Raw genomic sequence first — 115343 nt, 5'->3', positions numbered from 1 at the left:
ATAACGTGCATGACAACAGCCGGGCCTACTTCCTGGATCAGGCTGGGGTGCCGGGACTATGAAGATCCTCGTGTACGGAATTAACTACTCCCCCGAGCTGACCGGTATCGGTAAATACACCGGCGAGATGGTGGAGTGGATGGCCAGCCAGGGTCACGAGGTGCGGGTCATTACGGCCCCACCTTACTACCCGGAGTGGCAGGTGGGTGAGCGCTACTCAAGCTGGCGCTACCGCCGTGAAGAGGGGGCCGCCACCGTCTGGCGCTGCCCGCTGTACGTGCCGAAGCAGCCCTCGACCTTAAAGCGTTTGATTCATCTGGGCAGCTTTGCCCTGAGCAGTTTCTTCCCGCTGATGGCGCAACGTCGCTGGAAGCCGGATCGCATTATCGGCGTGGTGCCGACCCTGTTTTGCACCCCGGGCATGCGCCTGTTGGGCAAGCTCTCCGGGGCCCGCACCCTGCTGCACATTCAGGATTATGAAGTGGACGCCATGCTCGGACTGGGCATGGCGGGCAAAGGCAAGGGCGGCAAAGTCGCGAAACTGGCCAGCGCCTTTGAGCGCAGCGGCCTGCACAACGTGGATTATGTTTCGACCATCTCCCGCTCGATGATGAACAAGGCGCAGGAGAAGGGCGTGGCGGCGGAGAAGGTGATCTTCTTCCCTAACTGGTCCGAAGTGGCGCGTTTTCGCGACGTCACACCTGAAGACGTGGCGGCACTGCGTGCACAGCTGGGTCTGGCTGAGGCGCAAAAGATTGTTCTCTATTCCGGCAACATCGGTGAGAAGCAGGGGCTGGAGAACGTCATCGACGCCGCCGCAGCGCTCAGCGATAAGCCCTGGCAGTTTGTGATTGTCGGCCAGGGTGGCGGCAAAGCGCGGCTGGAGAAAATGGCCCGCGAGCGCGGCCTGCAGAACGTTCAGTTCTTCCCGCTGCAGTCTTACGACGCCTTACCGGCGCTGCTGAAGATGGCCGACTGCCATCTGGTGGTGCAAAAGCGCGGCGCGGCGGATGCGGTCCTGCCGTCAAAACTGACCAATATTCTGGCGGTGGGCGGCAACGCGGTGATCACCGCCGAAGCCCACACCGAGCTGGGCCAGCTGTGCGACAACCTGCCGGGGATCGCAGTGTGCGTTGAGCCCGAGTCGGTGCCCGCGCTGGTGGCCGGGATCGAACAGGCGCTGACGATGCCCAAAGAGAACACGGTAGCCCGTGACTATGCCGAACGCACGCTCGAGAAAGAGAACGTGCTGAGCCAGTTTATTGCAGATATTCGGGGATAAATCATGAGTAAAAATACGTTGTACCCGGTGGTAATGGCAGGTGGCTCTGGCAGCCGGTTGTGGCCGCTCTCCCGCGTGCTCTATCCAAAACAGTTCCTCTGCCTGAAAGGGGAGCTCACCATGCTGCAGACGACGGTCAACCGTCTGAATGGCGTGAATTGTGAAAGCCCGGTGGTGATCTGTAACGAACAGCACCGCTTTATCGTCGCCGAGCAGCTGCGTCAGCTGAACAAGCTGACCGAAAACATCATTCTTGAGCCTGCCGGCCGTAACACCGCCCCGGCCATCGCCCTGGCGGCGCTGGCGGCGCAGCGCAGCAGCCCGGATTGCGATCCGCTGATGCTGGTGCTGGCGGCGGATCACGTGATCCAGCAGGAAGAGGCCTTCCGCGACGCCGTGCGCGCTGCTATTCCTTATGCCGAAAGCGGTAAACTGGTGACCTTCGGCATCGTGCCGGATCTGCCGGAAACCGGCTATGGCTACATTCGCCGTGGCAACGTTACGCCTGGCGAGGGCGACAGCCTGGCCTTTGACGTGGCGCAGTTTGTCGAAAAACCGAATATGGAAACCGCTCAGGCCTACGTTGCCAGCGGTGAGTATTACTGGAACAGCGGCATGTTCCTGTTCCGCGCCGGACGTTATCTGGAAGAGCTGGAGAAGTACCGCCCGGATATCCTGCACGCCTGCCAGCAGGCCATGGCCACCGTCGACCCGGATCTGGACTTTATTCGCGTCGATGAAGCCGCGTTCCTCGCCTGCCCGGAAGAGTCCGTGGACTACGCGGTAATGGAACGTACCGCCGATGCGGTGGTGGTGCCGATGGATGCAGGCTGGAGCGATGTCGGCTCCTGGTCCTCACTGTGGGAAATCAGCGCCCAGACCCCGGAAGGCAACGTCCATCACGGGGATGTGATCAGCCATAAAACCGAGAACAGCTACGTCTACGCCGAATCCGGGCTGGTGACCACCGTCGGGGTGAAGGATCTGGTGGTGGTGCAGACCAAAGATGCGGTGCTGATTGCCGATCGCAATGCGGTGCAGGATGTCAAAAAAGTGGTGGAGCAGATTAAGGCCGATGGCCGCCATGAGCACCACATTCACCGCGAAGTTTACCGTCCGTGGGGCAAATACGACTCCATTGACGAGGGCGAACGCTACCAGGTGAAACGCATCACCGTTAAACCGGGCGAGGGGCTGTCGGTGCAGATGCACCATCACCGCGCCGAGCACTGGGTGGTGGTGGCGGGTACCGCCAAAGTGACCATCGACGAGGTGGAGACGCTGCTGGGTGAAAACGAATCCATTTACATCCCGCTGGGGGCAACCCACTGCCTGGAAAATCCGGGGAAAATCCCTCTCGATCTGATTGAAGTGCGCTCCGGCTCGTACCTGGAAGAGGACGATATCGTCCGCTTTGAGGACAGGTACGGCAGGGTGTAGTCCTCACGCATTTTGCCCGGTGGCGCTGCGCTTACCGGGCCTACGAAAACAAAAAATTAAATTGGCCCTGTCCGGGTCGGGCCAACTGTTGCCTGAATAAGGGGTAATGATGCAAAAATTAACCTGTTTTAAAGCCTACGATATTCGCGGCAAGCTCGGTGAAGAGCTGAATGAAGACATTGCGTGGCGCATTGGCCGCGCGTACGGCGAATATTTAAAGCCGAAAACCATTGTGCTGGGCGGCGACGTGCGTCTGACCAGCGAAGCCCTGAAGCTGGCCCTCGCGAAAGGGCTGCAGGACGCGGGCGTCGACGTGCTGGACATTGGTCTGTCCGGTACCGAAGAGATCTACTTTGCCACCTTCCATTTAGGCGTTGACGGCGGGATCGAAGTGACTGCCAGCCATAACCCGATGGACTACAACGGCATGAAGCTGGTGCGCGAGGGTGCCCGCCCGATCAGCGGTGACACCGGCCTGCGCGACGTCCAGCGTCTGGCAGAAGCCAACGACTTCCCGCCGGTGAACGAAGCCAAACGTGGCAGCTATAAAAAAATTGAGCTGCGCGAGGCCTATATCGACCACCTGCTGGGCTACATCAACCTGGCGAACCTCAAGCCGTTGAAGCTGGTGATCAACTCCGGCAACGGCGCGGCAGGCCCGGTGGTGGATGCCCTGGAGGCCCGCTTTAAGGCGCTTAACGTGCCGGTGACCTTCGTCAAAGTCCATAACACCCCGGACGGTAACTTCCCGAACGGCATCCCGAACCCGCTGCTGCCTGAGTGCCGGGCCGATACCCGCAACGCGGTCATTGAGCACGGCGCGGACATGGGCATCGCCTTTGACGGCGACTTCGACCGCTGCTTCCTGTTCGATGAAAAAGGGCAGTTTATCGAGGGTTACTACATTGTCGGTCTGCTGGCGGAAGCCTTCCTTGAGAAAAACCCAGGGGCGAAAATCATCCACGATCCGCGTCTCTCCTGGAACACCGTGGACGTGGTGGCTGCGGCGGGCGGTCAACCGGTGATGTCCAAAACCGGCCATGCGTTCATCAAAGAGCGGATGCGCGAAGAGGATGCCATTTACGGTGGCGAGATGAGCGCTCATCACTACTTCCGCGATTTTGCCTACTGTGACAGCGGGATGATCCCGTGGCTGCTGGTCACCGAACTGCTGTGCCTGAAGGGCCAGTCGCTGGGTGAACTGGTGCGTGACCGCATGGCGGCCTTCCCGGCGAGCGGGGAGATCAACAGCACGCTCGCGGCACCGGCCGAGGCGATTGCCCGCGTGGAGCACCACTTTGCCCTGCACGCGCTGGAGATCGACCGTACCGATGGCATCAGCATGACCTTCCCTCAGTGGCGCTTCAACCTGCGCTCGTCAAACACCGAGCCGGTGGTGCGCCTGAACGTGGAATCCCGCGCCGATGCGGCGCTGATGGCGGCGCGAACGCAGGACATTATGGCGCTGTTGAATCAGTAATCCTTGCCCCTCTCCCGACGGGGGGAGGGGACCCTGAAACAGGAACAACGATGACAAATCTAAAAAAGCGCGAGCGAGCCAAAACGAATGCATCGTTAATCTCTATGGTGCAGCGTTTTTCTGATATCACCATCATGTTCGGTGGCTTGTGGATGGTGTGTAAACTCAGCGGGCTGCCTTTCCTCTACATGCACCTGCTGATGGCGCTGATCGCGCTGGTAGTCTTCCAGATGATCGGCGGGATGACCGACTTCTACCGTTCATGGCGTGGCGTCAAGATTGCCACCGAGCTCCTGCTGCTGTTGCAGAACTGGACCTTAAGCCTGGTCTTCAGCTTCGGGCTGGTGGCCTTCAACAATGATTTTGATAATCGCTTTGCTACCTATTTTGCCTGGTACCTGCTCACCAGCGTGGGAATGGTGGTCTGCCGATCGCTGATCCGCTACGGCGCGGGCTGGCTTCGTAACCGCGGCTACAACACTCGCCGGGTGGCGGTGGCCGGGAGTATGCCGGCCGGGCTGGCGTTGCTCGACGGCTTTCGTAAGGAGCCGTGGCTGGGGTTTGACGTGGTCGGGGTTTATCACGACGCGCAGCCTGGCGGTGTCTCTGCTGACTGGGCCGGTAACTATTCTCAGCTGGTTGACGATGCCAAAGCTGGCAAGATCCATAACGTCTACATTGCCATGCCGATGAGCGATGAAGCCAGAATCAAAACCCTGATGCGTAAACTGGCGGATACCACCTGCTCGGTGATCCTGATCCCCGATGTCTTCACCTTTAACATCCTGCATTCCCGCATTGAAGAGGTGAACGGCGTACCGGTGGTGCCGCTGTATGACACGCCGCTCTCCGGGCTCAACCGGGTGCTGAAGCGCGTGGAGGACATCGTTCTCTCCTCGATGATTCTGCTGCTGATCTCCCCGGTACTCTGCGCCATTGCGCTGGCGGTGAAGCTCACATCTAAGGGGCCGGTGATCTTCCGCCAGACCCGCTACGGCATGGACGGTAAGCCGATCATGGTGTGGAAATTCCGCTCCATGAAGGTGATGGAAAACGACGAGGTGGTGACCCAGGCGACGCAAAACGACCCGCGCGTTACCCGCGTCGGTAACTTCCTGCGCCGCACCTCCCTCGACGAACTGCCGCAGTTTATCAACGTCCTGACCGGGGGCATGTCGATTGTCGGCCCGCGTCCGCACGCGGTGGCCCATAACGAGCAGTATCGTGCCCTGATTGAAGGCTACATGCTGCGCCATAAAGTGAAACCGGGCATCACCGGCTGGGCGCAGATCAACGGCTGGCGCGGTGAAACCGACACCCTGGAGAAGATGGAAAAACGTATTGAATTCGATCTGGAGTACATCCGCGAGTGGAGCCTCTGGTTCGATATCAAAATCGTGTTTCTCACCGTCTTCAAGGGCTTTGTGAACAAAGCGGCGTACTAACATGAGCTTACGTGAAAAAACTCTCAGCGGGGCAAAGTGGTCGGCTATCGCCACGGTGATCATCATCGGCCTCGGCCTGGTACAGATGACGGTGCTGGCGCGCATTATCGATAACCACCAGTTTGGCCTGTTGACGGTCTCGCTGGTGATCATCGCCCTGGCCGATACGCTGTCGGACTTCGGCATCGCCAACTCGATTATTCAGCGTAAGGAGATCAGCCAGCTGGAGCTGACTACCCTCTACTGGCTGAACGTTGGCCTTGGGGTGCTGGTGTTCGTGGCGCTGTTTCTGCTGAGCGATGCCATCGCTGGCGCGCTGAACAACCCGGAGCTGGCCCCGCTGATGCGCGCCCTGTCGTTTGCGTTTGTGGTGATCCCACACGGGCAGCAGTTCCGCGCGCTGATGCAAAAGGAGCTGGAGTTCAGCAAAATCGGTATGATCGAGACCAGCGCGGTGCTGGCCGGATTTACCTTTACCGTGGTGAGCGCCCATTTCTGGCCGCTGGCGATGACCGCCATCCTCGGCTATCTGGTGAACTCTGCCGTGCGCACTCTGCTGTTCGGCTACTTTGGCCGCAAGATTTACCGTCCCGGTTTCCACTTCTCGCTCTCTTCGGTGTCGTCCAACCTGCGCTTCGGCGCCTGGCTGACCGCCGACAGCATCATCAACTACGTCAACACCAACCTCTCGACGCTGGTGCTGGCGCGTATCCTCGGTGCCAGCGTGGCGGGGGGCTATAACCTGGCGTACAACGTGGCGGTGGTACCGCCGATGAAGCTCAACCCGATCATCACCCGCGTACTGTTCCCGGCGTTTGCCAAAATTCAGGATGACACCGACAAGCTGCGGATCAACTTCTACAAGCTGCTGTCGGTGGTGGGGATCATTAACTTCCCGACCCTGCTGGGGCTGATGGTGGTTTCCGGCAATCTGGTGCCGCTGGTGTTCGGTGAAAAGTGGATCAGCATTGTGCCGATCCTGCAGCTGCTGTGCGTGGTGGGGCTGCTGCGCTCCGTCGGTAACCCGATTGGTTCCCTGCTGATGGCCAAAGCCCGCGTCGATATCAGCTTCAAATTTAACGTCTTTAAGACATTCCTGTTTATTCCGGCGATCGTCATCGGCGGCCATCTGGCCGGCGCGATGGGGGTAACGCTGGGCTTCCTGCTGGTGCAAATCATCAACACCGTGCTGAGCTACTTCGTGATGATTAAGCCCGTGCTGGGCTCCAGCTATCGTCAGTACATCCTGAGCCTGTGGCTGCCGTTTTACCTGTCGCTGCCGACGCTGGCGGTGAGCTATGGCTTAGGGCTAGCCCTTGACGGCCATCTGCCGCTGGCAGCGCTGCTGGCGGTGCAGGTGGCAGCCGGTGCGCTGGCCTTCGCGGTGATGATCGTGCTGTCGCGTAATGCGCTGGTGGTGGAAATAAAGCGTCAGTTCTGCCGCAACGAAAAGATAAAAACGCTGCTTCGCGCAGGCTAATTTTAAGAGGTCATTATGAAATTACTGATTCTGGGCAACCATACCTGTGGTAACCGTGGTGACAGCGCCATTCTGCGCGGCCTGCTGGATGCCATTTACGCTCTGTCGCCGGAGACGGAGGTCGATGTGATGAGCCGCTACCCGGTGAGCTCCTCCTGGCTGCTGAACCGCCCGGTGATGGGCGATCCGCTCTACAGCCAGATGAAACAGCATAACAGTGCCGCAGGCGTGATGGGGCGCGTGAAAAAGGTGCTGCGCCGCCGCTATCAGCACCAGGTGCTGCTGTCCCGCGTGACCGACACCGGCAAGCTGCGCAATATCGCCATCGCCCAGGGCTTTACCGATTTTGTCCGTCTGCTTTCCGGCTACGACGCCATCATCCAGGTGGGCGGCTCCTTCTTCGTTGACCTCTACGGCGTGCCGCAGTTCGAGCATGCGCTCTGTACCTTCATGGCGAAAAAGCCGCTGTTTATGGTCGGCCACAGCGTTGGGCCGTTCCAGGATCCGCAGTTCAACCAGCTGGCCAACTATGTGTTTGGCCACTGCGATGCCCTGATCCTGCGTGAGTCGGTCAGCCTGAATCTGATGCAGCGCAGCGAGATCGATACCACCAAAGTGGAGCAGGGTGTGGATACCGCCTGGCTGGTGGATCATCAGGAGACGAACTTTACCCCGAGCTATGCCGTGCAGCACTGGCTGAACGTGGTGGGGCAGCAAAAAACCGTCGCCATTACCCTGCGCGAACTGGCCCCGTTCGACAAACGTCTGGGCACCACCCAGGCGGCCTACGAAAAGGCCTTTGCCGAAGTGGTGAACCGTGTGCTGGACAGCGGCTATCAGGTGCTGGCGCTCTCCACCTGTACCGGAATTGACAGCTACAACAAAGATGACCGCATGGTGGCGCTCAACCTGCGCCAGCACGTCAGCGATCCGTCGCGCTACCACGTGGTAATGGACGAACTCAACGACCTCGAGATGGGCAAACTGCTGGGGGCCTGCGATCTGACCGTGGGGACCCGTCTGCATTCGGCGATCATCTCCATGAACTTTGGCACGCCGGCCATCGCCATTAACTACGAACACAAGTCCGCCGGGATCATGCAGCAGCTGGGCATGCCGGAGATGGCGGTGGATATCCGTCATCTGCTGGATGGCTCCCTGGGCGCGATGGTGGGTGACACCCTGGGCCAGCTGCCGGCCATCAACGAACGCCTGGCGGTAGCGGTGAAAGCCGAACGTGAAAACGGCATCAGGATGGTGAAATCGGTGCTGGATCGGGTCGGGGAGGGCAAATGAAGGTTGGTTTCTTCTTACTGAAATTCCCGCTCTCGTCTGAAACCTTTGTGCTGAACCAGATCACCGCGTTTATCGATATGGGTTATGACGTGGAGATTGTCGCCCTGCAGAAGGGCGACACGCAAAATACCCACGCCGCCTGGACGCAGTACGACCTGGCCAGCAAAACCCGATGGCTGCAGGATGAGCCACAGGGAAAGCTGGCGAAGCTGGGCTATCGCACCCGCCAGACCTTGCGCGGGCTGCATCGCCCGGGCACCTGGAAGGCGCTGAATGTTTCCCGCTATGGTGCCGAGTCGCGCAACCTGATCCTCTCCGCCATCTGCGGCCAGACGGTGCGCCCCTGGCGCGCGGATGTGTTTATCGCCCACTTTGGGCCAGCGGGCGTAACGGCCGCCAAGCTGCGCGAGCTGGGGGTTATCGAAGGGAAAATCGCCACCGTGTTTCACGGGATCGACATCTCCAGCCGGGAAGTGTTGGCGCACTATACCCCGGAGTATCAACGCCTGTTTCAGCGCGGCGATATGATGCTGCCGATCAGCGATCTCTGGGCCGGGCGTCTGAAAAACATGGGCTGCCCGCCTGAGAAAATTACCGTCTCGCGCATGGGCGTGGATATGCAGCGTTTTACCCAACGTCCGGTGAAGACGCCGGGCAGCCCGCTGCAGATCATCTCTGTGGCGCGCCTGACCGAGAAAAAAGGGCTGCATGTGGCGATCGAAGCCTGTCGTCAGCTGAAAGCGCGCGGGGTGGCTTTTCGCTATCGCATTCTGGGCATTGGCCCCTGGGAGCGCCGCCTGCGCACCCTGATCGAACAGTATGAACTGGAAGACTATGTCGAGATGCCGGGATTCAAGCCCAGCCATGAGGTCAAAGCCATGCTCGATGCCGCCGACGTCTTTTTACTCCCGTCAGTTACCGGCACGGATGGCGATATGGAAGGCATCCCGGTGGCGCTAATGGAGGCGATGGCGGTGGGGATCCCGGTGGTTTCCACGGTACACAGCGGGATCCCTGAACTGATCGAGCCCGGCCACTCCGGCTGGCTGGTGGAAGAGAATAATCCCGAGGCGCTGGCCGGGCAGCTGGAGCGCTTTGCGGCGCTGGGTGACCATGAGCTCTCGCCCGTGCTGCACAATGCGCGGCGGAAAGTGGAGACCGATTTTAATCAACACCTGATCAACCGGCAGTTAGCCACTCTGCTACAGACGCTTTAAAAAGGGAGGCGATATGCCGAAAGAGATGACGCGACGCGCGTTTGTCACCACCTGTTCCGTACTGGCCGCCGCACCGCTGATCGGCGTGCGGGCCGCAGCGAGCAGCGCCACGGTGGACATCAGTCGCTACAATCACCGTGACTGGATCGCGGCGTTCAAAAAGGCCTTCGCCGACGGCGACACCGTGGTGGTGCCAGCCGGGCTCACCTGCGACAACATCAACACCGCTATTTTTATCCCCGAAGGCAAAACCCTGCGTATTCGCGGCGCGCTGACCGGCAACGGGCGGGGACGTCTGGTATTGCAGGATGGCAGTAAAGTGATTGGTGAAGGGGAGGGGCGCAGCGAAAACATCACCCTTGACGTTCGCGGCTCCGACTGCGTGATCCAGGGGCTGGCGATGAGTGGCTATGGGCCGGTAACCCAGATCTACATCGGCGGTAAAAAACCACGGGTGATGCGCAACCTGCTGATCGACAATCTGCGGGTGACCAAAGCCAACTATGCGATCCTGCGTCAGGGTTTCCACAACCAGGTGGATGGCGCCAAAATCACCAACTGCCACTTCAGCTATCTGCAGGGCGATGCCATTGAGTGGAACGTGGCGATCAATGACCAGAACATCCTGATCTCAGACCACGTTATCGACCACATCGACTGCACCAACGGGAAAATCAACTGGGGGATCGGCATTGGCCTGGCGGGCAGTACCTACAACAATGCCTACCCGGAAGACCAGGCGGTGAAGAACTTTGTGGTCGCCAATATCACCGGCAGCAACTGCCGCCAGCTCGTGCATGTCGAGAATGGTAAACACTTTATTATCCGTAATGTTAAAGCCCGAGATATCACCCCGGACTTCAGCAAGAAAGCGGGGATTGATAACGCCACGGTAGCAATATATGGCTGCGATAATTTTGTCATCGATAATGTTGAAATGAGCGACAGCGCAGGCATGTTAATTGGCTACGGCGTGATTAAAGGCGACTATTTGTCGATACCGCAGAACTTTCGCCTCAACAATATTCATCTCGACAACCAGAATCTTGCGCGGAAATTGCGCGGAATACAGATCTCCTCCGGCAATGCCACCTCGTTCGTGGCGATCACCAATCTTGAGATGAAACGCGCCACGCTTGAGTTACATAATAAACCGCAGCATCTTTTCATGCGCAATATCAATGTGATGCAGCACTCTGAGATCGGGCCGGCCCTGACGCTGAATTTTGATCTGCGCAAAGACGTGCGCGGCAAATTTATGGCCCGTGAAGAGACATTGCTTTCACTGGCGAACATTAACGCGATTAATGAAAAGGGCCAAAGTTCGGTGGATATCGACCGCATCGATCAGCATACAATTAATACGGAACGGCTGAATTTTAATCTGCCGAAGCGCTAGATATTAACCAGACGGCATTTTGCGAGGATTCCTGGAATTAAAGCGCGCGGATTCAGACTGCATCCACTGGTATTCGTACGGCACCGGCGTAACATCTACGCTTGATTTGTAGCAAATCGTGCTGGCGAAACCAGGCTAAAGAGCTATAATTCGGCAACCATTTTAAGGTGGAAGAAATATGATTAATTTGAAAGCGGTTATTCCGGTAGCCGGTCTTGGCATGCATATGCTCCCGGCCACAAAAGCCATTCCTAAAGAGATGCTGCCGATCGTTGACAAGCCGATGATTCAGTACATCGTCGACGAGATTGTTGCTGCAGGGATCAAAGAAATCGTTCTGGTGACCCATTCTTCAAAGAATGCGGTAGAAAACCATTTCGACACCTCCTACGAACTTGAAGCCCTTCTGGAGCAGCGCGTTAAGCGCCAGCTGCTGGCGGAAGTACAGTCCATCTGCCCACCGGGCGTAACCATTATGAACGTCCGCCAGGCGCAGCCGCTGGGGCTGGGTCACTCTATCCTGTGCGCACGTCCTGTGGTTGGCGATAACCCGTTTGTGGTTGTGCTGCCGGACATCATTCTGGACAACGCCTCTGCCGATCCGCTGCGCTACAACCTTGCAGCCATGGTGGCGCGTTTCAACGAGACCGGCCGCAGCCAGGTGCTGGCGAAGCGCATGAAGGGCGACCTGTCCGAATACTCGGTGATTCAGACTAAAGAGCCGCTGGATTCAGAAGGTAAAGTCAGCCGTATCGTTCAGTTTATCGAGAAACCGGATCAGCCGCAGACGCTCGACTCCGATCTGATGGCCGTGGGCCGCTATGTGCTCAACGCTGAAATTTGGGCTGAGCTGGAGCGTACCGAACCAGGCGCCTGGGATCGTATTCAGCTGACGGATGCGATCGCGGAACTGGCGAAGAAGCAGTCTGTCGATGCCATGCTGATGACCGGCGACAGCTACGACTGCGGTAAGAAGATGGGATACATGCAAGCCTTTGTACAATATGGCCTTCGTAACCTGAAAGAAGGGCAGAAGTTCCGTGAAAGCATGAAGAAACTTTTAACCAACGATTAACAGTTAGTTGGTCGTTGTCTAAACGGCGGTGGATCATTCCAGGCTTTCATTAGCCATGAGAATGACACTGCCGTTTTCTTTTTAAATATATTCTTAAATTTCAGTCAGTTAATTGCTGTTTTTTTGTGTTGCTGGCCTGATTTTTTCCCTTGTTTCTGCAAGCATTTAAGACGACAATTATTAATTGATTTGCGCGCAACCCTGTCGCGATTATGCCGGGGTCAGGCGGCAAAATACCTCTATATTATGATCATGCTCAGTGCACTGGTAGCTGTAAAGCCAGGGGCGGTAGCGTGTCTGATTTCTGAATTTTTGGTTTAACAAATTTTCAGCAATCCAATATCCCAATGTATTCATTTAACGGAAAATAACGCGTGAAAATTCTTGTTACTGGTGGTGCCGGTTTTATCGGCTCGGCGGTGGTCCGACATATTATTCAAAACACCCAGGATGCAGTGGTTAATGTCGATAAATTGACCTACGCCGGTAACCTGGAATCTCTGGCTGACGTGAGCACCAGCCCGCGTTACGTTTTCGAGCATGCAGATATTTGCGATAAAGCGGCAATGGATCGTATTTTTGCCGAGCACAAGCCTGATGCCGTTATGCATCTGGCGGCGGAGAGTCACGTTGACCGTTCGATTACCGGCCCGGCAGCGTTTATCGAGACCAATATCGTCGGCACCTACGTGCTGCTGGAAGCGGCTCGTGCATACTGGTCTACGCTTGGCGAAGAAGCGAAAAAAACCTTCCGTTTCCACCACATCTCCACTGACGAAGTGTATGGCGATCTGCCGCACCCGGACGAACACCCAGCGTCTACTGAGCTGCCGCTGTTTACCGAGACCACGGCCTATGCACCAAGCAGCCCGTATTCAGCCTCGAAGGCCTCAAGCGATCACCTCGTGCGCGCCTGGTTGCGTACCTACGGTTTCCCGACCATCGTCACCAACTGCTCGAATAACTACGGTCCTTATCACTTCCCGGAAAAACTGATCCCGCTGGTGATCCTGAACGCCCTGGACGGAAAAGCACTGCCGATTTACGGCAAGGGCGATCAGATCCGCGACTGGCTGTATGTTGAAGATCACGCGCGTGCGCTCTATACAGTGGTAACCCAGGGTAAACCGGGCGAGACCTACAACATCGGCGGCCATAACGAGAAACAAAACCTCGATGTGGTTCATACTATTTGCGATCTGCTTGATGAAATCGTGCCGAAAGAGGGCTCTTATCGCGATCAAATCACCTACGTGACCGATCGACCGGGCCATGACCGTCGTTATGCCATCGATGCCGATAAGATTAGCCAGACGTTAGGCTGGAAGCCGCAGGAAACCTTCGAGAGTGGGATCCGCAAAACGGTGGAGTGGTATCTGGCCAACACCCAGTGGGTGGAGAACGTGAAAAGCGGCAACTATCAATCGTGGATTGAACAGAACTACGGGGAACGTCAGTAATGAATATCCTTTTGTTCGGCAAAACAGGGCAGGTGGGCTGGGAGTTGCAGCGTTCGCTCGCGCCGTTAGGTAACCTGATTGCCGTCGATGTTCACTCCAGCGAATATTGCGGTGATTTCAGTAATCCAGAAGGCGTGGCGGAAACCGTACGACGCATTAAACCTGATGTGATCGTGAATGCGGCGGCCCATACCGCCGTAGATAAAGCCGAGTCAGAAGCAGAATTCGCGCAGTTGCTGAATGCCACGAGCGTTGAAGCCATTGCCAAAGAAGCCGCTAAAATTGGTGCCTGGGTAGTTCACTATTCCACCGATTATGTTTTTCCGGGTAACGGCGAAAATCCGTGGCGAGAAACCGATGCCACCGCACCACTGAACGTGTATGGCGAAACCAAACTGGCCGGTGAAAAAGCGCTGCAGGAAAATTGTGCTCGTCACTTAATTTTCCGCACCAGTTGGGTTTATGCAGGCAAAGGAAATAACTTTGCGAAAACCATGCTGCGTTTTGCAAAAGAACGCGCGGAGATGTCGGTCATTAACGATCAGTTTGGCGCACCAACAGGCGCTGAGCTGCTGGCCGACTGCACGGCGCATGCGATTCGTGTCGCGCTGAAGCAACCCGACGTTGCAGGGCTCTACCATCTGGTTGCGGGTGGCGTGACCACATGGCACGACTATGCCGCCCTGGTCTTCGACGAAGCGCGTAAGGCTGGCATTGAGCTGGCAATTACAAAGCTCAACGCTGTTCCTACCAGTGCTTATCCTACCCCTGCACGTCGCCCGAATAACTCCCGTCTGAACACGGAAAAATTCCAGCAAAACTTTGACCTGGTATTACCTCAATGGGATATCGGGGTAAAACGCATGCTGGCCGAGCTGTTTACGACTACTGCGGTCTGACCTTAAATTTAATGCCCGTTTACGGGCATTTTGCACATAAAGAGATGATGAAATGAAAACGCGTAAAGGGATTATTTTAGCCGGTGGCTCAGGAACACGTCTGTACCCGGTCACTATGGCTGTCAGCAAACAGCTGCTGCCCATCTATGACAAACCGATGATCTACTACCCGCTGTCCACGCTTATGCTGGCGGGTATTCGCGACATTCTGATTATCAGTACCCCTCAGGATACGCCACGCTTTGAGCAACTGCTCGGTGATGGCAGTCAGTGGGGCCTGAACCTGCAGTATAAAGTCCAGCCGAGCCCGGATGGCCTGGCGCAGGCGTTTATCCTCGGCGAAGAGTTCATTGGTGACGATGACTGTGCGCTGGTGCTTGGCGATAACATCTTCTATGGCCACGATCTGCCGAAATTGATGGACTCCGCTGTGAACAAAGAAAGCGGTGCTACCGTCTTTGCTTATCACGTGAACGATCCTGAGCGTTATGGCGTCGTTGAGTTTGATAAAGAAGGCACGGCTGTCAGTCTCGAAGAAAAACCGGCTGAGCCAAAAAGTAATTATGCCGTGACGGGTCTTTATTTCTATGACAACAGTGTAGTTGAGATGGCGAAAAGCCTTAAGCCGTCTCCGCGCGGTGAACTGGAAATTACAGACATTAACCGTCTGTATATGGAGCAAGGCCGTCTGTCTGTTGCGATGATGGGGCGCGGTTTCGCCTGGCTGGATACCGGTACGCATCAGAGCCTGATTGAAGCGAGTAACTTCATTGCGACAATCGAAGAGCGCCAGGGACTGAAGGTGGCCTGTCCGGAAGAGATCGCCTACCGTAAAGGGTTCATTGATGCAGAGCAGGTCAAGTTACTCGCCAAACCTTTGGCGAAGAATGCTTACGGACAGTATTTGCTGAAAATGCTTAAAGGCTACTGATGTAGTGTAACGTCGTCGTGGCCATTTGACTTTTTAAATGATGTCTGAACATCAAAAAGGATTTTCAGAATATCGTTTAAAAAGCACAGAGTTTTTAATTAACTGAAGGCTTGTGTTATAAAAATGATGCAGGCTTTCAGTAAATTTAAAAATGAGAATAGTAATAAGTGAAAAAAAACATATTCTTACTGTATTTTGTTCAGGCATCTAATTATTTGTTCCCTTTGTTGACTTTGCCCTATTTAATGAGGGTTCTTGGCGCTGAACATTTCGGTGTCATGTCAATGGTACAAGCATGGATTCAATATACTATAATTTTTGTCGATTACGGGTTTAACTTTAGCGCAACTTTATTGATTGCGAAAAACAAAGAAAATCAAAACTTGCTCAATAAAATATATACAGTAACGACTATATCTAAGTTTTTACTGTTTTTAATATTCTTACTTATAGCTGTCGTATATTCGCTGATATTCGGGTTGGACATTTACGTCAAGCTATTCTTCTGCGGGATGTTTGCTGTTCTTGGCACTGTTTTTTTTCCTATCTGGTTATTCCAGGGGTTGGAAAAAATGCAAGGTATTGTTATCAGTACCACTATCGCTAAATGTTTCTCTCTTGTTGCGGTCTTCTTATTAGTAAGAGACTCGAATGATATTGGCCTGGCAATTTTCAGTCAATCTCTTGGAATGTTTGTTTCAGGGATTATCGCTATGGTGTATATAGGTAAAAATAAAATGGTGGCGTTTACGAAGTGTGGGATGTCAGATGTCCTGGCTTCACTGAAAGGTGGGTTTGACCTATTTATATCAAATATCACGATCAGTTTTTATACCACCCTAAACGTCATTATCATTGGTTATTTTGCCGGCCCCGTGTATGCTGGCTATTTCTCGGCGGCAGATAAACTCAGGGTCGCTGCCCAAGGCCTGCTTACTCCTGTTCAGCAAGCCCTGTTCCCAAGAGTAAGTTCGTTGGTAAGTAAAGGCTCTGATTTCAAAGATATTCTGAGCTTATACGGTAAAAAGTTTATCTTATTCGGATTGTTTGTCTCAGCTTCAATTGCTGTGATTGGATATCCAGTATCCTTATTTTATTTTAGCGAAGAGTATAGGGTTGCATCCTCTATTCTACTTGTGATGTCGCCTTTGCCATTTATTGTTTCTGTTGGTATTGTTTTTGGTCAATGGTGGTTGATTATCAATGACCATACAGCTATGGTACGAAATACATATATAAGAATAAGTATTTTGCATATTCTTATGGCTATTGCGTTTATACATTACGCACCAGTCTATGGAGTGACTATTAGTGTTTTAATTACAGAGACGATTATTTCTTGTTTGTTTATTCGATATTGCTATCGTTTAGCTAAATAAACATAATAATCCCATTTAGATAATTAATAACGCTAGGTATATGAGCTTTAAAGTTTATTAAATTGATCGTTTTGAGTCATTGAATTTAAGTAGTTAATATAAAGGAAATTCTGATGAAAGTTTTAGCATTTTATCTCCCACAATTTCATGAAATAGAAGAAAATAATAAATGGTGGGGGAAAGGTTTTACCGAATGGACGAATGTAAAAAAAGCGACACCATTATTTAAGAATCATTACCAGCCTAGAGTGCCGATGAATGCTAATTATTACAATCTTCTCGATAAAGAGACTTTAGAATGGCAAGCATCGTTAGCTGAAAAATACCATGTTGATGGTTTTTGTTTTTATCACTACTGGTTTAACGGGAAAAGACTCCTGGATAAACCAGCTGAGCTCCTGTTAGAAAATACAGATATAAATCTACCCTTCATGTTCGCATGGGCAAATGAACCCTGGACAAGAAGTTGGGATGGTAGTCATCGTGATGTCATTATGCCTCAGGATTATGGCAACGAAGAAGATTGGTTAGAGCATTTCAATTATCTGAAACCCTTCTTTGAAGATGAGCGCTATATGAAACATAACGGTAAGCCGGTATTTTTGCTCTACCGTTCAGCAAGTTTTGAACGCTGCGCTGACTGGATCAATTACTGGCGAGAACTTGCTAAAAAGACCTCGTTTGGTGACATTCATTTTGTCACCATGCTGACAAGCTTCTCCCGCGATGAGCGTAAACTTAATTTTGATGCCGCTGTCAATTTTGAACCTATGTGTACCTTCGGACATAGTATGGGTGGGGTAAGTGCTTTACCAAGAAAAGTCTTCACCCGTATTAAGCAAATTTCAAATGAAAAGTTACAAACTAAATTTGCCGAACAAGTATTATCTTACCAAGCGGTATGGAACAAAATTTTAGAAAAAGATTTTTCCAGAACTGTTTATCCTGGTGCATTCGTTGATTGGGATAATACGGCGCGTAAGAAAAATAAATATTTAGTTATGCGTGGTAGTAGTCCTGAAGTTTTCAAACAGAACCTCGAAAAGCTATATGATAAGTCGCAGTCTGCTGAGACGCCTTATTTATTTATTAACGCATGGAATGAATGGGCTGAAGGTACATATCTGGAACCAGACGAAAAACATGGTTATGCTTATCTTGAAGCTATTAAAGATGTTGTTGCTAAAAATAAAAGTTAGTCAATTATCTTAAAATAACTTCATTTTAATATGTATTTATATACGCAACCTTCATATTTGAGATATTGGTTTAAGTAATGAGTCTAAAAAATAATAATACATGTGCTGTTATAGTGACATATAACCCTAATAATGATCGTGTTATATCATTAATAAAAGGATTAGAACATCAGTCTTGTGATGCTATTGTTATTGATAATAGTACTTATAAAAATGGAATACTTGAAGCTAATGAAGGTTGCTTTTATATTTCCCTTGGCGGTAATAAAGGGATTGCTGAGGCTCAAAATATTGGAATTACAGAGTGCCTGAAGAAAGCCTACAAATATATTATTTTCTTCGATCAAGATAGTAAGATTGAAAATGATTTTATTGCTTCATTAAAAGCGCCAATGGAAAATAATCAGTATGAGATTTGTGCGCCTGTATTCTATGATGAACAAAAAGGCTTTGAGTACGCCATCACTGATATAAAGAAAAATGGACGGCGCGTTAAGCATTATTCACATGGTAAGAACGCAGTATTTACTACTTCAACAGTAATTTCATCGGGTACAATCGTTTGTAGCGATATTTTTAATAAAGTTGGCGTGATGGACTCTGCTCTATTCATTGACTATGTTGACACAGAATGGTGTTTGAGATGTTTTTCACATGGAATAAAAGTCCATGTCATCCCACAAGCCAAAATGCTGCATTCAATTGGTGATAAAAGCTTTGATTTTATGGGCTTTTGTGTGCCTGTACATAGCGCCAATCGGCGTTATTATCGGGTAAGAAACTCGATTCATTTAGTAAGGTACCCGCATGTACCAAAGCTTTTAGCCGCTCGGGAAGTTCTGTTTTCAGTAGTCCATTCTTTCCTTCTCATTCTCACTCAAAAAAGCAAAAAAAGAGTATGCGTATACATTTATTGCTGGCTTGCTCGATGGCTTACGCAATGTGAGGGGTGAAAACCCACGGGTACATAAAAAATAATATTAATAAAATAAACTTTTAAAGCATTGTTATGAGATTTGAATGATGGAAAAAATAGCTGTATTACTTGCCGTCTACAATGGAAGAAACTGGGTAGATGAGCAAATTGAAAGTATTTTAAAACAAGATGATGTTTCACTTGATCTTTATATAAGTGTCGATTTGTCTACTGATGATTCATTTGAATATCTTAAGGATAAATATCAGTTATTACCAAACATCCATTTCTTACCCTACGGTAATAGATATGGTTCAGCAGGGAAAAATTTTTATCATCTTTTATTAAATGTACCTTGTGAAAATTACAATTTTATCTCGTTTGCAGATCAAGATGATATTTGGTACGTCGATAAATTAAAAAATGCGATTGCAGCCTTAAAAAACAAAGCATGTCACGCTTATTCAAGCAATGTCATTGCTTTTGGAAACGATAGTAGTCAGAAATTAATTGATAAGGCACAGCCGCAGGTAAGATACGATCATTTTTTTGAAGCTGCCGGGCCTGGCTGTACTTATGTCTTTACAGTAGAATTAGCAACTCACTTTATTTATTTTCTCAGGAATACAAGTGGGGCGCAGGCTGTTGAGTTACATGATTGGTTGTTATATGCTTATGCCAGAGAAAATAACTATCTCTGGTACATCGACTCTTCTCCCTCGATGCTCTATCGCCAACATGAATCAAACCAAGTTGGTGCAAATAATTCCTTTTCTGCATGGAAAAAAAGATTAAGTTTAGTTAAGGGGAAATGGTATAGAAAAGAAATCAACAAGCTTATGATATTATTCAATAATAGCGATGTTAAAGTAATATATAAGAAAATGAATAATAACTATCCTGATCGTCTTAGTTTAGCTCTTCAGGCCTTCAAATACAGGCGCCGGTTACGCGATAAAATCACTTTGATGATATTGCTTGCTTTAAATCAAATTTAATTTAACGTGTCTCTTAATTACATTTACTTGCGTTATCCAAAAGGATAGCGACTCAATTAAATTTATTTATGGTATTAGATTATTATTGAACATTGCATTCCTGCAATAAGAGTGATTTATCTGTGAGTCTAAAATTTTTAATAATGTACTCAAGAAAAGCTTTTTTTATAAAAATCTTTCATCGTTAACGTACAAGTAAGAGTAAGTATGATAGCAGAAAGTACTTTTTCGTATGGATGGTAGTTATTTTGAGAAAAAACGATGAATCAGATTAATAAAATTTTCATAACACTCCTTACAATTGAGATTGTTGTTGGCGGTGGGGGGAGATTACTTGACCCATTTAACTTACCACCGCTTCGCTATTTTCTTTTTGCTATCGCTATTTTTATATTTGCACTCAATTTGGTTAGTTTAAATGCCAGATTCAAAAACGGTTCATTAGTTACAATACTAATGATACTAGCTTTGCCAATTTATGGTTGTTTGATAGGTGTCCTAAATGGTAATGGGTTAAGCGATATTGCGTTTGATTTACAGCCATATTTATATATATTTATACTTTTCTATTTATGTAGTTTGAACGATAAACTTACTGAGCATTCATTAACCATCTTTATCTCAGCAACAAAAATATTTAGTGTGTTTGCTTCTGTCGTTTACATATGTTATGTGCTTTTATTGAAAGGCGGAGTATTAAACTTTAACTCTTTGTATAACTCTTTTTCATTGACACAAGAGTTTATATTTAGACCAAGTGGCGCATTTTTCGCAAAATCATTTTTCTTTATTGGTATTGGGGCACTGTTTTTCTTTATAGAGAAAAAATACTTCCTGTTTGTATTTTCGATGGTTGCACTGTTTTTAACTGAAACAAGAGGTGTTTTTTTATTTGCTGGTATAGCGGTATTACTTGCAAGCTTACGTCTAAATGGCGCAATGAAAAATGCTGCTTATATAGGCCTCGCGCTTGCTGCGGGTTTTGCGTTGATGATCCTTGTTGGAGATAGGGCCGGTGACTCAGATTCAGTCAGGGTAAATGATTTCAATTTTGTTATAGGTGCTATGGATGGCTTAGCCTCAATTTTTGGGCATGGGTTTGGCACACAGATACTTGATAGAGGAAGGATTGAAGTTGTTCCGCTGGAGTTATTGTATAAAACAGGCGTATTTGGTTTAGTTTTATCAGCAATACCAATCGTTATTTTATCGCTAAGCACACTTATTAAATCGTATACGATTCGTAAGTTGCAGATCGTATGCGCACTGATATTTGCAGCAGGCGTTTCCATTACTAATCCCTTCCTGTATACCCCAATGGGAATATTTGTCATTGCAATGGCTATAAATTCAAATAAAAAGTCTTCTTAATCATTGCTCATTTAATATCCTGATTTTGCAATTGTTGCCTTTGTAGCTGAAAACTAGCATATCGATAATTTTTATTTGTTAAAAAAAAGACGATTTTGTTATTGTGATTCGCGATGTAGAATCGTCTTAAACACACCTGACAGGAGTATGTAATGTCCAAACAACAGATCGGCGTCGTCGGTATGGCAGTGATGGGGCGCAACCTGGCGCTCAACATCGAAAGCCGTGGTTATACCGTCTCCGTTTTCAACCGCTCCCGTGATAAAACCGAAGAAGTGATTGCCGAGAACCCAGGCAAAAAACTCGTTCCTTTCTATACGGTTCAGGAGTTCGTTGAATCTCTGGAAACGCCTCGTCGTATCCTGTTAATGGTGAAAGCAGGCGCTGGCACAGATGCGGCCATCGACTCCTTGAAACCGTATCTGGAAAAAGGCGACATCATTATCGATGGCGGTAACACCTTCTTCCACGACACCATTCGTCGTAACCGTGAATTGTCAGCTGAAGGCTTCAACTTCATCGGTACCGGTGTTTCCGGTGGTGAAGAGGGCGCGCTGAAGGGCCCATCTATCATGCCTGGCGGTCAGAAAGATGCTTATGAGCTGGTCGCACCAATCCTGACCAAAATCGCTGCCGTTGCTGAAGACGGTGAGCCGTGCGTAACCTATATCGGTCCGGACGGTGCGGGTCACTATGTGAAGATGGTTCACAACGGTATCGAATACGGTGACATGCAGCTGATCGCAGAAGCCTATTCTCTGCTGAAAGGCGGCCTGAACCTCTCCAACGATGAACTGGCGCAGACCTTCACCGACTGGAACAACGGCGAGCTGAGCAGCTACCTGATCGACATCACCAAAGACATCTTCACCAAGAAAGATGAAGAGGGTAAATACCTCGTTGATGTGATTCTTGATGAAGCCGCGAACAAAGGTACCGGTAAATGGACCAGCCAGAGTTCACTGGATCTGGGCGAGCCACTGTCACTGATCACCGAATCGGTCTTTGCACGTTACATCTCTTCTCTGAAAGAGCAGCGTGTTGCAGCATCTAAAGTGCTGACCGGTCCACAGGCGAAGCTGGCAGGTGATAAAGCAGAATTTATCGAGAAAGTCCGTCGTGCACTGTACCTGGGTAAAATCGTCTCCTATGCGCAGGGCTTCTCTCAGCTGCGTGCCGCGTCTGATGAGAACAACTGGGATCTGAACTACGGTGAAATCGCGAAGATTTTCCGTGCCGGTTGCATCATCCGTGCTCAGTTCCTGCAGAAAATTACCGATGCGTACGCTGAAAATGCGAACATCGCTAACCTGCTGCTGGCTCCATATTTCAAGCAGATTGCTGATGATTACCAGCAGGCGCTGCGTGACGTTGTGGCTTACGCAGTACAGAACGGTATTCCGGTGCCAACCTTCTCTGCTGCAGTCGCTTACTACGACAGCTACCGTGCTGCCGTTCTGCCTGCTAACCTGATTCAGGCGCAGCGCGACTACTTCGGCGCGCACACGTATAAGCGTACCGATAAAGAAGGTGTGTTCCACACCGAGTGGCTGGATTAATCTGATTTAACTCAGTCATGTAGCGAGACCCGGTGAACGTCACCGGGTTTTTTTTATTTGTAATATCCCCGTGTTGCCTCACCTGGTTCATCCGACAGGCTATACTGCAGCATAAACCACTATAATTGTCCCTTTCTGCAGCCAGCCATTCGCCTTGACATCAACTCAGCATACGAGGTAAAAACCCCAAAAGTTGCTTATTGCGGTGGGGCGGTTGTCGCTCCCGAAACTTAACTTAAAGAAGTTAATTCAATGAAAATAACAATCTCCGGAACAGGTTATGTGGGTCTCTCTAACGGGATCCTGATTGCACAGCACCATGAAGTGGTGGCCCTGGACATCGTGCAGGCCAAAGTGGATATGCTTAACCAGAAGATCTCGCCAATCGTGGATAAAGAGATCCAGGACTATCTGACCAATAAGCCGTTGAATTTCCGCGCAACCACCGACAAAGTTGACGCCTACAGCGGTGCGGATTTTGTGATCATTGCGACGCCAACCGATTACGATCCAAAAACAAACTATTTCAACACGTCAAGCGTAGAGGCGGTGATCAAGGATGTGACGGCGATTAACCCGAACGCCGTGATGATCATCAAATCGACCATTCCTGTTGGCTTTACCCAATCGATTAAAGAAGAGCTGGGTATCGATAATGTCATTTTCTCACCTGAGTTTCTGCGTGAGGGCAGGGCATTGTACGATAACCTGCACCCGTCACGTATCGTCATTGGTGAGCGCTCGGAGCGCGCGGAACGTTTTGCTGCCCTGTTGCAGGAAGGCGCCATCAAAAAGGACATCAATGTCCTGTTTACCGATGCGACGGAAGCTGAAGCCATCAAACTCTTTGCCAACACCTACCTGGCAATGCGTGTCGCGTATTTCAATGAGTTGGACAGCTACGCTGAGAGCCTGGGGTTGAATACCCGTCAGATCATCGAAGGCGTATGCCTCGACCCGCGTATCGGCAACCACTACAACAACCCGTCCTTCGGTTACGGTGGCTACTGTCTGCCGAAAGACACCAAGCAGCTGCTGGCTAACTACCAGTCCGTACCAAATAACTTAATTTCTGCGATTGTGGATGCTAACCGCACGCGCAAGGACTTCATCTCCGACTCCATTCTGGCGCGTCAGCCGAAAGTCGTTGGTGTGTATCGCCTGATCATGAAGAGCGGTTCGGATAACTTCCGTGCCTCCTCGATTCAGGGGATTATGAAGCGTATTAAGGCGAAAGGCGTTCAGGTCATCATTTATGAACCAGTAATGAAAGAAGATGAATTCTTCCATTCACGTGTGGTTCGGGATCTGGATGCCTTCAAGAAGGAAGCGGATGTGATTATCTCTAACCGGATGGCGGAGGAGCTGTCTGACGTGGCGGATAAGGTTTATACCCGCGATCTGTTTGGTAGCGACTGATTCATCGACACCAGAAAAAAGCCCGGCATACTCGCCGGGCTTTTTTTTAAACCTTATAAAACTCGCGATACCAGTCCACGAAGTTCTTCACGCCCTCTTTAACCGAGGTCTGCGGTTTAAAACCGATAACCTCATACAGCGCTGTGGTATCCGCGCTGGTCTCCAGCACATCACCTGGCTGAATCGGCATCATGTTTTTATCCGCTTCAATGCCTAACGCCTCTTCCAGCGCAGTAATGTAGTCCATCAGTTCTACTGGCGAGCTGTTACCAATGTTATAGACACGATAAGGCGCAGAACTGGTTGCCGGGGAGCCAGACTCCACCGTCCATTCACTGTCTGCCTGAGGGATCACATCCTGCAGGCGGACAATGGCTTCAGCAATATCATCGATATAGGTGAAATCGCGCTTCATCTTACCGAAGTTATAGACGTCGATACTTTTGCCTTCCACCATTGCTTTAGTGAATTTAAACAGCGCCATGTCGGGACGACCCCACGGGCCGTAGACGGTAAAGAAGCGCAGGCCAGTGGTTGGCAGACCGTACAGATGGGAGTAAGTGTGCGACATCAGCTCGTTGGCTTTTTTGGTCGCGGCGTACAGCGAAACCGGGTGATCCACGGAGTCGTCGGTCGAGAACGGCATCTTACGATTCAATCCGTAAACGGAGCTGGATGAGGCGTACAGTAAGTGCTGCACCTTATTGTGACGGCAGCCTTCCAGCACGTTCAGATGACCCACCAGATTGGCTTCTGCATAAGCATGCGGGTTGTCCAGGGAGTAACGTACGCCCGCCTGGGCAGCGAGATGGATCACCCGATCGAATTTTTCAGCGGCGAAGAGGGCTGCCATGCCGTCGCGGTCGGCCAGTTCAAGCTTATGGAAGCTGAAGTTCGCGGAGGTGAGCAGATCAAGACGCGCCTGCTTCAGGTTCACATCGTAATAGTCATTGAGGTTGTCGATACCCACAACCTGATGTCCGGCATCCAGGAGCCGCTTGCTGACATGAGCGCCGATAAAGCCTGCTGCGCCAGTGACCAGAAATTTCATAACTGTCCTCATCTGTTACTTATCATGTCCGGTGCGTTAAGTACCGGATTTAGGGTATGATAACGCGATGCGCAGGGTTACCAAACATCATATTTTCGATATGGCTCATCGGATTCCTATAGAAAATCCGAAAACAATCGATAAACTATATCTGAAACTTTATTATTTGCGCTTTTTTGCCTTCTAAGGATTATATGACGCACAACAACAATAACGCGGTCATGCGAAGCAATGACCCTGAACAGATTGATTTCATTGATCTATTGTTACAGCTGTGGCGGGGGAAATGGATCATTGCTGCGTTTGTCGCCATCGCTCTGATTCTTGCCGGCGTTTACATGGTATTTGCCAAAGAGAAGTGGACTTCCACAGCGATCATCACCCAGCCGGATGCCGCCCAAATAGGCAGTTACAGCAACGCGCTTAATATTCTTTATGGTGCTAATGCTCCAAAATTAACGGATATTCAGGAGAGCGTGATTACTCGCTATAACGCTTCTTTCTCTGCGTTATCTCAGACCCTGGAAAACAAAGCCGATCCGGAAAAACTGGTCATCGAACAGTCTGTAAAAGGCCAATCGTTACCCTTAAGCATCAGCTACGTAAACGGTTCGGCTGAGGCAGCGCAAAAGCAGGTGGCGCAGTATATTCAGCAGGTTGATGAGCAGATCCAAAAAGAGCTTGAAGTTGATCTCAACGATAACATCAAGCAGCAGGTCGCGACCCTGAAGGACGTACTGAGCAACCAGGAAACTATCGCTCAGGAGCAAAAAGATCTGCGTATTAAGCAGATTACAGAAGCGTTGAAGTACGCTGAGGCTGCGAACATTACCAGCCCGAAAATTCAGCAGACACAGGACGTTACTCAGGAAACCATGTTCCTGTTAGGTACCGAAGCGCTGCAATCCATGATTGCGCATGAATCTTCACGTCCGCTGACGCTCTCCGACAGCTACTACCAAAACAAACAGAAATTGCTGGATATCGAGAAACTGAAAATCGATCCGACAACCATCCATGCGTATCGCTACGTGATGAAGCCGGACCTGCCGATTCGCCGCGATAGCCCGAAACGTTCAATCGTGCTTATCCTTGCGGTACTGCTGGGCGGTATCCTTGGCTCCGGCGTTGTGTTGGCCCGTAACGCCATGCGCAACTACCAGACCAAAGCCTGATACAGGCCTGCAAGCTGAAAAAAAACCGGGTTTCCCCGGTTTTTTTATTTGTGTCGCTGACGCAGGTTCTCAATCACGGCGGTTAAATCTAAATCCTGATCCTGCAGTAGAACCAGCAGGTGGTACATCAGGTCAGAGGCTTCATTTGTCAGCTCAGCGCGATCGTTCACGGTCGCGGCCAGGGCCGTCTCTACACCTTCTTCCCCCACTTTTTGCGCGATACGCTTGGTGCCGCTGGCATAGAGCTTCGCGGTATAAGAGCTTTGCGGGTCGGCAGTTTTACGCTCAGCCAGCAGTTGTTCAAGCTGATACAGGAACAGCCACTGGTGGCTGGCATCGCCAAAGCAGCTGCTGGTGCCCAGGTGGCAGGTCGGCCCGATGGGGTTCACCAGCACCAGCAGGGTATCGTTATCGCAGTCCGGAGTGATGCTGACCACGTTCAGAAAATGGCCGGAGGTTTCGCCTTTGGTCCACAGACGCTGTTTGGTGCGCGAGAAAAAGGTTACTTTACCGCTGTCGATGGTCTTCGCCAGGGCGTCCTGATTCATATAACCCAGCATCAGTACTTCACCGGATACCGCGTGCTGCACGACCACCGGCATCAAACCGTCGGTTTTTTCCCAGTCCAGCTGCGCACGTTGTTGCTCTGTTAACATACCCTGATCTCCACGCCCTGATTTGCCAGGAACGTTTTTAACTCACCAATATTAATAATCTGCTTATGGAACACCGAGGCCGCCAGCGCACCGTCAACGTCGGCATCGCGGAAGGCTTCGAGGAAGTGTTCCATCGTACCTGCGCCGCCCGAGGCAATCAGCGGCACGTGGCATACCTCGCGTACTTTTTTCAGCTGCGCCAGATCGTAGCCATTACGCACACCGTCCTGATTCATCATGTTCAGCACGATCTCACCCGCGCCGCGCTTCTGTACTTCCTGCACCCAGTCCAGCGTCTCCCACTGGGTGACACGGGTGCGGCTCTCGTCGCCGGTGTACTGGTTGACGTGATATTTGCCGGTGGCTTCGTCAAACCAGGTATCAATCCCGACCACGATGCACTGCACGCCAAAGCGGTCGGCCAGACGGGTGATGAGCTCCGGATCGGCCAGAGCAGGGGAGTTGATAGAAATTTTGTCGGCGCCGAAGGTGAGGATTTTTGCCGCGTCTTCTGCCGATTTAATCCCACCCGCCACGCAGAAAGGAATATCAATCACCTCCGCCACGCGGGCGACCCAGCTTTTATCCACCACCCGGCCATCGCTGGAGGCGGTGATATCGTAAAACACCAGCTCGTCGGCACCTTCTTCCGCATAGCGTTTTGCCAGGGGGACGATATCGCCGATGATCTCGTGATTGCGGAACTGCACGCCTTTCACGACCTGACCATCACGCACGTCGAGACAAGGAATTATCCGTTTTGCCAGCATTGAATCGCCTCCTTAACCGTAAATTTTTCTTCCAGCAGGGCGCGTCCGACGATCACCCCACGTACCCCGGTCCCGCGCAGGGCCGCGATATCATTCAAATCACCAATACCGCCGGATGACTGGAACGCCACCTGCGGATAACGGGCGCAAACCTCTTCGTACAGCGACACGTTAGAACCGGCCAGCGTGCCGTCGCGGGAGATATCGGTGCATAAAACATGCTTCAGACCCACCGGCAGATAGCGCTCCACCAGCGCTTCCAGCGTCACGCCGGAGTTCTCCTGCCAGCCGCTGACCGCGACCTGTTTGTTACCCTGTTCGTCGATACGCACGTCCAGCGCCAGCACCAGCGCGTCGGCGCCAAAGCGCTTGAACCAGCCCTGTACCGTCTCAGGATTTTTTACCGCGGTAGAGCCCACCACTACGCGCGCCACGCCGGCTTCCAGCAGCGCCGCTACGTCCTCTTCGGTGCGCACGCCGCCGCCAACCTGGACCGGAACGTTCACGCCCGCGACCAGTTTTTTCAGCAGCGGGATCTGGCGTTTGGCCGGATCTTTCGCACCGGTCAGGTCAACCAGGTGCAGCACCTCGGCTCCCTGCGCGGCATAGTCCTGCAGGCGCGGCAGAGGATCCTTGCCATAGTCGCGCTGCTGGCCATAATCACCCTGGTGCAGACGGACAACCGTGCCGTCAATTAAATCTAAAGCAGGAATAATCATCACATCTCCAGAAAGTTTTTCAGCAATTGCGCGCCCGCGGCTCCGGAACGTTCCGGGTGGAACTGCACGCCGTAGAAATTGTCTTTCTGCACCGCGGCGGTGAAGGGTTCGCCATAGTGGCACTGGGCGATGGTATTCGCGTTCACCGGCATCGCGTAGCTGTGCACGAAATAGAAGTATGCTCCGTCCTCGATACCGCGGAACAGCCGATCACCCGCTTTCGGATAGACCCGGTTCCAGCCCATGTGCGGCAGCGGCAGGCCGTGATCGGTCATTTTCGGCACGTCCTCGTCGATGATGCCCAGCAGATCCACGCCGTTGGACTCTTCGCTGCGGCGGCCCAGCAGCTGCATCCCCAGACAGATGCCCAGCACCGGCTGGGTACAGGCTTTAATCAGCTCAACCAGTTCACGCTGGTGGATCTGATCCATCGCCGCCTGGGCCGTACCGACGCCCGGTAAAAAGAGTTTACTGGCGTGCAGCACCACATCCGGATCGCGGCTGACCAGCGGGTCGTAACCGTGGCGCATAATCGCGGATTTTACGGAGTTGAGGTTGGCGCAACCGGTATCGAGGATCACCACGTTCATTACAGCACTCCTTTCGACGACGGCAGGGTATCGCCTTCCACGCGAATGGCCTGGCGCAGGGTGCGGCCAAAGGCCTTAAACAGGCTCTCCACGCGGTGGTGATCGTTTTTACCTTTGGTTTTCAGGTGCAGCGTCAGGCCCATGGTGTAGGAGAGGGAGCGGAAGAAGTGCTCAACCATCTCGGTGCTCAGGTCGCCCACGCGCTGATAGGTAAAGTCGGCTTTATATTCCAGGTGCGGACGGCCGGAGATATCCAGCGCACAGCGGGCCAGGCACTCATCCATCGGCAGCACAAAGCCGAAGCGGTTGATGCCGCGCTTATCGCCCAGCGCCAGCTTGAGCGCTTCGCCCAGCGCAAGGCCGGTATCTTCCACGGTGTGGTGATCGTCAATATAGAGGTCGCCTTTAACGCCGATCTCCATGCGAAAACCGCCGTGGGTGGCGATCTGATCCAGCATATGATCGAAGAAGCCCACGCCGGTGTGGATCTTGCTACCGCCTTCGCGATCCAGCCACACCTTAACGTCGATCTGCGTCTCTTTGGTATTGCGCTCAACGTGGGAGTAACGGTCACGTTTGGTCAGCTGCTCGCCAATCATCGCCCAGTTCAGGGTCTCGCGCTGATAGCGCAGGCCGGTGATGCCCATGTTGCTCGCCAGCTCGATGTCCGTAGCGCGATCGCCAATCACGTAGCTGTTGGCTTTGTCCAGCGCCGCTTCGGCCAGATACTGCTCAACCAGCTTCACTTTCGGCTTACGGCAGTCGCAGTTGTCGGCAGGCAGGTGCGGACAAATCAGCACCTCATCAAACACCACCCCCCTGGGAGGTGAGGATCTGCATCATCAGATCGTGCGGTCCGTCAAAATCAGCCTGCGGGAAGCTGTCGGTGCCGAGGCCGTCCTGGTTGGTGATCATTACCAGCTTAAAACCGGCTTTCTGCAGCTTCAGCAGCACCGGAATGACGTCGGCTTCAAAGGCCAGTTTGTCGAAACGATCGACCTGATAATCACTGGGTGGTTCCGAAATGATAGTGCCGTCACGATCGATAAAGAGGTACTTCTGGCTCATACTTTCTCCGCATTCAGGGCGTCGATAACGCGCTGGCTCTCTTCACGGGTACCCACGGTAATGCGTAAGCAGCCACTTAAAGAGGGTTGTTTGTTCTGGTCTCGTAAGATAATGCCCTGATCCCATAAAGATTTAAATACTGCACTCGAGGCGGTAAAACGCGCCAGAACATAGTTGGTTTCTGAGTCGAAAACCTGTTCAACGCAGGGGATAGTTTTCAGCTGGCTGACGAGATATGCCCGCTCGTCGACGATCTGCGCCACCCGGCTCCGCATAGCGGTGATGCCTTCTGGCGACAGCGCCTGGGCGGCGATATCCGCTACCGGCGTCGAGAGCGGATAAGGTGCAATCACCTTCATCAGCAGGTCAATCACCTCTTTATTGGCCAGCGTAAAGCCGCAGCGCAGCCCGGCAAGAGCAAAGGCTTTGGACAGGGTACGCAGGATCACCAGGTGCGGATATTCCGTCAGCCAACCAGCGAGCGTCGCCTGTGGGCAAAACTCAATATAGGCTTCATCGGCCACCACCAGCGCTTTGCCACGGGTCATCTCAAGCAGCGTGCGGATATCCTGAGGGTTAATCAGCTGGCCGGTAGGGTTATTCGGGCTGCAGACAAATACCACCTTCACGCCGTCGAGATTGTCGGCAATGCCCTGTAAATCAAGCTGCCAGTTTTCCAGCGCAGGCACTTTACGCAGCTCAACGTTAAAGGTTTCGGTGCTTACGCTATACATGCCGTAGGTCGGTGGACAGTAGAGCACCGCATCTTTGCCCGGCTCGCAGAAGGCGCGGATCAGCAGTTCGATGCCTTCATCCGCTCCGCGGCTGACCAGCACTTGCTCCGGTTGGATACCGGCATAGGCCGCATAGTTCTCGATCACCGCTTTCGGCTGACACTCCGGGTAGCGGTTCAGCGACTGCTGGGTCAGCTCAAAGCTGACGGCGGTAGGGAATTCATTGGCGTTCAGCCACACGTCGCCATTGCCACCCAGTCGGCGGGCAGACTGATACGGGGTCAGGGCGCGAACGTTTTCGCGGGCTAACTCTTCAATACTCATGCTTGCTCCTTCAGGGCGGCAACGCGCAGCGTCACGGCATTTTTGTGGGCGGTCAGACGTTCGGCGGCGGCCAGCGTTTCGATGGTCGCGGCGAGGGAGGCAAAGCCCTCACGCGAAAGCTCCTGCACGGTCATGCGCTTCTGGAAATCCGCCAGCCCGAGGCTGGAACAGGTGGAGGTATAGCCGTAGGTCGGCAGCACGTGATTGGTGCCGGAGGCGTAATCACCCGCGGATTCCGGCGACCAGTCGCCAAGGAACACCGAACCGGCGCTGGTGATGCTGTCGACCAGCTCACGGGCGTTGCGGGTCTGAATGATCAGGTGCTCCGGGCCGTAGAGGTTTGAAATCGCGATGCACTGCGCCAGATCCCTGGCCACAATCAGGCGGCTGGCGGAGAGCGCCTGGCGGGCGGTGTCGGCACGTGGCAGATCGGCCAGCTGTCGTTCAACCGCTTCGCCAACCCGTTTTGCCATGCTGGCGTCCGGCGTCAGCAGGATAACCTGCGAGTCCGGGCCGTGCTCTGCCTGGGAGAGCAGATCCGAGGCCACGAAATCCGGCGTCGCGCCGCTGTCGGCGATAACCAGCACTTCCGACGGGCCAGCCGGCATGTCGATGGCCGCACCGTCCAGCCGCTGGCTGACCTGACGCTTGGCTTCGGTGACAAAAGCGTTGCCCGGGCCGAAGATTTTATCCACGCGCGGCACAGATTCGGTGCCCAAAGCCAGCGCTGCGATAGCCTGAGCCCCGCCGACGTTGAAAATCTCCTGTACCCCGCACAGCTGTGCGGCATACAGAATTTCATCGGCAATCGGTGGCGGAGAGCAGAGCACCACTTTGCGGCAACCGGCGATACGAGCCGGGGTCGCCAGCATCAATACGGTTGAGAAGAGGGGGGCGGAGCCACCCGGAATATACAAACCCACCGAGTCGACCGGACGGGTCACCTGCTGGCAACGCACGCCGGGCAGGGTTTCCACATCGACGGTTTGCAGCTGCTGTGCGGTGTGGAAGGTATCAATGTTCTGCACCGCGACGGCCATCGCCTGCTTTAACTCATCGCTCAGACGCGCTGCGGCCTCGGCAATCGCCTGCTCGCTCACCTTCAGCGCGCCGACCTCAGTTTTGTCGAATTTCGCGCTGTACTCACGCAGGGCGTCGTCGCCACGGGTTTTCACGTTTTCCAGAATCTCCGCCACGGTGCGGGTGATGCTTTCCGACGCGGAGATGGCCGGGCGCATCAGCAGGTCACGCTGCTGTTCTGCGTTACAGGTGTTCCAGTCGATAACGGTGTTAAAGGTCATGGCTGTTACTCCATCATCTTCTCAATTGGTAACACCAGGATTGAGCTGGCGCCCAGCGCCTTCAGTTTTTCCATGGTTTCCCAGAACAGGGTTTCGCTGCTGACCATATGCATCGCCACGCGCTGCTGATCGCCAGCCAGCGGCAGAATGGTTGGACGTTCCGCGCCCGGCAGCAGAGCGATCACCTCATCCAGACGCTCGGTCGGGGCGTGCATCATGATGTATTTGGATTCGCGGGCCTGGATCACCCCCTGAATACGGGTCAGCAGGCGGTCAATCAGTTGCTGCTTGGCTTCCGGCATTTCGCCGTCGCGCTGGATCAGACAGGCTTTGGAGCGGTAGATCACTTCCACTTCGCGCAGGCCGTTGGCTTCCAGGGTGGCGCCGGTGGAGACCAGGTCGCAAATCGCATCAGCCAGACCGGCACGCGGTGCCACTTCCACTGAGCCGTTCAGCAGGCAGGATTTAAACTGCACCCCTTTCTGATCGAGGTAACGCTTCAGCAGGTGAGGGTAGGAGGTGGCGATACGCTTGCCGTTCAGCCCGGCAGGGCCGTCCCAGGCTTCGTCAGCCGGGGTGGCCAGCGACAGGCGGCAGCCTCCAAAGTCCAGACGGCGCAGGGTGAAGTAGCGCGGGTCTTCGCCCTGCGCGCGGCGGGTCAGGAGCTCTTCTTCCAGCACGTTTTCGCCAATGATGCCCAGATCCACCACGCCGTCCATCACCAGGCCCGGAATGTCGTCGTCACGCACGCGCAGAATATCAATCGGCATATTCTCTGCCAGCGCGATCAGGCGCTGGGTGTGCAGGTTGATTTTAATGCCGCAGCGGGCCAGCAGTTCGCGGGAATCGTCGCTAAGACGACCTGATTTCTGCATAGCTATGCGTAAACGTGAATTATCTAACATTGTCGGTTCCTCATGATCCTGTTGTAACTTGCCTGAACACGGTCCAAAAAAAAGCCCCCCGGAAGATGATCTTCCGGGGGCTTTTTCTTGCGTTCATGCACCGCTGGAAGATCTAACTGTCTTCCAGCACACATCGCCTGAAAGACTAGTCAGGATGATGGTGATGATGGTGGTGTTTAAATTGAACGCGTGTCATAAAATTCTCGATGAATGCTTATTCATGTGATGTCGTTTAACCTAAACCACTTGCGCTACATAAAGCAAGGGCTTTTTTTTATCATTAAATGATTTCATATTGGCGCTATCAATTGTCAGTTGCGCATGGCTGGCGTAGCCTTACAGCAGAGGCGTAAAAGTCAGGAGAAAACGCATGAAAAAGGTCGCAATTGTCGGTCTGGGATGGCTTGGAATGCCGCTGGCCATGTCGCTACTGGCGCGGGGCTGGGAGGTCACCGGCAGTAAAACCACAGCGGATGGGGTCGAGGCGGCGCGGATGTGCGGCATCGAGAGCGTTCAATTGCGCCTGGAGCCAGAGCTGGTGTGCGATACCGACGATCTGGATACGCTGATGGGTGATGTGGATGCGCTGGTAATTACGCTGCCGGCGCGCCGTACCGGGCCGGGCGAGTCTTATTATCTGCAGGCGGTACAGGAAATTGTCGACAGCGCCCTCGCGCACCATATTCCCCGCATTATTTTCACCAGTTCCACTTCGGTATATGGCGATGTCGAAGGTGCCGTAAAAGAGAATATGCCGCGCCAGCCGGTAACGGCCAGCGGGCGGGTTTTAAAAGAGCTGGAAGACTGGCTGCATAATTTACCCGGCACTCAGGTGGATATATTACGCCTTGCGGGGCTGGTGGGGCCCGGTCGCCATCCCGGTCGTTTTTTTGCAGGGAAATCAGCGCCTGACGGACAACATGGCGTCAATCTCGTGCACCTTGAAGACGTGATCGGCGCAATTACCCTGTTATTACAGGCCCCGAAAGGCGGGCACATCTATAATATATGTGCGCCCTCTCATCCTGCACGCAGTACATTTTATCCGGTGATGTCGCGTCAGCTCGGCCTGGCGCCGCCGCACTTCCACGATGCCCCTGGAGAGGGGAAGGGCAAATTGATTGATGGGAACCGCATCTGTCATGAACTGGGATTTGAGTATCTCTTTCCCGATCCGCTGGTTATGCCTATGGAGTAACGCCGCTGGCGGAGCGTAAGCGCACCACAAGGGGGGTGAGCATGAAACCGCTGCTGGATGTCCTTATTATCCTTGATGCACTGGAAAAGGAGGGGAGCTTTGCTGCGGCCTCGGCGAAGCTCTTTAAAACCCCCTCAGCGCTCAGCTACACCGTTCATAAGCTCGAAAGCGATCTCAATATTCAGATCCTCGACCGCTCCGGCCACCGGGCGCGCTTTACCCGCACCGGGCAGATGCTGCTGGAGAAAGGGCGGGACGTATTGCATACGGTACGTGAGCTGGAAAAGCAGGCCGTAAAACTGCATCAGGGCTGGGAAAACGAGCTGATTATTGGTGTGGATGATACCTTTCCGTTTTCCCTGCTGGCACCGCTTATCGAGGCCTTTTACGAGCGACACAGCGTTACCCGTCTCAAGTTTATCAATGGTGTGTTAGCCGGCTCCTGGGAGTCACTGGTGCAGGGGCGGGCAGATATCGTTGTCGGCGCGCTGCACGAGCCACCGCAGCTCAGCGATTTTGGCTTTGCCTGTCTTGGGCAACTGGAACAGGTATTCGTTGTCGCTCCACACCATCCGCTGGCCCAGGAGCCGGAGCCGGTAAACCGCCGGACGATTAAAAATTATCGCGCGATTGTGGTGGGTGACAGTTCATTACCGGGCAGTGCGGCCTCTTCGCAGCTCCTGGACGATCAGGAAGCCATTACCGTATTTGATTTTAAAACCAAGCTGGAGCTGCAAATTAGCGGCTTAGGCTGTGGCTATCTGCCGCGTTATTTAGCCCAGCGTTTTATTGAAAGCGGTGCGCTGGTCGAGAAACAGGTTATCGCGCAATCCAGTTATGATTCCGTATGGATTGGCTGGAATGACCAGACTGCGGGGCTTGCCAGTGCATGGTGGCGACAAGAAATTTTAGCAAATAGTGCTATCGCTGCCGTTTATGCGCAGGGCGTCGCTGAGAAATCAGGTGATTAAATAAAAATTTAACTTTAGGATGCCTTTCGATCTCTTGCATTTTCGCTATCATTTAGGGAAAATGCGCCGCAGCAAACATGGAATAATCGACGATATAAAAGGCGTCGATTATTTTTTTTTGCATGTAAGAAAACCATTAAATCCAAGAGGCCGGGCTTCGTACCGGATAGATATTTACTAAAATCCGACAGTTGTTGTCGCTGAGGAAGAAAGAAATGGGGCAATCATTCGCTTACGTGGCGGTATTCACCGTAAAGGAGAATAACTATGTCGCATAACGCAACTCCAAAAACCTCTCGCGTGGAATTACGTAAAACGCTTACGTTGATTCCGGTTGTTATGATGGGCCTTGCCTATATGCAGCCGATGACGCTGTTCGATACGTTTGGTATCGTTTCAGGCCTCACTGACGGTCACGTTGCAACGGCGTATGCCTTTGCGCTGATCGCGATCCTCTTTACCGCGCTGAGCTACGGCAAGCTGGTTCGCCGCTTCCCGTCCGCAGGCTCTGCGTACACCTATGCTCAGAAGTCCATTAGCCCGGCAGTTGGCTTTATGGTGGGCTGGTCATCCCTGCTGGACTACCTGTTCATGCCGATGATCAACATCCTTCTGGCAAAAATTTACTTCGAAGCGCTGGTGCCTTCCGTACCGTCGTGGATCTTCGTTGTGGCGCTGGTGGCCTTTATGACCATCTCTAACCTGCGCAGCATCAAGACCGTGGCCAACTTCAACACCCTGATTGTTATCCTGCAGATGGGTATTGTGGCGGTGATCGTCGGTCTGATCATTTACGGCGTTTCTCACGGTGAAGGCGCAGGTACGCTGACCAGCACCCGTCCGTTCTGGTCTGAAGGCGCGCATGTCGTGCCGATGATCACCGGTGCGACCATCCTGTGCTTCTCGTTCCTCGGCTTCGACGGTATCTCTTCGCTGTCTGAAGAGACCAAAGACGCTGAGCGTGTGATCCCGCGTGCTATCTTCCTGACAGCATTGATTGGCGGCATCATCTTTATCGGTGCCTCTTACTTCCTGCAGCTGTACTTCCCGGATATCTCTCGCTTCAAAGATCCGGACGCGTCACAGCCGGAAATCATGCTGTATGTTGCCGGTAAAACCTTCCAGTGGGGCGTGCTGATCTTCTCCAGCGTGACCGTTCTGGCATCCGGTATGGCGGCACACGCCGGCGTTTCCCGTCTGATGTACGTGATGGGCCGTGATGGCGTATTCCCGACTCGCTTCTTCGGTTATGTTCATCCGAAATGGCGTACCCCGGCATGGAACGTGCTGCTGGTGGGTGCCATTGCGTTGCTGGCGATTAACTTCGACCTGGTTACCGCGACTGCGCTGATCAACTTCGGTGCGCTGGTTGCCTTTACCTTTGTTAACCTCTCCGTGATCTCTCAGTTCTGGATCCGTGAGAAGCGCAACAAAACGCTGAAAGACCACTTCAACTACCTGCTGCTGCCGGTATGTGGTGCGCTGACCGTCGGTGCGCTGTGGATCAACCTGGAAGAGAGCTCAATGGTTCTGGGTCTGATCTGGGGTGGTATCGGTCTGATTTACCTGGCATGCGTAACCAAAAGCTTCCGCAACCCGGTTCCTCAGTACGAAGACGTAGCATAATAAATCTTCAGGCCCGGCAAGCATCGCGCCGCCGGGCAAAGCAAAAAAAAGCCGGAGACATCGCCTCCGGCTTTTTTATTTTCTCAGATCACACTATCTCCTGCGCATACTGATACAGCGCTTTCAACAGCGCCTGTTTTTCAGCATTGCCTTCATACTCACCGTAGAGCATCTCCAGCTCCTGAGCGTAAGCCTGCAAATACTCCGGAGTAAACACGTTGCGGCGATGCTGCAGCCACCGTTCCTGCTCGGCCTCATCCAGCGTGCCGGGGAAATTGCGGGCGCGGTAGTTAAAGATCAGCTTGTTGATACGCCCATCGGCAAAGGTGATATCCAGCGCGGGCAGATTACGCGGATCGGTCTGCAAAACGATATTCATGGCAGAGCGGTCAGCGTCGCTAAAAAAGCCGTTATAGAGCTGGGCATCGACGTTCTCTGACGGGACGAACGGCTCCGCTTCGGCAAAAATCGCCACCACCTTTTCGCGCACCTGCGGGTTTTCCCGCAGCTTTTTCAGGTTATCCAGACAGTGCTGACGGTCGATTCCCAGCCGTTCGGCATCGTCCGGGCGCAGGGTGTTGGCGGGGGCCAGCACCGGGCACTTGTTGATATGCACCAGCTTGACCGGTACGGCGGCATCATCTCCCAGCGCCTCTTTCGGGGTGTAGAGCCGCTCGCGCAGGCTGTCGCTGTCCAGCGTCAGCAGGGGAGTTATATCCCCGGCCAAATCCACCATAATCACCGCGTTGCGGTTTTCCGGATGCCAGGCCAGCGGGGCCACCCAACTGGTATTCCCGCGCCAGGCGCCGAACATCCCGGAGATATGCATCAGCGGCTTCATCTGAGGCACGTCAATCAGGGTGGTGAGTTTTTGCTTACTGCGATGGCTGAGCAGGTACTCAAACAGCTTCGGCTGTTGGGTCTTCACCAGCTTCGCCATGGCGATAGTGGCGTAGACATCCGCCATCGCGTCATGGGCATTGCTGTGTTCAATGCCGTTCGCGCGGGTCAGATGTTCAAGGCGGAAGCTGGGGAGCCCGTCCTCGTTGTCGGGCCAGTTGATACCTTCAGGGCGCAGGGCATAGCAGGCGCGCATGACATCCAGCAGATCCCAGCGCGAGTTCTTGTTTTGCCAGCTCCAGGCATAGGGATCGTAGAAGTTGCGGTAAAAAATATGCCGGGTCACTTCGTCATCGAAGCGCACGTTGTTGTAGCCCACCACGCAGGTGTTGGGCACGGTAAACAGGTCATGAATGCGACGGGCAAACTCCGCTTCATTTACCCCTTTTTCCCGGGCTTCCTGCGGGGTGATGCCGGTAACCATCACCGCGCCTGGCTGGGGCAAATAGTCATCGGCGGGTTTGCAAAAGAACACCTCCGGCTCACCGATGATATTGAAATCGGCATCGGTGCGGATCGCGGCGAACTGGGCAGGGCGATCCAGCGAGGGGCTGGTGCCAAAGGTTTCGTAGTCGTGGAATAAAAATGTAGGCAGCGCGGCGGAGTCAGACACCAGTAATACCATCCTGTTTATGAGTGACACCACTATGGTAAACCATCCGGCCTGGCACGCCGAAGGAAAAGCGCCGTCAGCCTGCAAATTTGCGAGGAATCGTCCGGGAAAAACCTGCGTGCTGTCACATTTTTTTGCAATTATTCCAGGTATCCAGCGGAAAACTTCCGTAAAAAGGGCAACGATTTTAAATGACCTGAGGATATACCGTTGAAACGCCGTCTGTTTATTGCTGTTTCTTTACTCACTTTGAGCATTTCTTCCGCGCTGGCTGCCGATCCGATTAACTATGCGCCGCAGCCGCCAGCCGTCCAGGCAGGCTCCTGGGTGCTGATGGATTACACGACAGGGCAGATTTTAACGGCGGGTAACGAACACGTGCAGCGCAATCCGGCCAGCCTGACCAAGCTGATGACCGGCTATGTGGTGGATCGCGCCATCGACAGCCATCGCATCACTCCGGACGATATGGTCACGGTCGGTCAGGATGCCTGGGCCAAGGGCAATCCGGTTTTTGACGGCTCCTCGCTGATGTTCCTGAAGGCGGGCGAGCAGGTTTCGGTGCGCGACCTCAGCCGCGGCCTGATTGTTGATTCCGGCAACGACGCCTGCGTGGCGCTGGCCGATTACGTGGCGGGCGGGCAGCCGCAGTTCGTCACTATGATGAATGACTACGTCAAAAAGCTGAATCTGCGCGATACCCATTTTGAAACGGTACATGGTCTGGATGCGCCGGGCCAGCACAGCTCGGCGTACGACCTGGCGGTGCTCTCCCGCGCCATCATCCACGGTGAGCCGGCGTTTTATCACATGTATAGCGAGAAGAGCCTGACCTGGAACGGCATCACGCAGCAGAACCGTAACGGCCTGCTGTGGGATAAATCGCTCAGCGTCGATGGCCTGAAAACCGGGCACACTTCCGGGGCCGGTTTTAACCTTATTGCCTCGGCCGTGGACGGTCAGCGCCGCCTGATTGCCGTCATCATGGGGGCTGAAAGCCCGAAAGGGCGCGAGGATCAGGCGCGTAAGCTCCTGCACTGGGGGCAGCAGAACTTCGATACCGTGCAGATCCTGCGTAACGGAAAACAGGTTGGCATCGAGCGCATCTGGTACGGCGATAAAGAGCAGATTTCGCTGGGAACCGATCAGGACTTCTGGCTGGCGCTGCCGAAGGCGGAGCTGCCAAACATTAAAGCCAAATATGTGCTGGATAAAAAAGAGCTGGAAGCGCCGATTGCCGCGCATCAGCGGGTGGGGGAGATTGAGCTATACGATCGCGATAAGGTGGTCGCCCACTGGCCGCTGGTGACTCTCGAAAGCGTCGGTAAAGGTGGGATGTTCTCACGTCTGAGCGACTATCTGCACCACAAAGCCTGACGGCAGGATGAGCAGGCTGGCGACTGTGCGAGCCTGCTCGCATAATAGACAGATCATCATTGTTAAACCGCTTTTCTCTGCATTACAGTGTATGTATATACAGTAACCAATCGGAGGCAGCATGGACTACAGCATCAAGCACCAGAACAAACGCAAAATCGCCGGTTTTCATATGGTTGGCCCCTGGGAGCAAACGGTTAAGCAGGGTTTTGAGCAACTGGTGATGTGGGTTGATGGTAAGCATATTCAGCCGCTGGAGTGGGTGGCGGTCTATTACGATAATCCTGATGAAGTGCCGGCTGAAAAGTTACGTTGCGACACGGTTGTCACCGTGCCGGATGATTTTGTCGTTCCCGCCAACAGCGAAGGGGTGATCCTCACCGAGGTGGCCGAGGGCGAGTACGCAGTAGCCACCGCCCGCGTTGAGAATTTTGACTTCGCCACCCCGTGGAACCTGTTCTTCGACAGCCTGCTCGAAGATGGCAATTACCAGATCGCACCAAAACCCTGCTTCGAACGTTACCTGAACGACGGTAACGCCGACGGCTACTGGGATATCGAGATGTTTATTCCGGTACAAAATCGGGTCGTGTAACGCCGCAGGTATGCTCACTCTTCAGAGGGTTTTTCTGCCGGGTGCCACCGCTCCGGCAGAAAACACAGTACAATCAGGGTTTGCCGTAATGCTGGAGAGCGTGTGCGCCCCGACAAAAATCTGACGCCTTTTGAAATTCGACTGTATCGCCATTACCGCATCGTACACGGATGCCGTATCGCGCTGGCGTTTATCCTCACCTTTTTACTGGTGCGTCTGTTGGACGTGCCGGAAGGGACATGGCCGCTGATTACCCTGGTGGTTATCATGGGGCCCATCTCCTTCTGGGGCAACGTGGTGCCGCGGGCGTTCGAGCGTATTGGCGGCACTATTCTGGGCTCGGCGCTGGGGCTGATTGCCCTGAAGCTGGAGCTTATCTCTCTGCCGCTGATGCTGCTGTGGTGCGCGGCAGCGATGTTCCTCTGCGGCTGGCTGGCGCTGGGCAAGCGGCCCTATCAGTCGCTGCTGATTGGTATCACCCTTGCGGTGGTAATAGGCGCGCCAACCGGGGATATGCATACTGCGCTGTGGCGAAGCGGCGACGTGATCCTCGGTTCCCTGCTGGCGATGCTGTTTACCGGTATCTGGCCGCAGCGGGCGTTTCTGCACTGGCGTATCCAGATGGCGAACTACGTCACCGCTTTTAACCGGGTTTACCAGGCAGGCTTTTCCCCCAACCTGGTGGAGCGTCCGCGACTGGAAAAACACCTGCAAACTATCCTCAACGACGTGGTCAAAATGCGCGGCCTGATTACCCCGGCCAGCAAAGAGACCCATATTCAGAAAGCTATCTTCGAAGCGATCCAGACCGTCAGCCGCAATCTGGTCTGCATGCTAGAGCTGCAAATCAATGCCCACTGGGCCTCCCGGGCAAGCCACTTTGTATTGTTGAATGCCCGGACCTTAAAAGAGACGCAGCAAATGACACAGCAGACGCTGCTCACCATCGCCCATGCGCTCTACGAAGGTAATCCGCAGCCTATTCTGGCCAATACCGAGCGGCTGAATGAAATTGTTGCCGAGCTGCGCCAGCTGATCAACGATCGACCCAGTGAAAACGTGGCGGAAACGCCCATTCACGGCTATGTATGGTTGAGCATGGAACTTGCGCGGCAGCTGGAGCTGTTGTCACATCTTATCTGCCGGGCATTGCGCAAATAAAAAGCGGCCATGCGCGGTTGTGTTGCCTGCTGCTTCGATTCAGCAGAAATTGAGGTTATGATAGGGACAAAGGAAAAATTATTGTCATCAGCAATCGCTGTCAGTAAGGTTAACGGCATCGCGGTTGTTTAAACGAATCCGAATCTCACATTATCAGGGGTGTAAAAATGGAAACTACCAAGCCTTCTTTCCAGGATGTTCTGGAATTCGTCCGCCTGTTCCGCCGCAAGAACAAACTGCAACGTGAAATCCAGGACGTTGAGAAGAAGATCCGTGACAACCAGAAGCGTGTTCTGCTGCTGGATAACCTGAGCGATTACATCAAGCCAGGCATGAGCGTTGAAGCCATTCAGGGCATCATCGCCAGCATGAAAAGCGACTATGAAGACCGCGTCGACGACTACATCATCAAGAATGCTGAGATCTCTAAAGAACGTCGTGAAATCTCGAAAAAGCTGAAAGTCATGGGCGAGATGAAGCACGCCGAAGCCAAAGGCGAATAATTGCCGGTGAATGAAAAAAAGGCCCTCTGGTGACAGAGGGCCTTTTTGTTACTGTAGCTGATTCAGAAAAGCAAAAAGCCTGCTCGAAAGCAGGCTTCTTAAATGTGGCTCCTCTGACTGGACTCGAACCAGTGACATACGGATTAACAGTCCGCCGTTCTACCGACTGAACTACAGAGGAATCGTTGTGGAGCGTTATCTTAGCGGCGAAAAAACTTTTGTCAAACCTGATCTTACCCGATTTCGATCAACTGCTGATTCCGTCGTCAGTTTGACGCAATTACCAACATATTTTTGTGGGAAATACTTTGCAGGATCTGCATTTCTCCCTCATCATTTGAAATGGAGTTTCAACTTTTCTCGCTAAGGTCCATTTTGAACGTCACCTCCGCTTTACGCCAGGCCGTGATGCGCACGCCCTGGTATGCCAAACGTAAGAGCTACAAGGTTCTCTTCTGGCGTGAAATCACCCCACTTGCCGTGCCTATCTTTCTGGAAAATACCTGCGTCCTGCTGATGGGGGTGCTCAGCACCTTCCTGGTCAGTTGGCTCGGCAAAGAGGCGATGGCGGGCGTCGGGCTGGCCGACAGCTTTAACATGGTGATCATCTCGTTCTTTGCGGCCATCGATCTCGGGACCACGGTGGTGGTGGCTTTTAGTCTGGGGAAACGTGACCCACGACGGGCGAGGGCTGCAGCCCGCCAGTCGCTGGTGATCATGACCTTGTTCTCTATTATTCTGGCGGCGGTGATCCACTATTTCGGTGAAGAGATCATTAACGTGGTGGCCGGCGAGGCGACCGGTGAGGTGAAAGCGCTGGCGCTGTCGTACCTTGAGATGACGGTGCTGAGCTACCCGGCTGCGGCGATTGCGCTGATTGGCAGCGGGGCGCTGCGCGGGGCAGGGAACACCAAAATTCCGCTGCTGATTAACGGCGGGATGAACATCCTGAACATTATGATCAGCAGCGTGCTGATTTACGGCCTCTTCTCCTGGGACGGGCTCGGCTTTGTCGGGGCGGGACTCGGGCTGACCATCTCGCGCTATATCGGTGCCGTCGCCATCATTGTCGTGCTGGCGGTCGGGTTTAACCCGTCGCTGCGCATCAGCATCAAGAGCTATTTCAAGCCGCTCAACTTCGCCATCATCTGGGAAGTGATGGGCATCGGCGTGCCCGCCAGTATTGAATCAGTACTGTTCAACGGCGGTAAACTCCTGACCCAGATGTTTGTGGCCGGGATGGGTACCGACGTCATTGCCGGGAACTTTATCGCCTTTTCCGTCGCGGCACTGATCAACCTGCCGGGTAACGCCCTCGGGTCCGCTTCCACCATTATCACCGGTAAACGGCTCGGTAAGGGTCAGATCGGCCAGGCGGAGCGCCAGCTGCGTCATGTCTTCTGGCTTTCGACCATCGGCCTGACCGCCATTGCCTGGGGCACCGCCCCCTTCGCCGGACTACTGGCGTCGTTCTACACCCATGAGCAGGACGTAAAGGATGTGGTGGTGATCCTGCTCTGGCTGAACGCGGCCTTTATGCCGATCTGGGCCGCCTCGTGGGTGTTGCCTGCCGGGCTGAAAGGGGCGCGCGATGCTCGCTTTGCGATGTGGGTCTCGATGCTCGGGATGTGGGGCTGCCGCGTGGTCGCGGGTTATACGCTGGGGATCATGCTGGGGATGGGCGTGGTCGGGGTCTGGCTGGGGATGTTCCTCGACTGGGCGGTACGCGGGGCACTGTTCTACTGGCGCATGGTCAGCGGGCGCTGGCTGAAGAAATATCCGCGACCACAGCGCGATAAGGTGGCAGTTATTGCCCCGGAACGGGTAGCAAATGTTCAAACTGGGGAATAAATCGGCAAACGATGCAAAATCTGCATTCTGCCTTTGACATCGCCAGGTGGCATCGCTAATATTCGCCCCGTTCACACGATTCCTCTGTAGTTCAGTCGGTAGAACGGCGGACTGTTAATCCGTATGTCACTGGTTCGAGTCCAGTCAGAGGAGCCATATTTGAGAAGCCCGCTTAAGGAAACTTAAGCGGGCTTTTTTGCTTTTTCAGGTTCGCCCTCACCCGGTGGGTGAGGGCGTCAGCCAGACTACCTGTGTGCCGGTGCCGTCGCCGCAACCAGCCATGCACGTGCATCGCTGTTAACGTGCGGCGAGAGCGTCTCGCGTACCTGCTGGTGATACGCATCCAGCCACTGGATCTCTTTTTCGCTCAGCAGATGCAGCTCCACCTGGCTCAGGTCGATCGGTGCCAGGGTCAGGGACGCGAAGCGGCAGAAGCCCGGCCGGCTCTCCACAATCTCCACCTGATTTTCAATGCGGATCCCATACTCATCGGCCAGATAATAGCCTGGCTCGATGGTGATGATATTGCCCGCCACCAGCGGCCACGGATTGACCTTCTTCGCGATACGCTGCGGGTTCTCATGGATCAGCAACTGATGGCCCACGCCGTGTCCGGTACCGTGATCAAAATCGAGCCCCAGCTCCCACAGCCCGCGCCGCGCAAAAGCATCAATCTGATGTCCGCAGGTGCCGGAAGGGAACTGCAGCGAGATAAGCGATAAAAAGCCTTTCAGCACCGCGGTGTAGTGCAGACGACACTGGGCGCTCAGCGGGCCGAAGGCCAGGGTGCGCGTGGCGTCGGTGGTGCCATTGTGGTACTGACCGCCGGAATCGTTCAGATAAAAATGGCCGCGGGTAATGGCGGCATTGGTCTGCTCGCTGGAGTGGTAATGACACATCGCCGCATTGCTGGCCGAGGCGGAAATAGTGGCAAAACTCTGCTCGATAAAGCCCGGCCGCTGCTGGCGGAACGCCAGCTGCTGGGCCTGCGCTTCCAGCTCGGTAAGCGGATTGCCCGCAGCCTCGCGACGCGGTACCTCCTGCGCCAGCCAGGCCAGGAAGTTGACCCATGCCACGCCATCCTGCTGGTGGCTGTCGCGGTAGCCCGCCAGCTCGGTCGGGTTTTTATGCGCTTTCATGGCGGTGATCGGATTGGCGTGCCAGACGATCTCCCCGTGCGGCTCAACGGCAAAGCGCAGGGCGACAGGCGCTGAATCGGCATCCACCATCACCCGTTTACCCGCGCACAGCAGCTGGCTGCGCGACAGAAAATCGGCTTCAGGGGCCTGCGTCAGGCTCTCCAGCAGCGATGCGGAGAGCCCGGTGGTTTTCTCTGGCGTAACAAACCACTCCACCGCGCCGTCGCGGCTCAGCAGGGCAAACGAGTTCGGTACCGGGCTCATCGGAATATCGCTGCCGCGCACGTTCAGCAGCCAGGCAATGTTGTCCGGCTGGGTGATAGCCAGATAATCGGCATTCTGCCGGGCAAGGAGGGCGGCGACGCGCTGGCGTTTGTCGGCACTGCTCTCGCCGCTGATCTCAACCGGCATTTCGCGGATCGCACCGACGGGCGGGGCCGGGCGATCGTGCCACAGGTTGTCGAACGGCGAATCGTTCAGGGCGATCGGTTCGCAATGGCTGGCGTTCAGCGCCTCATACTGGGCGTTGGTCATCAGCAGCGCTTCAAACGCAATCCGGGTACCCGCTTCGACGTGCCGATCCAGCCACTCCGCCAGCGGATCGTTGTGCAGATGGAGGATCTCAATCTCAGCCAGATCGACCTGTTCGCGGGCCTGCACCTGATAGCGTCCGTCGACAAACAACAGGGCGCGATCGCGCAGGATCAGAGCGTGGCCCGCCGAGCCGTCAAAACCGGTCAGCCAGGCGAGAACATCGTCATGAGGGTGGCAATATTCGCTCTGAAAGGCATCGGTACGCGGCACGATGATGCCGTCCAGCGCCTGGGTTTCCAGCCACTGGCGCAGGGCAGAGAGCGGGGATGTGGTTTGCATAACTTTCCTTTTTTATGATTAGCGGAACGGCGGCTCGTTGAAGGTACGCAATTTACGCGAGTGCAACTTATCCCCCTCGGCACGCAGCAGGTCGATGGCGCGAATGCCAATCTGCAGGTGCTCGGAGATCGCCCCCTCGTAAAAACGGTTCGCCTGTCCGGGGAGCTTAATTTCGCCGTGCAGCGGCTTATCCGAGACGCACAGCAGGGTGCCGTAAGGCACGCGGAAGCGATAACCCTGGGCAGCAATGGTCGCGCTCTCCATATCAATAGCCACCGCGCGGCTTAAGTTAAAGCGCAGCGCCGACGCCGAATACCGCAGTTCCCAGTTCCGGTCGTCGGTAGTGACCACCGTCCCGGTGCGCAGACGCTGCTTAACTTCTTCGCCCGGCATGCCGCTCACCTCTTTAGTGGCGTCGTACAGCGCCCGCTGCACTTCGGCAATGCTCGGGATCGGGATGTCCGGCGGCAGCACCGCATCCAGCACGTGGTCGTCACGCAGGTAAGCGTGGGCCAGCACGTAATCGCCAATCAGCTGGCTTTCACGCAGCCCGCCGCAGTGGCCAATCATCAGCCAGACGTCCGGTCGTAGCACCGCGAGGTGATCGCAGATGGTTTTGGCGTTCGACGGGCCCACGCCGATGTTGATCAGGGTAATGCCCTGACCGTCGGCGGTCACCAGGTGCCAGGCCGGCATCTGGTGCTTCTTCCACGCCAGGTCGGAGATGGCCTGTTCCGGGGCTTCGGTTTCGGCGGTGATCCAGATCCCACCCGCGCAGGAGAGGGCGATGTACGGGCTGTCCGGATCGAGGATCTGGCTGCAGCCCCAGCGCACAAACTCATCCACATAGCGGGTGTAGTTGGTGAACAGCACGAACGGCTGGAAATGTTCTGCCGGGGTACCGGTGTAGTGACGCAGGCGCGCCAGCGAAAAATCGACGCGGCGGGCGTCAAAGTGCGACAGCGGGGAAAACTCCGCCGGATGGTAGATCCCGTCGGCGGTCTCATCGCCGATCTGCGACAGCTCGGTAGTCGGGAAGTGACGCGTCAGGCCCGCGCTCATGGAGCGGTCCAGCGTCAGCTCTGAGCCGTCAATAACGTACGGATAGGGGATTTCATGGCGCGACGGCTCCACGGTGATGTGGGCGCCGTAATCCTGATACAGCAGCGTCAGCTGCTCTTCCAGATACGGGCGAAACAGCGTCGGGCGGGTCACGGTGGTGGAATAGCATCCGGCGTGGGTAAAGCGCGCATAGGCGCGGGTCTTCGGCGTATTGGTGGCGCTACCATCCCAGGTCACTGAAAGTGATGGATAAACAAAGAGGCCATTCATTCTGGCCTCTGCATCGGGGAGCGTTCCGTCTTTAATATACTCGCTGATGGCGCTGCGCAGGGCGTTAACTGCCTGGTCGTACAGCGCATCCAGCATATCCAGTGCCTGAGCCGGGGTCAGGCTGGAGCCCTTATTATTCATCTCTGTCTCCTTGTTCCACAGGTGTACGGCGTTCACCGATAGTATGTCACCTGGATGTGAAACAAAAGTATCAGGATGAAGCCTGTTTCATCAGCAACGCCGTGGCGGCAGAGAGCAGACAACCGGCCAGCAGATAGATGGCCACGCTGTGCCAGTCGCCGCCGGAGAAGGTCACCAGCGCGGCGGCAATAAAGGGCGTAAACCCGCCGCCGACCACGCTCGCCACCTGATAGCCGACACCCGCGCCACTGTAGCGGTAGCTGGCACCAAACATCTCGGTGAACATCGGCTGCTGGACGCACACCACCATGTCATGGGCGATATTTGCCAGCAGGATAGCGAACACCACAATCCAGAATACCGACTGGGCTTCAAGGGCCATAAAGAACGGGAAGGTGCTGAGGGCCCCGGTTAGCGCGCCGGTAATATAGACCCGGCGGCGGCCAAAGCGGTCTGCCAGCCAGGCAAAGCAGGGGATGGTCAGGCAGCTGATGCCGCCCACCAGCAGGCCAATATTGAGAAACAGCTCGCGGGGCAGGCCGAGGTTCTGGGTGGAGTAGCTCAGGGCAAAGGCCGTGACGATATACATGGTCAGCAGCTCGCACAGGCGCAGGGCGATGATTTTCAGAAAGGCCCCCCGGATGGCGGATCAGCGCATCCATCACCGGCAGGCGGCGCTTCTCTGCAGGTTGCTGACGCTGCTGCTCGAATTCGGCGGACTCGTCCATCCCTTTACGCACCCACAAAGCACCCAGCACCAGCACGATGCTGAACAGGAACGGGATCCGCCAGCCCCAGCTCAGAAACTGCTCGTCGGTCGAGAAGGTGCTGATCAGCGAGACCAGCCCGGTGGAGAGCAGCAGACCAACGCCATATCCCACCTGCACGCCGCTGCTGTAGAAGGCTTTTTTACGTGCCGGGGCGCTTTCCACCGACAGCAGCGCCGCGCCGCCCCATTCGCCGCCGACGGCGAAGCCCTGAACGGCGCGCAGGGTGACCAGCAGAACCGGCGCCCACCAGCCAATCGTAGCAAACGAGGGCAGGATACCAATCAGCGCGGTGGCGATGCCCATCATCCACACCGTTAGCATCAGCATCCGCTTGCGGCCCAGCTTGTCGCCAAAGTGACCGAAGATCACCCCGCCGAGCGGGCGAAACAGAAAGCCGACGCCAAAAGTAGCAAAGGCGGCGAGCGTGCCCATCGCCGGGCTGATCTGCGGGAAAAATTCGCGGTTAAAGACCAGCGCGGCGGTAATGCCGTACAGCAGAAAATCGTACCAGTCGACTACCGCCCCGGCAAAGCTGCCGAGGGCCGCGCGGCGCGCGCGATTGAGCGATGGTATGGCCCCGTCCGGGGACGAGGAAGCGAGGGTGGTGTCCATAGTGGTCCTGTCTGACGTTATTTTCTTATAGGTATAGGAAGAAGATCACTCACATTGCGGTCGCCTGAAAATAGCGACGGGTATGAGACTACCCCGACAGCGGACAGCTGAAAACGTTTTTATCCCGGCGTGAGCTAAACGGGTGATATTTATCGACATGATGATTTGTTATCTGGCTATAAACGCAACAGCAAGGCTATGCTTGTCAGATACGTGGAGTGACAGAGGAAGGGAATAATGCGTCCCAGGACTATTTTAGGCTGTTTTGCAGCATTACTGGTCAGTCAGAGTGCGCTGGCGGTGAGCTATCCATTGCCACCTGAAGGGAGTCGTCTGGTGGGCAGCCCACAGACGATCACCGTTCCGGCTGACAACAGGTTGCCGCTTGAAGCCTTTGCGGCGCAGTACGGGCAGGGGCTGAGCAATATGCTGGAGGCTAACCCGGGAGCCGATCCGTTTTTACCGAAATCCGGCTCGCAGCTGGTGGTGCCCCAGCAGATCATCCTGCCGCCGACGGTGCGGGAGGGCATTGTGGTGAACGTGGCGGAAATGCGTCTGTACTATTATCCCCCGGGCAGCAATACCGTGGAGATCTTCCCGATTGGCATTGGTGAAGCCGGGCGGGAGACGCCGCGTAACTGGGTTACCGCCGTTGAGCGCAAGCAGGACGGGCCTACCTGGTCACCAACCCCGAACACCCGTCGCGCCTATGCTAAAGAGGGCAAGACGCTGCCCGCCTTTGTTCCCGCAGGCCCGGATAATCCTATGGGGTTGTACGCCCTTTATATCGGCAGGCTGTATGCCATCCACGGTACCAATGCGAACTTTGGCATCGGGCTGCGCGTCAGCCAGGGCTGTATCCGTCTGCGCAACGACGATATTAAGTACCTGTTTGATAACGTCCCGGTCGGGACGCGCGTGCAGCTGATCGATCAGCCGGTGAAAGTGACCACCGAGCCGGACGGCAGCCGCTGGGTAGAGGTCCACGAACCGTTGTCGCGTAACCGCGCGGAGTTTGAATCCACAAATAAAGTGCCGCTGCCGATAACGCCGGGGTTACGCGCGCAGCTCAACGGGGCGGACGTGGATGCCGTGCGGGTCAGCGGAGCGCTGGAGCGCCGGTCGGGCATGCCGGTAAACGTCAGTTTTGGTGCCCACACGACGCCGCTGATGATGACGTCGAGCCAGTAAGCCAGACGGTAAAAGTAACAAGCCCGCTTAAGGCAACTTAAGCGGGCTTTTGCGTTTTATGCAGGTAAAGCATCTGTGAGCATAAAAGTACGCTGAGTTTTCATTGTTGGCATTGATGAAAAGATAAATACTCTCTCGACTTATTTATCAGCTTATTAAAGCCACAGGTTTTTTATGAAACGTTTCTGGAATAACCTTTTGCCAGGTTTGCTGGTGCTATTTTGCGTATCGTCAGTCCACGCGGGCATTAATATCGGCGGAACGCGCGTGATTTACGATGGCGGAAAAAAGGAAGCGGCAATCGGCGTTTCAAATCCGGATAACGTGCCTTATCTTATTCAGTCATGGTTTGAAAACCAGGACAATATCGCCGGGAAAATCCCCTTTATTATTACACCTCCACTGTACCGACTGGATCGCGGTCAGGAGAATGTGATGAGAATAGTCCGTGCCGGGAATGTGCCGGACAATAAAGAATCCATGTACTGGTTGAATATCAAGGCCATTCCTGCAGCAGAGAAAAAAGCCAATTCGCTTCAGATTGCGGTGAAAACACGCATCAAATTAATTTATCGCCCGGTTTCCTTGAAAAGAAATGATCCAGAAGATTTCGCGAAACAACTGATTTGGAAAATAGCGGCGAACCGTATTTCGGTAAGTAATCCGGGAAATTATTATATGAATTTTAACGAGATTACCGTCGCGGGAAAAAGCGTGCCTGAACCGACCTATGTAGCCCCGGGGGGCATCGGCGACGTTTTCGCTCCCGGCGGGCGTCAGCGCTGGCCCTGTCACATTCAAACTGATCAATGACTTTGGTGGCGTCGGACCGACCCATCACGCCGCTATTTAAAAACTCATTATGCGCACAATATTATACTCCTCGTTTCCACCGGCTCGTCTGGCCTTTTTGATTGCACTGGCGTTGCCCGGTGTAATGCAGAGCGCCTGTGCCGAGGAGTATTTTAATCCGGCACTGCTTGAAGTAGGTGATCCCTCCATGAAAGGCGTCGATCTTTCCTCCTTTGCGCGTGGCGCGCAGGTGCCGGGTAAATATCGCGTTGAGGTGGTCGTTAACGATCAGACGGTAGATACCCGGGAAATTGAATTCAGGTCGGTTGCAACCACGCAGGGTGATCATAGCCTCCAGCCTTGCCTGTCGTCAGGTTTGCTGCAAAGTTATGGGGTCAAAACCGATCGCTTTCCCGATCTCGATAAAGAAGGCGAATGCGCAAATTTAGCCGCCATTCCTCAGGCGTCTGCCGATTTTATCTTTGGTGCGCAAAAACTGCTGTTGAGTTTTCCGCAGGCAGCACTCACTTCGCAGGCGCGCGGCTATGTCGCACCGGAAATGTGGGACGAAGGGATTAATGCTTTGCTGCTGAACTACAGCATCAGCGGCGATAACACCTGGGGCAGAAATAGCACGACGAACAACAGTCATAGCCAGTACGCGAACCTGCGTCCGGGAATCAATATTGGCCCCTGGCGTCTGCGTAATTACAGCACCTGGCGCCGCGATACCGACGGCAAGGCGCAGTGGGATTCGGTTTACACCTATGCCCAGCGCAACATAATCCCTTTGAAAAGCCAGCTGACGCTCGGCGACAGTTCATCGCCTTCCGACGTCTTTGACAGTATCCCCTTTCGCGGCGGTCAACTGGCCTCCGACGATGAGATGCTGCCGGATAGTCAGAAAGGTTATGCGCCCGTGGTGCGCGGCATTGCGCGTAGCAACGCTCAGGTGGTTATCCGCCAGAATGGCTACATCATCTACCAGAGCTACGTTGCCCCGGGCGCGTTTGAAATTACCGATATGTACCCGACCGGTGGTGCCGGTGATTTAAATGTTACCGTTAAAGAAGCGGACGGCAGCGAGCATGAGTTTGTGGTGCCCTATGCCTCTGTGCCTGTTCTGCAGCGAGAAGGGCGACTGAAATACAGTCTGACGGGCGGCCAGTATCGTCCCAGTGACAGCCAGGTGGAAAAACGCCCGTTGATGCAGGGAACCGCCATTTATGGTCTGCCGAAGGGCTTCACGCTTTATGGCGGAATACAGGCGTCCAGTCCGTATCAGTCCTCTGCTATCGGCGTCGGTAATAATATGGGGGAATTCGGCGCGTTGTCCGTGGATGTTACCCAGGCCTGGTCGAGCCCTGAGAAGAGGAGCAAAACGAGCGGGCAAGCCTGGCGCGTGCGCTACAGCAAAAACTTTACCGATACCGGAACCAACTTCTCGGCGACCAGCTATCGCTACTCTACCGCGGGCTATTACGGCATGCAGGAAGTGCTGGACGCCGACAGCGCGAGCGATTCGTTGCAGGATCATCGGCGTAACCGCGCTGAAGTGACGCTCAGTCAGACGCTGGGTCCCGCCTTCGGCTCTCTCACCGGCAGCGCAATTCGGGAAGCGTACTGGAATGCTGACAAGACGATGAGCTCGTACAGCGTCAGCTATAACAATGCGTGGAACGGCATCACCTGGGGGCTGAGTTATACCTCCAGCAACAATGCGAGCGCAGAGGGCAGCGGCGGGAAAACCTACGATAAAGATCGGATCCTGGCTTTCAATGTCAGTATTCCTTTAGATCGATTCCTCAGTAATACCTGGGCCAGCTACAGTCTGAATACCAGCAAGAAAGGGGACACAACCCATACGGTGGGTCTGAGCGGCACGGCGCTGCAGGAAAATGCCCTGAGCTGGAGCGTGCAGCAAGGGTATGGCAATGACGGAGCGGGTCATACCGGTAATCTTAGCACTGATTATCACGGAACCTATGGCGAAGTGACCGGCGGCTACAGCACTGACGAAAACATGCAACGCATGAACTATGGCCTCAATGGCGGTGTTCTGGTTCACGCAAACGGCGTGACGCTGGCGCAACCTTTTGGCGAAACCATTGCGCTGATAAAAGCCCCGGGCGCCCCGGGCGTGGGCGTCACGGGCCAGACCGGCGTGAAAACCGATTTTCGCGGTTATACCGTTGCCAGCAACGTGTCGCCGTATCGCAAGAATAGCCTGAGCCTGGATACGGAAACGCTCCCTGACGATGTTGAGCTGCAATTAACGACCCAGACTGTCATTCCCACGCGCGGGGCGGTGGTCAGAGCGAAATATATCGCCAACGTGGGGACTCGCGTATTAATGACCCTGACACGGGAAAATGGACAACCCGTTCCCTTCGGGGCCACGGTGACCCTTGCCACAGACAAAAATTCCGCCGGATTTATTGTGGGGGATCAGGGTCAGGTCTACCTGACCGGGCTGGAAAACAGCGGCGCGCTAATGGCTCGTTGGGGCCTGGAGGCGAATGAACAATGCCGGGTTAATTATGTGCTTCATGCAGCGGAAGCTGATTCCGGAGTGGTGTTAAGCAATGAAATATGCAAATAAAATTATCGGCGCTAAAACCTTTGGCGCCTTGCTAATAATGGTATTGTGGTGCTCCAGCTTTAATGTGTTTGCAACCTGTCAGTTCGCCGACGGGCAAGGGCCTCAAACCCTGAGCTTTTCTCCCAACAACATTATTGTGCAAAGAGATGTACCCGTTGGCTCAGTGATATATTCAAGTTCAACGGGGACAGGCCAGAAGCTGCTGGAGTGTAGTGAGAGTACCAACACTAACTATTACAAAATGGTTTATCTGGGTGGCGTAGCGACATCAATTACCCATGCTTATGCGACCAATATTCCCGGCGTGGCTATTGCGGTAGATCTGACATGGGGATATCTGGACAATCCGCCATCCTCTGACAATACGGGTGAAGGTTCAGTGGATCTTCCCCCCAATGAGTTATAAATTATATAAAACGGGCGATATTCAGTCAGGCCAATTCAGTATCGGGCAAATTGGCACCTGGTCGGTATCAGGCATTACGCCAGTGACCATTAATATGATCGGCGGGGGCGTTACCCAGGTGGCCTGTTCAATCACCACGCCTAATTTAACGTTCCCGATAGGCACTGTTTCAAAAGCGGATTTTGGCACAGAGCCGGGATTTACGCCTGCAAAAACCAGCACCCAGAATCTGGGATTAGATTGTGATAAATCTGCCAATATAAATGTCACGTTGAACGGGCAACAAAATCCGGATGTGAGTGATGCCAGCGTAATGGCATTAAATAATCAAGGAGACGCTAATACCGCGCGAGGCGTTGGGGTGCAGTTATTATATGACGGTAAGCCCCTCATTATTAATACCCGGCTTGCGTTAAAAACATCCAGCGGCGGGAGAGAATCATTTCCTATTACCGCCCGATATTATCAAACAAGAAATTCAGTCACCGTTGGTGAAGCTAATTCAACCGCTACGCTGACGCTGACATATCAATGACATTATGTAATGTCTCAACATCATGCCAAGGTGGGCTAAAATGAAAAAATGTTTATGTTATTTGACCGCGTCCCTTTCTGCTGTACTGTTTGCGGGTAATATTTACGCGGCAGATAGCGTGAGTATTAATGTCACCGGAAAAGTAATTGCGTCTCCGTGTAAAACGCTTAACGGTGGCTCCGACGCGTTAAACGTGGATTTAGGGCAATCCATTCTGGCGAATTCTTTAGAGGCGGCCGGAACGGGGTCGGCAATGACGGCCTTTGATTTACCGGTGACCGGTTGTCCGGCAAGTACCACTAACGTAAAAGTGACCTTTACCGGCACCCCGGACGCAACAGATGCCACGATGTGGGCAAACAACGCGACGAAACCTGCAACCAATACTGCCGTTGAGTTATCTCAGCAAACCACGGGAACCATTCTGAGTAACAACAGCTCATTAACCGGTGCCGTTGAAGGGGGAAATACCACCTTTAAACTTCAGGCACGCGTCTATTCGAAGGCAGGAGCAGTCATGCCCGGTGACGTTTCTTCAGCGATCGTGGCTTCTTTCGAATACCAGTAAACCCGGCGGTGCCGACGCTGTTGGCACCAAAGCAAAAAAGCCCGCTTAAGTTTCCTTAAGCGGGCTTCTTAAATATGGCTCCTCTGACTGGACTCGAACCAGTGACATACGGATTAACAGTCCGCCGTTCTACCGACTGAACTACAGAGGAATCGTGTGAACGGGGCGAATATTAGCGGCGTCGCCTGCACTTGTCAAAGGGTGATCCCGCCTGTTGAGATCGTTTGCTGACAAAATCAGCAAACTGATGTTTTACACAGCGGATTGCACGTTTTTGGTGCGTATATACCCCGAATGGGGCAGATCATAAACCGCTGTTTCAGGTTTAAAAGCGACGGCAGCGATTGGATTTCCTTATTTTCCGCCACTTAGCGGACATATCGGACCTCTGCGCAAAACTGGCAAGCATCTTGCAAAACCCTCAGTACATTCGCGCCGGAACCGGCAACGCATTTCGTACAGGGGGCAAAATGAACTTAAGACGACTGAAATACTTCGTAAAAATCGTCGATATCGGTAGCCTGACCCAGGCCGCTGAGGTGTTGCATATCGCACAGCCGGCACTGAGCCAGCAGGTGGCCACTCTGGAAGGTGAACTGGATCAGCAGCTGTTGATCCGCACGAAACGCGGCGTGACCCCTACCGAAGCGGGCAAGATCCTCTATACCCACGCACGTACCATTCTGCGCCAGTGCGAACAGGCGCAGCTGGCAGTGGGCAATGTCGGACAGACGCTGAGCGGGCAAGTTTCTATCGGCCTGGCGCCTGGCACGGCGGCCTCGTCGGTCACGATGCCGCTGCTGCAGGCGGTACGCGCCGAGCTGCCGGAAGTGCTGGTCTATCTCCATGAGAACAGCGGTTCGGCGCTGAACGATAAATTGCTCGGCGGACAGCTGGATATGGCGGTGCTCTATGACCGTTCACCCGTCGCGGGGATCACCAGCCAGCCGCTGCTGAAAGAAGATCTCTTCCTCGTGGGAACACGCGATTGCCCGGGGCAGAGCGTGGATTTAACCGCGGTGGCCGAGATGAATCTGTTCCTGCCTCGCGACTACAGCGCCGTGCGTTTGCGCGTTGATGAAGCTTTCTCGCTGCGCCGCCTGACGGCCAAAATCATCGGTGAGATCGACTCCATCTCCACGCTGACCGCCGCTATCGCCAGCGGAATGGGTGTGACGGTCCTGCCTGAATCAGCGGCCCGCTCGCTCTCTAGCGCCGCCAACGGCTGGATGGCGCGGATTTCCTCGCCGTCGATGAGCCTGCCGCTGTCGCTGAACGTTTCGGCGCGCGGTGCGCTGTCGCCGCAGGCGCAGGCGGTGAAAGAGATTCTGATGTCGCTGGTCAGCCGTCCGTCGCTGGAGAACCGCGAGCTGCAGCTGGTCAGTTGATATTCCATAAAGGTATAAGTTGCGGGTTTTTATTATTTGTTCTCACGGCGGGCACACTCTAACAATAGCGTCATGTCAGATGCGCCGGAGTGAACCGTGAATTTCCAGCAACTTAAAATTATCCGTGAGGCGGCCCGTCGGGATTACAACCTGACCGAGGTCGCCAACATGCTCTATACCTCCCAGTCGGGCGTCAGCCGCCATATCCGTGAGCTGGAGGAGGAGCTGGGCATTGAGATCTTCATTCGTCGTGGCAAACGCCTGCTGGGTATGACCGAGCCCGGCAAGGCGCTGTTGACCATTGCCGAACGCATTCTTAATGAAGCCAGCAACGTGCGTCGTCTGGCCGATCTCTTTACCAACGATGCCTCCGGCGTGTTGACCATCGCTACCACCCACACCCAGGCCCGCTACAGCCTGCCGCCGGTGATCAAGGCCTTCCGCGAACTGTTCCCGGACGTGCGTCTGGAATTGATCCAGGGCACGCCCCAGGAGATTGAAGTCCTGCTGCAAAACGGCGGGGCGGATATCGGTATCGCCAGCGAGCGCTTAAGCAACGATCCGCTGCTGGCCGCGTTCCCGTGGTTCCGCTGGCATCACAGCCTGCTGCTGCCGGTCGACCATCCGCTGACCCAGGTCTCGCCGCTGACCCTTGAAGATATCGCCAAATGGCCGCTAATTACCTACCGTCAGGGGATTACCGGGCGTTCGCGTATTGACGAGGCCTTTAACCGCAAAGGGCTGACGCCGGATGTGGTGCTCAGCGCCCAGGACTCCGATGTGATCCGCACCTACGTCGAGCTGGGGCTGGGAATTGGGCTGGTGGCGGAACAGTCCGGCGGCGAGCGCGAGCAGGGTAGCCTGGTGCGCCTCGATACCCGCCACCTGTTTGATGCCAACACCGTCTGGCTCGGCCTTAAGCGCGGCCAGCTGCAGCGCAACTATGTCTGGCGCTTTATCGAGCTCTGCAACGCCGGGCTGTCGGTGGATGAGATCAAACGGCAGGTTATGGAACCGGAAGAAGTGGCGATTGACTACCAGATTTAGGCCAACCAACCCCGCATCGCGGGGTTTTTTCTACCCCGCTTCCGGCGAGGAACGCCGTTACATTGCATGATGATGTTTCTTGCGAAGTCTCGTCCAGGTTTCCGCAACCACACTTTCTTCCTCCAGCAAAAAAGATAATTTCTATATAGGCTTTAACCTATATAGATTTTAACCTATATTATCAGGGAGGACTTGTGTGGAAGATTGAAACGACGGACACGTTTGATCGTTGGTTACGTTCGCTGGATGACCGGGAACGTAGCGCTATGCTGGCGGCGTTAATCATACTGCAGACAAAGGGCCCGCTGCTGCCGCGACCCTGGGCGGACACTATCAAGCGTTCCCGCTATCACAATATGAAAGAGTTACGGGTGCAGTGTGGTGGTCAGCCCTTGCGGGCATTCTTCGCATTCGATCCGTTCCGTACAGGGATCGTCCTTTGTGCGGGTAACAAAGCCGGGAACGAAAAACGCTTCTATGAGGAGATGATCCCACTGGCGGATCGTGAATTAACGGCTTATCTGAACAATAAAGAAGGAAAGGAGTGAGGTATGGGCAGAACGCTGGAACAGCTGCTTGCAGAGGAAAAACCTGAAGTAGTGGAGGCCGCCAAAGCTATAGCGGAGGAGATGCTCCTTAACATCCATCTGGCCGAACTGCGTGAGAAAGTGAATAAAACGCAGAACGAAATGGCCCAGGCGCTGGGCTTAAAGCAGCCGACGATAGCGGGGATGGAAAAGGCCGGGCGTGACATTAAGCTCTCTACCCTGAAACGCTATGTTGAAGCGGCGGGGGGCAAGCTGCGCGTCGAGGTCGATTTGCCGGATGGCTCCCATTACGGCTTTGCGCTTTAAATCTGCCTAAACCATTACACTAAGGAGAGCGTAATGATCCTGCCTGGAAAATGTACATCATTAAATCCAGATGTTATATTTAAATATAATATCTGGAGGGATTCTATGTACACAACACGTCTGAAAAAAAGTGGGGGGCTCCGTTATGCTGGCAGTGCCTCCCGCGGTTTTGAAAACACTGGGCCTGCAACCAGACAGTGAGGTCGGTGTGACTATTGATAAGGGCTGCCTGATCGTTGAACCGCAAACGCGCCCGCATTATTCCTTGGCTGAACTGCTGGCACAGTGCGATCCGCAGGCCGAACTCAGTGAAGAAGAGCGGGAATGGATTGATGCGCCTGCTGCAGGAAAGGAGATCCTGTAAATGGACAGAGGGGAAATCTGGCTCGTTTCACTTGATCCTACCGCCGGGCATGAGCAAAGCGGAAAACGCCCGGTGCTGATCGTATCGAAGGCTGCGTTTAATCATCTTACCCGCTTGCCTGTTGTGGTTCCGGTCACTACCGGCGGCAAGTTCGCCCGTACTGCTGGTTTTGCCGTATCGCTGGATGAAGCGGGCTTGAAAACTACGGGCGTGATTCGCTGCGATCAGCCCCGGACCATAGATATGGGCGCGCGTCATGGTATAAAGCTGGAACGAGTGCCTGATAATGTCATGAATGAAGTTCTGGCCAGGTTGGGAGCTCTGCTAACTTGATGAGAAAGGCTAAAAAGCAAAAAGCCCGCTTAAGTTTCCTTAAGCGGGCTTCTTTAATTTGGCTCCTCTGACTGGACTCGAACCAGTGACATACGGATTAACAGTCCGCCGTTCTACCGACTGAACTACAGAGGAATCGTGTGAACGAGGCGCATGTTAATGGCCCCGCTATTTTGTGTCAACACTAAATTCAACGCGCTGATTCAATTGATTAATTAAGCCTCAGAGTGCTGATTTAGTGTACTTGCGCAGCGGGATCTCCGCCCGGGCCGTCATTTTCACGTAACCGTTGCAGCGGGTCCTGCTGGTAAAACTGGCAAAAACGCTGCCACAGCGCCGGGAAGCGGGGGGCGAAAAGCTCGGGCGCGCTGAAGAAATATTCCGATAACACCGCAAAGCATTCGGCTGGATCGGTGGCGGCATAGGCGTCGATACTGGCTGCGCTTTCGCCCACCAGATCGATCTCATCCTGGATATTGTTCATCGCGGCGTGCAGGTCGTGTTCCCAGCCAGCCACTTCACGCAGCGGGATAAAAGGGACGCCGCTGGCGCGATCGCCGTTGCGGGTGTCCAGCTTGTGCGCCACTTCATGAATGATAAGGTTGAAGCCGGAGGCGTCGAATGAGTCCTGAATGTCCAGCCAGTTGAGGATAATCGGCCCCTGCTGCCAGCTCTGGCCGGACTGCACCATTCGCTGACTGTGCACCAGACCGATATCATCCTCCCATTCATCGTCCACCACAAAGGGCGCCGGATAGATCAGCACTTCATGGAAACCGTCCAGCCACTCGATACCCAGTTCCAGTACCGGCAGGCAGAAGAGCAGGGCGATACGGGTGCTCTTGCGATCGTCGAGTTCAAAACCCTGTAGCGGTACCAGACGTTTTTGCTGTAAGAATCGTATGGCAAGCTGCACCAGACGCGATTTATCCTCATCCGATAAAGTGGACAGGACGGGGATCGCCAGCGCCTCTTCCCACGGCAGCGCCGCGCTTCGGGCGGATTCATTCGATTTCCAGGGCCACTTAATCATCGCTTTGCTCGCAAACTCGTCACTTGAACAAAATTGACCGGTTATGGTCTGTTAAAATGCCAAATTACCCGGCATGATGGCAACCATCAAAACGGAGAGATGCCGGAGCGGCTGAACGGACTGGTCTCGAAAACCAGAGTAGGGGCAACTCTACCGGGGGTTCAAATCCCCCCTCTCTCCGCCACTTTATCTCCTCAGTCAGTCTTCCCGCTAGCTTTCTCGTCAGACATCCTGTGCGCTGGGTACCTTATCATTCCACTTATGTGAAGTAACAGACCTTTACCGCTGCAAAACAATATATGTGAGCTAAATCAGGATGTTTACCCGAAGTGGTTGTATTGCGGGCGTTACTCCTGATGGCAATATTGTCGCAGCAGGGCAACCTGCTCGGGACGCAGTCGATAGCGATACACGGGCCGGCCGGTGGCTCCATAGTGAATGCTGGTGTGCAGAATGTTGACCTGAGCCAGCCAAATCAGGTACTTGCGGCAGGACACCCGGGAAATATTGACTGCATGCGCCAGATCGTCGGTCGAGAACTCTGTCCCGGGATGGGCATCAATCCACAGGCACAGCGTGCGCAGCGTCTGTGGGGTGAGCCCTTTCGGCAGGCGTCGACTGTCCGCCAGTCCGGGCGCGCCGCCGCGCAGCAGCCGGTCGACATCGGCCTGGTCATGATACTGATGCGACGCCATCAGCGCCTTTTTCTCGCGCCAGCCGTTCAATGCCTCTTCGAAACGCGGAAACTGGAAGGGTTTAATCAGATAGTCCACCACGCCATAGTGCATGGCGGTCTGAATGGTGGCGGCATCAGAGGCCGAGGTGATCATGATGACATCGGTATCGCGGCCGGAGGCCCGGATAAGCGGCAGCAGGCTCAGGCCATTTTCGCGCTGCATATAAACATCCAGCAGGATCAGGTCGACCTGCCGGGCGGGAGTGTTCAGCACGACCCCGGCCTCTGCCAGCGAAGTGGCTACGCCGCAGCAGCAAAAACCGTCCACCCGGTTAACGTACTGGCGGTTAAGATCGGCCACCATGGCATCATCATCGACAATCAAAACATGTATCACGCGTTTTTCCTTTCACTGTCCCAGGGGAGCTGGACAAAAAACTGGGTAAACACCCCAGGTTCAGATTCGACGGCGATCTCCCCGCCCAGGTTCTCAATGTGCTGACGGGCGAGGAACAGCCCCACGCCCCGATTTTCCCCTTTGGTGGAAAACCCTTTGTTAAAAATGGCCTGCAGATGGTCGGGAGCAATGCCCGGCCCGTCGTCACTCACTTCCGCGCTGAGCCAGCCCTGTTGATAGTGCAGCAGCAGGCCGATCTCCCCTTCGGGCTGCGCGGCCATCGCATCCAGCGCATTCTCGATCAGATTGCCGAGCACGGTGATCAGCCCCGCGACCTGCTGTTCATTCGGGTTGTCCGGCACCTGGCAGGCGTCGGAGAGCGTCAGCCTAAACCCCAGCTCTCTGGCGCGGCCGATCTTGCTCAGCAGGAACCCGGCCACCACCGGTGATTTGACGTTGCGCTGCAGCGTGCCGACGTCGCTCTGCCAGGCATTGGCGGTCAGCAGGACGTACTCTTCCAGTTTGGCATAGTGCTTCATATGCAGCAGCCCGAGGATCACATGCAGCTTGTTCATAAACTCATGAGAGTGATTGCGCAGGACATCCAGATAGCTCACCATCCCGTCCAGGCGCTGCAGCAGCTGGCTGATCTCGGTCTTATCGCGGAAGGTAGTGATGGCACCCATTAGCTGATTCTCGCTTCTGACGGGCAGGGTGTTACAGAGCAATAGCCGGCCGTGGCAGTTGATCTCCTGATCCTGACGCGGCAGCCCGGTTTGCAGTACTTCGCGCAGGTTCGCCAGCAGCGGCGCCTCGTGCAGGGCATGGCTGCTGGCGCTGGCATTCAGGATCTGCCGGGCGGCGTGGTTGATCATCGTCACATGTCCCTGCTGATCCACCGCGATCACCCCTTCGCGCAGGGATTGCAGCATCGCCTGGCGCTGTTCCAGCAGGGCGGAAATCTGATACGGCTCCAGACCAAACAGCACACGTTTCAGCATTCGCACCAGCCCCCAGGCGCCAAGCGCCCCCAGCATGGCGCTGAACAGCACCAGCCAGATAGCATCCCAGCGATTGCGGGCGATCTGCTGTTCCACTTTATTCAGGGAGATCCCCACCGCGACAACCCCAATCTGCTGATGCTGCGCGTTATAGACCGGCGTAAACACCCGCAGCGCCTCATCGAGCACCCCGTGGTTGATGGCGACATTTTCTTTATCCTCCAGCGCAGGCCGGAGATCGTCACCAATAAAAGCTTTGCCCAACAGGGCGCCGTTGGGATGGGAATAGCGGATGCCGCGCATGTCGGTGACGACGGCAAACAGCAGGTTATTGCGCTGCATTACCGCCCGGGCGACAGGCTGGATGATGTTGCTGTCCGGCGGCAGGGATAAGCCGCGGATCACTTCCGGGCTGTCGGCCAGCGTTCTGGCGACCGCAAGAGCGGTATCCCTCACGCCATCGCGCGTGGCCCGGGTGATCTGCGCAAAATAGAGCACGAAAATCACCAGCAGGATCGCGCCCGTCACGCTGTAGACCATCAGCGTGACCAGGGTGTTCAGTTTCATTGGGCGCTTGTGCGTGGGGGGAAGGGGCGGCAAATCGCGCATTGAAACTCCAGGGCATGCGGAAAAGCGGTCATTATCGCTGATGGCGCTGATTTGTTAAAGCTATGTAAAGCCGGTAGCGGCAGAAAGCAAAAAAGCCCGCTTCGCAGCGGGCATAATTAAGCGTTGTCAGCCGATCAGAACTGGTAAACGATACCCAGCGCGAACTGGTCGTCGGTGCTTGCACCGGTAACGCGTGCGTCACGGTCATCCAGCAGGTTGAACTTATATGCGGTATAGACGTTCATGTTTTTGTTGAAGTAGTACCATGTACCCAGTTCAACATAGTTCACGAGGTCAGCGTTTACGCCGCGAACGCCGTTGCGTTCACGAAGATCCTGGCCTTTGGAATAGACGTAGCCCAGAGAAGGGCGCAGGCCGAAGTCAAACTGATACTGCACCACGGCTTCGACATTCTGGGTTTTGTTGGCAAAACCGACATCGCCAGCCCAGGTCATGTTGCGGGTTTCACCGTACATCACCGCAGCGTAGAGGTTGTTGGCATCATACTTCGCTGCCAGCGACCAGACTTCAGCGGTATCGCCATAGCCATCAGCAGACTGCTTGTTGGTGCGGTCAGACTTGCCGTAGACGCCCACGAAACCAAAGCCATCGAAGTTATAGGCGAGGGAGGTGCTGTAACCGTCCCCGTTGGCTTTCTCTAACTGTTTATCGTGGTTTTTGCCCTGGTACTGCAGCGCAAAATCCAGGCCTTCAACCGCGCCGAAGAAGTCCGAGTTGCGATAAGTCGCCACGCCGGTGGTACGGCCCGTCATAAAGTTATCGGTATGAACCCAGGAGTCGCCACCCCATTCCACCAGCATATCGGTGTACGCACCGGCGTCGTAGGCCACGCCGTAGTTACGTCCGTAGTCAAAGGAGCCGAATTCACCGAATTTCAGGCCAGCAAACGCCAGACGGGTGCTCTCATCCTGCTCGCCTTCCGGGGCGCTGGCGGTCATGTTGTACTCAAACTGACCGAAACCGGTCAGGTCGTCGCTGATTTGCGTTTCGCCTTTGATACCGAAACGGGCGTAGGAGGTATCAAAGTTTTCGCTGTTGCTATCGTCGGTGTTGTTCCAGATACGTTCGCCGACCATCTTTCCGTACAGATCGAATTTATTGCCGTCCTTGTTGTAGATTTCAGCCGCATTTACCGCGCCAGCGCTCAACAAAACAGGGACGAGGACTGCCAGAACTTTTCTTTTCATTATATATTCCCTTCAATGTATTTTCTTAATGAATATACGCAACCCCCCTCCGGGTTACGGGGTCAATACTATTTCAGGGTGGGTTTTTACTCTTTCAAAATAAATGTAACTAAATCATTTAGATTATTTCAAAATATTAATAATAGTGATATTATATGTTATTTTTATGATTGTTAAGATGACATATTTTCTGTCTATTGATATTTATATCAGATAGTTATTTGAAACATAAATTCATTGTTAAGAGTTATGTTTGAGGCGCGCCGAAGCGGTAATAAAAAAAGCCCGATAACAGGTATCGGGCGAAAGGTAAGGGGGGGAATTTAAGAGCATTTAATGGTGTAACGTTAAAAAAGCGCCGTAATGATTGCACAGTTGCCCGCTTAAGCAAATATCTTATCCGGATAATAAAAAATGAAATAACGCCCTTATTAGGCTGCCTCCCGGCGCAAAAATTTCAGAGATGAATAAATTTGACAGAATCATAAGTGTGTTCAATATAAAACGGCGTACGATCAACTTAACGCAAACCGGTGACGGCAAACGTGTAACGGAAGAGTGCGTTTTATCGAAAAATGTGATTTATTTCACGGTTTGGATTGGCGATGTGAATGCGGCGAGCAAACTGCCGCGAAAAGGAAAGGACGAACATGGAACAAAAACACGATCGCAGCCTGGGAGGCAAGCTGGCCCTGTGGGTATTTTATGCCTTTTGCGGCTATTTCATCTGGGCAATGGCCCGCTATTTGTGGATCGTCAGTAAAGTCACCTCGGTATCGGGGCCGCTGATTGAGGACGATCTCGGCTCAACGTCCGGCAAATGGTTGAGCGCCCTGTGCGGTTTTCTGCTGTTAAGCGCGGTGGGGGCGATCCTCGGCGCTATTGCGTGGTACACCCGGCCACGTGATGTGTCAGAAGAGTAAATAATTGCTATTGTACGGCTTTTCACTTTAGGGAAAGCGCAATGGAACTCGTGCAATGGCAGCAACGTTTTGAAGGCTGGCTGAAGGCGCATCATGCTACCGATGATACCGCCCATGATATCTCCCATTTCCGCCGGGTCTGGAACACCTCTCAGAGGCTGATGAAGGATCAGCCGGTTGAGGCGCTGGTGATCCTGACGGCCTGCTATTTTCACGATATCGTCAGCCTGCCGAAAAACCATCCGCAGCGGGGCCGTTCGTCGCAGCTGGCCGCTGAAAGAACGACGGCCATCCTGCGCGACGACTTTGCCGATTTCCCCACCCATCACTATGCGGCGATCCAGCATGCCATCGAGGCGCACAGCTTCAGCGCGGGCATTACGCCGCTTACCGCTGAAGCGAAAATCGTGCAGGATGCTGACCGGCTGGAGGCGCTGGGCGCGATCGGTCTGGCACGCGTCTTTGCCGTCTCCGGTGCGCTGGGGGTGCCGCTCTTCGATCCGGATGATCCCTTTGCCGATGCCCGTGAACTGAACGACAGGGCGTTTGCGCTGGACCATTTCCAGACCAAACTGCTTCGCCTGCCCGAGACGATGCAGACCGCCGCCGGTCGACAGCTTGCGCGACAGAGCGCCGATGTGCTGATCCAGTTTATGGCCCGCCTCAGTGCCGAGCTGCGCGGCGATTACGACGGCGTGGACGCCGCGGTGCTGCAGCGTTTCCGCGACAGTCTGTAATGCCTTTCTGTGTTACTCTCTCTTAAGTCCCTATTGGCCCGGTTAAATCTATGCAGGAAAATGTATCAGTGATGGAGTCCGCGCTTGTGCTGGCAGAGAAATCAACGGCGTCAGTCCAGGCGTTATTGTGCCAGCTGCTGGAAATTTACGATGCCAGAACGCTGGCTCATCTTCTGAATGCTCATGGCGACAGCCACTGGAGCCCGGCGATCCTCAAGCGACTGGTGACCAGCGAGCGGGCAGGCCGTCGCCTCAGCGACGGTGAATATGGCGTACTGCAAAACCTGCTCCCGCGTCCCCCGGCCTGTCATCCTCACTATGCCTTCCGCTTTGTCGATCTGTTCGCCGGGATCGGCGGCATCCGTCATGGCTTTGAGGCGATTGGCGGCCAGTGCGTGTTTACCAGCGAGTGGAACAAACACGCGGTGCGCACCTACAAGGCCAACTGGTACTGCGATCCGGATGCGCACCAGTTCAACGATGATATTCGCGAAGTGACGCTCAGCCACCAGAGCGGCGTCACGGACGACGAGGCGGCGCAGCACATCCGCAACGCCATCCCGGCGCATGACGTGCTGCTCGCGGGTTTCCCGTGCCAGCCTTTCTCGCTGGCCGGGGTATCAAAGAAAAACGCCCTGGGCCGGGCACACGGCTTTGCCTGCGACACCCAGGGAACGCTGTTCTTCGACGTGGCGCGCATTATTGATGCCCGCCGTCCGGCCATTTTCGTGCTGGAAAACGTGAAAAACCTGAAGAGCCACGACGGGGGCAAAACGTTCCGCATCATCATGCAGACCCTCGACGACCTGGGATATGACGTAGCGGATGCTGCCGAGAGCGGGCCTGACGATCCGAAGATCGTCGATGGTAAACACTTCCTGCCCCAGCACCGCGAGCGCATTGTGCTGGTGGGCTTTCGTCGCGATCTTAATCTGCGGGGCAACTTCACCCTGCGCGATCTCCCTGGGCTGTGGCCGGCACGCCGACCGACGATTGCCGATCTGCTCGAGCCCGTCGTCGACGCCAAATTCATTCTCACCCCGGTGCTGTGGAAGTACCTCTATCGCTATGCGCAGAAGCACCAGGCGAAGGGCAACGGGTTTGGCTTCGGGATGGTCGATCCGACCAACCCGAACAGCGTTGCCCGCACCCTGTCGGCGCGCTATTACAAAGACGGGGCCGAAATCCTTATCGACCGTGGCTGGGATAAAGCCCTCGGCGAACGGGATTTCGACGATCCGCAAAACCAGCGCCACCGTCCTCGCCGCCTGACGCCGCGCGAGTGCGCCCGCCTGATGGGCTTTGAAACCCCGCAGGGCTACCAGTTCCGCATTCCGGTGTCGGATACACAGGCCTACCGTCAGTTTGGCAACTCGGTGGTGGTCCCGGCGTTTGCCGCCGTCGCCCGACTGCTGGAGTCGCGTATTCTGCAGGCGGTACAGCAACGCAAGGCTGAGACGGTTAATGGCGGACGTTCATAACAAGGCCACCCGCAGCAAAAACATGCGCGCCATCGGCACGCGGGACACGGCCATTGAAAAACGGCTGGCAGACCTGCTGACGCAGGTCGGTTTTGAGTTCCGCGTGCAGGATGCCAGCCTCGCCGGGCGGCCCGATTTTGTGATTGATAGCCACCAGTGCGTCATCTTTACCCACGGCTGTTTCTGGCATCGCCACAACTGCTATCTGTTTAAGGTCCCGGCGACCCGCACCGACTTCTGGCTGGACAAGATTGGCAAAAACGTTATTCGCGACAACCGCGATATCGCCTTGCTACAGCAGCAGGGCTGGCGGGTGCTGGTGGTGTGGGAGTGCGCGCTGCGCGGCAGGCTGAAGCTGGACGACAGGGCGCTCACCGAGCGGCTGGAGGAGTGGATCTGCGGCGGTGGAGAGACCGCCCAGATCGACACTCAGGGCATTCGCCCGCTTAGGGTTTCTCCGCCTGACAGGGCGTAACTTCCGGTTTGGCCGGTAACAGATACTTGCCTAACGTCACCAGCACTACCGCCATGATAATGATCCCCAGCGCCATCCATTCTATCGCCGAGAGCGTTTCGCCGCCGAGGCCGGTGCCCAGCAGCACGGCGACCACCGGATTGACGTAGGCATAGCTGGTAGCAACTGCCGGCGAAACATTGCGGATCAGGAACATATAGGCATTAATCGCAATCACCGAGCCGAAAATCGCCAGATAACCCACCGCCAGGAAGCCTGACGTGTCGGGCAGGGCGGTCAGCTTCTCGCCGGAGAGCAGCGACGCCACCAGCAGCACAATCCCGGCGGTGACCATCTCAATGGCCCCGGCCATCATCCCGGTGGGTAATTCGATGCGCGAGCCATACACCGAGCCAAACGCCCAGCTCATGGAGCCAATCAGGATCAGCACGGCGCCCCACGGGTTGCCGCTCAGGTTACCGCCGCTGTTGAGCAGAATAATACCCGCCATCCCGATGGCGATCCCCAGCCACTCCATCTTGCGCGTTTTGATGCCAAACAGGCGGCTGAAGCAGAGGGTGAACAGCGGCACGGTGGCGACCACCACTGCGGCGATCCCGGAAGGCACGTTCTGATGTTCCGCCACGGTGACAAAGCCATTCCCGACCGCCAGCAGTAGGACGCCGATCAGGGCGGCGTTGAGCAGCGGGCGCAGCGGCGGCAGCTTATGGCCGCGCAGAAACAGAAACGCCAGCAACAGCACCCCCGCAGAGAGGAAACGCACGCCCGCCATCATCAGAGGCGGCCAGCTCTCCACGCCGATACGGATCACGAAGTAGGTGGAACCCCAGATGATATAGAGCGCAAACAGCGCGCCCGCTAATGGTAAGACTTGCCTGAAACGCATACTCCCTCACGGCGTAATAAAAAGGTCGCATATAGTTAACGTGAAAACTATCACGCTGGCGAGCCCTTTAATTGTTCAATAGTTGTGAATTATTTGTTGATTTAAACGGGATAGTTTCGGGGTTCCCGGTTTTACTCCATACTGTTCAGGTTATTAACAAAAAAGAAGGAACGTAATTTTGGCGGGAAGTAGCTTGTTAACACTGCTGGATGATATTGCCACGCTGCTGGACGATATTTCGCTGATGGGAAAACTGGCGGCCAAGAAGACCGCGGGCGTGCTGGGGGACGATCTCTCCCTCAACGCCCAGCAGGTCTCGGGCGTGCGCGCTAACCGGGAGCTGCCGGTGGTCTGGGCGGTGGCGAAGGGCTCTTTGCTCAATAAAGTGATCCTCGTACCGTTGGCGTTGCTGATCAGCGCTTTTATACCCTGGGCCATTACGCCGCTGCTGATGGTGGGCGGGGCGTTTCTCTGCTTTGAAGGGGCAGAGAAAATATTGCACTCGCTCGAATCGCGTAAAAATAAAGGGAAGGAGAGCCCGGAAGCGCGGCAACAGCGTCTGGAGGCGCTGGCAGCTCAGGATCCTGTCACCTTTGAGCGGGATAAAATTAAGGGGGCGATCCGCACCGACTTTATCCTGTCGGCGGAAATTGTGGCCATCACCCTTGGGATTGTGGCGGATGCACCGCTGCTAAACCAGGTGCTGGTGCTATCCGGCATCGCCTTCGTGGTCACCCTGGGGGTCTACGGCCTGGTGGGGATCATCGTTAAACTCGATGACGTCGGCTACTGGCTGAGTGATAAAACCAGCGCGCTGGCGAAGATGACCGGTAAAACCCTGCTGGTGGTCGCTCCCTGGCTGATGAAGTCTCTGTCGGTAATCGGCACCCTGGCGATGTTCCTGGTCGGCGGCGGGATTGTGGTACACGGTATTGCCCCGCTGCATCATGCCATCGAACACTTTGCCCAGGCACAAGGTGCTGTTATTGCAACCGTTTTACCCACCTTACTGAATCTGGTGATCGGTTTGATCATTGGTCTTATTGTGGTGGCGGTAGTAAAACTCGTGGAAAAAATGCGTGGTCGCTCACATTAATAACTTCCAGCTATACCAGGCATAACTGTTATTCCTCGACTAAATTGATACAGTTTCACACTGATAAAGGAGGCGGTTATGGTCTTTCTGGTCAGCGATGAAGTTAAGCCAAAAAACGGCGGTCCACGTATGGTCGTCACCGGCTATGCAAGCGGAATGGTGGAGTGTCGCTGGTACGACGGTTACGGCATCAAGCAGGAAGCGTTTCGTGAAGATGAGCTTCAGCATGGTGACGGCACCCGGCGACAGGACACGGCTTAAGTCACGCTACGCCCGGCAATGCCGGGCGTTTTTGTGCACTATAATCGCTAACAGGCAGTAATATTACCGTCCCCGCCGGTGCGGATGGCTTTCAGGGAGTATGTGTGCAGCCCGACGATATTGTAAGAAAAGAGGTTTTTTTCGGCACGTCATCATTTTCATCCGGGCCGGGTTGTTAACATTTGCTTTATTACTGTTCTCATCTTCTCCACGCTATTGACCTGGCGCGAGGCTGTGGTGCTGGAGGACGCCTACGCTGCCACTCAGCACACCCATCTCGAGAACGTGGTCAACTCGCTGGATCGCCAGCTGCAGTTCAGCGTCGAAAAGCTGCTCTTCTTTCGCAACGGCATGCAGGACGCCCTTGAAACCCCACTGGCTTCGACGGTGCTGCGCGATACCGTCTCGCGTATCAGCGACCTGCGAGGAAAAAACGTCTGGGATCTGACTTTCGACGCGCGGCGCACTCTTACCCTGCATGGCGTTTCCGATGCCTTTGTCGAGCAAACCAACAGCCTGGTCCGCGACAACGAACGGCTGGAACAGGAGATGAGCGCCGCCTTCGAAATGGGCTATTTGCTGCGTATTAACGCCCCTGCGGCGCACGCCCGGCGCGTGGTCTACGTCTCCCGGGCGGGTTTTTACGTCTCGACCAATCCCGGCGACGGTCAAAGGGATATCGCCACCCGCTACTATCAGCTGGTGATCAGCCCGTGGTTTACCCGGCAGTCAGAGCGGGACAACCGGGCCCGCAGCGTGCGCTGGTTTACCGAGCAGGCTGCGCAAGAGCAGGTCGTCACGGTCAGCGTGCCGGTTGACTATCAGCGCTACTGGTACGGCGTTCTGGCAATTGATTTTACGCTTCAGGGGATGAGGAAGCTGCTGCAGGATGCGGTAGACGGTAACGGCGAAGGGGAATTCCAGCTCTACGATAACAGTCTAACTCTGCTCGCCTCCTCGGAGAGCATCGCCAGCCATACCAACCGTTTTGACGCGCGCGAGCGGGCGCAAATTGCTGGTGCCATGGCGAAGGATACCCAGGGGGAACTGCGGCTGGGGAGCCGTTACGTCAACTGGCAGCACCTGGACCACTTCGACGGCGTCCTGCTGCGTATCCACACCTTAAGGGAAGGGGCGCAGGGCGACTTTGGCAGCATTACCATTGCCCTGACGCTGCTGTGGCTGCTGTTCACCGGGATGCTGGTTGTCTCGTGGTTCGTGATCCGCCGGATGGTGAGCAACATGTACCGGCTGCAACACTCGCTGCAGTGGCAGGCCTGGCACGATCCCCTGACGCGCATCAATAACCGTGGCGCGCTCTTTGAGCGGGCAAAAGCGCTGGCGAAGCGATGCGAACAGCAGCAGCAGCCGTTCTCGGTGATGCAGATGGATCTCGACCATTTTAAAAGCATTAACGACAAATATGGTCACCAGGCGGGTGACAAGGTACTCACCCATGCAGCCCGGTTAATCACCAGCACGATACGCGAGGCGGACGTTGCCGGGCGCGTAGGAGGCGAAGAGTTTTGCGTGGTCCTGCCGGGGGCCGGGCCTGAAGAGGCGATGCTGATTGCCGAGCGGATCCGTGAGCGCATCAATGACCGCGAGATCCTGGTGAAAAAGAGCCAGACGGCGCGCATCAGCGTGTCGATCGGCGTCAGCAGCGCCCGTGAAAGCGGTAATTATGACTTTGAACAGCTGCAGTCCATCGCTGACGCCCGTCTCTACCAGGCGAAACAGCGAGGACGCAATCAGGTGGTCGGTCAGGACGAGAAGAAGTGATCCAGTCCTTCACGCCAGCCCGCAGGCCCGGGCTGTTGGGTATGGTAGACTCGCTCCGGATCGTCGTTTTTTAGCTGTACACCCTGGCGGTTAATGCCTTTGACCACCACCGCCAAGTCAACGCTATCCAGCAGCGGTGCGTCGTTTGGGCCATCGCCCAGCCCTAAGGTAGTGGGCAGCATGCCATCGCGCTGCAGGTACTGCTCGTTGAGCCAGTTGATAGCCTGATCTTTGCCGCCCCGGGCATCAAGGATGTGCCAGAAGCGCGCGCCCTGAACAAACTTCAGCCCCAGTTGCACCAGGGCCGCCTCAAAGGCTGCCATTTTCTCGTCACTGTCGCGCCAGATCAGCGTCACCGAGGCTTCGTGCAGCCGCGCCAGCATTGCTCTGTCGCGGTTGAGTCCGGTCCACTCGCTAATCACCCGGTCATCGACATCATCAAAGGTCGTGAACTTGTAACCCGCGTCTGCGCGCAGCTGATTGATCACCTTAACGATATCGGTATGAGAAACGCCGTTGATCAGCCGTGGGGCATCGGGGTGGTCGTTCCAGCGCACATCCAGCTGGATCACCGCGCCGTTTTCAGCAATAAAGGGCAGGCCATCCAGGCCGAGATCGCTCTGGATCTCCAGCATCTCCGCTGCGGTTTTGCTGCTGCAGAGAATGACCGGAATTTGATGGTCCTGTAAGGTCTCCAGCCAGCCGGTAGCGGGCTGCCAGTCGTAGGTATGGATATCCAGCAGTGTGCCATCCAGATCGCTATAGATGAGCAGCGGGTCCTCAAGTGAAGGCATAGCATCTCCCGTAACGGATCAAGGTTGCTTCATAGGATTTTTCTTAAAAAAATTTGCAGCAAAAGTTTCGCTTATGGAACCGATCCCGTTCAGGCCGCGCCCCAAGCCTGTTGGCAACCATAACGAATTTTTTAATTTCTCCGGGTAACTATAAATGTGCAAAATATATTCTTGTCTTACAAAAATTTTGCAGATAATGTCTACCCGACATCAGATTTCCTGGTGTAACGAATTTACAAGTGCTTCTTGCATAAGCAAGCTTGATCCCGGTCACCCCATGACCGGGATTTTTTTTCGTCTCACCGATTCACTTCCGTCACGCTAAAATCATGGATATCGAGCTCGAAGGCCTCAGCCAGCTCGCGCCAGGTGTGGTAATCCCGATCGTTTACCCTTACCCTGGTAGGGTCATCTTCAATCCGTTTTACTTCGCTCTCGCTGATTTCATTGATCGCGGCGAGCAGGGCATCGACGTCAACATTCACTTCCCGTTTTGCCGTTTCGCTGTACTCTTTTGCGGTCTTCATTACTCACTCCTCATTACCGGGTGTCCACCTGTAAGTATAGACCGTCGATAAAAGCGCCAATCGCGCGGCAACACGCTGCCAGTTTTCACGTTTTGTTCTACACTGGCTCAAAACCAGAGGAGGATTCTATGAAGGTCAACGATCGGGTAACAGTCAAAACGGACGGCGGGCCGCGCCGGCCGGGTGTTGTTCTGGCGGTTGAGCAATTTAACGAAGGCACGATGTATCTGGTCTCGCTGGAAGACTACCCGCTCGGGATCTGGTTCTTTAACGAACTTGGCCACCCTGACGGCATTTTTGTCGAAAGCCAGGAGTAGCGTTCGTGTCGGGTAGCGCGGGCTGGCCCGACCCTCATAGAACAGGGGAAAAATCTCTGGCATAGCCAGAGATCGGAGAACAATTGAAAAGGGGAGGGGTTAACGCAGGTTAACGTAAATTCCGTTGGTCACATTGTCCGTCAGCCGTACGACATGATAGATCACTTGCTTATTATGCGTTTTTATTTTCCTTTTAATATTTCCCTTATGTGACGAAACGGTCTTGGCTTTGATATTCATCTGATCGGAAATCTGAATCGTTCCCTGTCCGGCCATCCACATTCGCAGCATGCTGGATTCAGTTCGGCTTAATGATAAAGTCGGAAAATTAACTTTCGCTACACTCTTTATCTCTTTGCTTAAATAATCCCCCACCAGATCATCCAGAGATTCGGGCTTAATGGATTTTGAACTAATCAGAAGATTCTGACGGACCCGTAAATATTCGTCGAAATGGAGATTAGCAATCGCCATAAATACAATAAACAGCGTGCCGGGATGCTGATTAATGATTTGCTTAATTTGCTGACTGTTGGCGGGATCGTGAATGAAACAGTCCTCATTAATAAACACCACACCTGGCGTCAAGGCTTCACATGCGGCGGCAAGTTCGTCAACGTTGTGTACGTCGTTGATGTCTTTTTTCTTTACCCCTCTGCTGGCCAGATACCCGGTCAACCCTAGCCGGGTGTAACTGCATAAATCCATAATGATCGTTGACATGGCATACCCTCACTCAATGCATAACGATAATTTACCACCTGCCTGAGAGCTCTATAACAGCCATACGGGATGGAATAAATAATTACCTGTGAGCATTACAAGGACTTTCAGGCGAACTCACTATCCCGTAAAGTTACGTATAATTTGCCAGGAAACATCTTAAAGTAAAGTAAATGTTTAATATTGTGAGGTGGATAAAAACAATCAGGCCGCGCCAGATATATCCTGGTAGATGTTTCTCAATTCTTCTTTTAGGAATATCCTCAGAGAGACAATATAAAACACAGGGGTTATTATTTCGCGGAAAGTTCGCTCAGGATATTGCTCAGCAGATTAAATACCTCACTGAATAAGCGTTCACAGAAAGGCGCAATAAGCGGCATTAACAGGGAAATAAGCAAAATGCCGACGGTCAGGGTGATCGGGAAACCAATCACAAACACCGAGAGCTGCGGCGCCATACGGTTCAGTAAACCCAGCGCCAGGTTGACGGTCAGCAGCAGGGTGATGAGCGGCAGCGCCAGCATCAGGCCGTTGAGGAAGATCAGTCCGGCCGCGCGGGTCAGGGCCATAAAGGCGTTGCTGTTCACCGCGTCGCCGCCAATCGGCAGGGAGTGGAAGGTATCCACCAGCATCGAAATCAGCCACAGGTGGCCGTCAAAGGCCAGAAACAGCAGCAGCGCCAGCAGGTCGATAATACGGGCGATGATCGGCATGTTGAGCCGGCTACCGGGGTCAAAGAAGGTGGCAAACGACAGGCCCATCTGTAGACCAATCAGCTCCCCGGCCATGCGCACGGCGGCAAAGGCGAACTGCATGGTAAAGCCGATAGCCACGCCGATCAGGATCTGCTGTAGCCCGACCCACAGCGCCGGGGCTGAGAAAATCGGCACGTTTACCGGCGGCAGCGTTGGGGCCACGATAATGGTGATCAGAATGGCAAGGCCAATTTTCACCCGCTTGGGGATCGCCCGTTCACTGAGGATCGGCGCGGTGGAGATCAGGGCCAGAATGCGCAGCAGGGGCCAGAAGTAGAGGCCGAGCCACTCAAGCCATTGATCGCTGGTAATCTGCAGCATGGCTAGCCGATGATGTACGGCAGGTTAGTAAACAGATTACGCATGTAATCCAGCAGCAGGTTCAGCATCCAGGGTCCGGCAATAATAATCGCCACGAACACGGCAATGATTTTTGGGATAAATGACAGGGTCATTTCGTTAATCTGGGTGGCTGCCTGCAAAATACTGATGATAAGACCGGTGACCAGCGCCACCAGCAGCAGGGGAGCGGCAACGGAGATCGCGACTTTCATCGCCTCCGTGCCCATCATCATGACCGATTCTGGCGTCATTGCGCGCTCCTTAACTGTAGAAACTTTGCGCCAGCGAGCCGACCAGCAGCTGCCAGCCGTCCACCAGTACAAACAGCATCAGCTTGAAGGGCAGGGCAATGGTTGCCGGCGGCACCATCATCATCCCCAGCGCCATCAGCACGCTGGCGATCACCAGGTCGATAATCAAAAACGGAATGAAAATCGTAAAACCAATCTGGAAGGCAGTTTTCAGCTCGCTGGTGACGTAAGCAGGCAGCAGAATGCGCATCGGCACCGCTTCCGGGCCCTGGATCGGCCCGGCGTTGGCCAGACGGGCAAACAGTGCCAGGTCGGCTTCACGCGTCTGACGCAGCATAAATTCGCGCAGCGGCTGCGCCCCTTTATCCAGCGCCTCCTGCATCGAGATCTTATCTTCACTGAACGGCTGATAGGCATCGACATAAATCTTGTCGATCACCGGTGACATAATAAAGAAGGTCAAAAACAGAGACAGACCGAGCAGCACCTGGTTTGGCGGCGCTGACGGGGTGCCGAGGGCGTTACGCAGCAGACCGAACACGATGATGATGCGGGTAAAGCTGGTCATCATCAGCAGGATCGCCGGAATAAAGGTCAGCGAGGTGATGAATACCAGCGTCTGAACCGGCAGAGACCAGCTCTGGCCGCCACCGGCCATCGGCGTGGAGATCAGGCCTGGCAGCTGGGCGTACACGGTGGGAGCAAACAGGCCAAGGCCTGCAAGCGCAAGGGATAAAACACGGCGCATCACGATCTCCCGGAACGCTTAAGCAAACTCTTCATCACGGACTGAAAATCCGGTGGAACCTCTGCGCGACTCTCCTCGGAGACCGGTGCAGGCGGCAATGTATGCAGAATATTTATTTGCGAGGCGGTCACACCCAGCACCAGCCGGGCGTCTTCCACTTCCACGATCACCACGCGCTCGCGTGGCCCCAGCGAGGTGCTGGCCGCGAGCTTCAGCCCGCGCGCCCCGGCGGTTTTGCCCGCCAGGCCGACGCGTTTTGCCAGCCAGGCGACAATCAAAATAAAGGCAATGATCCCCAACAGCGCACCGCTGACCTGAAGCAGCGGCGAACCTGGAACGGCAGAGGGTTGTGAGACGATTGCCTGGGTTTTCATGCTTAGCGGCTCAGACGACGCATACGTTCGGACGGGGTGATAATGTCGGTGATACGTACGCCGTATTTATCGGCGACAACCACGACTTCACCCTGGGCAATCAGGTAGCCGTTGATCAGAATATCCAGCGGCTCACCCGCCAGTCCATCCAGCGCCACCACGGAACCCTGCGTCAGGCGCAGCAGCTCTTTGATGGTCATACGGGTACGGCCCAGCTCCACGGTCAGCTTGACCGGGATGTCCATAATCAGATCGATATCCTGCAGCGTGCCGCTGACGTCACCGCCGCCCAGCTGCTGGAACACCGCATCGGCGACGCTTTTGCTGGCCGGTGCTTTTTGTTCGTTTAACGCCTCAGCCCACAGATCGTCCAGTGCTCCGTTGTTGTCATCGGACGGATTGTTCATATCACTCATTTGGGCTGTTCCTCATTCAGAGAATTCAAAATCGGGTTAATCAGGTGCTCAACGCGTAAGGCGTATTGATTGTTCACGGTGCCATACTGGCTGGTCAGCACGGGCACGCCATCCACATGGGCAATAATGCGATCGGGTTTGTCGATCGGCAGCACATCACCGGGTTTTAATTTTAAGATTTGCGATAACCGCAGCGGGACGTCGGCAAAGTTCGCCACCAGCTCCAGCTGGGAGTGCTGCACCTGGCGCACCAGGTTTTCACGCCAGTTCTGGTCTTCGTGGCGGGAGTTTTCCAGCGGCGGGTTCACCAGCACTTCGCGCAGCGGCTCAATCATGCTGAACGGCAGGCAGATATTGAACTCACCGGTCAGGTTGCCGATCTCCACGTGGAATGGGGTGTTAACCACGATGTCGTTTGGCGAGGTGGTGATGTTGGTGAACTTCACCTGCATCTCGGAACGGACATACTCCACGTCCAGCGGGTGAATCGCTTTCCACGCGTCGCTGTAGCCTTCAAGGGCCAGCTTCAGCATGCGGTTGATCACGCGCTGTTCGGTATGGGTAAACTCGCGGCCTTCCACTTTGGTCGGGAAACGTCCGTCACCGCCGAAGAGGTTATCCACGGCGATAAACACCAGGCTTGGCGAGAAGACGAACAGGCCCGTGCCGCGCAGCGGTTTCAGATGGATCAGGTTGAGGTTCGTCGGCACCGGCAGGTTACGGGCGAACTCATGATACGGCTGAATGCGGATCGCACCGACGGTGATATCCGGGCTACGACGCAGCAGGTTAAACAGCCCCATACGGAACTGACGGGCAAAACGTTCGTTGATGATCTCCAGCGCCTGCAGACGCTCGCGCACCACGCGACGCTGGGTATTGGGATCGTAGGGGCGAATGTCGCTGTCGCCCGCCGCACCCGGTTTTGGTTCGTCGGATTTATCGCTGTCGCCGTTGAGCAGCGCATCGATTTCCGCCTGAGAAAGAATACTGTCGCCCATGTCGTTACCGCAGAATGAAAGCTGTATACAGAACGTCGGTGACTTCCTGCTTAGGTTGACCGCTTACCAGAGGCGCGGCCAGCGTTTGCTTAATGTCCGCCACCAGTTTTTGTTTACCTTCATCGGTAGACAGCTGCGCGGCATCCTGACGCGAGAACAGCAGCAGCAGACGGCTGCGCACTTCCGGCAGATATTCACTCAGACGGGTACGGGTGGCGTCGTCTTTCAGACGCAGCGTAATGCCCACGTAAAACACGTGTTCGGCATCGCCCAGGTTAACGGTAAAGGTATCCAGCGCGAAAAAGACCGGGGCCGCCGGCGGTGGTGGCTCCGCTTTGGCTGCGGCTGACGGTGCTTTATTCATGCGCCAGTAGCTGTAACCTGCGGTAGCGCAGGCGGCGAGCGTAATTAACACCAGAAGCGGGATCCAGATGGAACGCTTACTTTTCTTGGTGATGGCGGAGTCAGTCATCTGATTCGTGCTTCCTGTTTCGGAACTGCTGATGGAGATGATTATCCCGTGTCCGCTCGCCGTCAAAGGGTCGAAAAGACGGGGATAATCACGCTACCTCTGGCGTTTAGGTTTAGGCGAAGATATCGACAGCGTTGTTTCCACGAGCCGCGGACTGCAGGGAGGCAGGCACCGCCAGCAGCTCATCGCTCTCTTCATCGAATCCGCCGGTGTTGCCGGAGCGGGAAGTCTGCTGCTGATGCTGAGACGAAGCCTGCTGCTGGCCGTTGAAGTTTTCACTGCTGATGCTGCTTTGCGTCAGCTCAATGCCGTTTTCCGCCAGCTGGGTACGCAGCACCGGCAGGGCCGCTTCCAGCGCCGCACGCACGTGGCTGTGGCCGGAGATCATCTGCAGCTGCGCCTGGTTATCATCCAGTTTCAGGGAGATCTGCACCTGACCCAGGTCTTCCGGGTGCAGACGCAGCTCGGCGCTCTGCTGGCCCTGACGGGTGAACAGAGTGATGTGCTGGCTGATCGTCTGCTGCCATTCATTGCTGCCCAGCTGGGCGCTGACCACCGGCGCGGCGGCCAGGGTCGGCTGCACTGAGGTGTGGCTGCTGACAATCGGCCCCATGGTGACGGTCGGCCCGGTCGGGGACGGGGTGCTCTCTGCCGCCTGCTTCGTCGTCGTCGCGGCAACGGCTGGCGTCAGCTGCGTGCTGGAGGCCAGTGCGGCATCTTTATCCTGCGCCACGGCTTTGGCGGTGCGCAGGGCATCGGTGTCCAGCGCAGGCTGACGGCCACGGTCGCTGGTCAGGGAGGCCTTAACGTCAATGCCCCCGGTGCTTACCGGCTGAGGGGCAGCGGCAGTGGCGGTCTGCTGGTGGGGCAGCATCGCCATCAGGGCGCTTAATCCCGCCAGCTCTTCATCACTGAGATCGGTTTTGCTGTCGGCCTCTTTGGCCGCCTGGGTCAGGCTCTTCAGCACGTCGCCTTTGACAGCGGGCAGCAGCCCGGAGGTCAGGGCAGGCTGGGCGGTCGTTTCGTCGGTGACCGTGAGATCCTGACGCGCCAGCAGTTCGGCCAGTTTCCCGGCGTCGGTGTCGGCATCAATATCGGTGGCGTCGGCTTTCAGCGCCACGGTGGCCCGCTTTCCGCCTGCGGTCTGGAGATCGTTCAGCGTGAGACCGACCCCGTTGCCCTGGCCTTTGGCATCGCCTAGCGCGCCTGTCAGCAGGGCAAGAAAGTCCTGCGCGCCGTCGGCCGCTTTTCCGCCCCGCACGGCACCCGTAAGCTCGGTATCGGTCGAAAGCAGTTGTTGAAGGGTGATCATTCCGGTGTCCTCATTGTTGCGCGCTGGGCAAATTCATCCATTTTTTTCTGATCGAGACGGCTTTCCGCCAGATTCGCTGCGGCAAGCTGGCGATCCTGCAAGGTTTGCCAGGCCTGTAAACGCTGTTTCTTCTCGCGCCAGAAGTTCAGGGCCCGGTCAACCTTCTCGGTCCACTGAAGCACCTGCTGGCGATGCTGTTCTATGGCTTTCTCCAGCGTCTGGATGAACTGTTGATAGTTGATCCAGCGCTGGCTGCCGATGCCCTGAGCCATGTCCGTGTTGAGGTTGGTGCGATACTCATGCTGGTAGTCGATCAACATCTTCAGCTGCTCTTCCGCCTGCTGATACCCGCGGCGCATCGCGCCAAGCTGCTGTGCGGCATTATCAACGTCTTTCTCGGCCAGATCTTTCAGCGTGGTTAATGCGCCGTGTTGTGCCATGACATTCGCCCTCTACTCGGTTACACCTGCGGGAAAATCATTTCCAGAGCCTGGATCGAGCTTTCCCAGTCGGCTTTTTCAAAAATACCCTGCTGCAGATACGCCTCCAGGTGCGGCCAGAGGGCAATCGCCTTGTCGAGCATCGGGTCGCTGCCTTTGGCATAGGCGCCGACGCTGACCAGATCGCGGTTGCGCTGGAAGCTGGAGAGCAGCTGCTTGAAGTTACGCACCCGGGCGTAATGCTTCTCGCTAATCAGGGCCGTCATCGCACGGCTGATCGAGGCTTCGATATCGATCGCCGGATAGTGGCCCGCTTCGGCCAGGCGGCGCGACAGAACGATGTGCCCGTCGAGGATCGCACGTGCCGAGTCGGCAATCGGATCCTGCTGGTCATCGCCTTCGGTCAGCACCGTATAAAATGCGGTGATCGAGCCGCCGCCGCTGATACCGTTACCCGCGCGTTCCACCAGCGCCGGTAATTTGGCGAAGACCGAAGGCGGATAGCCTTTGGTTGCTGGCGGTTCGCCGATCGCGAGGGCGATTTCACGCTGGGCCATCGCGTAACGGGTCAGGGAGTCCATGATCAGCAGGACATGCTTACCCCGATCGCGAAAATCTTCCGCAATGCGTGTGGCGTAGGCGGCACCCTGCATACGCAGCAGGGGAGATACATCCGCCGGCGCGGCGATCACCACCGACCGGGCACGCCCTTCGGCACCGAGGATATTCTCGATAAAATCTTTGACTTCACGACCACGCTCGCCAATCAGCCCCACCACAATGACGTCGGCCTGGGTGTAGCGGGCCATCATCCCGAGCAGCACCGATTTGCCGACGCCGGAGCCGGCAAACAGGCCCATACGTTGGCCGCGACCGACGGTCAGCAGGGCGTTGATCGGGCGCACGCCGGTATCGAGCACATGCTCGATCGGGGTACGTTGTAGCGGGTTAAAGGGCTGAGTGATCAGCGCCCCGGTTTCGGTGGTATCGGGGGAGGGCAGACCGTCCAGCGGTTTACCGGCGCCGTCCAGCACCCGTCCGAGCAGCGCCGGGCCGAGCGGCAGCTGTTTGCCGCTGTGCAGTCCGTCGCCGGATAAATTTTTGGCGTACACGCGCGCGCCGGGCAGAACGCCTTCGACCTCTTCCAGCGGCATGAGGAACAGACGCTGGCCGTTAAAGCCCACCACTTCGCTCTCGACTTCGCGGATCTCGTTGCCGTCCTGGCGTTCGATAATGCAGGTGGCTCCCAGCGGCAGCTGCAGGCCGGTGGCCTCCAGGACCAGACCGGTGGCACGGGTTAAACGGCCATAGCGGCGAACCGCAGGCAGTTGCGCCATCTTCGTTTCAAAGTTGTCGAGGGTGTTAAGCCAGCGGGTCAGGCGTGCGGTCATCAGATGACTCCCGGTGCCGCCAGGCGGCACAGTTCCTGCCAGCGGGTTGCCACGCTGGCGTCCAGATCGCCTTCATCGGCAGAGACTTTGCAGCCGCCGTGATGCAGGGTCGGATCGCCGCGCAGACGCCAGCCGTGCAGGCTGAGGGTCGCGCCGAGCATCTCTTCTACGCGCTGCAGATCGTCCGGGTGAACGCGCAGCTGCGGTTTGCCGCTGAACAGCGGCTCCTGCTGCAGCAGACCCTGGATCTGTTTGATCAGCGAGGAGTTATCCACCGGCGGGGTGTGGCCGATGACCTGACGTGCCGCTTCCAGCGCCATCTGCATCAGGCGCGAGGCAATAACGCTGTCCAGCGCGTCCAGGGTATTCTGGAACTCGCTGACCAGCTGCTGCATCCGGGCATGGATCGGCGCCTGCTGGGCACGCGCCTGCTCTAAACCTTGCGCCAGCCCCTGGGCCAGCCCTTCCTGATAGCCCTGCTCCTGGCCTTTCTGCCGGCCTTCGTTCATGCCGGCAGCATAGCCCTGATCGTGCGCCTGCATCTGGATCTGCGCCAGCTGCTGCGCGCGCTGCTCCTCTTCGCTCAGCTCAGGCTCTTCGCCATCATCACCTGCCTCGGCAGGGATGATGCTCGCAGGCACAAATTCCGCGCGAGGAGGGGAGAGATCGTCAGGCGTCCAGATCTTCCACGGCAGTTCATCAGACATAGGTATCCTCGCCGCTGCCTACCACCATCTCGCCGGTCTCGGCCAGACGACGCACAATAAGGAGGATGGCTTTCTGTTCGTTTTCCACCTGAGACAGACGCACCGGGCCACGGTTGGCAAGGTCGTCGCGCAGGATATCCGCCGCACGCTGGGACATGTTGCGCAGGAACTTCTCGCGCAGCGGCTGTTCGGCGCCTTTGAGGGCGATGAGCAGCGATTCGGAGTCCACTTCCTGCAGCAGGCGCTGGATACTGCGGTCGTCCACGTCGACCAGGTTTTCGAACAGGAACATCTCGTCGATGATTTTCTGCGCCAGTTCGCCGTCGAATTCGCGCACGGCGGTAATGACCGCCTCTTCCTGCTGTGTTTTCATCAGGTTGATAATTTCTGCCGCCGTTCTCACGCCGCCCATTTTGCTGCGCTTGAGGTTCTGGCCGTCGAGCAGGCCGTTCAGCACTTCGGTCAACTCCGCCAGCGCCGCCGGCTGGACGCCGCCGAAGGTGGCGATACGCAGCATCACATCGTGACGCAGACGTTCGTCGAACAGCGCCAGAATATCTGCCGCCTGGCCACGCTTGAGGTGGACCAGGATGGTGGCGATAATCTGCGGATGCTCGTCGCGAATAAGGTCGGCGGCGGTCTGCGGTTCCATAAAGTTGAGCGTTTCGATACCGCTGGCGGTATCGCGGGTCTCGAGAATATCCTCCAGCAGGCTGGCGGCGCGCTCTTCTCCGAGCGCCTTGACCAGCACCGAACGCAGGTATTCGTTGGCGTTGACGTTGAGCGCCGCAAACTGTTCGGCTTCCTGCTCAAACTCCGCCAGCACGTCGGTCAGCTGCTTGTTGGAGATCTGACGCACGTTGGCCATCGCCGCACTGAGAACCTGCACTTCGCGCTGGGAGAGGTGTTTGAACACCTCTGCCGCCCGGTCCTCGCCAATGGTCATCAGCAGGATGACGCTTTTATCCGTTCCGGTAAGGTTACTCATTTTCTGTACTCATCCACTGGCGAATGACCAGCGCCACGACGCGCGGATCGTTATCTGACATTTCGCGAATACGCTGGCTCATCACCTCAGCGCCCATGCGCTGGTTAGCACGGCGCTGCTGCATCTGTTCGTCTTTGCTGAGGCGCACTTCCACCGCTTCCTGCGTCTCTTCGCGCAGCAGGGTTTGCTCTTTCAGCGCTTTGGCCTCTTCGGCGCGGCGGACGATCTGCGGACGTACCGCTTTACGCCACAGCAGCCAGGCAACAATCACCACCAGCAGCCAGCGACCGGCTTCAAGCATCTGATCGATAAACGACTGGGTTTTCCAGAACGGCAGTTCACCGCTGGTATCGTCAACGGCGCTGAACGGCGAGTTCACGACGTTGAGGGTATCGCCACGCTTCTCGGAGTAGCCCATGGCTTCACGGGTCAGGTCTTCGATCTGCTTCATCTGCTCGGTGGTCAGCGGCAGTGGCTTACCGTCCGGCAGGGTTTTGTAGTTGACGACCACCGCCACGGAGAGACGCTGCACATCACCGGTGTTCATTTTGGTGTGACGAATGGTGCGATCGACTTCGTAGTTAGTGGTTTCGTTATGGCTACTGGTACGCGGACCTGCGCTGGCTGCGGTTTGCTGTGCTCGCGCCTGCTGACCATTCTGCTGGCCGTTTTGTTGACCGTTCTGTTGGTTTTGCGCCGGTGCATTAATTGGTGCGGTATTCGCCGGAGCCGGCTGGTTGGAGAGTGCACCTGGTACACCACCCGCTGCGCCGCCTACCTGTTCGGAGTCATTGACCTGACGTGAGCGCATGACGGCCTGGGCGGCATCGCCGTTCGGACGATACTGCTCTTCCGTCTGCTCTTTATTGGCAAAATCGATCTGCGCGGTAACCTGCGCGTGGACGTTGCTGGTGCCGACAATCGGGCCAAGAATGGCTTCGATGCGGCTCTGAACGCGGTTTTCCACGTCAGTGGCATATTTCAGCTGCGCGTCATTCAGATCGCGATCGCTGGTCGTGGATTTGGTTAACAGGCGACCCATCTGATCCACCAGGGTCACGTTACCCGGCGGTAAACCGGCGACGGCGCTGGAGACCAGATGCACCACGGCGCTAATCTGCCCTTCATCCAGCGCGCGGCCAGGCTGCAGATTAACGGTGACGGAAGCCGAAGGCGCTTTCTGTTCACGGACAAACAGGGTCGGTTTTGGCATCGCCAGGTGAACGCGGGCGCTCTTCAGCGGGCCCAGCGTTTCGATGGTGCGGGCCAGTTCGCCTTCCAGCGCGCGCTGGTAGTTAACCTGCTCGCTGAACTGGCTGATGCCGAACTTTTCCTGATCCAGCAGTTCGAAGCCCACCGCGCCGCCTTTCGGCAGACCTTGCTGGGCAAGACGTAAGCGGAGCTCGTGAACTTTATCGGCAGGAACTTCCAGCGCGCCGCCATTATCCGAGAAACGGTAAGGGACGTTCATCTGGGTTAACTGGGTGACGATAGCGCCGCCATCCTGGTCCGAGAGGTTGCTGAACAGCGTGCGGTAGTCAGGCTGTTTGGCCCATAAGACCATAGCAACGACGATAGCGATAGCGGCAGCACCTGCCACGATCAACGGCACTTTAGGGTTCGCGCGCAGGCGGCTCATCCATTCGAGAGATTTAGTTTGAGGGGCTGATGTTGCTGACGCACTCATTGCGCACCTCGTGACTCATCGTGGATTACATTATTCGTGTGGAGAAACAAAACAGGCTCCCGGGTCGGCAAACACAACAAAAATTCCATAATCATGGCTGTGCCATTATTTGATGAAACGGGAATTTCTATGCGTCAAATAACCTGGTTTTTTCATGCTATTTAGCGCCTTTATCTCATTGACAGGCTGGTACTCTTGAGCGCGTAAAAATCCATCAGGGGAAAGTCATGGCAATACAGGGGATTGAAAGCGTCATTAGCCAGTTGCAGTCAACGGCAATGACCGCCCGTAATCAGAACGTGGCTGACGTGCAGTCCACCGTCAGCTTCGCGGGTCAGCTGCATGCGGCGCTGGACCGGATCAGCGACACGCAAACCGCGGCGCGCGTGCAGGGTGAAAAATTCACCATGGGCGCGCCGGGCATTGGTCTCAACGATGTGATGACCGATTTGCAAAAAGCCTCGGTATCGATGCAGATGGGCATTCAGGTGCGTAATAAACTGATGCAGGCCTATCAGGACGTTATGAGCATGCAGGTTTAGCGTTGGCAGAGCTAACTTCCCGGTAATTCCCGGCATGGACTCGAATGCCGGGATTAGCGAAGAACTCGTCCACTGAATTGTGCGATTTGTTCGTTTTACTGGAGGGAAGGCGAAACTGAACTTATTGGCTTATTTCTAAATTGTATCTATCTAACTCAGCCGTTGTTCTTATTAATTAGTTGATTTTCAAGGTTTATTATGTTCTGGCTACGGCCTTTTAGCTTTTTTGCGGGTGAGCCAAAATATATTGACCAGCATTCAGTACTTTTTGTTATTAATGAATTTGCACCAATAGCACATCCTTCAGCAACAACAACGCCAGGCATAACAATAGTTTGAGAACCAACAATTGCATGTTTTTCGAGACTTACTGGCTTACGTATAACACCAGTGTATTCAACAGGAACAGTTGGATTTGTCATAACTGAGCCACTGTAATCATCGCTTGTAGAATAAATTTTCACACCTTGAGATAAGCCGCTGAAGTCCTTCATTACGACCCCGGCTCCTGCAAAAATCGCACAGTATCCACCTATATGAACATATGAGCCGATATCCATATAACCTGGCTGCGTCGCAGTGATAGTACTAAAACCATCAATACGCACATTGTCTCCAATAGAAATGTTTTCTAAGCCAATGATTGTACAGTTTTTAGCTATCAACACGTTTTTACCCACTGACTTGAAACCAAATTCCTTAAGTTCATTTTCGCTAAAATAACCCGGGTTAAATGGATTGTGATTCATGCGGCAAGTCCTATGAGATCTATTTGTACTGATATTGAAGCGAACACAAAACCAAATTATAAACGCATTAAAAATGGGCAAATGAGCGAATACATTAAGGTGTACATTACTGCTCCCGGTATTGTCTGTTCGGATGTAAGGTCGATTACTTATGTGCTCTTCTTACTCTTACAGTGAAAGGGTGGCGCCTTTATGGCTTTAATGCCACACTATTTTTTTCTCCGTAGACGGAACAATGATGAAAAAAATAGCAATTATCGCGGGGCTGCTGGCGTTAACCGGATGTGTGCAGGTCGACAGATACCAGGACGTGATCAAGCATCCCGTCCCGGCTGAACTGGCAGGGTACTGGCAGTCGAAAGGGCCGCAAAGCAAAATGGTCAGCCCGGAAGCCATCGCCACGCTGGTGGTGACGCAAGAAGGCGACACCCTGGACTGCCGTCAGTGGCAGCGCGTGGTGGCCGTGCCGGGGAAAATCATGCTGCGCTCGGATGATTTTTATAACGTCACCCGCAAGCTGGATATCTATCCGCTGGATCGGGAAGGTAGCGCCATCGAGTATGACGGGATGATCCTCCAGCGTGTCGATCGTCCGACCGTCGATTGTGCGAACTACCTCAGCAAAAATCCGCTCGACAGCAAGCTGCCGTAAGTGATTGTCGGCCGGGCAAGCGTAGCGCCGCCCGGCTTCCTACCCTTTACAACACCTCTTCCAGGACCCACACGCTGACGCTGCCGCCGTTGCAGGTAAACACCCCGGTGCCGGTTTCGTCGGTCGTCACACTCTCTTCGCGGTTGCCAAGGAAATCTTTCCAGCTTTTATTGCCGTAGTTCTCACCCAGCGTAATCGTCTTTTCACCCTCGTCGCCGTTAGAGAGCACCACCACGCAGCCCGGATCTTCCTCGGTGCCGCTGCGGCTGAAGGCAATGCAGTTAGGGTGATCGAACCACAGGGTCTGAATGCCGTGGGCAAACCGCTGGCGGGCAAGGATCAGCTGGTCGAGCTGCTCAATCACCGGCATGTCGATGTGATACGTCTCGCCGTCACCGCCGGTATCGTCATAGCTCGCCCCGTACAGATCGGGATAGAAGACGCTCGGTACCCCGTTTTCACGCAGCAAAATCAGGGCATAGGCCAGCGGTTTAAACCAGGCTTCGACCGGGGCCTCCAGGGCCTGTAACGGCTGGGTGTCGTGGTTCGCCACCAGCGTCACCGCGTGGAAGGGGTCGGCCTCGACCAGCGTGCCGGTGAAGATCTGGCTCATGTCGTAATCACGTCCCTGCAGCGAGGCTTCGTGAAACTTCATGTGCAGCGGGGCGTCAAACAGCATGGTTTTGCCGTCTACCTGATCGATATACTGCTGCAGTTTATCGACATCGGGCGACCAGTATTCCGCCACGATAAACAGCGGTTTCGGCGCGACTTCCTGCACGTGCTCGATCCACTCTTTATAGAACCATGCCGGAATATGTTTCACCGCATCCAGACGGAAGCCGTCGCACTGGGTCTGTTCCATCAGCCAGCGCGCCCAGTATTTGATCTCCTCGGTTACCGCACGGTTACGAAAATCGATGTTCTCGCCCATCAGGTAATCAAAGTTCCCCAACTCATTATCGACCTGATCGTTCCAACCATCGCCGGTGTAGTCATTGACGATCTTGTAGATGCCGTCTTCATCGGGGTTTTCGATATGATCGATGCCGCTGAAGCATTTGTAATCCCAGACAAACTCCGAGTACTTTCCGGCCCGCACCGGGAAGGTGTAGCGGGTCCAGGCTTCGCATTCAACAATCTCGTCGTGGATCTGATTGCGATCGTCGGCGTTGACCCGCTGAACGCGGATGGCCTCTTTCTCATCGGCACCCATTTTATGGTTGACCACCACGTCCATCAGCACCGCGATGTCGTTGCGTTTTAACGCCCCGATAGCGGCCAGCAGCTGGTTTTTGTCACCGTATTTGGTGGGAATAGATCCTTTTTGATCGAACTCCCCCCAGATCGAAAAGATCGTAGGAGTCGTAACCGACAGAGTAACCACCGGAAGCTCCTTTGTACGCCGGGGGCAGCCAGACCATGTTGATACCGATATCGTTTAAAAGGTCGGCGCGCTCGGCGACTTCTGGCCAGAGTTGACTGCCTTCAGGGTAATACCAGTGGAAGAACTGCAAGAGAGTGGGGTTTTTCATCTTCCGTGCTCCAGTTTAAGAACACAGACAGTATGAGCGAGGCGGAGGAAGTTAGCGGGTGAAATAACGAAATATATTCACCCGCCCGTCATCATCCCCGGATTAGAGATCGGCGGGGAAAAGAATATTGCCAGAAAGACGTCCATAAGTTGCATTCAGATTATGTTGTCGGGAGGAGTGCCCAACCAAAGTTCTCAGCTCGTCCATACGCTGCTGCAGCAAGGCCTTCAGCTCAATTTCGTTATCGATGATCTGTCTCAGCATCGGGCGAATTTGCGCCTGCACGTGCGGCGCAATCTCATTCGCATCCTGGAACTGGGTCAGCTTTTCAACGGCGCTCAGGTATTTCACTTCAAAGGTAATAAGCTCATCCCAACGCCCTGATTTTGACATAGCCAGCATCGCGGCGCTGGTGGTTAACAGCTGCTGATAGTGTTGGAGCAATCCCAGATTGGCTTCCATTAGTAATTGTCCCGCATATGTTGAGAATTGGGTCCTATCTCTTTCCAGGCATCCGCGATGTTGTTCAGCAACTCCACCACTTCATTAATGGCGTCAATATCATTATGGATATTGGCCTGTAAAAGACGCCGCGTCATATAGTCGTAGAGGCTGTCGAGATTGGTGGTCAACTCGCCACCAATCTCGTGATTCAGCCCTGACTGCAGACCGTTACTGATAATGTTGATGGCTTTTCCCAGCGCCTGCCCTTTACCGGGAATGTCCCCTTGCTCAATCAAAATCATGGCCTTTTTCATGGCGCTTAACGCGCCATCAAAAAGTAAAACCACCAGTTGATGCGGGCTGGCACTCAGGACGGCACTCTCAACGCTTACCTGCGCATAGGCCTGAATTCCCGATTTTGTATACATCTTAAAACCTCAACTCATCATTCATTAACTGTTCATGGCATTGAACTGTTGGGTCAGATAGCTTCCGGTTTGATCCATAGAGGAAACCAGCTGACTCAAACTGGTAAATTGCGTTTTATAGCGTGCCATAGTGGCGGTAATTTGCGTATTAACACGGTCATACTGATCGGACAGGTTTTTCAACGTCTTGTTAATGCCGTCGGTGGCGTTCTTAACGGAGCCGTCTGTCCCTAACATATCTTTCAGCAGGTTGCTGGTCTGGGTCGCTAAGCCGGTTGTTTTTCCGTCACCGGACAGCAGTGCAAGCACGTCGGTAGACTTTTCGGTCAGCGCTTTCCCTAACTTGGTGCTATCCACGGTCAGCTTGCCGCTAATATCCTGGGTAATACCCAGCTGCGATAGCGTCGACAGCGTGCCAGAACCTTGCGTAGACGAGATCGCCGAGCGCAGGCGCGTCTGGATATTACGCAGCGTGCCATCGCCCAGCAGGTCGCCGTTGCTGGTGTCCTGCGCGCCGTCACCCTGTTTAACCGCGGTATATTTTGTCTGGTTGCCGATGGTGGTCTGCAACGAGTTATACGCATCGACAAACGCCTGAATCGCATCGGTCATCGGCTGGTTGTCTTTTACAATCGACAGCGTTTCCGGGCTACCGACGTTGGTCTTGGTCAGGTTGAGCGTTACGCCTTCCGGAGCATCGGTAATAGCGTTGCTGCTACGCGTAATCTGGATGCCGTTAATTTTCACGATCGCATCCGCGGCAGGGACCTGAACCTTCATTCCCGTCGATGTATCGAGCGGATCGTGGCCGATATATTTCGCCAGCTCGCTGTCGTCGGTGGTGATCGTCATTTCATTGGCGACACCGCTGTCACGTGAGGTCAGTGACAGGTAGTAACTGTTGTCATCCGCCTTGATAATGCTGGCGGTAACGCTGCCTTGTTTGGCGTTGATCGCATCACGCACGTCCGCAAGGCTGGTTTTGTCGCTGGCCAGCGTCACCGTCAGCGGATCTTTCTGACCCGGCTGCGTGATGGTGATAGTGCGCGAACTCAGGCTGCTGTCGCCCAGATCGGTATCTTTGCTGGCCACTTTCGGGCTCAGCAGCGTCTGCGCGGCTGCCAGCTGGGTCACTTCTACCGAGTACGAACCGGCGGAAGCACTGCTCGCCAGGGTCGCACTGAATGCGGTATTGGTACTGGTCACCTTTGACTGCGCAATCGCAGAGGTGTTTTTCAGCGCGTCTGCAGCAGTTTGAAACTTGGTCAGTGCAGTCTGAACGACGCCCCATGCAGTCAGTTTCGCTTTATAGGAAGTCTGCTGCTGCGTGATTGGCGTGAGTTTGGTCTGTTCCGCTGTCTGTAAATTGTCATACAACGAATTGAGATCCAGACTGGTACCTGCACCGAGTGAACTGATACTTGCCATTTTTTTTCATCCTTTATTGTGACAATCGCTGGATGCTCTATCGGCAGACGCGGGAAAAAGATTAGCTTTTTTTTGCAGTTATCAATGCGGAAATAAAGCGGATAAAGATCGGGCAGTTTGTCCTTTTAAAAAAATGATCTTTTTCCTAAAGGTTAGGAAGGGGAGGTCGATAATCAGGTTAGCGGTGAGAAAGCCGTAGGCAGATGCCTGAATCTAAAACTTTTAAAGGAATACATCATGGCTGTTATTAATACTAACACCTTGTCTCTGATGACTCAGAACAACCTGAGCAAATCTCAGTCAACTCTGGGTACCGCAATCGAGCGTCTGTCCTCCGGCCTTCGTATCAACAGCGCAAAAGATGACGCTGCGGGCCAGGCGATTGCCAACCGCTTCACCTCCAACATCAACGGCCTGAACGTTGCGGCGCGTAACGCCAACGACGGTATCTCTCTGGCGCAGACTGCTGAAGGCGCACTGAGCGAAATCAACAACAACTTACAGCGCGTTCGTGACCTGACCGTTCAGGCGCAGAACAGCTCTAACTCCGCGTCCGACATCGACTCCATCCAGGCTGAAGTTAACCAGCGTATGGAAGAGATCGACCGTGTAACCAAGCAGACCGACTTCAACGGCATCAAAGTGTTGAACACTGGTTCAGGTAGCACCAGCTACAGCTTCCAGGTTGGCTCTAAAGATACTGAAACTATCGCTATTAAACTGAGCTCCAGCGACAGCTTCAACCTGGCTGCTGCAGGCCAGTCCGGTACGACCTTGAACACTAAAGCTATGACTGCTACGGATCTTGTTAATAACGTACAGCGTAATACTGCTGCAGAAGGTTTCGACGTTCTGAAAGGTAAAGTTACTGGTGGTGCCGCTGGTACAGCAGGTGGCACTACTCCGCTGAAAGACATCGATGCGGCAATCAAAGCGGTTGATGACCAGCGTAGCCTGCTGGGTGCGTCTCAGAACCGTTTCGAGTCCACCATCACCAACCTGAACAACACCGTGAACAACCTGTCCGCTGCCCGCAGCCGTATTCAGGATTCTGACTACGCGACCGAAGTGTCCAACATGTCCCGCGCGCAGATCCTGCAGCAGGCTGGCTCTTCTGTTCTGGCCCAGGCCAACCAGGTTCCACAGACCATGCTGTCCCTGCTGCGTTAATTCTTTTTTAACGCCATGCTTAAAAGCGCCGCTTGTCGGCGCTTTTTGTATTTATGGCTCTGAAATAAATTGCTAGACAATGGTTGCAATTTTAATTAATGCATGTTGATCAATTCGCTTAACAATAATTTTTTAAGGTGATCATTAAAGTTTGAATGTATCCGGACGATAACTTGTATGAAGTTCCACGGTGAGATTCACAACTTATTTGAAGGATATTAATCATGGCAGTAATCAATACGAACACCCTGTCTCTGATGACTCAGAACAACCTGAGCAAATCTCAGTCCACGCTTGGCACCGCCATCGAGCGTCTCTCTTCCGGCTTGCGTATCAACAGCGCGAAGGATGACGCGGCGGGCCAGGCGATTGCTAACCGCTTCACCTCCAACATCAACGGCCTGAACGTGGCGGCGCGTAACGCCAACGACGGGATCTCCCTGGCGCAGACTGCTGAAGGCGCGCTGAGCGAAATCAACAACAACCTGCAGCGCGTGCGTGACCTGACCGTTCAGGCGCAGAACAGCTCCAACTCCGCGTCCGACATCGACTCCATCCAGGCTGAAGTTAACCAGCGTATGGAAGAGATCGACCGCGTGACCCAGCAGACCGACTTCAACGGCATCAAGGTGCTGGACACCGGTACCGGTAGCACCAGCTATGATTTCCAGGTCGGTTCTAAAGATGGTGAAAAAATCTCCATTACTCTGAGCAAATCGAACGACTACAACCTGTTTAACGCTAGCTCTGCAACCGGCGCAACAGGTGGACTGGTCAACGGCAACGCCCGTGCTACCTCTGCAGAAGGTTTCGACGTGCTGAGCGGTACTGTGACTTCCGGTGGTACCACCGACGGTAGCCCGCTGGCCGATATCGATGCGGCAATCAAGGCGGTTGATAATCAGCGCAGCCTGCTGGGTGCATCCCAGAACCGTTTCGAGTCCACCATCACCAACCTCAACAACACCGTGAACAACCTGTCCGCTGCCCGCAGCCGTATCCAGGATTCTGACTACGCGACCGAAGTGTCCAACATGTCCCGCGCGCAGATCCTGCAGCAGGCTGGCTCTTCCGTGCTGGCCCAGGCCAACCAGGTTCCGCAGACCATGCTGTCCCTGCTGCGTTAATCTCCTGATACGATTAAAAAGCGCTGTCCGGCAGCGCTTTTTTCCAAAGGGAATCAAGAACAAATAAAATATTCATATTAAAAATACTAAAGTTTGAAAGTGTCCTGTCGATAATCCTGGAGTAGGCGATGAAGCCACTGGCGCATGCCGTAACTCATGACTAATTTGAAGGATACTTATCATGGCAGTAATCAACACTAACACCCTGTCTCTGATGACTCAGAACAACCTGAGCAAATCTCAGTCAACTCTGGGTACTGCGATCGAGCGTCTGTCTTCCGGTCTGCGTATCAACAGCGCAAAAGATGACGCTGCGGGCCAGGCGATTGCTAACCGCTTCACCTCCAACATCAACGGCCTGAACGTTGCGGCGCGTAACGCCAACGACGGTATCTCCATGGCGCAGACTGCTGAAGGCGCGCTGAGCGAAATCAACAACAACCTGCAGCGTGTGCGTGACCTGACCGTTCAGGCGCAGAACAGCTCCAACTCCGCGTCCGACATTGACTCTATCCAGGCTGAAGTTAACCAGCGTATGGAAGAGATTAACCGCGTGACCAAGCAGACCGACTTCAACGGCATCAAAGTACTGGACACTGGCACTGGCTCCAGCAGCTACAAATTCCAGGTTGGCTCTAAAGATACCGAAACTATTTCTATCACTCTGAGCAAATCCAACGATTACAACCTGTTTAACGCTGCTGGCGCAACAGGTGCAACTGGCGGATTGGTGAACGGTACTGCACGTGCCACTTCTGCAGAAGGTTTTGATGTTCTGAGCGGTACCGTTACTTCCGGTGGTGCTACCGATGGTTCTCCTCTGGCAGACATCGATGCGGCCATCAAAGCGGTAGATACTCAGCGTAGCCTGCTGGGTGCGTCTCAGAACCGTTTCGAGTCCACCATCACCAACCTGAACAACACCGTGAACAACCTGTCCGCTGCCCGTAGCCGTATTCAGGATTCTGACTACGCGACCGAAGTGTCCAACATGTCCCGCGCGCAGATCCTGCAGCAGGCTGGCTCTTCTGTTCTGGCCCAGGCCAACCAGGTTCCACAGACCATGCTGTCCCTGCTGCGTTAATTTTTATAACGCGCATAAAAGGCATCTTCGGATGCCTTTTTTTTTGCCCAATCGCCAGATTTAACCCCGTTTCGTTCCCGTGCTTTTCCTCTCGAACTTTTCGTTTCCGCGCAAAATATCGTATTACCGAAAATAGGCCTGGATGCGTCTCCCTATCGACGCTGAGGACAAAAAATGCCTGGAATTTTGATTAGCGTTGATAAGTTTGACGCCTGGTCTCCCGCTAACACGGAAATTATCGACATTGCCGACGCGCTGCTGGCAAAAGAGTGGCACGTCACGTTATGCACCTCCTCAGCCGGCAAAATGCTGCAGCCCGAACTCGATCGTCTGGCGGGCGATCCGCACTTTCAAACGATCGTTGACGCCAGCGGTGAGCCGGGATCCCACTACGATCTGATCTGGATCGTGAAGGGCTTTTTCAGTGAAAAATTGCTGAGCGCGCTGACGACGCAACGCACGACCGGGGCGTTTATTTTCCGTCACTACACCGATTACAACGACGTTTATATCCCCTGGGGCGCAGAGCTGGAGAACCGGCTGGCGAGCGCGGTACTGGGGCTGTGCGAGCTAAGTCATCCAGTGCTCCTGCAGACCGGCATTGAAGAGAGCAAGCTGCGGATCTTCCCATGGGTGATCCCGTCTCGTTTTGCGGACGTTGAGCGCGCTACGCCCGCGCGACCGCTGCAAAAAATGCTCTACATTGCCGAAAAGATGTCCACCGAAATGTACGTGGTTCAGCAGCACGCCGCCCGGGCGAACATTCAGTTTGAATGGCTCGACCTGTCGCAACAGGTGCGGGGAATTGAGCCGGAGTGGCTCGCCGGGTATGACGTGGTTATCACCACCGACCAGCCTGCGGCGAAGGCCCTGGCGCTCGGCATTCCGGTATTCCTGGCACAGGATGGCTACGTCGAAGGCTATCTCAATGATGACAACCTGCCTCGCTATGAGCGCAATGCCTTTTCCGGGGCCTCGCTCCGTTTTTGCCCGGGGGCGAAGGAGTGGCTTGAGCTACTGACCGCCGGATACGAACGAGCCGCTGACTGGGCGAACAGCCACCGGCAGTCGTTCCTGACCCGCTGGGATCTCAATTTGCACCTCGCCGGGCTGATCGATGAGCTGCCTGCGCCGACGGAACATGTGCTGACGGAAAAAGAGCGCTACACCTTATCCTTCCACAGCAAGGCGATGCTGGCCCAGCAGGCCCGGCAGTACTCTATTCCGCGCTGGCTGGACGACCGTAAAATTACCCCTGCGCGTCGCGAGGCGCTGCGCTCCTTTGCTCAGGCGCTGCCCGAGCAGGCCAGCATCGGGGTGGCGGTAATTGCCCGTGACGAGCACAGCGCCGCGTGCCAGCGCACGTTGGCCTCGCTGGTATCGCAATCACTGTCGCCGCAGTCGCTGGACGTGGTTCCGTCCGTCGCTGATCTGAATACGCTGCTTGAGCAGCGTGACGCCCGGATGCTGCTGGTGATCCCGGAAGGATTCACCCTGCGGGATGATGCCTTGCTGCGATTTATGGAGCAGGGCATCAATCAGCCTGACGCCAGTGCGTTCTATTGCGATGAAATGACACACCAGGCAAACAGCGAGCCGATGGTGGTGCTGCGTCCCGGAGTCAATATTGATCTGCTCCGCAGTCAGCCCTACATCGGCCAGGTGATGCTGGTTAACCGGGAACATGCGAAAGCGGTGGGGGGCATCGATGGGCGCTACCCGGATTGCGCGATGATTGATCTGCTCTGGCGTCTGATTGAACGGCAGGGGCTGGTGGCGCTGGCACATGTCCCGGAAGTGCTGGTGGAAAACCCGGCGCTGGCCACCGCCTGGAGCGAAGATCCTGACGTTATCGCGCAATGCCAGCAGAGCGTGCTGGCGCACCTGACGCGCCTCGGTATCTCCGCCTCCTTTGATACCGGGCTGGCAGAATCGCTTCCCCGCCTGCGCTACCAGTGGAGCGCCACACCGCGGGTGTCGATCGTGATCCCGACGCGCGATCGCTTTGCCCTGATCCAGCGCTGTATCGAAAGCCTGATGGAAAAAACGCGCTATACGCACTACGAACTTCTGATTGTCGATAACCAGTCGGCTGACGAGGATGCCTGCCGTTTCCTGAACGATCTCGCCGGGCTGGGTCTGGAGCAGATCCGTGTCCTGCATTACGATGCGCCCTTTAATTTTGCCGAAATGGGCAATGCGGCGGCACAGCAGGCCCGCGGCGAGGTGCTGGTCTTCCTGGACAACGACTGTGAAATTATTGACGGCGACTGGCTGGAGGCGCTGCTGGAGCAAGCGTTGCGCCCGGAGGTAGGGGTAGTAGGTGCCCGGCTGGAGTACCAGGATGGCCGGATCCAGCACGGTGGCTATCTGTTGGGCGTCCAGAATGGCGTGGAGGTGGCCTTTGACGGCGCGGATCCCCAGAGCCATGGCTTCCAGAACTATTTAAAGACGCCGCGCAACGTGGCGGCCGTCAGCGGATCCTGTCTGATGATCCGCAAAGAGATCTTCTTCGCGATTAACGGCTTTACCCAGGAGCGTTATCCGATCTATTTCGCCGATGTGGACCTGGGGTTACGTCTGCAGCAGCAGGGTTATCTGAACGTCTGGACGCCGTTCGCCCGCGTGAAGCACATGGGTGGCGCAACGCGGATGCTGGCCGGGAAATACCAGGTGCCGGAGCGCCCGATGCTGGAACACTACGTCCAACTGCGTGATGAGTGGAAAGCGGGTCTGCTGAAGGATCCGTCGTACCACCCGCTGATGCAAAAAACGGGGGCGCCTTTTACCCTGAGCGAGAGCAGCGCGCGCCTGCATGCCCCGCTGCCTGGCCGTCCGCTCCCGGTGGTGCTGGCGCATCACGTTGACTGGAACGGGTGCGGCAACTACCGCGTTATGCAGCCGTTCAAAGCGATGGAAAGTCACCTGATGCTGGAAGGGGGCCTTATCAATACCATCCCTGGCGTGATGGAGGCCGCCCAGCAGCAGCCGGATGTCATCGTCCTGGAGTCGCTCACCGGCAGCCGTTTCCCCGACATCATTACCCAGCTGCGCAACGTCTGTGATGCCAAAATCATCATTGAGTATGATGACTTCCTGCTCAACGTGCCGTTGAAAAACGGCAACCGCAGCAGTTACCCGCAGCACATCGTCAAAAGCTTCCGCAAAATCCTTGAGAGCGCAGACCGGGTGGTGGTCTCCACCGCGCCGCTTGCCGAGGCCTACAGCCGTTTTCATCAGGATATCCGTATCGCGCAAAACCGGCTGGCACCCGATCTGTGGGGACATCTGCAAAGCCAGCGCGGCAGCGGTAAAAAACTGCGTGTGGGCTGGGCGGGGGGAAGTACCCACACCGGCGATCTGCAGATCATCGAGCCGCTGATCAAAGCCCTTGAAAACCAGGTGGAGTGGGTATTTATGGGGATGAAACCGCGCAACGTCCAGTGCGAATTCCACCCTGGCGTGCCGTTTGAGATGTACCCGGAGAAGCTGGCGAACCTCAATCTCGACCTTGCGCTGGTGCCGCTGGAAAGTAACCAGTTCAACGAGTGCAAAAGCAACTTACGCCTGCTGGAGATCGGCACCTGCGGGGTACCCATTATCGCCACCGATATTGCCCCGTACCGTTGCGGCCTGCCGGTGACCCTGGTGGAAAACCGCTACAAGGACTGGTTGAACGCCGTTCAGCTCTATCTGCATGATGCCGACTACCGCACAAAGCAGGGCGATGCGCTGCGTGAAGCGGTGCATCGCGACTGGTATCTGCGCGAGGGCGGGCTCGATGACTGGCGTCACGGCTGGCTGGATTTCTGATATGACACAGGATTACGCATGATGTTTACCGCTCAATACCCTTATCTCATCGCGGCACCCGACTATCGGGAGTCATCGCTCGGTATCCAGGTGCTGCACCGCCTGTGTCATCTCATCAATGAGCGGGGTGGGAGCGCCTGGATGGTAGGCTGCACCGTCAATGAAGAATGGAATGCCCCGGCGCTGAAGGAAGAGGCGTATAGCCAGATAATGTCTACTGGTAAACCCTGGATTGCCGTTTATCCGGAAGTGACAACCGGCAACCCTTTCTCTGCTCCCGTTGTTGTTCGCTATATGTTGAACAGGGAAGGGGTGATTATGGGCAATTCACTTGAGGCGGGGCCGGAGGATCTCTTTTTCTGGTATCGGCCTGAGTTTGCGGATAAAGAACCAAATCTTAATATTCTGGGCATTGAGAGCTATGACCTCTCCTTCTTTGAAGATGACAACCCGGTAAAAGATATGGATTTTCTTTATCTGAACCGAATTCCAGTATCTGCCATCGATTTCGGTTCATTGCCTGAAAATATTACAGTGCTGTCGATGCAAAACCCTCTACCGCTAAATGAGCTAGGCGCACTGCTGAAACGGGGGAGGGTACTCTATACATATGAATCAGGGGGAACGTGCTTACTGGCAAACCTGTGCGGTTGCCCCGTTGTGGCATTGCGTGCCCCTGGTTATGAAAATTATGCGGTAAATGAGCAAACCTTAAAGGATATTGGCGCTGGCTACAGTTATTCCGATTCACCACAAGCACTTGCGGAAGTTCGCGCGAATTTGCCCAGTGTGCGCGAGCTAATGTTGGTTAAGAGACGTTTGAGTGAGACGCAGCTGGACAACTTCCTGGCACTGACGCAGGCAAAAGCGCAGCAGCAGCACGATGAACAGTTTGGCGCCTCCTTCGGCGGCTGGCTGACGCAGCGCACGCTGCCGCAGGCTGTGACCGCGCAAACGGTGCTGCTGCATGTGATCCTGTGTCAGGGCGCGCAGGCGAGCGCGATCTCCACCTCGCTCAGCTCCCTTGCGCAGCAGGGCGTGGATACGCACACCGTCCTGCTGGTGGCCTCGGAGTCTGACGTAGATCTCAGCGCCTTTAATGCCTGCGTGGTTGGGGCGAATGAGTGGGTGGCATGCCTGACCCAGCTGGCCGAAGCCCGGGCATTTGACTGGCTGCACTGTATTGACGCGGGGATCGAATATGCGCCCGCCAGCGTTGGGCTGATGCGTCAGATGCTGGCAGAGGCGGGAGAGTGCCAGGCGATTTATACCGACGAAGCCATTCGTCATGAAAACGGCGAAGTCACTCCGGTGCGCAAGCCCGATTTTAATCTGGATCTGTTCCTCTCCTCCCCGCACCGCTATCTGCGTCGGGTCTGGTTCCGTCGCGAGGGCTGGCTGGCGGCCGGTGGGTTTAACCCTGACCTTCGCCACGCGTTCGAGCCTGAACTGCTCGTTCACTACCTGCTGGAGTGGGGCACCGGCAGTATCGGCCATATCGCGGACGTCATGACGATCGCGCCTGCCGCGCTCTTTGATCGGCACAGCCCGGAGGAGGAGCAGCAGATCCTCGGAGCGTACCTGCAACGGCGGGGATACCCTGACGCGCAGCTGGAGAGGCAGAATAACGCCTCCTGGCGGCTGACCTATCATCGCCCTGAGAACGAAACCGTCAGCATTTTGCTGGACGCCGGGGACGATCCCGCCTTGCTGGTGCGGTGTGTGGAAAGCCTGATGAACAACACCGACTGGCCGCACAAAGAGGTCCTGCTGGCGGTGAGTGAAAACGCCAGCGAGCCGATGCGCGACGTGATCCGCCAGATCCAGGGGGGTGATGCCGCTGAAGGTGCTGGTGTGTGAGGCGCAGCAGAACTACGCCAGCAGGATGAACTACCTGGAGCAGAGTGCGACCGGGGACTATCTGTTGCTGCTCAATCTGCATACGCTGTTTGTCCTCAAAAACTGGCTTAAGACCCTGCTGAGCCATGCGGTGCGTGCCGAAGTGGGCTGCGTTGGGCCTAAAATCATCACCACCGATCAACGGCTGCTCAGCGCCGGGGTGATTGTGGGTGCCAGGGGCTGGGTGGGACACGCAGGGCAGGGGGGAGCCATGGCAGGCTGAGGGGTATTTATCCCGCTACCAGTGCGAGCAAAACTACTCTGCGCTGAGCGGCAACTGCCTGCTTATCCGGCGCGAGGCATGGCAACGGGTGGAGGGGCTGCCTGCCGGCTATGATGATGCGCATGCGATCGACATTATGGCCTCCCTGACGCTGAGCGCCTCGGGCTATCTCACGGTCTGGACGCCGTTCAGCGTGGTGGCCTCCGATAATGCCCGCCTGTGTGAACAGGTCTGCGTGAGCGGAAATGCGCAGCGTCAGGCGCTGATGGCCTCCGTTCCCCGCTATTTCACCGACGATCCGGCCTATAACCGCCATTGCGATCTGCAGGACCCGCTCTTCGTCACTGACCTGGCCCCCGCAAACTGGCTGGCGAGTTTCTCCCCGGCGCAGTCCTGCGTGCTGTTGATAAATAACGGCGAGGCGGGGGAATACACCCAGCGCATGACCTGTCTGCTACAGATGCTGGCAAAGGACGGGACGATTCTGCTTAAACACGCCAGCCCGACGCTGAGCGTGCCGGAAATTCTGCGCGCGGCACCGGGTACCGTCGTCTTAACCGGCGCACCGGATGCGGTGCTCTCGGGGCGGCTTGCCGCGGCAAACTCTGTGTCTGCGCTGCGCGTCCTCGCGCTGGCCGAAAGCGACGGTGCGGTCAATAACGGCCCGTCACCAGACGCGGTGGTCTCGCAATGGCTCACCTGGTCCGCCGAGCGTGAAATCCAGCTCGCTAAACGTAAAATGCCGGTTGCGCGTCTGCCGGTACTGCTGGCGCGGGAAGAGGCTACAGAGGCTATGCCTGCGCCGGCTGAGCGCAGGCGCGTCTTGTGTATACCCGGAACATTATCGGAAAAAGAGCGTGAGTTTATGGGGCGGATTATCGCCGCCACCCGGCAAAACCTGGACTGGGTACTGCTGGGGAGCTGGCCAAAAGCCTGGCTGCCGCTGGTGGCGGAGACGGTTCGCTGGCAGAACGGGGGCATTTCTTCCGGACAGCTGCGCGCGTTACGTATTCACACGGCGGTTCTGTTCCGGCAAAACAGCGACCATAATCGCTTTAAAGATGACTATCTCGCCGTACAGCTTGCCGCCAGCGGCTGCGTGGTGATTGCCAGCGACGTCCCTTCACTGCGCAACGATCTGCCGATTCTGCGCCTGAAAGCCGATCCGCAGCAATGGCAGCAGGCGCTGTTATCAGGGCTAACCCCTGAAGTCTCAGCCACGGATCTCCAGCCTTATGTCTGGAACCCGCACAGCGTGCCGGCCCTCATCCAGTCGCTGTTTATGTAATAAAAGGCGCTCTTCGGAGCGCCTGCCATGCTTTTTACGTCGTTCCCCGTAATTACCCCTCGAAAGACGCCTTGTTTTACCGATAGCTCAGCAGATGATGTCGTTATGATTGGTGATAATCCCCTCATTCCACAGGTTCTCTTATGAGTGATAACGTGTATGTCACCAGTCCGTTGCTCCCCCCTCTGGAGGAGTTTATCCCCTACCTGGAAAAAATCTGGCACAGCAAAGTGCTGACTAACGGTGGGGAGTTTCATCAGCAGCTGGAAGCAGCGCTGGCGGACTACCTCGGCGTGAAATACATCTGCCTGTTTGCGAATGGAACTCTGGCGCTGTTAACCGCCCTGCAGGCGCTGCGCGTCACCGGGGAGGTGATTACCACCCCGTACTCCTTCGTTGCTACTTCACATACGCTTTTGTGGAATGGCCTGACGCCGGTATTTGCGGACATCGATCCTGACACCTTTAATATCGATCCCCGTCGCGTGGAAGAGCTGATCACCCCGCAGACCACCGCCATCATGCCGGTGCACTGCTACGGTATCCCCTGCGAAATGAACAAAATTCAGCAGATCGCAGACGCCTATGGCCTGAAGGTCATCTATGACGCGGCCCATGCCTTTGGCGTGCGGCAGGATGGCGTCAGCATTCTTAATCAAGGGGATCTCTCGGTGCTGAGCTTCCACGCCACGAAAGTGTTTAATACCTTCGAAGGCGGGGCCATTGTGTGCCACGATGCGGCCACCAAGCAGCGTATTGATTACCTGAAAAACTTTGGTTTTGCCGGTGAGACCCGGGTCGTCGCGCCAGGAATTAACGCCAAAATGAATGAGGTGGAAGCCGCATTTGGGCTGCTGCAACTCAAACATGTTGATGCTGCGCTAAGCGAAAGAGCGTCGATCTATCAACGCTATACCGAACTGCTGGCCGATATCGAAGATATCGATCTGATTCAGGTTCCGGAGAACGTGAGCTGGAACTACGCCTACTTCCCGATCCTGATCAAGAAAACCTTCCCCCTGAGCCGGGACGACGTGTATGAGCTCCTCAAAACGGAGAACATTTATACCCGGCGCTATTTCTTCCCGCTGATCAGCTCCTTCGCGATGTACCGTGGCTTACCGACCTCCTCGCCAGAGAATCTGCCCTACGCCAATAAGATTGCCGATGAGGTGCTGTGCCTACCCATTTATCCGGGGCTTTCGGTACAGGATCAGCTGCGCATTGTTGAGACCATTAAACGGGCGGCCACGCTCCGCAGCCACAGCAATGATGCTGCATTCAATCTTGTAAAATGCGCAGGATGAGCGCGCGCTCGGCAACCCGCGTAACCATTTAATATCTCGGCATTTGTTAAACGTGCAGGTGATGGGGTAATAAAAGCGGGTCTCTTCGGCGCGACCAAATCGGCTCCGGAATGCCCGTTCGTTAAGGATCCATTAGGATCCTTAACGGGAAAAATCCTAAATAACCCCCCATTTCACCCACTATTCACACGATTAAAACCCCTCCAGAAACGGATAATCATGCCGATAACTCAACTAACGCAGGGCTGTTTATCGTGAATTCACTCTATACCGCTGAAGGTGTAATGGATAAACACTCGCTGTGGCAGCGTTATGTTCCGCTGGTGCGACATGAAGCATTGCGGCTTCAGGTGCGGCTACCGGCGAGTGTGGAACTGGACGATCTGCTACAAGCGGGCGGTATCGGGTTATTGAATGCAGTTGACCGGTACGACGCTCTGCAAGGAACGGCATTTACGACTTACGCAGTACAGCGTATTCGTGGTGCGATGCTCGACGAACTGCGCAGCCGTGATTGGGTGCCGCGCAGCGTTCGACGCAATGCACGCGAAGTAGCGCAAGCAATGGGGCAGCTGGAGCAGGAGCTCGGACGTAACGCGACGGAAACCGAAGTTTCGGAGCGTCTGGGGATCACCACGGCTGACTATCGCCAGATGTTGCTCGATACCAACAATAGCCAGCTCTTCTCCTATGACGAGTGGCGCGAAGAGCATGGCGATAGCATCGAACTGGTGACGGACGATCATCAGCAGGAAAACCCGTTGCACCAGTTAATGGAAGGCAATGTACGCCAGCGCGTGATGGAAGCCATCGAAGCTTTACCGGAACGCGAGCAGCTGGTGCTGACCCTCTATTACCAGGAGGAGCTCAATCTTAAAGAGATTGGCGCCGTGCTGGAAGTAGGGGAGTCGCGGGTTAGCCAGCTGCACAGCCAGGCCATTAAACGCTTACGTACTAAGCTGGGTAAGTTATAGGTGATCCATATCACCCGTTAAGTGCCGCACAACGTATTGACAACCAGGAGTTATCATGACGGTGCAGCAATCTAAAAGACGGCCATTAAGCCGCTACCTGAAAGACTTTAAGCACAGCCAGACGCATTGCGCCCATTGCCATAAATTGCTCGACCGTATCACGCTGGTTCGTCGCGGAGAAATCGTCAATAAAATTGCGATTTCCCGTCTCGATACTTTGCTGGATGAAGCCGGATGGCTGGAAGAGCAGAAAGAGTGGGTGGCGTTATGTCGTTTTTGTGGCGATCTGCACTGCAAAGAGCAGAGCGACTTTTTCGATATCATCGGCTTTAAGCAATTCCTGTTTGAGCAAACAGAGATGAGCCACGGCACGGTGCGCGAATATGTCGTGCGTCTGCGTCGCCTGGGTCAGCACCTGACCACGCAGCGTATCTCCCGTGATTTACTGACCAGCGGTTATCTGGATGAGAATCTGGAGCCGTGGCTGCCGGCGACCAGCACCAACAACTACCGGATTGCGCTGCGCAAGTATGCGCAATTTAAAACGCAAATGCCGGTGACGCCGAAGCAGAAAGTCCACCGCGAAACAACTTCTGATATATATTAAAAATGAATAACATGTAGCGCAGTCGTGTTTGACCTTGCGGCCGAACGCCCTACACTACACTCAAAATTCCAATGATATCGGGGTAAGTATGAAATTTGCACTTCTGGGTCGTCAGGCGCTGATGGGTGTAATGGCCGTTGCGCTGGTTGCCGGTATGAGCGTGAAAACGTTCGCGGCAGAAGGTCTGTTAAATAAAGTCAAAGAGCGCGGCACGCTGCTGGTTGGGCTGGAAGGCACTTATCCTCCGTTCAGCTTCCAGGGTGACGACGGCAAACTGACCGGGTTTGAAGTGGAGTTTGCCGAAGAGCTGGCCAAACACCTCGGCGTAAAAGCGTCGCTGAAGCCGACCAAATGGGACGGCATGCTGGCCTCGCTGGACTCCAAACGTATTGATGTGGTGATTAACCAGGTCACCATTTCTGACGAGCGTAAGAAAAAGTATGACTTCTCCACCCCGTATACCGTTTCCGGTATCCAGGCGCTGGTGAAAAAAGGTAACGAAGGCACGATCAAATCTGCCGCCGATCTGAAAGGCAAAAAAGTCGGTGTCGGTCTGGGGACCAACTACGAAGAGTGGCTGCGCCAGAACGTGCAGGGCGTCGATATTCGTACCTATGATGATGACCCGACCAAATACCAGGATCTGCGCGTAGGCCGTATCGACGCCATTCTGGTTGACCGTCTGGCGGCGCTGGATCTGGTGAAGAAGACCAACAACACCCTGGCGGTGGCCGGTGATGCCTTCTCCCGTCAGGAAGCAGGCGTTGCAATCCGTAAAGACAACGACGATCTGGTGAAAGCCGTCGACGGTGCGATTGCTGATATGCAGAAAGACGGCAGCCTGAAGTCGCTCTCCGAAAAATGGTTCGGGGCAGACGTCACAAAGTAAGCAGTTGAATGCAAAAAAAAGGCGCTTTGATAAGCGCCTTTTTTATTTCCTCGCCAGCAACGTGCATAATAAAAAAGACAGACTTAGACAGGGTTACGGAGGTTTTCATGTCATTACAGAATCTAACGCGTTTTCCGCGCCTCGAATTTATTGGCGCCCCGACGCCACTGGAGTATTTGCCGCGCTTATCGGACTACCTCGGGCGCGACATCCTTATCAAACGTGATGACGTGACGCCCATGGCGATGGGCGGCAATAAACTGCGCAAGCTGGAGTTTCTCGCGGCGGATGCCCTGCGTGAAGGGGCCGACACGCTGATTACCGCCGGGGCGATCCAGTCCAACCACGTGCGCCAGACTGCGGCCGTGGCGGCAAAACTGGGCCTGCACTGTATCGCCCTGCTGGAAAACCCGATTGGCACCCAGGCAGAAAACTACCTCAGCAACGGCAACCGCCTGCTGCTGGATCTGTTCAACGTGCAAATTGAAATGTGCGATGCGCTGATCGACCCTGTGGCGCAGCTGCATGAGCTGGCCACCCGCGTTGAAGCCCAGGGCTTTCGTCCGTATGTGATCCCGGTGGGCGGCTCGAACGCACTGGGTGCGCTGGGATACGTCGAAAGCGCGCTGGAAATTGCCCAACAGTGCGAAGGGGCGGTGGGGCTCTCCTCGGTAGTGGTCGCCTCCGGTAGCGCCGGCACCCATGCCGGGCTGGCGGTCGGGCTGGAGCAGCTCATGCCGGACGTCGAGCTGATTGGCGTTACCGTATCGCGCAGCGTGGCTGACCAGAAGCCGAAAGTGGTCACCCTGCAGCAGGCGGTGGCCGAACAGCTGGAGGTGAGCGCCAATGCCGATATTATCCTGTGGGATGACTACTTCGCGCCGGGTTACGGCACCCCGAATGACGAAGGCACCGAAGCGGTGAAACTGCTGGCGCGTCTTGAAGGGATCCTGCTGGACCCGGTCTATACCGGCAAAGCGATGGCCGGCCTTATCGACGGCATCAGCCAGAAGCGCTTCAAAGATGAAGGGCCGATTCTGTTTATTCATACTGGCGGGGCGCCAGCTCTGTTTGCCTACCATCCTCACGTCTAATTACAGGCAGAAAAACCATAATGCAAGAAAGTATTCAACTGGTGATTGATTCGCTGCCCTACCTGCTGAAAGGCGCGGTGTTTACGCTGCAACTGAGTATTGGCGGGATGTTCTTTGGTCTGCTGCTGGGCTTTATTCTGGCGCTGATGCGCATGTCGCCAGTGCTGCCGGTGCGCTGGCTGGCGCGTTTTTATATCTCCGTGTTTCGCGGCACCCCGCTGATTGCCCAGCTGTTTATGATCTATTACGGCCTGCCGCAGTTTGGTATCGAGCTCGACCCGATCCCGGCGGCGATGATCGGCCTGTCGCTCAACACTGCGGCCTACACCTCGGAAACCCTGCGCGCGGCGATCTCCTCCATTGAGAAAGGGCAGTGGGAAGCCGCAGCCAGTATTGGTATGACCCCGTGGCAAACCCTGCGCCGGGCGATCCTGCCCCAGGCCGCACGCGTGGCGCTGCCGCCGCTGAGCAACAGCTTTATCAGCCTGGTGAAAGACACTTCGCTGGCGGCCACCATTCAGGTGCCGGAGCTGTTCCGCCAGGCGCAGCTGATTACCTCGCGCACGCTGGAGGTCTTTACCATGTATCTGGCCGCCTCGCTGATCTACTGGGTGATGGCGACGGTGCTGTCGGCGCTGCAAAACTATTTTGAAAACCAGCTTAACCGCCAGGAGCGTGATCCAAAATGAGTGCTATCGACGTTAAAAACCTGGTGAAGAAGTTTCATGGTCAGACGGTGCTGCACGGCATCGACCTGGAAGTGCAGGAGGGCGAAGTGGTGGCGATCATCGGGCCGAGCGGCTCGGGCAAAACCACGCTGCTGCGCAGCATCAACCTGCTGGAGCAGCCGGAAGGCGGCACCATCCGCGTGGGTGAGATCACCATTGATACCGGCAAGTCCCTGAGCCAGCAGAAGAGTTTAATTCGACGTCTGCGTCAGCACGTCGGCTTCGTCTTCCAGAGCTTCAATCTGTTTCCCCATCGCACGGTGCTGGAAAACATCATTGAAGGGCCGGTGATTGTGAAAGGTGAACCGAAGGAGGAGGCCACTGCCCGCGCCCGCGAGCTGCTGGCAAAAGTGGGGCTTTCCGGTAAAGAGACCAGCTACCCGCGTCGTCTCTCCGGCGGGCAGCAGCAGCGGGTGGCCATTGCCCGCGCGCTGGCGATGCGCCCGGATGTCATCCTCTTTGATGAACCGACCTCGGCGCTGGATCCGGAGCTGGTAGGGGAGGTGCTGAACACCATTCGTCAGCTGGCGCAGGAAAAGCGCACCCTGGTGATTGTCACCCATGAGATGAGCTTTGCCCGCGATGTGGCGGACAGGGCGATATTTATGGATCAGGGACGCATCGTTGAGCAGGGTCCAGCAAAATCACTGTTTGCCGATCCTCAGCAGCCCCGCACCCGGCAGTTCCTCGAAAAATTCCTCATGCAATAGCATGTTTGCTCTCAATTGCTCCGGAAATAATCCCCGGAGCAATATATTCATCCCCGATATGAATGCTCTCCTGATTTTATCCCGTCTGAACCGCTATAAGTGCATAAATTGTGTAGCTAATTATCCCAGGGTCGATATTTTATACATATAAATAAGATTTATGTGTTAGTTTAAGAATCCATAATAATGATTATCTTTTACAGGGGCTTAATTCAGTCAGTATGAAGGATTTAGACTTTTTCACATGGCGACGGGAATGCTTCCTCCGTTTTCAGGAGATGACTTCTGCCGACGAGGTATATCCCGAACTTCAGCGACAAACGCAGAACCTGGGCTACGATTTCTTTTCGCTCTGCGTACGTCATCCGGTGCCTTTCACGCGCCCTAAAGTCTCGGTGCATTCGTCCTATCCGCAACAGTGGATGGCTCAGTATCACGCGGAAAATTTTTTCGTTATCGATCCGGTGCTTAAACCTGAGAATTTCGTTCACGGACACTTACCCTGGAACGATGCCTTATTCGCTGAGGCGCAACCTTTATGGGACGGCGCGCGCGATCACGGGGTGCGTAAAGGGATCACCCAGTGCCTGATGCTACCGAATCATGCGATGGGATTCCTGTCGGTCTCCAGTACCAGTCTGTCAGTGAACCTTATGGCGGGTGAAGTGGTGGAACTGCGTCTGCAAATTCTGGTGCAACTGGCGTTGACCACGCTGCTGCGGCTGGAGCATGAAATGGTGATGCCGCCTGAGATGAAATTCAGCAAGCGCGAGAAAGAAATTCTGAAATGGACGGCGGAAGGAAAAACCTCGGCAGAAATAGCGATCATTCTTTCTATTTCTGAAAATACGGTGAACTTCCATCAGAAAAATATGCAGAAGAAATTCAATGCGCCGAACAAGACGCAGATCGCGTGCTATGCGGCAGCGACGGGGATTATCTGACTACACTTCTGTTCTGCGTGGCAGGCGAGGAAACGGCTGAATGCACTGCGTTCAGCCGTTTTTGTTTTATTGACGGTAAGCTTGCTTGATCTGCTTAACGGTGCTGGAAAATACCTCGGCCTGAGCCTGGTCTTCCATCTGCGCAATCTGACGTTCCATCTTAATGATCACACGGCCGGCGTCTGCCTGGCCCATCGCCTGCAGCATCAGAGCCAGCAGGTTTTTCAGACAGGAGACTTCCTGTGCCAGTTCTTGATTATTCTCCGCAGTGGCAAAATCAGGTGTGCTCATTTATTTTCCTCATGATAAAAACAGCGCTCGGGCGCATAGACCAAGTTAAGGCGGCGGAGTATACCACAAGCCGTTCAGAAAAACGCAGTGCTTGTTTTTTGACCTTTTTCTCCACTTTGTTTATTCGATTGAACAAACATTAACTTTGAATTTTCTAAGACTTTAGTGTGGGTTAATTGTTTGATGAAAGTAGAAGAGAGGTTAATTATTGTTACAAATTTATAAGGTGTATTTTAATAGCAATAAAATAGCGCTGATAATTTGTAAGCTTTTGAAAACAACCATCTAAAAAAAGTGGGCAAAAGTGCATGGCGCAAGGCTTCCGTTTCCAGTCGATGTACAACTTAATTTCCAAAAAAAAGTGCTATATCGATGGCAGGCATTTTTAATCATTTTCAGTTTCGGATAAAACCCGTTAATATGTGCCGAATTAACTGTCTGTAGCGTTATCCCTATTCTGGAGAATTTCCCTTTGATCAACGTCCTTCTTGTTGATGACCACGAACTGGTGCGCGCAGGGATACGACGCATTCTTGAAGATATAAAAGGTATTAAAGTTGCCGGCGAGGCCTGCTGCGGTGAAGATGCCGTTAAATGGTGCCGGTCGAATACCGCTGATGTTGTCCTGATGGACATGAACATGCCCGGTATTGGCGGCCTGGAAGCGACGCGTAAAATCGCGCGTGCCTGGGTTGATACCAAAGTGATCATGCTGACGGTTCACACTGAAAATCCCCTTCCTGCAAAAGTAATGCAGGCAGGTGCTGCTGGCTATTTAAGCAAAGGCGCCGCTCCCCAGGAGATGGTCAATGCGATCCGTTCCGTCTATTCCGGGCAGCGCTATATCGCTTCCGATATCGCGCAGCAGATGGCCCTGAGTCAGATTGAGCCAGAAAAGACCGAATCACCGTTTGCCAGTTTGTCTGAGCGCGAATTGCAGATTATGCTGATGATTACCAAAGGCCAAAAGGTGAATGAGATCTCTGAGCAGCTTAATCTCAGCCCGAAAACGGTGAACAGCTACCGCTACCGGATGTTCAGTAAACTGAACATCCATGGCGACGTTGAACTCACTCACCTGGCCATCCGTCATGGTCTGTGCAATGCCGAGACCCTAATTAGTCAGTGAGTGAAGTGTTTGAATCCAGTGCTTTCCTGAAAACCGTTACCAGCCAGCCAGGCGTCTACCGGATGTATGACGCTGGCGGGACGGTCATCTACGTCGGAAAGGCGAAAGATCTCAAAAAGCGACTTTCCAGCTATTTCCGCAGCAATCTTGCCTCCCGCAAAACAGAGGCGCTGGTCGCCCAGATCCAGCAGATCGATGTCACTGTGACACACACAGAGACCGAAGCCCTGTTGCTGGAGCATAACTACATCAAGCTGTATCAGCCGCGTTATAACGTGCTGCTGCGCGATGACAAATCCTATCCGTTTATCTTTCTCAGCAGCGACACCCATCCGCGTCTGGCGACCCATCGCGGTGCCAAGCATGCGAAAGGGGAATACTTCGGCCCGTTCCCTAACGGTTATGCCGTGCGGGAAACGCTGGCCCTGCTGCAAAAGATTTTCCCGGTTCGCCAGTGTGAAAACAGTGTCTATCGCAACCGCTCCCGTCCCTGCCTGCAGTATCAGATTGGTCGTTGCCTCGGGCCCTGCGTGGAAGGGCTGGTCAGCGAAGAGGAGTATGCGCAGCAGGTGGAATATGTGCGCCTGTTCCTCGCCGGTAAAGACGATCAGGTCCTGACCCAGCTAATTGCCCGCATGGAGAAGGCCAGCCAGGCGCTGAACTTCGAAGAGGCTGCGCGGATCCGCGATCAGATCCAGGCCGTACGCCGGGTGACGGAAAAACAGTTTGTTTCCAATAACGGCGATGACCTGGACGTGATTGGCGTCTCCTTTGATGCGGGTATGGCCTGCGTGCATGTGCTCTTTATCCGCCAGGGCAAGGTGCTGGGCAGCCGCAGCTACTTCCCGAAAGTGCCGGGCGGCACCGAGCTGGGCGAAGTGGTAGAGACTTTTGTCGGCCAGTTCTATCTGCAGGGCAGCCAGATGCGCACTCTGCCGTCGGAAATTTTGCTCGATTTTAATCTGAGCGATAAGACGTTGCTGGCCGATTCGCTGTCGGAGCTGGCGGGGCGTCGGGTAAACGTCCAGACCAAACCGCGCGGCGATCGTGCCCGCTATCTGAAGCTGGCGCGCACCAACGCGGCGACGGCGCTGAGCACCAAACTGTCCCAGCAGTCGACCATTCACCAGCGTCTTGCCGCATTGGCGACGACGCTGCAGCTGCCGGAAGTGAAACGGATGGAGTGTTTCGACATCAGCCACACCATGGGGGAACAGACCGTTGCTTCCTGCGTGGTGTTCGATGCCAACGGGCCGCTGCGTGCGGAATATCGCCGCTATAACATCACCGGCATCACCCCCGGCGATGACTACGCCGCGATGAATCAGGTGTTACGCCGCCGCTACGGTAAAGCTATCGAAGAGAGTAAGATCCCGGACGTTATCGTCATTGACGGTGGCAAAGGGCAGCTCGGCCAGGCAAAATCGGTGTTTGCCGAGCTGGACGTTTCCTGGGATAAGCATCATCCGCTGTTACTGGGCGTGGCCAAAGGCACCGACCGTAAAGCCGGGCTGGAAACATTGTTCCTCGAGCCGGAAGGGGAGGGCTTTAGCCTGCCTCCGGATTCACCCGCGCTGCACGTGATCCAGCATATTCGCGACGAGTCGCACGATCATGCGATTGGCGGCCACCGTAAAAAACGGGCAAAGGTGAAAAACACCAGTACGCTGGAAACGATCGAAGGGGTCGGGCCAAAGCGTCGCCAGATGCTGCTGAAATACATGGGCGGTTTGCAAGGATTACTCAACGCCAGCGTGGAGGAAATTGCAAAAGTGCCGGGTATTTCGCAAGGGCTGGCAGAAAAGATCTACTACTCGTTGAAACATTGAGGGCTCTGTAGCAACATAGGGCTAATAATTACTGACAACAAACAGTTACCGTCACTATGCGATTAAACATCCCTACGTTGTTAACGCTTTTCCGCGTCGTCCTTATCCCTTTCTTTGTGCTGGCGTTTTACCTGCCGTTCGTCTGGGCTCCTTTCGCCTGTGCGCTGATCTTTTTTGTCGCGGCCGTGACCGACTGGTTTGACGGCTACCTGGCGCGACGCTGGAACCAGAGCACCCGTTTCGGTGCCTTCCTTGACCCCGTAGCCGATAAAGTGATGGTCGCCATCGCCATGGTGCTGGTGGTGGAGCATTACCACAGCTGGTGGGTCACCCTGCCTGCGGCGACCATGATCGCCCGTGAAATTATTATCTCGGCTCTGCGCGAGTGGATGGCTGAACTGGGTAAACGCAGCAGCGTGGCGGTCTCCTGGATCGGTAAGGTAAAAACCACCGCGCAGATGGCGGCACTGGTGTGGATGCTGTGGCGTCCGAACGAGTGGGTGGAGTGGGCCGGTATTGGTCTGTTTATGGTCGCGGCGGTGCTGACGCTCTGGTCAATGTTGCAATATTTGAACGCTGCGCGCGGCGATTTGCTTGATCAGTGATCGTTTCGCCGTAATTTTCAGCAAACGATCTTGAGTTGAGAAAAATAACGTTGACTCAAAACGTCAGGTAAGTAGAATGCAACGCATCGAACGACGGCACGGTTCGTTAGTCGATAAGAAAATCAAGTGATTAGCATAATGACTTGATGATTGCGGGAATAGCTCAGTTGGTAGAGCACGACCTTGCCAAGGTCGGGGTCGCGAGTTCGAGTCTCGTTTCCCGCTCCAAATTTAAGACATGCGCAATAGCGGGTGTCAGTCGTAAGACAAAAGATTTAAGGCGCGTTAGCAAAGCGGTTATGTAGCGGATTGCAAATCCGTCTAGTCCGGTTCGACTCCGGAACGCGCCTCCACTTTCTTCCCGAGGCCGGATGGTGGAATCGGTAGACACAAGGGATTTAAAATCCCTCGGCGTTCGCGCTGTGTGGGTTCAAGTCCCACTCCGGCTACCATGGGAAAGCAAAGAATAATCAAAGCAATAAGCAGTGTCGTGAAACCACCGAAAGGTGGTTTTTTTGTGCCTGAAATTTACTGTTCTGATATGACCCGTTATTTTTGGTCGCCCTCCAGCACACCACCATAAAACACCGCCAGCCACACCGTCGGCTCATCGGGATCGGTCCACTCCACCCGGTGTCGACATTGCGCGGGAATATGCACCGCATCTCCCGCATGCAGTACCCGGACTTCATCTTCCGCTTCGAATTTTACCCCCGCCGAGCCGCGCAGCACGACCACCCATTCGTTTTCATCCTGGCAGTACCAGAAGCCAGGCGGACTGGCCTGGCCGATGGAGAGGATACGCTCAATTTTGATCCCCGGCGCACTAAGTAACACGTCAAAGATTTCAGCCTCATGATGAACGCCCGTCCCGGGAATCTGTGAAAAGAGATTTAACGCCATCTGGTTGCCTCCGCTGACCATCAGGATCGGTTAAACAGGTGCGACAAATTAGCCCCTTTGAGGAAAATAAACGCCAGCAGCAGGGCGCCCCACAGGGCCATGGTGATATAGCTGCTTACCCCGAGAATGTTCAGCCCGCTTTCCAGCATCTGCAGCAGGATCAGCGCCATCACCATGCCAAAGACTTTGCCGAAGCCGCCGTCGGGGTTTACCCCGCCCAGCACCGCCGCCAGAATTGACACCAGCAGATAAGACTCGCCGTAAGAGGCCTTGGCCGAGTTCAGCTTGGACATCATCAGCAGCGCGGCGATCACGCACAAGACCGAGGAGAGAATGTAGACCCAGATAAGGGTCTTGCGGGTGTTGATCCCGGAGTAGTGCGTCGCCTGTTCGTTGGAGCCAATCAGGTAGAGGGTGCGCCCGAAGGCGGATTTTTCGAGGATCACCCACAGCACCGCGACCACGGCCAGAAATACCAGTAGCGGTAGCGGGATACCGAGGACATTGGTGCTGTTGATCACCAGTACGTAATCCGGAAAGTTTGAGATAGACGAGCCTTTAGAGATCAGAATATTAATCCCCTTCAGCAGGGTCATGATCCCGAGCGTCGCTAAAATCGGCGAGACGCGCACCACGGCAATCAAAAAGCCAATGACCGACCCAATCACGATAGCCATGGCTAATCCGGCAGCCAGCACCAGCAGCATGCTGCTGAGGGTCGGAGGATAGTGGGTGGCGACCCAGGCCATCACCAGCCCGCAGGCGTTCATGGTGGCGATGATGGACAGGTTGATCCCGCCGGTGAGGATAGTCACCGCCATAGCTAGCGCCAGCACGCCGAGGATCGGCATCTGCGAGGCGATAGACTGGAAGTTGGCTGACGACCAGAAGACAGAGGGGATGAGGAAGCTAAACGCGATTACGACGAGGGCGATTAACAGACTCAGGTAAATCTCAACGCGATCCTGGGTTTTTCTGGCGCTCATGCTAATGCTCCCTGTCCTTTGCGCTGGCTCCAGGCCGTCATGCTGATGCTGGTGACGATCACCACACCGGTAACGACCGTATGCCAGTAAGAGGAGACCCCTGTCAGATTGAGACCGTTTTGTATCACGGCCAGTAAAATCACCCCCAGCAGGGTGCCCAGTAAGGTGCCGCGCCCGCCGACAATACTGGTTCCGCCTAACACCACCGCCGCGAGCACCGTCAGCTCATAGCCGAGCAGGGAGTCGGGGGCGACGGTTAAGACCGTCGCGGACTGCACCACACCCGCCACGCCGGACATCAGCCCCATATAGCCGTAGACAAACAGCTGCATTTTAAAGATGCCGAATCCCATGCGGGAGGCCGCTTCGCGGTTGCCGCCCATGGCGTAAATCATCCGACCAATGCTGGTTTTGTTCATGATAAAGCCGGTCAACGCCACTACCACCAGCAGGGTGATAATCGGCAGGCTTAAACCGTAGTCGTAACCATCGGCGGCAGTGAATTTAAACAGCATCACCCCCTCTTCAAACCACTCCGGATAGCTGTACAGCCACACCCCTTTAGTCAGGTACAGCAGCAGACCGTAAAAAATATTGAGGGTTGAAATGGTAATGATGATCGAGGGCACCTTGAGCCGGTTCACCAGCGTGGCGTTAACCAGCCCGAGCAGCAGACCCAGCCCGCCGGACAGCGCAAAGGCCAGGGCAAAGTTGCCGCTGGTACCCTGAATCAGGGTGACCATCACGTACTGGGAGATAATAGTCATCGCCGGGAATGAGATGTCGATCCCGCCGGAGATCAGGACGATGAACAACCCGCAGGCGAGGATGGTTAACATGGCGTAGTTGTTGATCAGGTCGTAGATATTGCC

Annotated in this window: 106 protein-coding genes, 8 tRNA genes, 7 pseudogenes and 1 other annotated feature (2 of these 122 only partly in view); of the genes and pseudogenes, 74 read left to right on the top strand and 47 right to left on the bottom strand. The window is 54.9% G+C overall.

Going from position 1 to position 115343, the window contains the following annotated elements:
* The 20 genes from AAHB66_RS15305 to ugd form a co-directional block, all read left to right on the top strand.
* Positions 1 to 62: the final stretch of a GDP-mannose mannosyl hydrolase gene (locus AAHB66_RS15305; protein ID WP_347116499.1), read on the top strand. The gene continues 412 nt to the left of window position 1, outside the view; 62 of the gene's 474 nt are visible here — the last part of the coding sequence; its start codon lies off the left edge, out of view; its stop codon occupies positions 60 to 62.
* A complete protein-coding gene (wcaI, locus tag AAHB66_RS15300; RefSeq protein ID WP_347113492.1) occupies positions 59 to 1282 on the top strand; it encodes a colanic acid biosynthesis fucosyltransferase WcaI in 1224 nt (407 codons plus the stop codon). Before AAHB66_RS15305 ends, wcaI begins: the two co-directional genes overlap by 4 nt.
* A 3-nt stretch (positions 1283 to 1285) precedes the next feature.
* Positions 1286 to 2722 carry a mannose-1-phosphate guanyltransferase gene (gene cpsB / locus AAHB66_RS15295; RefSeq protein ID WP_347113491.1) on the top strand — a complete coding sequence of 479 codons (1437 nt, stop codon included), beginning with the start codon at positions 1286 to 1288 and terminating at the stop codon, positions 2720 to 2722.
* Between the two features lie 109 nt (positions 2723 to 2831).
* A complete protein-coding gene (cpsG, locus tag AAHB66_RS15290; protein WP_191152424.1) occupies positions 2832 to 4202 on the top strand; it encodes a colanic acid biosynthesis phosphomannomutase CpsG in 1371 nt (456 codons plus the stop codon).
* A 50-nt stretch (positions 4203 to 4252) separates the two neighbouring features.
* Complete coding sequence (gene wcaJ, locus AAHB66_RS15285) at positions 4253 to 5647, top strand: undecaprenyl-phosphate glucose phosphotransferase (RefSeq protein ID WP_191152425.1); 1395 nt, start codon at positions 4253 to 4255, stop codon at positions 5645 to 5647.
* 1 nt (position 5648) lies between these two features.
* The gene (wzxC, locus tag AAHB66_RS15280) at positions 5649 to 7127 is read left to right on the top strand and encodes a colanic acid undecaprenyl disphosphate flippase WzxC (protein WP_347113490.1); all 1479 of its coding nucleotides are present in this window, start codon (positions 5649 to 5651) and stop codon (positions 7125 to 7127) included.
* A gap of 15 nt (positions 7128 to 7142) precedes the next feature.
* Positions 7143 to 8423: a colanic acid biosynthesis pyruvyl transferase WcaK gene (gene wcaK, locus AAHB66_RS15275; RefSeq protein ID WP_191152427.1), complete on the top strand. Its 1281-nt coding sequence runs from the start codon at positions 7143 to 7145 to the stop codon at positions 8421 to 8423.
* Positions 8420 to 9640, top strand: coding sequence for a colanic acid biosynthesis glycosyltransferase WcaL (gene wcaL / locus AAHB66_RS15270; RefSeq protein WP_191152428.1), 1221 nt, complete (start codon positions 8420 to 8422; stop codon positions 9638 to 9640). Before wcaK ends, wcaL begins: the two co-directional genes overlap by 4 nt.
* Before the next feature lie 13 nt (positions 9641 to 9653).
* Positions 9654 to 11039, top strand: coding sequence for a colanic acid biosynthesis protein WcaM (gene wcaM / locus AAHB66_RS15265; protein WP_347113489.1), 1386 nt, complete (start codon positions 9654 to 9656; stop codon positions 11037 to 11039).
* A 178-nt stretch (positions 11040 to 11217) separates the two neighbouring features.
* Positions 11218 to 12114 (top strand): GalU regulator GalF, encoded by an 897-nt coding sequence (galF, locus tag AAHB66_RS15260; RefSeq protein WP_191152430.1) that lies wholly within the window; start codon positions 11218 to 11220, stop codon positions 12112 to 12114.
* 374 nt (positions 12115 to 12488) lie between these two features.
* Entirely contained in the window at positions 12489 to 13574 is a 1086-nt protein-coding gene (gene rfbB, locus AAHB66_RS15255) for a dTDP-glucose 4,6-dehydratase (protein WP_191152431.1), read from the top strand.
* Entirely contained in the window at positions 13574 to 14473 is a 900-nt protein-coding gene (gene rfbD / locus AAHB66_RS15250) for a dTDP-4-dehydrorhamnose reductase (protein ID WP_347113488.1), read from the top strand. Before rfbB ends, rfbD begins: the two co-directional genes overlap by 1 nt.
* A gap of 52 nt (positions 14474 to 14525) precedes the next feature.
* Entirely contained in the window at positions 14526 to 15404 is an 879-nt protein-coding gene (gene rfbA, locus AAHB66_RS15245; RefSeq protein ID WP_347113487.1) for a glucose-1-phosphate thymidylyltransferase RfbA, read from the top strand.
* Positions 15405 to 15571: 167 nt separating this feature from the next.
* Positions 15572 to 16783 (top strand): oligosaccharide flippase family protein, encoded by a 1212-nt coding sequence (locus AAHB66_RS15240; RefSeq protein WP_347113486.1) that lies wholly within the window; start codon positions 15572 to 15574, stop codon positions 16781 to 16783.
* 113 nt (positions 16784 to 16896) lie between these two features.
* The gene (locus AAHB66_RS15235) at positions 16897 to 17982 is read left to right on the top strand and encodes a glycoside hydrolase family 99-like domain-containing protein (RefSeq protein WP_347113485.1); all 1086 of its coding nucleotides are present in this window, start codon (positions 16897 to 16899) and stop codon (positions 17980 to 17982) included.
* 77 nt (positions 17983 to 18059) lie between these two features.
* The gene (locus AAHB66_RS15230; RefSeq protein WP_347113484.1) at positions 18060 to 18935 is read left to right on the top strand and encodes a rhamnosyltransferase; all 876 of its coding nucleotides are present in this window, start codon (positions 18060 to 18062) and stop codon (positions 18933 to 18935) included.
* A gap of 67 nt (positions 18936 to 19002) precedes the next feature.
* Positions 19003 to 19896 (top strand): glycosyltransferase, encoded by an 894-nt coding sequence (locus AAHB66_RS15225; RefSeq protein ID WP_347113483.1) that lies wholly within the window; start codon positions 19003 to 19005, stop codon positions 19894 to 19896.
* Between the two features lie 261 nt (positions 19897 to 20157).
* The gene (locus tag AAHB66_RS15220) at positions 20158 to 21267 is read left to right on the top strand and encodes an oligosaccharide repeat unit polymerase (protein ID WP_347113482.1); all 1110 of its coding nucleotides are present in this window, start codon (positions 20158 to 20160) and stop codon (positions 21265 to 21267) included.
* A gap of 152 nt (positions 21268 to 21419) precedes the next feature.
* Positions 21420 to 22826 carry an NADP-dependent phosphogluconate dehydrogenase gene (gene gndA / locus AAHB66_RS15215; protein ID WP_225758465.1) on the top strand — a complete coding sequence of 469 codons (1407 nt, stop codon included), beginning with the start codon at positions 21420 to 21422 and terminating at the stop codon, positions 22824 to 22826.
* A gap of 252 nt (positions 22827 to 23078) precedes the next feature.
* A complete protein-coding gene (gene ugd, locus AAHB66_RS15210) occupies positions 23079 to 24245 on the top strand; it encodes a UDP-glucose 6-dehydrogenase (protein ID WP_106993475.1) in 1167 nt (388 codons plus the stop codon).
* A 46-nt stretch (positions 24246 to 24291) separates the two neighbouring features.
* Here the strand turns inward: ugd and AAHB66_RS15205 are convergent, their stop codons facing one another.
* On the bottom strand, positions 24292 to 25296 hold the full coding sequence (locus AAHB66_RS15205; protein WP_191152442.1) for an NAD-dependent epimerase: 1005 nt from the start codon (positions 25294 to 25296) through the stop codon (positions 24292 to 24294).
* Between the two features lie 194 nt (positions 25297 to 25490).
* Between AAHB66_RS15205 and wzzB the strand changes: the two genes are divergently transcribed.
* A complete protein-coding gene (gene wzzB, locus AAHB66_RS15200) occupies positions 25491 to 26471 on the top strand; it encodes an LPS O-antigen chain length determinant protein WzzB (protein ID WP_347113481.1) in 981 nt (326 codons plus the stop codon).
* 44 nt (positions 26472 to 26515) lie between these two features.
* Here the strand turns inward: wzzB and hisIE are convergent, their stop codons facing one another.
* From hisIE to hisL, 9 genes and pseudogenes are all read right to left on the bottom strand, one after another.
* On the bottom strand, positions 26516 to 27127 hold the full coding sequence (hisIE, locus tag AAHB66_RS15195; RefSeq protein ID WP_191152444.1) for a bifunctional phosphoribosyl-AMP cyclohydrolase/phosphoribosyl-ATP diphosphatase HisIE: 612 nt from the start codon (positions 27125 to 27127) through the stop codon (positions 26516 to 26518).
* The gene (gene hisF, locus AAHB66_RS15190) at positions 27121 to 27897 is read right to left on the bottom strand and encodes an imidazole glycerol phosphate synthase subunit HisF (protein ID WP_347113480.1); all 777 of its coding nucleotides are present in this window, start codon (positions 27895 to 27897) and stop codon (positions 27121 to 27123) included. The genes hisIE and hisF overlap by 7 nt, the downstream gene beginning before the upstream one ends.
* On the bottom strand, positions 27879 to 28616 hold the full coding sequence (gene hisA, locus AAHB66_RS15185; protein WP_347113479.1) for a 1-(5-phosphoribosyl)-5-[(5-phosphoribosylamino)methylideneamino]imidazole-4-carboxamide isomerase: 738 nt from the start codon (positions 28614 to 28616) through the stop codon (positions 27879 to 27881). The genes hisF and hisA overlap by 19 nt, the downstream gene beginning before the upstream one ends.
* Positions 28616 to 29206: an imidazole glycerol phosphate synthase subunit HisH gene (gene hisH, locus AAHB66_RS15180; protein ID WP_191152447.1), complete on the bottom strand. Its 591-nt coding sequence runs from the start codon at positions 29204 to 29206 to the stop codon at positions 28616 to 28618. Before hisH ends, hisA begins: the two co-directional genes overlap by 1 nt.
* Positions 29206 to 30274, bottom strand: a pseudogene (gene hisB / locus AAHB66_RS15175) (bifunctional histidinol-phosphatase/imidazoleglycerol-phosphate dehydratase HisB). Before hisB ends, hisH begins: the two are co-directional and overlap by 1 nt.
* The gene (gene hisC / locus AAHB66_RS15170) at positions 30271 to 31332 is read right to left on the bottom strand and encodes a histidinol-phosphate transaminase (protein WP_191152449.1); all 1062 of its coding nucleotides are present in this window, start codon (positions 31330 to 31332) and stop codon (positions 30271 to 30273) included. Before hisC ends, hisB begins: the two are co-directional and overlap by 4 nt.
* Complete coding sequence (gene hisD / locus AAHB66_RS15165; protein ID WP_347113478.1) at positions 31329 to 32633, bottom strand: histidinol dehydrogenase; 1305 nt, start codon at positions 32631 to 32633, stop codon at positions 31329 to 31331. The genes hisC and hisD overlap by 4 nt, the downstream gene beginning before the upstream one ends.
* A 5-nt stretch (positions 32634 to 32638) precedes the next feature.
* The gene (gene hisG / locus AAHB66_RS15160) at positions 32639 to 33538 is read right to left on the bottom strand and encodes an ATP phosphoribosyltransferase (RefSeq protein ID WP_250584595.1); all 900 of its coding nucleotides are present in this window, start codon (positions 33536 to 33538) and stop codon (positions 32639 to 32641) included.
* A gap of 45 nt (positions 33539 to 33583) precedes the next feature.
* Positions 33584 to 33708: a sequence feature (His leader region), on the bottom strand.
* Positions 33684 to 33734 carry a his operon leader peptide gene (gene hisL / locus AAHB66_RS15155; RefSeq protein ID WP_001364200.1) on the bottom strand — a complete coding sequence of 17 codons (51 nt, stop codon included), beginning with the start codon at positions 33732 to 33734 and terminating at the stop codon, positions 33684 to 33686. It overlaps the preceding feature by 25 nt.
* A 174-nt stretch (positions 33735 to 33908) precedes the next feature.
* Between hisL and AAHB66_RS15150 the strand changes: the two genes are divergently transcribed.
* The 3 genes from AAHB66_RS15150 (at position 33909) to AAHB66_RS15140 (ending at position 37333) form a co-directional block, all read left to right on the top strand.
* Entirely contained in the window at positions 33909 to 34736 is an 828-nt protein-coding gene (locus AAHB66_RS15150) for an SDR family oxidoreductase (RefSeq protein WP_191152452.1), read from the top strand.
* A gap of 41 nt (positions 34737 to 34777) precedes the next feature.
* Positions 34778 to 35707, top strand: a complete 930-nt coding sequence (locus AAHB66_RS15145) for a LysR substrate-binding domain-containing protein (RefSeq protein WP_191152453.1) — start codon at positions 34778 to 34780, stop codon at positions 35705 to 35707.
* A gap of 267 nt (positions 35708 to 35974) precedes the next feature.
* Entirely contained in the window at positions 35975 to 37333 is a 1359-nt protein-coding gene (locus tag AAHB66_RS15140) for an APC family permease (protein ID WP_185902373.1), read from the top strand.
* An 88-nt stretch (positions 37334 to 37421) separates the two neighbouring features.
* Here AAHB66_RS15140 and sbcB read toward each other — a convergent pair whose 3' ends face one another.
* Positions 37422 to 38858, bottom strand: a complete 1437-nt coding sequence (sbcB, locus tag AAHB66_RS15135) for an exodeoxyribonuclease I (RefSeq protein ID WP_347116498.1) — start codon at positions 38856 to 38858, stop codon at positions 37422 to 37424.
* A 192-nt stretch (positions 38859 to 39050) separates the two neighbouring features.
* Here sbcB and dacD point away from each other — a divergent pair, with 192 nt between their 5' ends.
* From dacD to AAHB66_RS15115, 4 genes are all read left to right on the top strand, one after another.
* Positions 39051 to 40223, top strand: coding sequence for a serine-type D-Ala-D-Ala carboxypeptidase DacD (gene dacD / locus AAHB66_RS15130; RefSeq protein WP_191152458.1), 1173 nt, complete (start codon positions 39051 to 39053; stop codon positions 40221 to 40223).
* Between the two features lie 121 nt (positions 40224 to 40344).
* Complete coding sequence (sbmC, locus tag AAHB66_RS15125) at positions 40345 to 40818, top strand: DNA gyrase inhibitor SbmC (protein ID WP_347113477.1); 474 nt, start codon at positions 40345 to 40347, stop codon at positions 40816 to 40818.
* A 102-nt stretch (positions 40819 to 40920) separates the two neighbouring features.
* Positions 40921 to 41979 (top strand): FUSC family protein, encoded by a 1059-nt coding sequence (locus tag AAHB66_RS15120; protein WP_191152456.1) that lies wholly within the window; start codon positions 40921 to 40923, stop codon positions 41977 to 41979.
* A gap of 167 nt (positions 41980 to 42146) precedes the next feature.
* Positions 42147 to 42482, top strand: a complete 336-nt coding sequence (locus AAHB66_RS15115; protein ID WP_103180181.1) for a DUF496 family protein — start codon at positions 42147 to 42149, stop codon at positions 42480 to 42482.
* Positions 42483 to 42587: 105 nt separating this feature from the next.
* Here the strand turns inward: AAHB66_RS15115 and AAHB66_RS15110 are convergent.
* Positions 42588 to 42663: transfer RNA gene (locus AAHB66_RS15110), tRNA-Asn, on the bottom strand.
* Positions 42664 to 42824: 161 nt separating this feature from the next.
* On the opposite strand from AAHB66_RS15110, the gene AAHB66_RS15105 reads away from it, so the two are divergent.
* The gene (locus AAHB66_RS15105; protein WP_347113476.1) at positions 42825 to 44333 is read left to right on the top strand and encodes an EmmdR/YeeO family multidrug/toxin efflux MATE transporter; all 1509 of its coding nucleotides are present in this window, start codon (positions 42825 to 42827) and stop codon (positions 44331 to 44333) included.
* Between the two features lie 80 nt (positions 44334 to 44413).
* Positions 44414 to 44489 (top strand) — tRNA-Asn (locus tag AAHB66_RS15100).
* Positions 44490 to 44578: 89 nt separating this feature from the next.
* Here AAHB66_RS15100 and AAHB66_RS15095 read toward each other — a convergent pair.
* From AAHB66_RS15095 to shiA, 3 genes and pseudogenes are all read right to left on the bottom strand, one after another.
* Positions 44579 to 46345: an aminopeptidase P family protein gene (locus AAHB66_RS15095; protein ID WP_347113475.1), complete on the bottom strand. Its 1767-nt coding sequence runs from the start codon at positions 46343 to 46345 to the stop codon at positions 44579 to 44581.
* An 18-nt stretch (positions 46346 to 46363) separates the two neighbouring features.
* Positions 46364 to 47818, bottom strand: coding sequence for an AMP nucleosidase (locus AAHB66_RS15090; protein ID WP_191152460.1), 1455 nt, complete (start codon positions 47816 to 47818; stop codon positions 46364 to 46366).
* 70 nt (positions 47819 to 47888) lie between these two features.
* A pseudogene (shiA, locus tag AAHB66_RS15085) lies at positions 47889 to 49200 on the bottom strand (shikimate transporter).
* Positions 49201 to 49434: 234 nt separating this feature from the next.
* Here shiA and ldtA point away from each other — a divergent pair.
* From ldtA to AAHB66_RS15055, 6 genes and pseudogenes are all read left to right on the top strand, one after another.
* Entirely contained in the window at positions 49435 to 50391 is a 957-nt protein-coding gene (gene ldtA, locus AAHB66_RS15080; RefSeq protein WP_347116497.1) for a L,D-transpeptidase, read from the top strand.
* 174 nt (positions 50392 to 50565) lie between these two features.
* Positions 50566 to 51244 (top strand): annotated as a pseudogene (locus AAHB66_RS15075) (molecular chaperone).
* A 9-nt stretch (positions 51245 to 51253) separates the two neighbouring features.
* A complete protein-coding gene (locus tag AAHB66_RS15070; protein WP_347113474.1) occupies positions 51254 to 53785 on the top strand; it encodes a fimbria/pilus outer membrane usher protein in 2532 nt (843 codons plus the stop codon).
* Entirely contained in the window at positions 53769 to 54191 is a 423-nt protein-coding gene (locus tag AAHB66_RS15065) for a hypothetical protein (RefSeq protein ID WP_347113473.1), read from the top strand. The genes AAHB66_RS15070 and AAHB66_RS15065 overlap by 17 nt, the downstream gene beginning before the upstream one ends.
* The gene (locus AAHB66_RS15060; protein WP_347113472.1) at positions 54181 to 54726 is read left to right on the top strand and encodes a fimbrial protein; all 546 of its coding nucleotides are present in this window, start codon (positions 54181 to 54183) and stop codon (positions 54724 to 54726) included. Before AAHB66_RS15065 ends, AAHB66_RS15060 begins: the two co-directional genes overlap by 11 nt.
* Positions 54727 to 54766: 40 nt before the next feature.
* Complete coding sequence (locus AAHB66_RS15055) at positions 54767 to 55294, top strand: fimbrial protein (protein ID WP_191152465.1); 528 nt, start codon at positions 54767 to 54769, stop codon at positions 55292 to 55294.
* A gap of 75 nt (positions 55295 to 55369) precedes the next feature.
* Here AAHB66_RS15055 and AAHB66_RS15050 read toward each other — a convergent pair.
* A tRNA-Asn gene (locus tag AAHB66_RS15050) sits at positions 55370 to 55445 on the bottom strand.
* A gap of 319 nt (positions 55446 to 55764) precedes the next feature.
* Here AAHB66_RS15050 and nac point away from each other — a divergent pair.
* The 6 genes and pseudogenes from nac (at position 55765) to AAHB66_RS15020 (ending at position 59280) form a co-directional block, all read left to right on the top strand.
* The gene (nac, locus tag AAHB66_RS15045) at positions 55765 to 56682 is read left to right on the top strand and encodes a nitrogen assimilation transcriptional regulator NAC (protein ID WP_142486333.1); all 918 of its coding nucleotides are present in this window, start codon (positions 55765 to 55767) and stop codon (positions 56680 to 56682) included.
* Positions 56683 to 56778: 96 nt separating this feature from the next.
* The gene (cbl, locus tag AAHB66_RS15040) at positions 56779 to 57729 is read left to right on the top strand and encodes an HTH-type transcriptional regulator Cbl (protein WP_347113470.1); all 951 of its coding nucleotides are present in this window, start codon (positions 56779 to 56781) and stop codon (positions 57727 to 57729) included.
* A gap of 194 nt (positions 57730 to 57923) precedes the next feature.
* Positions 57924 to 58277, top strand: coding sequence for a type II toxin-antitoxin system RelE/ParE family toxin (locus AAHB66_RS15035; RefSeq protein WP_347113469.1), 354 nt, complete (start codon positions 57924 to 57926; stop codon positions 58275 to 58277).
* A 3-nt stretch (positions 58278 to 58280) separates the two neighbouring features.
* Entirely contained in the window at positions 58281 to 58583 is a 303-nt protein-coding gene (locus AAHB66_RS15030) for a helix-turn-helix transcriptional regulator (RefSeq protein WP_347113468.1), read from the top strand.
* A gap of 105 nt (positions 58584 to 58688) precedes the next feature.
* Positions 58689 to 58947 (top strand): annotated as a pseudogene (locus AAHB66_RS15025) (antitoxin).
* Complete coding sequence (locus AAHB66_RS15020) at positions 58948 to 59280, top strand: type II toxin-antitoxin system PemK/MazF family toxin (RefSeq protein ID WP_347113467.1); 333 nt, start codon at positions 58948 to 58950, stop codon at positions 59278 to 59280.
* 59 nt (positions 59281 to 59339) lie between these two features.
* On the opposite strand, the gene AAHB66_RS15015 is transcribed toward AAHB66_RS15020, so the two are convergent.
* Positions 59340 to 59415, bottom strand: a tRNA-Asn gene (locus tag AAHB66_RS15015).
* Positions 59416 to 59515: 100 nt separating this feature from the next.
* Entirely contained in the window at positions 59516 to 60313 is a 798-nt protein-coding gene (gene mtfA, locus AAHB66_RS15010) for a DgsA anti-repressor MtfA (protein WP_347113466.1), read from the bottom strand.
* A gap of 93 nt (positions 60314 to 60406) precedes the next feature.
* Between mtfA and AAHB66_RS15005 the strand changes: the two genes are divergently transcribed.
* A tRNA-Ser gene (locus AAHB66_RS15005) sits at positions 60407 to 60497 on the top strand.
* Between the two features lie 163 nt (positions 60498 to 60660).
* Here AAHB66_RS15005 and dcuR read toward each other — a convergent pair.
* The 3 genes from dcuR to AAHB66_RS14990 all read right to left on the bottom strand — a co-directional run bounded on the left by dcuR (position 60661) and on the right by AAHB66_RS14990 (position 64204).
* Entirely contained in the window at positions 60661 to 61386 is a 726-nt protein-coding gene (dcuR, locus tag AAHB66_RS15000) for a two-component system response regulator DcuR (protein ID WP_347113465.1), read from the bottom strand.
* Positions 61383 to 62996: a sensor histidine kinase gene (locus AAHB66_RS14995; RefSeq protein WP_347113464.1), complete on the bottom strand. Its 1614-nt coding sequence runs from the start codon at positions 62994 to 62996 to the stop codon at positions 61383 to 61385. The genes dcuR and AAHB66_RS14995 overlap by 4 nt, the downstream gene beginning before the upstream one ends.
* A 134-nt stretch (positions 62997 to 63130) precedes the next feature.
* The gene (locus AAHB66_RS14990) at positions 63131 to 64204 is read right to left on the bottom strand and encodes a porin (protein WP_347113463.1); all 1074 of its coding nucleotides are present in this window, start codon (positions 64202 to 64204) and stop codon (positions 63131 to 63133) included.
* Positions 64205 to 64854: 650 nt separating this feature from the next.
* On the opposite strand from AAHB66_RS14990, the gene drpB reads away from it, so the two are divergent.
* The 4 genes from drpB (at position 64855) to AAHB66_RS14970 (ending at position 67820) form a co-directional block, all read left to right on the top strand.
* Positions 64855 to 65127 carry a cell division protein DrpB gene (drpB, locus tag AAHB66_RS14985; RefSeq protein ID WP_191152472.1) on the top strand — a complete coding sequence of 91 codons (273 nt, stop codon included), beginning with the start codon at positions 64855 to 64857 and terminating at the stop codon, positions 65125 to 65127.
* 41 nt (positions 65128 to 65168) lie between these two features.
* A complete protein-coding gene (locus AAHB66_RS14980; RefSeq protein WP_347113462.1) occupies positions 65169 to 65864 on the top strand; it encodes a phosphohydrolase in 696 nt (231 codons plus the stop codon).
* 71 nt (positions 65865 to 65935) lie between these two features.
* Entirely contained in the window at positions 65936 to 67345 is a 1410-nt protein-coding gene (locus AAHB66_RS14975; protein ID WP_347113461.1) for a DNA cytosine methyltransferase, read from the top strand.
* On the top strand, positions 67329 to 67820 hold the full coding sequence (locus tag AAHB66_RS14970; protein ID WP_347113460.1) for a very short patch repair endonuclease: 492 nt from the start codon (positions 67329 to 67331) through the stop codon (positions 67818 to 67820). The genes AAHB66_RS14975 and AAHB66_RS14970 overlap by 17 nt, the downstream gene beginning before the upstream one ends.
* Here the strand turns inward: AAHB66_RS14970 and yedA are convergent.
* Positions 67792 to 68706: a drug/metabolite exporter YedA gene (gene yedA, locus AAHB66_RS14965; RefSeq protein WP_347113459.1), complete on the bottom strand. Its 915-nt coding sequence runs from the start codon at positions 68704 to 68706 to the stop codon at positions 67792 to 67794. The two genes, AAHB66_RS14970 and yedA, sit on opposite strands and share 29 nt — an antisense overlap.
* 178 nt (positions 68707 to 68884) lie before the next feature.
* On the opposite strand from yedA, the gene AAHB66_RS14960 reads away from it, so the two are divergent.
* The 3 genes and pseudogenes from AAHB66_RS14960 to dgcQ form a co-directional block, all read left to right on the top strand.
* On the top strand, positions 68885 to 69802 hold the full coding sequence (locus AAHB66_RS14960) for a DUF808 domain-containing protein (protein ID WP_347113457.1): 918 nt from the start codon (positions 68885 to 68887) through the stop codon (positions 69800 to 69802).
* A 78-nt stretch (positions 69803 to 69880) separates the two neighbouring features.
* A complete protein-coding gene (locus AAHB66_RS14955) occupies positions 69881 to 70063 on the top strand; it encodes a DUF2158 domain-containing protein (protein WP_191152478.1) in 183 nt (60 codons plus the stop codon).
* A gap of 159 nt (positions 70064 to 70222) precedes the next feature.
* Positions 70223 to 71845 (top strand): annotated as a pseudogene (dgcQ, locus tag AAHB66_RS14950) (cellulose biosynthesis regulator diguanylate cyclase DgcQ); the annotation flags it as partial.
* Here dgcQ and AAHB66_RS14945 read toward each other — a convergent pair.
* Both AAHB66_RS14945 and yodD read right to left on the bottom strand, forming a co-directional pair.
* Positions 71827 to 72639 carry a mannosyl-3-phosphoglycerate phosphatase-related protein gene (locus AAHB66_RS14945; RefSeq protein ID WP_347113456.1) on the bottom strand — a complete coding sequence of 271 codons (813 nt, stop codon included), beginning with the start codon at positions 72637 to 72639 and terminating at the stop codon, positions 71827 to 71829. The pseudogene dgcQ and the gene AAHB66_RS14945 overlap by 19 nt on opposite strands.
* A gap of 299 nt (positions 72640 to 72938) precedes the next feature.
* Positions 72939 to 73166 (bottom strand): YodD family peroxide/acid resistance protein, encoded by a 228-nt coding sequence (gene yodD, locus AAHB66_RS14940; RefSeq protein ID WP_039032546.1) that lies wholly within the window; start codon positions 73164 to 73166, stop codon positions 72939 to 72941.
* A 128-nt stretch (positions 73167 to 73294) separates the two neighbouring features.
* Here yodD and dsrB point away from each other — a divergent pair, with 128 nt between their 5' ends.
* Complete coding sequence (gene dsrB, locus AAHB66_RS14935) at positions 73295 to 73483, top strand: protein DsrB (protein WP_185902371.1); 189 nt, start codon at positions 73295 to 73297, stop codon at positions 73481 to 73483.
* Positions 73484 to 73582: 99 nt separating this feature from the next.
* Here the strand turns inward: dsrB and rcsA are convergent, their stop codons facing one another.
* The 14 genes and pseudogenes from rcsA to fliF form a co-directional block, all read right to left on the bottom strand.
* On the bottom strand, positions 73583 to 74206 hold the full coding sequence (rcsA, locus tag AAHB66_RS14930; RefSeq protein ID WP_191152481.1) for a transcriptional regulator RcsA: 624 nt from the start codon (positions 74204 to 74206) through the stop codon (positions 73583 to 73585).
* 286 nt (positions 74207 to 74492) lie between these two features.
* Positions 74493 to 75285, bottom strand: a pseudogene (gene fliR, locus AAHB66_RS14925) (flagellar biosynthetic protein FliR); the annotation flags it as partial.
* A 2-nt stretch (positions 75286 to 75287) separates the two neighbouring features.
* On the bottom strand, positions 75288 to 75557 hold the full coding sequence (gene fliQ, locus AAHB66_RS14920) for a flagellar biosynthesis protein FliQ (RefSeq protein ID WP_032612271.1): 270 nt from the start codon (positions 75555 to 75557) through the stop codon (positions 75288 to 75290).
* A gap of 10 nt (positions 75558 to 75567) precedes the next feature.
* Positions 75568 to 76305 carry a flagellar type III secretion system pore protein FliP gene (gene fliP, locus AAHB66_RS14915; protein WP_347113455.1) on the bottom strand — a complete coding sequence of 246 codons (738 nt, stop codon included), beginning with the start codon at positions 76303 to 76305 and terminating at the stop codon, positions 75568 to 75570.
* Complete coding sequence (fliO, locus tag AAHB66_RS14910) at positions 76305 to 76679, bottom strand: flagellar biosynthetic protein FliO (protein WP_191152484.1); 375 nt, start codon at positions 76677 to 76679, stop codon at positions 76305 to 76307. Before fliO ends, fliP begins: the two co-directional genes overlap by 1 nt.
* Positions 76680 to 76681: 2 nt before the next feature.
* Entirely contained in the window at positions 76682 to 77095 is a 414-nt protein-coding gene (fliN, locus tag AAHB66_RS14905) for a flagellar motor switch protein FliN (protein WP_032612268.1), read from the bottom strand.
* Positions 77092 to 78096 (bottom strand): flagellar motor switch protein FliM, encoded by a 1005-nt coding sequence (fliM, locus tag AAHB66_RS14900; protein WP_191152485.1) that lies wholly within the window; start codon positions 78094 to 78096, stop codon positions 77092 to 77094. Before fliM ends, fliN begins: the two co-directional genes overlap by 4 nt.
* Positions 78097 to 78100: 4 nt before the next feature.
* Complete coding sequence (gene fliL / locus AAHB66_RS14895; RefSeq protein ID WP_191152486.1) at positions 78101 to 78568, bottom strand: flagellar basal body-associated protein FliL; 468 nt, start codon at positions 78566 to 78568, stop codon at positions 78101 to 78103.
* A 112-nt stretch (positions 78569 to 78680) separates the two neighbouring features.
* On the bottom strand, positions 78681 to 79880 hold the full coding sequence (gene fliK, locus AAHB66_RS14890) for a flagellar hook length control protein FliK (protein WP_347113454.1): 1200 nt from the start codon (positions 79878 to 79880) through the stop codon (positions 78681 to 78683).
* Complete coding sequence (gene fliJ, locus AAHB66_RS14885) at positions 79877 to 80320, bottom strand: flagellar export protein FliJ (RefSeq protein WP_333849025.1); 444 nt, start codon at positions 80318 to 80320, stop codon at positions 79877 to 79879. The genes fliK and fliJ overlap by 4 nt, the downstream gene beginning before the upstream one ends.
* A 20-nt stretch (positions 80321 to 80340) precedes the next feature.
* Positions 80341 to 81711, bottom strand: a complete 1371-nt coding sequence (gene fliI, locus AAHB66_RS14880; RefSeq protein ID WP_191152489.1) for a flagellar protein export ATPase FliI — start codon at positions 81709 to 81711, stop codon at positions 80341 to 80343.
* Positions 81711 to 82418, bottom strand: coding sequence for a flagellar assembly protein FliH (gene fliH, locus AAHB66_RS14875; RefSeq protein ID WP_191152490.1), 708 nt, complete (start codon positions 82416 to 82418; stop codon positions 81711 to 81713). Before fliH ends, fliI begins: the two co-directional genes overlap by 1 nt.
* The gene (gene fliG / locus AAHB66_RS14870; protein ID WP_032612254.1) at positions 82411 to 83406 is read right to left on the bottom strand and encodes a flagellar motor switch protein FliG; all 996 of its coding nucleotides are present in this window, start codon (positions 83404 to 83406) and stop codon (positions 82411 to 82413) included. Before fliG ends, fliH begins: the two co-directional genes overlap by 8 nt.
* On the bottom strand, positions 83399 to 85093 hold the full coding sequence (gene fliF / locus AAHB66_RS14865) for a flagellar basal-body MS-ring/collar protein FliF (RefSeq protein WP_347113453.1): 1695 nt from the start codon (positions 85091 to 85093) through the stop codon (positions 83399 to 83401). Before fliF ends, fliG begins: the two co-directional genes overlap by 8 nt.
* 227 nt (positions 85094 to 85320) lie before the next feature.
* On the opposite strand from fliF, the gene fliE reads away from it, so the two are divergent.
* Complete coding sequence (gene fliE, locus AAHB66_RS14860) at positions 85321 to 85635, top strand: flagellar hook-basal body complex protein FliE (RefSeq protein WP_191152492.1); 315 nt, start codon at positions 85321 to 85323, stop codon at positions 85633 to 85635.
* 155 nt (positions 85636 to 85790) lie between these two features.
* Here the strand turns inward: fliE and AAHB66_RS14855 are convergent, their stop codons facing one another.
* Positions 85791 to 86384, bottom strand: coding sequence for an acyltransferase (locus AAHB66_RS14855; protein WP_347113452.1), 594 nt, complete (start codon positions 86382 to 86384; stop codon positions 85791 to 85793).
* A 238-nt stretch (positions 86385 to 86622) separates the two neighbouring features.
* Here AAHB66_RS14855 and yedD point away from each other — a divergent pair, with 238 nt between their 5' ends.
* Positions 86623 to 87036, top strand: a complete 414-nt coding sequence (gene yedD, locus AAHB66_RS14850; RefSeq protein WP_347113451.1) for a lipoprotein YedD — start codon at positions 86623 to 86625, stop codon at positions 87034 to 87036.
* Between the two features lie 46 nt (positions 87037 to 87082).
* Here the strand turns inward: yedD and amyA are convergent.
* From amyA to fliD, 4 genes and pseudogenes are all read right to left on the bottom strand, one after another.
* Positions 87083 to 88571: pseudogene (gene amyA / locus AAHB66_RS14845) on the bottom strand (alpha-amylase).
* Positions 88572 to 88673: 102 nt separating this feature from the next.
* Positions 88674 to 89033 (bottom strand): flagella biosynthesis regulatory protein FliT, encoded by a 360-nt coding sequence (fliT, locus tag AAHB66_RS14840; RefSeq protein WP_166182882.1) that lies wholly within the window; start codon positions 89031 to 89033, stop codon positions 88674 to 88676.
* The gene (gene fliS / locus AAHB66_RS14835) at positions 89033 to 89443 is read right to left on the bottom strand and encodes a flagellar export chaperone FliS (RefSeq protein ID WP_347113450.1); all 411 of its coding nucleotides are present in this window, start codon (positions 89441 to 89443) and stop codon (positions 89033 to 89035) included. Before fliS ends, fliT begins: the two co-directional genes overlap by 1 nt.
* 24 nt (positions 89444 to 89467) lie before the next feature.
* The gene (gene fliD, locus AAHB66_RS14830; RefSeq protein WP_347113449.1) at positions 89468 to 90871 is read right to left on the bottom strand and encodes a flagellar filament capping protein FliD; all 1404 of its coding nucleotides are present in this window, start codon (positions 90869 to 90871) and stop codon (positions 89468 to 89470) included.
* A 237-nt stretch (positions 90872 to 91108) separates the two neighbouring features.
* Here fliD and AAHB66_RS14825 point away from each other — a divergent pair, with 237 nt between their 5' ends.
* The 15 genes from AAHB66_RS14825 (at position 91109) to sdiA (ending at position 108728) form a co-directional block, all read left to right on the top strand.
* Positions 91109 to 92041, top strand: a complete 933-nt coding sequence (locus AAHB66_RS14825) for a flagellin (RefSeq protein ID WP_347113448.1) — start codon at positions 91109 to 91111, stop codon at positions 92039 to 92041.
* Positions 92042 to 92265: 224 nt separating this feature from the next.
* Complete coding sequence (locus tag AAHB66_RS14820) at positions 92266 to 93168, top strand: flagellin (protein ID WP_347113447.1); 903 nt, start codon at positions 92266 to 92268, stop codon at positions 93166 to 93168.
* 181 nt (positions 93169 to 93349) lie between these two features.
* On the top strand, positions 93350 to 94252 hold the full coding sequence (locus AAHB66_RS14815) for a flagellin (protein ID WP_347113446.1): 903 nt from the start codon (positions 93350 to 93352) through the stop codon (positions 94250 to 94252).
* A 174-nt stretch (positions 94253 to 94426) separates the two neighbouring features.
* Entirely contained in the window at positions 94427 to 98065 is a 3639-nt protein-coding gene (locus AAHB66_RS14810) for a glycosyltransferase (RefSeq protein ID WP_347113445.1), read from the top strand.
* Positions 98066 to 98083: 18 nt separating this feature from the next.
* The gene (locus AAHB66_RS14805) at positions 98084 to 99925 is read left to right on the top strand and encodes a hypothetical protein (protein ID WP_347113444.1); all 1842 of its coding nucleotides are present in this window, start codon (positions 98084 to 98086) and stop codon (positions 99923 to 99925) included.
* Positions 99900 to 100187, top strand: coding sequence for a hypothetical protein (locus AAHB66_RS14800; RefSeq protein WP_347113443.1), 288 nt, complete (start codon positions 99900 to 99902; stop codon positions 100185 to 100187). The genes AAHB66_RS14805 and AAHB66_RS14800 overlap by 26 nt, the downstream gene beginning before the upstream one ends.
* Positions 100135 to 101475 (top strand): hypothetical protein, encoded by a 1341-nt coding sequence (locus AAHB66_RS14795; protein WP_347113442.1) that lies wholly within the window; start codon positions 100135 to 100137, stop codon positions 101473 to 101475. Before AAHB66_RS14800 ends, AAHB66_RS14795 begins: the two co-directional genes overlap by 53 nt.
* 143 nt (positions 101476 to 101618) lie before the next feature.
* Entirely contained in the window at positions 101619 to 102782 is a 1164-nt protein-coding gene (locus AAHB66_RS14790; RefSeq protein ID WP_347113441.1) for a DegT/DnrJ/EryC1/StrS family aminotransferase, read from the top strand.
* A gap of 254 nt (positions 102783 to 103036) precedes the next feature.
* Complete coding sequence (gene fliA, locus AAHB66_RS14785) at positions 103037 to 103756, top strand: RNA polymerase sigma factor FliA (protein ID WP_191152498.1); 720 nt, start codon at positions 103037 to 103039, stop codon at positions 103754 to 103756.
* 55 nt (positions 103757 to 103811) lie between these two features.
* The gene (gene fliZ, locus AAHB66_RS14780) at positions 103812 to 104363 is read left to right on the top strand and encodes a flagella biosynthesis regulatory protein FliZ (protein ID WP_191152499.1); all 552 of its coding nucleotides are present in this window, start codon (positions 103812 to 103814) and stop codon (positions 104361 to 104363) included.
* 88 nt (positions 104364 to 104451) lie between these two features.
* Positions 104452 to 105252: a cystine ABC transporter substrate-binding protein gene (tcyJ, locus tag AAHB66_RS14775; protein ID WP_347113440.1), complete on the top strand. Its 801-nt coding sequence runs from the start codon at positions 104452 to 104454 to the stop codon at positions 105250 to 105252.
* A gap of 107 nt (positions 105253 to 105359) precedes the next feature.
* The gene (gene dcyD / locus AAHB66_RS14770) at positions 105360 to 106346 is read left to right on the top strand and encodes a D-cysteine desulfhydrase (RefSeq protein ID WP_347113439.1); all 987 of its coding nucleotides are present in this window, start codon (positions 105360 to 105362) and stop codon (positions 106344 to 106346) included.
* 20 nt (positions 106347 to 106366) lie between these two features.
* Positions 106367 to 107035, top strand: coding sequence for a cystine ABC transporter permease (tcyL, locus tag AAHB66_RS14765; RefSeq protein ID WP_191152502.1), 669 nt, complete (start codon positions 106367 to 106369; stop codon positions 107033 to 107035).
* Positions 107032 to 107784 (top strand): L-cystine ABC transporter ATP-binding protein TcyN, encoded by a 753-nt coding sequence (gene tcyN, locus AAHB66_RS14760; protein WP_191152503.1) that lies wholly within the window; start codon positions 107032 to 107034, stop codon positions 107782 to 107784. The genes tcyL and tcyN overlap by 4 nt, the downstream gene beginning before the upstream one ends.
* Positions 107785 to 108005: 221 nt before the next feature.
* Positions 108006 to 108728 (top strand): transcriptional regulator SdiA, encoded by a 723-nt coding sequence (gene sdiA / locus AAHB66_RS14755; RefSeq protein WP_347113438.1) that lies wholly within the window; start codon positions 108006 to 108008, stop codon positions 108726 to 108728.
* A 66-nt stretch (positions 108729 to 108794) separates the two neighbouring features.
* Here the strand turns inward: sdiA and AAHB66_RS14750 are convergent, their stop codons facing one another.
* Complete coding sequence (locus AAHB66_RS14750; RefSeq protein WP_347113437.1) at positions 108795 to 109019, bottom strand: DUF2594 family protein; 225 nt, start codon at positions 109017 to 109019, stop codon at positions 108795 to 108797.
* Positions 109020 to 109491: 472 nt separating this feature from the next.
* Between AAHB66_RS14750 and uvrY the strand changes: the two genes are divergently transcribed.
* The 6 genes from uvrY (at position 109492) to AAHB66_RS14720 (ending at position 113034) form a co-directional block, all read left to right on the top strand.
* Entirely contained in the window at positions 109492 to 110148 is a 657-nt protein-coding gene (uvrY, locus tag AAHB66_RS14745) for a UvrY/SirA/GacA family response regulator transcription factor (RefSeq protein WP_347113436.1), read from the top strand.
* Positions 110145 to 111977: an excinuclease ABC subunit UvrC gene (gene uvrC / locus AAHB66_RS14740; protein ID WP_347113435.1), complete on the top strand. Its 1833-nt coding sequence runs from the start codon at positions 110145 to 110147 to the stop codon at positions 111975 to 111977. Before uvrY ends, uvrC begins: the two co-directional genes overlap by 4 nt.
* A 56-nt stretch (positions 111978 to 112033) precedes the next feature.
* Entirely contained in the window at positions 112034 to 112582 is a 549-nt protein-coding gene (gene pgsA, locus AAHB66_RS14735; protein WP_032612063.1) for a CDP-diacylglycerol--glycerol-3-phosphate 3-phosphatidyltransferase, read from the top strand.
* Positions 112583 to 112734: 152 nt separating this feature from the next.
* Positions 112735 to 112810: transfer RNA gene (locus AAHB66_RS14730), tRNA-Gly, on the top strand.
* A 51-nt stretch (positions 112811 to 112861) separates the two neighbouring features.
* A tRNA-Cys gene (locus AAHB66_RS14725) sits at positions 112862 to 112935 on the top strand.
* Positions 112936 to 112947: 12 nt separating this feature from the next.
* Positions 112948 to 113034: transfer RNA gene (locus AAHB66_RS14720), tRNA-Leu, on the top strand.
* Positions 113035 to 113131: 97 nt separating this feature from the next.
* Here the strand turns inward: AAHB66_RS14720 and AAHB66_RS14715 are convergent.
* The 3 genes in view from AAHB66_RS14715 to AAHB66_RS14705 are tightly spaced (at most 20 nt apart) and all read right to left on the bottom strand, a layout consistent with a single transcriptional unit that may run on beyond the window.
* Entirely contained in the window at positions 113132 to 113485 is a 354-nt protein-coding gene (locus AAHB66_RS14715; RefSeq protein ID WP_347113434.1) for a cupin domain-containing protein, read from the bottom strand.
* A gap of 20 nt (positions 113486 to 113505) precedes the next feature.
* On the bottom strand, positions 113506 to 114471 hold the full coding sequence (locus AAHB66_RS14710) for an ABC transporter permease (protein WP_347113433.1): 966 nt from the start codon (positions 114469 to 114471) through the stop codon (positions 113506 to 113508).
* On the bottom strand, positions 114468 to 115343 hold the 3' portion of the coding sequence (locus AAHB66_RS14705) for an ABC transporter permease (protein WP_347113432.1). It continues 105 nt past the right edge of the window; the window shows 876 of its 981 coding nt (coding positions 106-981); its start codon lies beyond the right edge, outside the window; its stop codon occupies positions 114468 to 114470. The genes AAHB66_RS14710 and AAHB66_RS14705 overlap by 4 nt, the downstream gene beginning before the upstream one ends.

Source organism: Leclercia sp. S52, from assembly GCF_039727615.1.
In the GTDB taxonomy this organism is placed as follows: domain Bacteria; phylum Pseudomonadota; class Gammaproteobacteria; order Enterobacterales; family Enterobacteriaceae; genus Enterobacter; species Enterobacter adecarboxylatus_B.
The sequence above is the reverse complement of the archived record's forward strand: the minus strand, read 5'-3'. Positions and strand labels throughout refer to the sequence as shown.

Coding starts and splice junctions, on each gene's coding strand:
- fliO (WP_191152484.1), bottom strand. CDS start 76,679: ATGAAAACCCAGGCAATCGTCTCACAACCCTCTGCCGTTCCAGGTTCG.
- AAHB66_RS15230 (WP_347113484.1), top strand. CDS start 18,060: ATGAGTCTAAAAAATAATAATACATGTGCTGTTATAGTGACATATAAC.
- yodD (WP_039032546.1), bottom strand. CDS start 73,166: ATGAAGACCGCAAAAGAGTACAGCGAAACGGCAAAACGGGAAGTGAAT.
- ugd (WP_106993475.1), top strand. CDS start 23,079: ATGAAAATAACAATCTCCGGAACAGGTTATGTGGGTCTCTCTAACGGG.
- fliT (WP_166182882.1), bottom strand. CDS start 89,033: ATGGAAGCCAATCTGGGATTGCTCCAACACTATCAGCAGCTGTTAACC.
- AAHB66_RS14955 (WP_191152478.1), top strand. CDS start 69,881: ATGGTCTTTCTGGTCAGCGATGAAGTTAAGCCAAAAAACGGCGGTCCA.
- AAHB66_RS15115 (WP_103180181.1), top strand. CDS start 42,147: ATGGAAACTACCAAGCCTTCTTTCCAGGATGTTCTGGAATTCGTCCGC.
- galF (WP_191152430.1), top strand. CDS start 11,218: ATGATTAATTTGAAAGCGGTTATTCCGGTAGCCGGTCTTGGCATGCAT.
- fliG (WP_032612254.1), bottom strand. CDS start 83,406: ATGAGTAACCTTACCGGAACGGATAAAAGCGTCATCCTGCTGATGACC.
- AAHB66_RS14975 (WP_347113461.1), top strand. CDS start 65,936: ATGGAGTCCGCGCTTGTGCTGGCAGAGAAATCAACGGCGTCAGTCCAG.
- wzzB (WP_347113481.1), top strand. CDS start 25,491: ATGACGCACAACAACAATAACGCGGTCATGCGAAGCAATGACCCTGAA.
- fliP (WP_347113455.1), bottom strand. CDS start 76,305: ATGCGCCGTGTTTTATCCCTTGCGCTTGCAGGCCTTGGCCTGTTTGCT.
- rcsA (WP_191152481.1), bottom strand. CDS start 74,206: ATGTCAACGATCATTATGGATTTATGCAGTTACACCCGGCTAGGGTTG.
- tcyN (WP_191152503.1), top strand. CDS start 107,032: ATGAGTGCTATCGACGTTAAAAACCTGGTGAAGAAGTTTCATGGTCAG.
- AAHB66_RS15060 (WP_347113472.1), top strand. CDS start 54,181: ATGAGTTATAAATTATATAAAACGGGCGATATTCAGTCAGGCCAATTC.
- AAHB66_RS15235 (WP_347113485.1), top strand. CDS start 16,897: ATGAAAGTTTTAGCATTTTATCTCCCACAATTTCATGAAATAGAAGAA.
- AAHB66_RS15020 (WP_347113467.1), top strand. CDS start 58,948: ATGGACAGAGGGGAAATCTGGCTCGTTTCACTTGATCCTACCGCCGGG.
- fliN (WP_032612268.1), bottom strand. CDS start 77,095: ATGAGTGATATGAACAATCCGTCCGATGACAACAACGGAGCACTGGAC.
- AAHB66_RS14710 (WP_347113433.1), bottom strand. CDS start 114,471: ATGAGCGCCAGAAAAACCCAGGATCGCGTTGAGATTTACCTGAGTCTG.
- fliS (WP_347113450.1), bottom strand. CDS start 89,443: ATGTATACAAAATCGGGAATTCAGGCCTATGCGCAGGTAAGCGTTGAG.
- hisIE (WP_191152444.1), bottom strand. CDS start 27,127: ATGTTAACAGAGCAACAACGTGCGCAGCTGGACTGGGAAAAAACCGAC.
- AAHB66_RS15055 (WP_191152465.1), top strand. CDS start 54,767: ATGAAAAAATGTTTATGTTATTTGACCGCGTCCCTTTCTGCTGTACTG.
- AAHB66_RS15065 (WP_347113473.1), top strand. CDS start 53,769: ATGAAATATGCAAATAAAATTATCGGCGCTAAAACCTTTGGCGCCTTG.
- yedD (WP_347113451.1), top strand. CDS start 86,623: ATGAAAAAAATAGCAATTATCGCGGGGCTGCTGGCGTTAACCGGATGT.
- AAHB66_RS14800 (WP_347113443.1), top strand. CDS start 99,900: ATGCCGCTGAAGGTGCTGGTGTGTGAGGCGCAGCAGAACTACGCCAGC.
- yedA (WP_347113459.1), bottom strand. CDS start 68,706: ATGCGTTTCAGGCAAGTCTTACCATTAGCGGGCGCGCTGTTTGCGCTC.
- AAHB66_RS14945 (WP_347113456.1), bottom strand. CDS start 72,639: ATGCCTTCACTTGAGGACCCGCTGCTCATCTATAGCGATCTGGATGGC.
- hisG (WP_250584595.1), bottom strand. CDS start 33,538: ATGTTAGATAATTCACGTTTACGCATAGCTATGCAGAAATCAGGTCGT.
- tcyL (WP_191152502.1), top strand. CDS start 106,367: ATGCAAGAAAGTATTCAACTGGTGATTGATTCGCTGCCCTACCTGCTG.
- cpsG (WP_191152424.1), top strand. CDS start 2,832: ATGCAAAAATTAACCTGTTTTAAAGCCTACGATATTCGCGGCAAGCTC.
- wcaL (WP_191152428.1), top strand. CDS start 8,420: ATGAAGGTTGGTTTCTTCTTACTGAAATTCCCGCTCTCGTCTGAAACC.
- fliQ (WP_032612271.1), bottom strand. CDS start 75,557: ATGACGCCAGAATCGGTCATGATGATGGGCACGGAGGCGATGAAAGTC.
- AAHB66_RS15095 (WP_347113475.1), bottom strand. CDS start 46,345: ATGCAAACCACATCCCCGCTCTCTGCCCTGCGCCAGTGGCTGGAAACC.
- AAHB66_RS14810 (WP_347113445.1), top strand. CDS start 94,427: ATGCCTGGAATTTTGATTAGCGTTGATAAGTTTGACGCCTGGTCTCCC.
- AAHB66_RS14805 (WP_347113444.1), top strand. CDS start 98,084: ATGATGTTTACCGCTCAATACCCTTATCTCATCGCGGCACCCGACTAT.
- wcaK (WP_191152427.1), top strand. CDS start 7,143: ATGAAATTACTGATTCTGGGCAACCATACCTGTGGTAACCGTGGTGAC.
- fliH (WP_191152490.1), bottom strand. CDS start 82,418: ATGTCTGATGAACTGCCGTGGAAGATCTGGACGCCTGACGATCTCTCC.
- AAHB66_RS14790 (WP_347113441.1), top strand. CDS start 101,619: ATGAGTGATAACGTGTATGTCACCAGTCCGTTGCTCCCCCCTCTGGAG.
- sbcB (WP_347116498.1), bottom strand. CDS start 38,858: ATGGTATTACTGGTGTCTGACTCCGCCGCGCTGCCTACATTTTTATTC.
- rfbA (WP_347113487.1), top strand. CDS start 14,526: ATGAAAACGCGTAAAGGGATTATTTTAGCCGGTGGCTCAGGAACACGT.
- AAHB66_RS14815 (WP_347113446.1), top strand. CDS start 93,350: ATGGCAGTAATCAACACTAACACCCTGTCTCTGATGACTCAGAACAAC.
- fliZ (WP_191152499.1), top strand. CDS start 103,812: ATGACGGTGCAGCAATCTAAAAGACGGCCATTAAGCCGCTACCTGAAA.
- fliJ (WP_333849025.1), bottom strand. CDS start 80,320: ATGGCACAACACGGCGCATTAACCACGCTGAAAGATCTGGCCGAGAAA.
- fliL (WP_191152486.1), bottom strand. CDS start 78,568: ATGACTGACTCCGCCATCACCAAGAAAAGTAAGCGTTCCATCTGGATC.
- AAHB66_RS14990 (WP_347113463.1), bottom strand. CDS start 64,204: ATGAAAAGAAAAGTTCTGGCAGTCCTCGTCCCTGTTTTGTTGAGCGCT.
- AAHB66_RS15030 (WP_347113468.1), top strand. CDS start 58,281: ATGGGCAGAACGCTGGAACAGCTGCTTGCAGAGGAAAAACCTGAAGTA.
- cpsB (WP_347113491.1), top strand. CDS start 1,286: ATGAGTAAAAATACGTTGTACCCGGTGGTAATGGCAGGTGGCTCTGGC.
- AAHB66_RS14970 (WP_347113460.1), top strand. CDS start 67,329: ATGGCGGACGTTCATAACAAGGCCACCCGCAGCAAAAACATGCGCGCC.
- gndA (WP_225758465.1), top strand. CDS start 21,420: ATGTCCAAACAACAGATCGGCGTCGTCGGTATGGCAGTGATGGGGCGC.
- wzxC (WP_347113490.1), top strand. CDS start 5,649: ATGAGCTTACGTGAAAAAACTCTCAGCGGGGCAAAGTGGTCGGCTATC.
- sbmC (WP_347113477.1), top strand. CDS start 40,345: ATGGACTACAGCATCAAGCACCAGAACAAACGCAAAATCGCCGGTTTT.
- rfbD (WP_347113488.1), top strand. CDS start 13,574: ATGAATATCCTTTTGTTCGGCAAAACAGGGCAGGTGGGCTGGGAGTTG.
- AAHB66_RS15205 (WP_191152442.1), bottom strand. CDS start 25,296: ATGAAATTTCTGGTCACTGGCGCAGCAGGCTTTATCGGCGCTCATGTC.
- AAHB66_RS15220 (WP_347113482.1), top strand. CDS start 20,158: ATGAATCAGATTAATAAAATTTTCATAACACTCCTTACAATTGAGATT.
- AAHB66_RS15225 (WP_347113483.1), top strand. CDS start 19,003: ATGATGGAAAAAATAGCTGTATTACTTGCCGTCTACAATGGAAGAAAC.
- AAHB66_RS15145 (WP_191152453.1), top strand. CDS start 34,778: ATGAAACCGCTGCTGGATGTCCTTATTATCCTTGATGCACTGGAAAAG.
- fliD (WP_347113449.1), bottom strand. CDS start 90,871: ATGGCAAGTATCAGTTCACTCGGTGCAGGTACCAGTCTGGATCTCAAT.
- hisA (WP_347113479.1), bottom strand. CDS start 28,616: ATGATTATTCCTGCTTTAGATTTAATTGACGGCACGGTTGTCCGTCTG.
- dcyD (WP_347113439.1), top strand. CDS start 105,360: ATGTCATTACAGAATCTAACGCGTTTTCCGCGCCTCGAATTTATTGGC.
- hisF (WP_347113480.1), bottom strand. CDS start 27,897: ATGCTGGCAAAACGGATAATTCCTTGTCTCGACGTGCGTGATGGTCAG.
- pgsA (WP_032612063.1), top strand. CDS start 112,034: ATGCGATTAAACATCCCTACGTTGTTAACGCTTTTCCGCGTCGTCCTT.
- sdiA (WP_347113438.1), top strand. CDS start 108,006: ATGAAGGATTTAGACTTTTTCACATGGCGACGGGAATGCTTCCTCCGT.
- AAHB66_RS15140 (WP_185902373.1), top strand. CDS start 35,975: ATGTCGCATAACGCAACTCCAAAAACCTCTCGCGTGGAATTACGTAAA.
- hisD (WP_347113478.1), bottom strand. CDS start 32,633: ATGACCTTTAACACCGTTATCGACTGGAACACCTGTAACGCAGAACAG.
- AAHB66_RS14750 (WP_347113437.1), bottom strand. CDS start 109,019: ATGAGCACACCTGATTTTGCCACTGCGGAGAATAATCAAGAACTGGCA.
- AAHB66_RS14825 (WP_347113448.1), top strand. CDS start 91,109: ATGGCTGTTATTAATACTAACACCTTGTCTCTGATGACTCAGAACAAC.
- AAHB66_RS15070 (WP_347113474.1), top strand. CDS start 51,254: ATGCGCACAATATTATACTCCTCGTTTCCACCGGCTCGTCTGGCCTTT.
- nac (WP_142486333.1), top strand. CDS start 55,765: ATGAACTTAAGACGACTGAAATACTTCGTAAAAATCGTCGATATCGGT.
- AAHB66_RS15105 (WP_347113476.1), top strand. CDS start 42,825: ATGGAGTTTCAACTTTTCTCGCTAAGGTCCATTTTGAACGTCACCTCC.
- AAHB66_RS15090 (WP_191152460.1), bottom strand. CDS start 47,818: ATGAATAATAAGGGCTCCAGCCTGACCCCGGCTCAGGCACTGGATATG.
- dsrB (WP_185902371.1), top strand. CDS start 73,295: ATGAAGGTCAACGATCGGGTAACAGTCAAAACGGACGGCGGGCCGCGC.
- AAHB66_RS14715 (WP_347113434.1), bottom strand. CDS start 113,485: ATGGCGTTAAATCTCTTTTCACAGATTCCCGGGACGGGCGTTCATCAT.
- fliK (WP_347113454.1), bottom strand. CDS start 79,880: ATGATCACCCTTCAACAACTGCTTTCGACCGATACCGAGCTTACGGGT.
- tcyJ (WP_347113440.1), top strand. CDS start 104,452: ATGAAATTTGCACTTCTGGGTCGTCAGGCGCTGATGGGTGTAATGGCC.
- fliF (WP_347113453.1), bottom strand. CDS start 85,093: ATGAGTGCGTCAGCAACATCAGCCCCTCAAACTAAATCTCTCGAATGG.
- AAHB66_RS14820 (WP_347113447.1), top strand. CDS start 92,266: ATGGCAGTAATCAATACGAACACCCTGTCTCTGATGACTCAGAACAAC.
- wcaI (WP_347113492.1), top strand. CDS start 59: ATGAAGATCCTCGTGTACGGAATTAACTACTCCCCCGAGCTGACCGGT.
- fliI (WP_191152489.1), bottom strand. CDS start 81,711: ATGACCGCACGCCTGACCCGCTGGCTTAACACCCTCGACAACTTTGAA.
- wcaJ (WP_191152425.1), top strand. CDS start 4,253: ATGACAAATCTAAAAAAGCGCGAGCGAGCCAAAACGAATGCATCGTTA.
- hisH (WP_191152447.1), bottom strand. CDS start 29,206: ATGAACGTGGTGATCCTCGATACCGGTTGCGCCAACCTCAACTCCGTA.
- drpB (WP_191152472.1), top strand. CDS start 64,855: ATGGAACAAAAACACGATCGCAGCCTGGGAGGCAAGCTGGCCCTGTGG.
- hisC (WP_191152449.1), bottom strand. CDS start 31,332: ATGAGTATTGAAGAGTTAGCCCGCGAAAACGTTCGCGCCCTGACCCCG.
- fliE (WP_191152492.1), top strand. CDS start 85,321: ATGGCAATACAGGGGATTGAAAGCGTCATTAGCCAGTTGCAGTCAACG.
- AAHB66_RS15150 (WP_191152452.1), top strand. CDS start 33,909: ATGAAAAAGGTCGCAATTGTCGGTCTGGGATGGCTTGGAATGCCGCTG.
- fliM (WP_191152485.1), bottom strand. CDS start 78,096: ATGGGCGACAGTATTCTTTCTCAGGCGGAAATCGATGCGCTGCTCAAC.
- AAHB66_RS14980 (WP_347113462.1), top strand. CDS start 65,169: ATGGAACTCGTGCAATGGCAGCAACGTTTTGAAGGCTGGCTGAAGGCG.
- wcaM (WP_347113489.1), top strand. CDS start 9,654: ATGCCGAAAGAGATGACGCGACGCGCGTTTGTCACCACCTGTTCCGTA.
- AAHB66_RS14855 (WP_347113452.1), bottom strand. CDS start 86,384: ATGAATCACAATCCATTTAACCCGGGTTATTTTAGCGAAAATGAACTT.
- mtfA (WP_347113466.1), bottom strand. CDS start 60,313: ATGATTAAGTGGCCCTGGAAATCGAATGAATCCGCCCGAAGCGCGGCG.
- AAHB66_RS14995 (WP_347113464.1), bottom strand. CDS start 62,996: ATGCGCGATTTGCCGCCCCTTCCCCCCACGCACAAGCGCCCAATGAAA.